Below are 92,765 nucleotides of genomic sequence, written 5' to 3'. Positions count from 1 at the left end.
TTGGAGCGGGAAACCGGGTTCGAACCGGCGACCTCAACCTTGGCAAGGTTGCGCTCTACCAACTGAGCTATTCCCGCCAAAAATAATGGCGTCCCCTAGGGGACTCGAACCCCTGTTACTGCCGTGAAAGGGCAGTGTCCTAGGCCACTAGACGAAGGGGACGCCGCAGCACTTCCTGTTGCAAGCAGTTGCTTATCAACCGAAGTGGCGCGCATATTACCAGCTTCCCGAATACCGTCAAGCGCAAATGAAAAAAAAATTCATTTTTTTCATCGGCTTGGTCACTCTCTATCCAAGTTGTGCAGTATCCGCGCAGATCACCGCTCTTCGAGGTCTAACGACGCAGAATTGATGCAGTATCTGAGCCCGGTCGGCTTAGGACCATCGGGAAAAACATGGCCCAAATGCGAGCCACAGCGGGCGCAGGTGACTTCCGTACGCACCATGCCGTGGGTGGTGTCACGGTGTTCATCGACCACCCCATCCGCCATCGGCTGATAGAAACTCGGCCAACCGGATCCGGAATCGTACTTGGTCTCTGAGTCAAACAGCGCCTCGCCGCAGCAGCGGCATTTATAGGCACCTGCAGTTTTGGTATCCCAATAACGACCCGTAAAGGCACGCTCGGTGCCCTTCTGCCGACAGATATAAAACTCTTCCTCGCTCAGGCCAGCTTCGGCTTTCCACTCAGCATCACTTTTTTTGACGTCTACCACGCTAAACCCCTCACTCGACAGCATTTTGATGACTATAATAGGCCGCTTTCACGCTGACAACGAAACCCTTGGGCAATAACCATGAAGTCCTATGTAAAATCCAAAAAGCTGGCTGATGTGTGCTACGACATCCGTGGTCCGGTGCTGCGTCAGGCCCAGATCATGGAAGAAGAAGGTCATCGCATTCTGAAACTGAACATCGGGAATCCGGCGCCCTGGGGTTTTGAAGCACCGGAAGAAATCATTCAGGACGTAATTCGCCAGCTGCCGGATAGCCAAAGTCAGGGCTACAGCGACTCCAAGGGCCTGTTTTCCGCGCGCAAAGCAGTAATGCATGAAACCCAGCGTCTGGGCATCCCCAATGTTGAGATGGAAGACATCTATCTGGGAAATGGCGTCAGCGAGCTGATCCAGATGGCCACCTCCGCCCTGCTTAACAACGGCGACGAAGTGCTGATTCCGGCACCCGATTACCCGCTCTGGACTGCCTCGGTGTCTCTGGCCGGCGGCACACCGGTACATTACCTGTGTGATGAAGAAGACCAGTGGCAGCCCGATATCGCCGACATCCGAAGCAAAATCACCGACAATACCCGCGCTATCGTCGTGATCAACCCCAACAACCCGACCGGGGCGGTTTATTCCGAAGCCATCCTCAAGGAACTGGTCGCTGTAGCGCGCGAATTCAATCTCGTGCTGTTTGCCGACGAAATCTACGACAAGATTCTCTACGACGAGGCCGAACACATCCCGCTCGCGCGACTGGCAAGCGGTGTGCTGTGTATTACCTTTAACGGCCTGTCGAAAACCTACCGTCTGGCAGGTTTTCGCAGTGGCTGGATGTTCATAACCGGCGACAAATACCGGGCTGAAGATTACATCGAAGGCATCAACATTCTGACCTCGATGCGCCTGTGTGCCAATGTTCCGGCGCAGCAGGCGATTCAAACCGCGCTGGGCGGCTATCAGAGCATCAAGGAATTGATTCGACCGGGCGGCCGCCTGCGCGAGCAACGCGATCTGGCCTGGAATATGCTGAACGAGATTCCCGGTGTGAGCTGCGTCAAACCCAAAGGCGCACTCTACCTCTTCCCGCGGCTCGACCCAGAGATTTACCCCATCGAAGACGATGAGCGCTTTATTCTGGACCTGCTGCGCGAGGAAAAAATGCTGGTCGTGCAAGGCACCGCCTTTAACTGGCCCAACACCGACCACCTGCGTCTGGTCACCCTGCCCCGGGCCGATGACCTGCGTACGGCGATTGAACGTCTCGGCAATTTCCTCGCCCGTCGCCGCTGACTCTGCCGCTAAAGCCGGCAGTGCAGCATTTTCAGGGCGGGCTCACCGGCTTCCGGAAAGTCGGCTCGCCCGTCGAGAAAGCCCACTACCTCGATTGATGGCAGTTCAGCCCTCACCAGCTCCAGAAAATACTCCCGGCTGAGATAGGGCGCATTCAGACACAGCAATAACTCGGCTCTTCCTTCCACCAGCTCAGGTATCCGCCGCAGTATGCGGGCGTAGTCCTTACGTGCATCAAAGCTGCCTTTTTGAAAGGACGGCGGGTCGACCACCAGCACATCGTAGGGCCCCAGCGAACGAATACGCTTCCAGGACCGGAAGATATCGTAGCCGAGAAAGTCGATATCCTGCATCGACAGGCCATTCAAGCGGTGGTTGTCGCGCCCGGTGCGCAGCGCGGCCTTAGCCATATCCACATTAACCACCCGCGTCGCGCCTGCCGCTCGTGCCGCCACAGAAAACGCGCAGGTATAGGCAAACAGATTAAGAACGCTGCGCCCCTGACAGCGCTCTCGCAGCCAGTCCCGCCCCGGGCGCGCATCCATAAAGTAACCTGTGTTCTGCCGCTCACCCAACTTCAGGGAAAAACGCAGCTCACCCTCCAGCGCCTCCAGGCTCGAGGGCGCGTCACCCCACAGCCACTGGCAGTGTGTGGGACGCTCGTAGCGATGCTGAACACAGGCAAATTCGCGCACTGGGCGGCATTCCTCCAACGCAGCCAGTATCGCGGGCCAGAGCTCAGGGTTCGGTTCGCGGAACAGCACCACCCAGAGGCCACTGCCGAAATCATCCACCGTGAGCCAGTCAAGCCCCGGGTAGCAGCCACCGCGCCCGTGAAATACCCGCCAAGCCTCACCGTGGGAGACATCTCGAACAGCGGCCAGCGCCGCTTCCAGTCGGCTCAGCTCACTCGCCACTGCAGCTCACTCTGTACAGCACTGAATTGCGATAGCCGGTAATGACCCGCACATAACCTTCCATAGCAAGGTCCAGCTCCCGGTCGTTGGTATCGACCAGCAAGGGCCGACTGTCCAGCTCGGTCAGTTTGGTTTTGGTAGCCACGACCCACAAATTCTGCGGACCCGCCCGGCGAATCACTGCAGGACTGATCTGCTGATTGCCGCGACCGAGAATATGCCCTTGCCCGCCAATGGCGGTCACAATAATGACCACCTCGCCAGCGTGCTCCTGGCACAGCTTTTCCAGCGCATGGGCGCTGAGATCCTTACCCAACTGGCGGCCACCGCATACTGCGTCGATACCCAGCAATGTGTTGTCCAGACCCAAGTCGACCATGATGCCTGCTGTGGTTGAACCGGGACCGATGATATAGAGCGTGTCGTCTTCCATCAGCTCGACGACTTCCGCAGCAATGTCTGCCACCGCCAGCTCCTCAACCTCCCGCCCCGACACCTTGGTCACCTGCAGGTAGCGCCCCAATTGAGGCACTAGCAGCTCACCGTAGTAACGGGTACTCACCCGTCCCTCACGAAATGCCGCCTCGTCAATATCGCGTACTTCCTCGGTATCGACATCCACCCATTCGCCGCGCGCCATGGCAGCCACGATCTCCGCCGCGCTTTCCGGAGAGACAGCATAAACCCCGGAGTGCATTTTCACGCCGGCGGGCAAGCCCAACACCGGCAGGTCACTGCCCAGAGCGCGGAAGATATCCCGCGCGGTGCCGTCGCCGCCGGCAAAAAGAATCAGGTCACATCCAGCCTGTCGCAGAGCACCCGCGGCATCGACCGTGTCCTGAGCCGTCGATGGCTGCGTCGCAGGCCTGCCCACCAACTGAATAGGCCAGTCTGCAGCCACGTCTGAGCCCATGGCGCCCTCGAATGCGATTAACTGAATACGGTCTTTCAGCGGGCTGAGAACCTGAAGCGCTCGCTGCATACGGGGGCCGGCGCGCTGCTCAAAACCTGCGGCCAGGGCGCTTGCCGCGGCCTCGCCATCGCTGCCTTTGAGGGCGGCCGGGCCGCCAAGCCCGGCCAGAGGGTTAACAATTATTCCTAGCTTAAACAATTAGTTGAAAAACCTTTTGAACGACGTTTATAACTTTGCGAATAGGTAAAAGTCCCAGTTTGGCGACAAACCAAATATTGCCATACTTTAGCGAACGAAAACCTGTAACAATCTGAATCTAACCTGAACTCGTACAGCAGCATTAAGGTCAGAGAACAAACAAGAGGCCCAAGCAAAACATGAACGTGATGCAGAAGCGAACGCAAGCGAACACCGAAGCCGACATGGAAAGCCTGTTTCAGGGCGCCATCATCGACGAGAACGGTCGGGAAATTCCCATTACTCGGGAAATGATTACCGAAGCCTGCCACGAACTGGAAAACAGCCGCCACCACTACGCACTAGATTACAGTGCGCAACGCGACAAGCGTCTCTCTTAAGGGTACAGGCAGTGCGTCTTCTCCGCTGACTTCCAATACTGCCAACTCTCTTCGCGCCGGGTAGTTCCGGCGTAGCTCGTCAAACTCTGCGCCGCCGACAAACGTCTGTCGCAGGCGCCGATCATCCTCCCGAAGGTCATATACCGCCAGCACCGCCTGGCGAATCAAAGCCAGCTCATCCAGCTCGCCGGAAACCCGTATTGTCGGGGCCGGCGCCAGAAAGTCGGGCTCGACCTCGGGCAATGTTGCTCCCCAGTGTTCTGCCAAGGCCTGTGCTACCTGAGTCACTCCCAGCCATTTGCCATCCTGGCTGTAACCCGCGATATGGGGCGTAGCAATGTCGCACTGGGCCAACAGCTCGGCCGAGATATCCGGCTCTCCCTCCCAGACATCCAGCACCAGCTTCAGATCTGGTCTCTTGACCAGCAATTCCTGCAACACCCGGTCTGGCAGCACTTCGCCGCGTCCCGCATTCAGCAGCACCGCCCCTTCCGGGAGCTCCTGCAAGGCTTTTGCAGTCAGCATACCCGCAGTCGGGTGTGGTCCCTTGCGGGTCAGCGGCGTGTGAAGGCACACCAAATCACTATTAAGCACCGCCTCTAACGAATCAGAAATGGGACATTGTTCGATATCCAGAAGAGGGTCATAAGCCCGACAGGCTATCCCCAAGGCCGCCAGCCGCCGGTGCAGCCGCGACCCCACATTGCCATAGCCGACAATGCCTACCTGCCCGCCGCCGCGCAGAGTTTCGAGCAGGCCCGGCAGCGCACAGATGGCGCTGAATACATAGTCCACCACAGAATTGGCATTGCTGCCCGGCGCGCTGCACCAGCGAATGCCGGCCCCGTCCAGCCAGCGCGTGTCCAAGTGGTCGGTGCCAATAGTGGTTGAGCCCACGAACTGCACCTGACTGCCTCGCAAAAGCTGCGCGTCTACGCGGGTAACGGAACGTACCAGCAGTGCATCCGCAGCGTTGACCTCTGCGGCAGTCAGCTCGCGGCCGCGAAAGCGGCGCACTTCTCCCAGCGCAGACAGCAGTTCTTCGGCTGCGGGGATATTTTCGTCAACCAGAATCAGGCTCATGCGTTTTCCATATCCCTCAGCAGACGGTCAGTCCAGGCTTCGCCACAGCCAATTTCCAGCAGATAGCTGCGCAGGTCTTCAACCCGGCAGCGAAACAGGAAAGGCTTGCAACTGCGCAGCCTCAGGGCACGATCATTGAGCCGTGTCAGGGAGCGCGCCAGATAGACCTGCTCTCTGTGTTCAAGCAGCGCCTGACGCAATCTCGCAGCGCCCCGCACGGGAAGCTCTTCCAGCCGGTTGAGGTCGGCGTAAAGGCCATCGATATCGCCAAAATGGCCCAGCAATTCGGCTGCGGTCTTTCGGCCTATGCCGGGCACACCGGGTATCGCATCAATACTGTCCCCCATCAGTGCCAGCCAGTCAGCCACCTGCTCCACCCGCAGGTTTTGCCCCGCTTCCCACTCCGCTTTGCGCAGACGCCTGGCGGCGGCATAATCCCACCACTCATCGTGTTCGGCGCGCAGTGCCTGGGCCAGATCCTTGTCGCGACTGACCACGGTGACCGGCAATCCCTCCTGCCCGGCGAGACGAGCCGCAGCGGCAATATAGTCGTCCGCTTCAAAACGCTCGCAGGCATAGCTGGCAATCCCCATAACTTCGCCGAGCCGGCGGCAGGCGCCCAGCTGGAAAGCCAATGCCTCATCTGGGAGAACCCGGTTACTTTTGTAGTCCGGATACAGCTCATGGCGATAGCCGCTGCCTAAGCTTTCATCGTAGGCCGCCATCAGGTAGGTGGGACGCGTTTCCCGGATAAAGTTCACCAGAAAGCGGGCATAACCATACACCGCATTGAGTCCATAGCCCTGCTCGTTAAACCAGCGATCCGGCATCGAGAAATAGGCACGGAATATATAGATTGAAGCATCGATACAGTACAGGCGGCTCAAGGCTCCTGCCCTCGCAATATCGCCAGTGACGGCACTTGTGGGCGGGTGCCAAAAGCCGCCGCCAATGCGCGGTAAAACCGCGCCGCGCGCGGCGGCAGGCCGGCCTTATGGTAATGCATGGCCTGCTGCCAAACTGCCAGCTCGAAGCCAAAGGGATCCAATGCTACACCGCTGAGATTATCGATACTCACCCGAAACCCCATTCCCGCCGCCCGGCTCAGGGCCCACTCTATCGCCTGGGGCTTGACCTCAACCCGCTGGAACGCCCGCTGCTGCTCCGCATTGCGCCCGTCCTGGGCATACCAGTAGCCAAAATCCACCTGCTGACGGCGCTGCTCGCCCGCCACGCACCAGTGGGCGACTTCGTGCAGGGCACTGGCCGGAAAATCCTCACGGCTGAATATTCGTGCACACTCGCGCTCATTGGCGGGCAAATACAAGGGCTCGTCGGCGCCAGGGCAAAGGCGGGTGTTGAAATCCCTGAACTCGCCGTTGAATACCTCAACAATGCGATTGAGAAGGGCCCGCTCATTCCAGAATGCTTCAGCAGCAATAGCCTCAGACATTAAACAAAAGTCCGGTTTTATGATCGGCGGGCGTATCGCTCTCCACCACCGGCGCCAGGCCGGCCAGATGCTCGCGATAGGCGGCACTGAGCAGGTCGCCAGCGCTGAGCAGATGATTCAGGTAGTTTTCCTCGACGTGCAGCTCGCTGGCGATATAGGCGGGATTGGCCACATAAACCCAGGCCCAGATAACACTCTCTGCCGCCGCAACCGGAAACTGTTCCCGGCTGTAGCGCACCGGGGTGCCCTCGAAGGGGTCCATCACCTCGATATCCCCGGCCAACTGGTACAGAACGCCCTCAACGGTGCTGTCCGGGGCATAAGCGATATTGGCGTAGGCGATACCGGACTTGTTGTGAGCGCGCTTGTTGAAGCACAGGGCATAGCCCGGCAATTGCGCCGCTTCGTGCCGGTTGAAGGCCAGGCCCCGCGCCCGCATGCGCTCGGGGTTCATGTTTGAGCCGTAGGCAAAGTAAAAATCCGTCATACCGGGCCACCAAAGTGTCGTGCGGCGCATTCTAACAAAATGCTTTGCCCCCTTGGGGAAATCGGTATACTGAAGTTGTCGCTGAAAGGCATTACTGTGAAATCGGGAGGCACTATGGCCCCACGTGAAGCAGCAACACCCTCGGCTAATGTGGTTCCGTTCCCGGACAGGAAGAAAGACCGGGAACTCGAGCGAATCGCACGCATAGTCCCGGAGCATGACGGGCTGTGCATCCTCTACTCACACCATGCACTCTCCAGAGAAAAGCTCTTTGCCGGCAAGATCTTATGCTGGGGAATTCAGAATGACGGTGAAGTCGTCGCCCTGCTGCCCTGGCTTAATGGCGTGGTGCGTAGCACCGAGCTGACCGACCCAGACAGCGGCTGCTTTGAAGGCTATTACGACCCTGTCAACGAAGTCATTTTCACCGAGCCTCCCGCCCCAAAAGTTGCCGAGCTGGAAGTCGCGCGCAAGCACTATCGCCGTGAAAACCTGCCCGCCACTGCCGTGGTGCAGGAACTGCCAGACACCATCGGCAGTCACGCCGCCTGCATCGTGGCGCAGCATCTGGCACTGTTTGAGGTGAGGAGCTGGCAACTGCTGGCCAGCGGCGAATTTCAGGCCATGTTGGCCGACCCGGAGAAGCAGACCCAGACCCCAATCCTACCGGGGGATCGCTGCCTGTATGCCGCCCAGACACAACCTGGGTTTCGCTACTTCTTCCAGTACCACATCGCCAACCAGATAAAGGCTGGCGATCCGGTAGCGGTACGGGCGCTGGAGCGCTTGCTGGAATAGGCGGGGAAAGGGTCAGCCGCCGGCACCCTTGCGCACTCGGTAGATGTAGTGGTCCCCCTCCTCTGCTTGAAAAAACAACTCGTGGCCGAGGAAGTTACAGAACTTGGGGATATCGCGGGTAGTGGCAGGGTCGGTAGCCAGTATTTCCACCGTTTCGCCTTCGGCCATATCCCGGATACGGCTGTGCAGCATCATCACCGGCTCAGGGCAAAACAGTCCGGACGTATCGAGCTGGGAATCACAGTCAGTCATGGCACATCAATCGGCGGTAGCGGTAGGAATCAATCGGTTGAGCGAACCGCCCAGGTTTCGGTTTCCGGAGAAAAGGCGATGACGGCCCGCTTTTCCTCAAGGGCCTTGCGCAGACGGGCCACCTTGTCTTCCATGCTGAGTTCGACTTCACCGTAATCGGTTCCATCCCGCGTCACCAGCTCTTCGAGCAGGCCCTGCAATGCCTCTGGCGTCAGTTTTTGCCAGGGGATCTCAACGCCATCGGGAGCTTCATCATCAGTCATTGACCGGTTTCACAAACTTGAGCGTCATGCGGTCACTCTCGCCAATAGCGAGGTATTTCATCTTGTCTTCGTCACCCAGGCGCAGGGAAGGCGGCAGAGTCCACACCCCTTTTGGATGAACGGTATCGTCCAGCGGATTAGCGTTGATTTCCGAACGCGCCACCAGCTTAAAACCCGCCTCCTCGGCCAGCTCTATTACGGTGGCTTCAGTGACGTAGCCCGTTTGAATCATGGCTTCCAAATCCGTTCCCGGTTTTGCGCGGTGCTCTACCACGCCAAAAATACCGCCCGGTTTCAAGGCCTCAAAGGCCGAGGCGAAAACCGACTCTGCGGTACCGGCTTTCAGCCAGTTGTGTACGTTACGGAAGGTAAGCACCCGGTCCGCCGTACCCGGCGTAATCATCCGGGTAAACTTGGGCGGCTGCAGAACAGACAGCACGACCGCATCGTAAATACGCGGGTTTTCCGCCAGCTTTTCTTTGTAGCGCTCAAGGGAGTTACGGTAGTAAGCGACTTCACTGGCGGGAGAAAAATGCGCTGCGTGCAGACTGCCGCAGCTGCGCAGCACCGGCGCCAGCACCTCGGTATACCAGCCGGCGCCCGGCCAGATTTCCACCACCGTGTTACAGGGCTCAACCTCAAAAAAGGCGAGCGTCTCGGTGGGGTGGCGGTATTCATCGCGCATGCGGTTGGCGTGGCTGCGATGTTCCGCAAGCTGCATATCAGACCAGGTTGGATTGGCGGGTTGTATACAGGCAACAAGCCCGGCCACAAGAGCGACAATAATACTGATTTGTATGACAGCTTTATTATTTTGGTATTGCGCTGTGCTATTCACGTAATAACTTCTCGACACTGCTGACTTTGTCTTGCATTGATTGGACTCGATCGATTCGAGTACCAACCTTCAATGTACTGCTTATGCGGGGCGCGCCCATTTCATGAACCCGCATATGACAGCGTTTCACCGCTGCCATCACCGCCTCCCACTCACCCTCAATGTTAGTGCCGAAGGCGTGGAGCGAATGATCGAGATTGGCCTCTGCGAGTATTCGCTGACATTCGGCAATATAGGGAGACAGCGAAAGGTCGTCTCCGGTTCCCAGAGGGATAATGCAGAAGTCTACTACGACTCGCATGGCCCAGTCCTTGTGATACCTCACAAAAGAGCTTACATATCAATCGCTAAACCTACTATACTCACACAGAAAATCAAGTACTGGAGCCCAGTGTGAGCCAATCTGTTGTCTTCACCTTTATCGGCCGCGACCAGCCCGGGCTGGTCGAAAAGCTAGCCTCCACCGTCGCCGATCACGGCGGCAACTGGCTGGAAAGTCGCATGAGCCAGTTATCCGGACAATTTGCCGGAGTGGTTCGCGTTGCCGTTGCACCGGAATCTCAGGAAGGCCTGCGTCAGGCTCTGGAAGGTCTGGCGTCTCACGGACTGACCATCGTCAGTCACGCCAGCGACGATGATAGCACGTCCGACAGTGGATTATTCCTGCATATTGTCGGCAATGATCGCCCCGGCATCGTTCGCGAGGTCTCTCGCGCCCTCGCCCGCCAGCAGATCAATGTGGTCGACATGCACACGGAAATCACCTCCGCGCCCATGACCGGCGACCCGCTGTTTGAAGCCAGCGCCGAAATTCAGGTGCCCGAGGGTGTTGACCGGGACGAACTGGAAGACACTCTGGAAGCCATCAGCGAACAGCTGGGCGTTGAAATCGATTTGAAATAAGTCGCTACTGCCGCAGTTTTCTGACAATCGCGCTGGCCACCAGGGCCAGCAGCATAATCGCCAGCACCCCGCCTACGCACACCGCCAGAAAGGCTAGCACCTCACCAACCGGCACATCAAAGATATGAATGGTGGACCACACCAGCAAGGCGGTCGCCAAAACCGCCAGCGCGGGCGTACTGTACTTGCGCCAGCGGCGGTAAAGCTCAGGAAGGCTCAAAACAGCTCACTTGTAACAGGCAGGAAAAAAGGCACTTAAAAGGAAGTCTCGTGAGTCCACTCACAGCGCATGGCCATGTTTGAACTGTTGGGCTCGTGAAAGTCGGAATCGGTTTCCCAGACAAAGGTGTGAATGCCGTTGTAAAGGGTTTCCAGATGCACCGTCGCTGACACCCAGTACATACCGCGCAACACCCGCTCAAACTGTTTTATCCAGGTATTCCACTCGTGCTCGATGGCTTTGTAGGAACTGCCAAAATGAATAACGTCGGTATGTACTTCGTCAAGGTCCACCGCCGCCGGCGCGGGTGCGAACATTTCACGGGAGAGCAGCGGCCAGCTGTCGGCACTGGGAAGGCTTTCCATGACGGAGCGATTTATCAAACGGCGTTCATGGGCCTGATCGCCGCCACCCACCATATCGCGAATACAGCCGTACACGATTGATTCTGCCATAACCGTTTATAATTCCTGGAGAAATTGTTATGGCCATCTATGTTACCTGCCACCCAGGCTTTGGCCAAGCAAATAAACGCCGCAAAGATCACACTGTCAGCCTGCGCTCCTGAAGAAAGAACCAGGCCAGAACCAGAGCCACCAGTGAGGCAGCGACTGCCATCAGGAAAGTGACTTCCGCGCCAAAGTCCCAGAGCACGCCGCTGAGTATCGCGCCAAGCGCACCGCCGCCGCCGAAGCTGACGCCGCTGTAGAGCGCCATGCCCTGCCCCTGATAGCCCTTGAAAAACCGCCGCACCAGCTCCACCGCAACCGCATGCGAGCTGCCGAAGGTAGCCGCATGCATAAGCTGGGCAAAAAACAGGATTACTGCGTTATCCGCGAAGTAGCCAATCAGTCCCCAGCGCAGCACCGACAAGGTCAGGCTCACCAGCATGATATTGCGCAGACTGAAACCCGCCATCACCCTATGCATCACCAGAAACAGCACAACTTCTGCAAGCACGCCCAGCGACCAGAGCATGCCGGTGACCGTCTTGCTATAGCCCAGCGCCTCAAGGTGGATACTGAAAAAGGTGTAGTACGGGCCATGCGACACCTGCAACAGCGCGCAGATCAGCAGAAAGGCAATAACCGTTGGTGAAGAAACAATGGTCCAAAGACTGCTTTCTCGCTGGTCGCGCTGATCATTACCGGGTTTCTCCGACACCGTCAGACTACTGAGCCAGATACCGCCCAGCAGCAGCACATAAATCCACGGCAGCAAACCTATGGAAAAATAATCGAGAAATGCGCCGACACCGGCCACGGTGACAATAAAACCCACCGAGCCCCATACGCGAATCAGACTGTAACGGTGGTACTGCCCTTCAAGATGGGAAAGCGTGACCACCTCGAACTGGGCCAGCACCGCATTCCAGAAGAAACTGTAGCCAACCACAATAGCCATCAGCCACCAGAAATCGCTGCGATAAAACACACCGAGAAAAATAAGCAGAGCGAGAAAGGAGCCGAGCCGAATAATGAAGGAGCGCTTGCCGGTTCTGTCCGCCAACCAGCCCCACAGACTTGGCGCGACCACCTTGGTCGCCATCACCGCTGAAGACAACGCGCCGATGGCTACTGCGCTGTGCCCCAGCTCCTGAAGATAAAGCCCCCAGTAAGGAAGCCAGGCACCGAGCAAGCCAAAATAGGCGAAGTAAAAGGCCGACAGGCGTCCGTAGGGAAGCGGCATACCTCAGTCGGTAGCAGCTTGTCCGGGCGCCTTGCCTGGCACAACGGGCGTCGCTACCTGGACATCGGCATTTTGGCCGCGATGGCGCAGGAAGTGATCCATCAGCACCAGCGCCACCATGGCTTCGGCTATGGGTACCGCGCGAATGCCCACGCAGGGATCGTGGCGGCCAGTGGTAACAACATCCACCGCCTTGCCATCAACATCGATGGTTTCGCCGGGAATCAGAATACTGGAGGTGGGCTTCAAGGCGATAGAGGCAACAATATCCTGCCCCGAGCTGATTCCGCCCAGCACCCCGCCGGCGTTATTGCTTTTAAAACCCTCCGGTGAAATTTCATCCCGGTGTTCACTGCCCCGTGCAACCACCGCATCAAAACCGGCACCGATCTCAACGCCTTTCACCGCATTAATGCCCATCAAAGCATGCGCCAGTTCTGCGTCGAGACGGTCAAATACCGGCTCGCCGAGCCCCGGCGGTACATTACTGGCGACAATCGTGAGCCGCGCGCCGATCGAATCGCCGTCCTTGCGCAATTGCTGCATAAAGCCTTCCATCGATTCGATTTTGCTCGCATCCGGACAGAAGAAGGGGTTGGTTTCCACCACATCCCAGTCAACCGAATCAATACTGATCGGCCCGAGCTGGGACAGGTAGCCGCGCACCTCTATGCCACAGCGCTGACGCAGATATTTTTTAGCGATCGCGCCAGCGGCAACCCGCATGGCGGTTTCACGGGCAGACGAACGGCCACCGCCGCGATAGTCGCGCACACCGTATTTGTGGGTGTAAGTGTAGTCAGCGTGCATCGGCCGGAAGCGATCTTTGATCTTGCTGTAGTCCTTGGAGCGCTGATCGGTATTCTCAATTAGCAGGCCGATCGACGTACCGGTGGTTTTGCCCTCAAACACACCGGACAGGATCTTGACCTCATCATCCTCGCGCCGCTGGGTGGTATAGCGTGACGTACCCGGCTTGCGGCGATCGAGATCGCGCTGCAGATCAGCTTCGGTTAGCTCCAGCCCCGGCGGACAGCCATCCACCACAGCGCCCAGTGCCAGACCGTGGCTTTCACCAAAGGTGGTAAGGGTAAACAGTTTTCCGAAGGTATTGCCGGACATCGCGCTCTCACAGCCAATCGCAAAAGAAATTAATTATACGTGAATCACCCGCCCCCGTCAGAGCGCAGGCAGATCATCCTTTGAAATCACAAACACGCCGTGGCCGCCGCGCTCGAATTCCACCCAGGTTAACGGCAGCTCCGGGAAGGCCTCGTCCAGCGCCCGCCCGCTGTTGCCGACTTCCACCACCAGCAAGCCACCTTCGTTCAGGTGCCCAGCCGCCTGCTGCAGGATACGGCGGGTAATATTCAGGCCGTCATCCCCCGAGCCCAAGCCCAGCGCAGGCTCGGCGTGATACTCGGCGGGCATGCCAGCCAGATCTTCAGCGTCTACGTACGGCGGGTTGGAAACAATCAGATCAAAGCGCTGACCTTCGAGGCCCGAAAACACATCCGACTGCTGCGCCGTCACGCGGTCTGACAGGCTGTGGCGTTCGATATTGCTACTGGCCACTGCCAAGGCATCCGCCGACACATCGCTCAACACTACGCGCGACTCGGGAAAGGCAAAAGCGCAGGCAATACCGATGCAACCGCTGCCGGTGCACAAGTCCAGAATGTGCTCGGGTTCGACGTCGCCCAACCAGGGCTGGAAACCGACGTCAATTAATTCGGCCAAGGGTGAGCGCGGCACCAGAACACGCTCATCCACATTAAAGGGCAGACCGGCAAACCAGGCCTCGCCCACCAAATAGGCCACGGGTATCCGCTCGCTGATGCGCCGTTCAACCAATTGCTCCAGTTGCTGACGCTCTGTTTCTGTCAGACGCCCATCCAGCAAACGACGGTCCAGATCGAAGGGTAGTTTCAACGCGCCACAGACCAGATACCAGGCTTCATCCTGAGCATTATCAGTGCCGTGACCATAATAGAGACCCGCCGCGTTAAAGCGTGAAATAATCCAGCGCAGATAGTCTCTGACTGTTTCGAGTTCCCGACTCATTGAAATGGGAGTTCCTTGCACAAAAGGTCGCCAGTTTACTCTATTTTATACCGGCAAACCCGCGCAGCTAACCGGACAGTAATGGTCAGCCCTGTACGCTTTTGCTACCATCGCTTTCCCTTTGATCAGCCGTCGGACAGTACAGTGGAAAAAGCCTTTGCCGAAATCATCAAAAGTGTGGGAGAAGACCTGGAGCGGGACGGGCTTGTCGACACACCCAAACGCGCCGCCAAGGCTTTCCAGTTTCTGACCGAAGGCTACCGCCGCAAGGTGGATGACGTTGTAAACAACGCGCTGTTTGAATCCGACTGCAACGAGATGGTGATTGTCTCGGATATCGAGCTCTACTCGCTGTGTGAGCACCATCTGCTGCCCTTTATCGGCAAGGCCCATGTCGCCTACATTCCGTCAGGCAAAGTTCTGGGCCTGTCCAAGGTCGCTCGGATTGTCGACCTGTTCGCCCGCCGCCTGCAGATCCAGGAGCAGCTGACCACCCAGATCGCGCAAACCGTTCAGGAAGTCACCAACGCCGCCGGTGTCGGCGTCATCATCGAAGCCAAACACATGTGCATGATGATGCGCGGTGTGGAAAAGCAAAATTCCATCATGCGCACCTCCGCCATGCTCGGCGAGTTCCAGAATAATCAGGCAACCCGCCAGGAGTTTCTGTCTCTGATATCCGGCAGCCGCTAGCGGGTCAGCATATCTGCAGCTTTTTCCGCAAATCTCTTTGCCTCTTCGTCCGACGCCTGTGACAGATCAACCGCAGGCGGCGGCACGTTCAGGCCTTTCTGTACCGCCGGTCGCACGCGCATCCGCTCCATCCAGGCCTGCAGGTTATCCAGTCCCTCGACTTCCACGCCCGCCCAGAAGTGCACATGCACCCAGGTGAAATTGGCGATATCGGCAATACTGTAATCATCCGCCAGCCAGTCGCGCCCTTTTAAGCGTCCGTCCAGCACTTCGTACAATCGACGAGTTTCGTGCTGATAGCGGTCAATGGCAGGCTGAATCTTTTCCGGAAAATAGCGGTAAAACACATTGGCCTGTCCCTGCATTGGGCCGACACCGCCCATTTGGAACATCAGCCACTGAATAACACTGTACTTTCCCTTCGGGTCGGTGGGCATCAGCTTGCCGGTTTTCTCCGCGAGATACTGCAAAATCGCACCGGATTCAAATACCGTGATATCCGCATCGCGGTCAATAATCGCGGGAATACGACCGTTGGGATTGATCGCGAGAAACTCTGGCGTTTTCTGTTCGTTCTTGTCCAGCGCAATAGCCTTGAGCTCATAGGGCAAGCCCAGCTCTTCCAGCGCGATGGAGGCCTTCCAGCCATTGGGAGTCGCTGCAGTATACAACTCGATCATGTTAGCCCTTCTCCTGTGCCAAAAACTCGAGGATCAGCTTGGCAATAGTAGCCGCGCCATCCTCCATGTGAAAGTGGTGGCCCCCCGGCAGGCTTTCAAGCTGACATTGCGGAATCAGACGGATCAATTCATTAAGCTCCGGAAACTGGGCGTAGCCCTTTTCCGCGACAATCAACAATACCGGCGGCATCAGTGCCTTCAGAAAAGCCTCAATATGCGCTGTCGACAACTTGAACGCCGAAGCGCCCTTTAGCCGCTGATCGGCTCGCCAGAGCCAACCACCCGTCACCGCCTTTGCGCCGCGCTCGGCCAGCACCCGGGTCGCGGCTTCGCTCATGCCGGTTGTGCGCTGACGCAGCGCGATAAGCTCATCCAGTGTTGGGTAGACTTTGCCAGGCTTGGTAGAAAGCGCTTTAGCATCACGCAGGAAGTCACCCAGTTGCTTTGGGGACTGATCGATGGAAACAGCCATCGGCACCAGGCCGTCAAGGCAGACCAAACGTTTGACCCGCTCCGGACAACTGGCAGCCAATAGCATCGACATCATCGCCCCTCTCGAATGGCCCAGCAGATTGAATTGCTCCCAGCCCATCTGATCCGCCACCGCCAACAGTACCGGCAGGTCGTCCCAGATATTGTAGGTGGCATGCGCGGGTCGGTCATCGCTGAGCGCATTGCCGGGCATATCAAGGGCCAGCAGTGGCAAACCCGCCTCGCCCAGTGCGTTAAAACTGGCCGCATTATCGAGCCAGCCATGCACCGCCAGCACCGGCTCTGTCGACCCAGCATCTCCCGGCCACCAGCGCCCACACACTTTCAAGCCGTCAATATCAAAAACTTTTTCCTGTACACTCACTGGCAGCTCGCAATTGTCTGGTAATTTGGGGCATGTCGCAGCCAGCGCAGGCGGCCTACACCAGCGGCCACAACAGGCAATTCAATCAACGCCATACTGGCTGGCGCCATCACTTCTCGAAGCTCATCGCCACAGAACCACGTCAACGCATGACTGAACAGCGGATTGTGGCCGATCAAAAGCAGACGCTCTGCGTCGGTCTGAGCGATCGCTTCTTCAAGCCTTTCCAATGACACATCCGGTGTCAGCGCTTCGCTGTTTTGCGAATTTGTATTCGGATAATGAGGTGCAAAAGCTTCGGCAGTCTGCTGCGCCCGGGCGTAAGGGCTGACAAGAATTTGCTGTGGTTGCCAGTGGGCGCTCAGCCAGGTCGCCGCCGCCTTGACCTGAGAAAGACCGCCAGGGGTGAGACAGCGCTCGCGGTCACTGTTTGCCCGCATGGAGGCCTCACCGTGACGAATGAAAACGCATTCCATCAGCGCAGACTGAAATCTACATCCCGGGTCTGATCGGCGCTCATCATGGTCGCGACCACCTCATCCAAGGATTGTCCGTTATAGATAATGGCGTAAAGACCCCGTGCAAGCGGCATATGCACTTCTAACTCCTCAGCCTGGGCATACAGCAGCTTGAGCGTATTCACCCCTTCTGCCACCTGACCCAGTTCAGCCACGACCGCATCCAGATCCTTACCCTGCCCCAACGCATAGCCAACCCGATAGTTGCGACTCAGTGGCGAAGTACAGGTGACAAACAGATCGCCGACGCCGCCCAGCCCCATAAAGGTCATGGGGTCTGCGCCTTTTTTCACCGCGAAGCGACACATCTCGGCCAGCGATCGGGTTATCAGGACACTCTGAGTGTTGCTGCCCACGCCCATGGCAGCGGCAATGCCGGAGCAAATGGCGTAGACATTTTTAAGCGCACCACACAATTCAAGACCAAAGGTATCTTCACCGGCGTAAACGCGAAAGTAACTGCACTGTAACAAGCGCTGAATGGTATCGGTCACCTCGCTGTCCCGACTGGCAACTACGGTGGCGGTGATCTGTCGCTCAGCCAGCTCCTTGGCCAGGTTGGGGCCGCTCATTACACCCAGACGGGCATTGGGCAGCTCTTCATGAATCACCTGACTCATCAGCTTGAAATCATCGCCATCGGCCTCAATACCCTTGGTGGTACTGATCAGTATGCAGTCATCACTGAGCAGCCCCGCCAGAGTTCGTGACACTTCCCGACAGGATTTGCTGGGCACCGCCATAAAGACAACATCGGCGGCCTGAACGGCTTTCGCCAGATCGGTGGTCGCCCGCAACGACGGGTTCAGGGCGACTCCCGGCAAATAGGTTTCATTGACCTGATGCTGGTTGATTTCAAGGGCCCGCTCTTCACTGCGCAACCAAAGCTGCACCGCATGACCGTTGTCAGCCACAATATTGGCGATGGCGGTACCGAAACTGCCGCCGCCGAGTACGGCAACACGATAGGACTTCTCGGACATAATTTATTCTTAACTCTGCCGCTGTGGCAGGCAGTCTACCACAGGGAATTGGGGATTTATTCGCAGGCCAGGTTCCCGCCTGCAACACCGCTGCAGGCGGGAACCACTATAGCGAGATGCCTAGCGGGACAGCTCCAGAAGCAGCTTATTCAGCTTGCGGATATAGGCGCTGGGATCGTCAATATCGGCACCTTCAGCCAGATGCGCCTGGTCAAACAGGATCTCCACCAGATCGCCAAAACGATCCTCGTCGGTTTCCTTGTCCAGCTTCTGCACCAGCGGATGCTCAGGGTTAAGCTCAAAAATCGGCTTGCTGTCGGGCACGTCCTGACCGGCCTGCTCCAGAATGCGCTTCATCTGCATGCCCAGATCGTAGTCACCCACAACCAGACAGGCCGGGGAGTCGGTCAGGCGGTTGGTAACACGCACTTCCTGTACCTTGCCCTCGAGAATACCCTGCACCCGCTCCACCAGATCCTTGTGTTCCTTGGCCAGCTTTTCCTTTTCTTTCTTCTCTTCTTCCGCGTCCAGCTCACCCAGATCCAGCTCGCCGCGACCTACGTCCTTGAACTGCTTGCCGTCGTACTCGCCCAACTGATTCATCAGCCAGTCGTCAACACGATCGGAAAGCAGCAGCACTTCAATGCCTTTCTTGCGGAACACTTCCAGGTGTGGGCTGTTGCTGGCCATCACATGAGACTCGCCCACCACGTAGAAAATATCCTTCTGCCCCTCTTTCATACGAGCGATATAGTCGTCCAGCGAGTGGGTCTGCTCAGGCTTATTGTCGTGGGTGGTGGCAAAGCGCAGCAATTTGGCTATTTTTTCGCGATTGGTGAAATCTTCTGCAGGCCCCTCTTTCAATACCTGACCAAAGGTTTTCCAGAAGGTTTGATACTTGTCCGCATCTTTTTTCGCCAGTTTTTCCAGCATGTCGAGTACACGCTTGGTCAACGCCGCCTTCATGGAATCGACGTTGGGGTCTTTCTGCAGAATCTCTCGCGAGACATTCAATGACAGATCATTGGAGTCCACCACACCTTTTACAAAGCGCAGGTACAGCGGCAGGAACTGTTCCGCCTCGTCCATGATAAAGGTGCGCTGTACGTAGAGCTTCACCCCGCGATTGGCATCGCGGTTCCACAGATCAAAGGGCGCCTTTTCAGGAATATAGAGCAGGCTGGAATACTCGAGTTTGCCTTCGACCTTGTTATGGCTCCAGGTGAGCGGCTCATTAAAATCGTGGGAAATATGCTTGTAAAACTCGATGTATTCTTCGTCCTTAACCTCACTGCGATTGCGCACCCACAGGGCAGTCGCCTCGTTAATGGCTTCCAGCTCAGGCAGCGCACCTTCCTTGATCTGCTCTTCGGTTTGAGACTTGTACATCATCACCGGCAGCGAGATGTGGTCGGAGTATTTTTTGATCACCGAGCGCACACGCCAGTCGTCGGCAAACTCCAGCGAGTCATCGCGCAGATGCAGCACCACCTGAGTGCCGCGCTCGGCGCGCTCTACCGGCTCGATCGAGAAATCCGCCTCGCCTGTGGACTCCCAGTGAACCGCTTCGCTGGCCGACAGGCCGGCGCGGCGGGTAAAGACCTCAACCCGGTCGGCCACGATAAAGGCCGAATAGAAACCAACCCCGAACTGACCGATCAACTGGGCGTCTTTTTTCTTGTCGCCGGTGAGGTTTTTCAGATATTCCGCGGTGCCTGAGCGGGCGATGGTACCCAGGTTCTGGATAACCTCGTCCTTCGACATGCCGATGCCGTTATCGGTGATGGTAATGGTCTTGGCGTCTTTATCGGTCACCACGGTAATTTTTAGATCCGGGTCTTCTTCAAGCAGCTCAGGGGCTTCAAGCGATTCAAAGCGCAGTTTGTCAGCAGCGTCCGAAGCGTTTGATATCAGTTCTCGCAGGAAGATTTCCTTGTTGCTGTACAAGGAGTGGATCATCAATTTCAGGAGTTGCTTGGCTTCCGTCTGGAAGCCCATGGTTTCCTTTGCAGCGGTGGCAGACGTGGCAGACATAAAGGGCCCTCGATCTCTGTTATAAGGTAAAAAGAGTTAGTGAGGGGGATATGGGGGCTGAGGCAGTGAATTCAAGCCCCCGAAAAAGGCCGGAGGCAAAAAGGAGCCCGTGGAACAGGCCCCTGTAGCATCGGGCTTACAGTCGGATCTTGTCCATCAGGCGATTAGGCCTGATTTCCAGCTCATCGACCGACACCCCAGGATCCATGCCGAGGCAAAAGGCCACCGCCTCAGCGACGTGGCAGACATCCATCCCAAAATCCATATGCGGCCCACAGCGCTTGTGCCACAAATCGATTCCGGATTTGAGCTTGTCAAAATCCCAGCCCGCGGCAAATTCCGTCGCCGCCGCACCCGGCCGCAGCAGGGTAACGCCGATATCCTTCTCCTGCATCTCCCGCCGCAGATCACGAGTCAAACGCTCGACCGCAGCCTTGCTCGCTGCGTAAAGAGACAGCCCCAACATCTCGTCGTGGTGAAACGCGCTGGCGGAGCTGATATTGACGATACGCGGGTTGGGCGAGCCCTGCAGCAGCGGAATCGCCGCCCGACAGGCATAAATTACACCGGCAATATTAATGTCCAGCTGGGCACGAATATCCTCATCGCTGTACTGTTCAACCAAGCCCGGTTTGGCAACTCCGGCATTGTTAATCAACCCGTCGAGCCGCCCAAAATACTCAGACACCGCCACAATGGCTTTTGTTACAGCATCCGAGTCAGTGACATCGGCCAAAAAAGCATGAGCTTTGTCATCACCCAGCTCAGCGACGGCTTCCGCCAGCTTCGCCTCGTCCCGCGCCAGCAAGCCGACCCTGGCGCCACGACTGACCAGCTCTTTGGCGATGGCCAGACCAAAGCCCCGGGACGCGCCGGTCACCACATAGACGTGGTTTTCGATCGACTGACTCATACTCCAATCGCCACCGTTTTGGTTTCCAGATACTCTTCAAAGCCTTCCGGCCCCATTTCCCGGCCGACGCCACTTTCCTTGTAGCCGCCAAAGGGCGCATCGGGCCCGAGGAAGTTGCCGCCGTTAACGTTCATGGTGCCGGTGCGTACCTTGCGGGCAAAATTCAGGGCGCGCTCTTCGCTGGCGGAATAGACCGCACCCGACAGACCGTAGGGGGAGTCGTTGGCGATACGCAGGGCATCCGCTTCATCCTCATAGGCAATCACCGCCAGTACCGGGCCAAAAATTTCTTCCTGGGCAATGGTCATGCTGTTGTCCACGTCGACGAACACGGTGGGTTCAACATAATAGCCCTTGTCGAGATGGGCCGGACGACCGCCGCCTAGCAGCAGGCGAGCCCCCTCTTCCTTGCCCTTCTCGATATAGGCCAGCACCCGGGCGCGCTGCTTCGCATTGATCAGCGGACCCATCATATCGGCCTCGCTCTCCGGATCACCGTAGCCCAGCATACCGATATAGGATTTCAACAGCTCTTCGGCTTCGGCCTGCTTCGATTTCGGAATCAATAGGCGCGTGGTGATCGCGCAGCCCTGACCCGCGTGGGCGCCAATGGAAAATACGCCGAACAGGGAGCTGGCCAGATCGGCGTCGTCGAGAATCACCATGGCTGACTTGCCACCCAACTCAAGAAAAACTCGCTTCACCGTGTCGGCTGCATTTTTCATGATGTGCTTGCCGACCGCTGTTGAGCCAGTAAAGGACACCACATCGACGCGCGGGTCGGTCGTCAGGAAATTACCGATTTCAGCCGGGTCAGAGGCAGTCAGCACATTAAAGACCCCGGCAGGAAAGCCCGCTTCTTTGGCGTAGCGTCCCAGCAGGCTCGAGGTCCAGGGCGTGTCCGGTGCCGCTTTCAAAACGACGGTGCAACCTGCCGCCAGCGCCGGCATACACTTGGCCAGATTGATCTGGATCGGGAAGTTCCAGGGCGTAATGGCCGCCACCACTCCTGCCGCTTCTTTCCAGACGATGCGTTTGCTTTTTACCCCCATTACCTCGTACTCACCGATCTCCCGCTCCCACTGGAAACGTTCCAAGTAGTCCAGCGGCCAGCTGGCCATGGAAACCGGGCCGTCACATTGGGGCCCGAGAGCAAAACAGCGGGTCGCACCGACTTCGCGCTGGGAGGCTTGGCGCAGTTCCTCGATATTTTCCTGCATCACTTCCACAAAGCGCCGAAGTACTTTTAAACGCAGCCCGTGATTGCTGGCCCAATCGCTTGAATCAAACGCCTGCCGCGCCGCCGCCAAAGCAGCCTCGGCATCGGTGAGGCTGGCATCGGCGGCAACACCGATGACTTCTTCGGTCGCCGGGTTGATATTCTCATAAGTGCGGCCCTGATCGGCGTCAACGAGCTCGCCATTGATGTAGAGGCGCTGCTCACCGTAAGTCGGTTGCGTCATAAAAGAGGATCCTTTTTCGATAGGTAGGCGCCGGGCGCCCGAGTCATATGCTGCTAAATGCTAAGCCTGTCCTTTCAAAAAGGTCTGGCGAATATTCTTTCTAACCGTCTCGGTCGCCGGCAGCTCCAGGTTCAGCTCTCGGCAAAGTGCCAGCGCGTGATCGAGGTCTTTTTCTCCCAGCCCGGCAAAGGGGCCAAAAAACTCGTCCATCTGCTCTTCGGTACAGCCAGCCAACAACCCTTCACGGCCGGTGATAAACTGCTTGGCCGATGGCGTGATAATGCCGTTGACGTCGCCAACTGCGTACAGATCTTCTGGGTTAAGGCCCGCCTTTTTCATCAGTGCGACACCCTCGCTGACAGCGGTAAAGGCGGCATAGGTCATCAGGTTATTGGCCAGTTTCAAGACCACGCCGGAGCCCACTTCGCCGCCATGTACTACGCGTTTCGAAGTACACTCCAGCATCGGCAGGGCTTTTCCCAATGCGGCTTCCTCAGCGCCCACCATAATGCACAGGCTGCCGTCTGCCGCGCCAGAGGCACCACCGGTAATCGGTGCATCGATCACGTGAATATCAAACTCTGCCGCATCCTTGGCCCAGCGAAGCATGTTGGTTCGGGTCACGGTACTGTGAATTGCGATAACGGCACCGGAACGGCCATTGGTTAGCATGCCCTCGTCACCGTAGAGAATGGCATCCACGTCCTTGTCATCGCGAACACAGACACCGATCACGTCGCACTCGGCGGCAAGACTGGCAACGGAATCAGCAGCCTTCGCTCCCAACTCGGCCATTTCAGCCACGGGCTCTGCAACTACATCAAACACCGTTACCTGAATGCCCTTCTCGGCCCCGTTTTTTATCAGCACGGAGCACATGGGCTTGCCAATATTGCCCAGACCGATATATCCCACTTGAGTCATTCTGATTTACCTTATCGTTGTTGTGCGCTGGAACTCCCGGACACGCTAGCATACAAAAGCAATTTTAGTAAATATCCATTTTAATATATGGTCAATACCTGTTACCTTAATACGCAGAATCAGCCAGCCACTCCACACGCGGATAATAAAGACATGAAAGCAGACTATAGCGGTGATTACCGCCCGGATTTCAAGCTGACCGATCTGGACCACTCGACCCTTGCCTGGTACGGACGCGAAGTCATGCTGGCCAACCATATTCACGATCGGGCCATCATGCCGCAACTGGCCATGACCTACGGCATGAGCGCCCAGACCCAGGCAGCCTGTGACGAGTGGATGGGCTCAAGCCCAATCTACAATTACCGCAACCGCACGCTGCTCAATATCGGTGGCGATAATGTGGAAACCATTCTCAAGGCCTTTCAGTTCGACATTGGCGCGCCCCACACCTTCCTGCAGTTTCACTTTGCCCTGCAGTCACCCGAAAAAGGGCAGTTCTGGCTGCCCTACTGCGGCGCTTATAACCACGTACGTCGCCTGACCAATGCGGACCCGAAATCCGAAACCCAGATCTGCCACCACATGGAAGATCCGACCTTCGATGCCACAGTCATGGCCGTAAACCAGCGTGCCCGCTGCCGCCCGATATTCCGCCCGCCCCACGGTGAAGTACCAGCAGAGGGCCCCTGCCGCTGGGAGGTCTTTCTCGGGGACGATCTGATTCTGGTGGAAGACTGTGAGGTACTGCCGCAGGTAAAACAATCACGCGCCGCCAGTTTTGAATTTGCCCCCATCGACTCTGCCGACGATGGCATGATGGATTACAGCGGTCCGCTGAAACCCGACTTTAGGCTGGAAGATCTGGCGCATCCGGTACTGGCCCGGCAGTGCAAGGAGTTTTCGCTGGACGTTCACCTGCTGCAGCGAGCCTGCTATACCTCCATCATGCGCGATCACGGCGAGGAAGCGGCCTGGAGCATGACTGCTGAACAATGGCGCGCCATGGCACCTGTCTATATTCACCGCTTGCGCCGCGTGATGGGCATTGCCGGCGATGATATGGAGGCGATCCTGAAACTACTGCAGGTCGATCCCTACCTGCCGCAGGAGTATGTAAAATTCGGCACCGCTAAACTCAGTGACAGCCACGGCCGTTTCTGGATTGAAGACTGTGAAGCTCTGGAAGATGAAGCGCTGGGCGTGCTGGGCTTACTGATCAAGCGTCCGGATATCGGCCTGTCGGCCCCGGTCGCCGCGGTGAATGGCAAGGCTGTTTGTCAGCCCCTGGCAGACTGCCCGGAAGCCGATGGTAAAGCCGTGCTGGCCTGGGATATTCTGATTGATGAAGCCAACCAGCCCCCTGCACCGTCCGATTACACGGCGCTGGTGGCCGGCGAGGATTTGTGGGACCACGATGCGAGTATTCACAGCTACCAATACCGCTAAACAGCGATGATTTGCCGGGCGGTTCGCGCCCGGCCGATTGATTAGCGCTGCTGCATCAGAGCGTCGATAAAGTCGTTGGTGAAAACCCGCAGTGGATCAAATTTATCCAGACATCTGATCGCCGCGTTCCACCCTGAACTTTGGGGCCGACCATCGCAGTGCCCTTTGGGAATTACACGCGACAGATAATCCGTATCCGTCCACGCGGCCTCGGGCCGGTAGGCCCAACCTTTAGACCACTCCGGCCTGACCATGGCCTCGTCACCCTTGAAGCGGCTGTGCAGCCACTGCTCCATTTCGGCATTGAAGGCGTGTGACATATCGGTACCGACGAAGCTCAGGCAATCGAACCACACCGCCACGTCCCATTCCGGGTGCTGCTCGACCGGGCGAATGGCCGACAGCATCGGCGCCTCAGCCGAAATACCATCGACCTCATCGGGCTGATCGAGACCGGTGACCCGAATCTCCACTGGCATATTGATGGGATATTCGCCCATCGCCTCGTAGGCCGCCACCATGTCTTTAAATTTTTCGGCAAAGTCATGAATCACGCGCTGCACATTACTGCGCCGTGTGAGCACCGCATAGCCGCTGGCTTCAATACGCAGCGTAGACGGCTTGATATAGAGCAGCGTGTTCTTTGACTCACCCCAAATATCACCCGATTGCGTTGCGGCCAGACCGGCGGTGGTGACGTTGTACATCATCTGTCCAAACAATGGCGTCGACGCTTTGTTGTCACGTGTCAGGGAACGCGCCATTTCTTCAATTTCATCGGGCATATTGTCCGAGAAGGGGTAGTTATAGGGTTCGGTCACTTCACGTGAAAACAGTGGTTTTTGCGGGGCCACACTCCACACTTTCAGCCAGGGCTTGTCGGTAAAAGGAAACCAGATGACTTCCATGCGCCCGGCCTTATCAAGGTAGTGCGCAACCGTGCGGCCATTAGATTCCGGCGGCCCCAGCAGCTCGTCCACGTGAATATCAGTGAAGCTCTGGCAGCGCAGCTTTTGATTTTCACCAAGCTGGAAGACAGCCTCCACCACCAGCACCCGGCCGAGGTTGGTGATCACCGCAGCCGCATCGCGGTCGCGTCGATCGATGGTTTGCAGAGTATAGGCGTTGGCCTTTTTGTCCCAGGCCACAACGGTGACTTCCAGCACAAGATTCGACAGACTGCCATAGCTGTGACCCGGCGCACGCTGCTCGCCAACAGCTGGGACCGCCGTACCGTGAGCATCCACTGCCAGCACACCGCCAACAGTGACATCCCCCGGTGCAGGCACGGCCGTCATCCCCAGGTTGTGGGCTTCGACAAAGCCCAGCAGATCTTCCATATACACGCCCGCCTGGGCCCGCACAGCCGGCAGCGCCCAGCCATAATCCATGCTGATATTGGCCAGGTAGTCGACCGTATTCAGCAGAATCACCTGAGTCTGACAGTCCATATCGGGAGTTACGTGAATGGGCGACCAGTTATGCATTGCGCCACGTGGGCGTACCTGCCAGCCCTGCGCCGCGGCCCAGTTCACAAGATCAACACACTCCTGCGCTGAACGCGGTGCGCAGGTCCAGAGGGAATCGATAACGATGCCCTTGGACCAGTTCTCAAAACCCTGTTTGAACACATTCAGATGCGCAGGCAGGTTCGGTGGCGGCACACAGTCGCTCGCCTCAGCGATTCCCACGCGAAAGGCCGGAACCCAGGCGGCAGCAGAAACAATTGCGGAACTTTTCAGAAAACGGCGGCGAGACAGCTCAGGCTTTGCCTGAGGAGAGTTATCAGAAGACATACTTCCCCTTACAACTATTTTTGTTATTGGTGGTACATTTTTATAGTTCTAAAAAAATAATAGGTTTGTCCGCAAAAAGCGACAGAAAATTTACGCAGCTTTTCAAAACAGTGCTGTAATCGGCAAATTGATCGCGACACGGTAAGTGGTGTCGCGGAGGTACTGGCTAAGCCCGGCGGCTGGCAGGCATGCCCTGGAAACCGGTTAAGTAGCAGCTATTAAGCCGCAGCCTTCCCTGCGCATAGGTGGGTGGGTTTGGTAGGAGTACGGCCTCGGTATGCTCGGGCAAAGCCGGCAGGAGGCCGCAGTGATGGCATCTAATCGTTGGTGCGAAACAGATTGAGAATACTCGAGAAATCCTTCTGTCCGTTTCCAGCCAGACCGTGGGCCGTATAGAGGCTACGGGCCAGAGAACCCAGCGGCACCGAGCTTTTACTGGAAATACTGTTTTCCATCGCAAGCCCCAGGTCCTTGATCATCAAGTCCACCATAAAGCCCGGCTGGTAACCCTTACTCGCAGCGGAGTTCTCCTGCACGCCTGGATAGGGATTGTAGACCTCCAGCGACCAGTTGCGCCCGGAGCTAGCCAGCATGATCTCGGACAGCACTTTCGGATCGAGGCCATTGTTGGCACCCAGCTGCAGAGCCTCGCTTGTGCCAATCATATGGATCGCCAGCAGCATGTTGTTGCACATTTTGGCAACCTGCCCCGCGCCATGATCGCCCGCGTGAAAAATATTCTTGCCCATGCCCGCCAGGATCGCTCGGGCGCGTTCAAAATCGTCAGTCTTGCCACCGCACATAAAGCTCAGCGTTCCCGCCTGCGCTGCAGCAACACCGCCAGAGACTGGCGCATCCATCACGCCAATTCCCAACTCTGTACCAGCTGCTGCCAATTCGCGGGCACTTTCTGCATCAATGGTGGAGCAATCCAGAACCAGTGCGCCTTTGGGCAAAGATTTAAGAATGCCGTTAGTCTCGTCCAGATAAACTGACAACACATGCTGGCCGGCGGGCAGCATGGAAATAACGGCGTCGACACCCTCGATCGCGGCCCGTGCCGACGAGGCAGTATTAACGCCTTCAGCTTTAACCGCCGCCAGCGCCTTATCTGAAAGATCAAAGGCTGTGACGCTATGGCCAGCCTTGGCGAGATTGATCGCCATCGGGCCACCCATATTTCCCAGACCGATAAATGCAACTGTGCTCATGTCAGGCCCTCTTCAGTTCGGCGATATCCGCCAGCGGATTTTGCGGCCACGGCGGTGTGAAAAATTGCTCAATCAGCTCTGCCGGGACTTCCTCAACTGAGGGATAGATCCACCTGGGGTTTTTGTCCTTATCGATCAGCAAGGCGCGCACGCCTTCGGCAAATTCTGGGTGACGTACGACGGTAGTCGACAGCATTAACTCGAACTGGAAAACCTCTTCAAGTGACAGGGCTTCGCCGCGCTTGAGCTGCTGCCAGATATTGTGCGCGGTGATGGGCGAGCCGTGGGCCAGACTGGCCTTGGCTTTCTCCAGCCACTTGTCATCAGACTCAATAGCGAGAATATTGTTAACCACCGTTTCCAGATCGCTGGCACTGCACACCCGATCGATCAGCTCTCGGTGCTCGGCAATCGCACTGACCAGCTCACTGCCATCTTCCTGCGTCGCCCTGGCAGCAGTGTGTGATTTCAGCGTTTCTGTTAGCAGATTCTTGTTAGCGGCATCATCAGCTTTCCAGTCCAGCCCTTTGACGAGGTCAAAAATCTCCGCTTTGCGGGCCCGCAGGGCAAAGTAACGCGCCATGCCAGCATAAAGCGTATCCGCGGCATTGATGGAGGCTGCAGTCAGTGCCACAAACAAACCGGTTTTGCCCGGCATGCGATTCAGAAACCAGGTGCCCCCCACATCCGGGTAGAGGGCAATGGTGATTTCCGGCATGGCAATGCGGGTTTTCTCGGTAACAATCGCATGGCTGCAGCCCATAAACAGACCCAGGCCGCCGCCCATAACAATGCCGTCGCCCCAACACACCACCGGCTTGGGATAAATATGAAGCAGGTAATCGAGGCGATATTCGCGCTCGAAAAAAGTTTCCGCCTCCACACAGGGGCCGCCAGGGGTTTTGGTCGCCGAACGATAAAGTTCCTGAACGTCGCCGCCAGCACAGAAGGCCTTCTCGCCAGTACCCTGCAGCCAGACCGCGGCAATGCGATCGTCGTGCTGCCAGTCCTGTAACTGGGCCAGCATCAAATCAACCATTGGCAGGGTCAGAGAGTTAAGGGTTTTCTCGACGCTGAGGGTTATCACACCAATAGCTTTGCCGTTGGCGGCGTCCACTTCCTCAAAAATAACGGGGCCGGGCTCAGGCATTTTTCCACTCCGGTTCACGTTTATCGAGAAAGGCCTGCACCCCTTCCACCTGATCCTGGGTATCGAACAAATCGACAAACAACTCGCGTTCCAGCGGCAATTGCGGGTTCATGGCGCGCTCTCGAGCGCCGCGAATCAGCTTCTTGCAAGCCGCAACACTGGACGGGCTCTGCTTGGCGACCTGATGCGCCAGCTCCACTGCACGCTTGAGCGATTCGCCTTTGGGAACCACTTCCTGGGCCAAGCCGATTTTCTCAGCAGTCGCCGCGTTGATTCGCTCGTTGCAAAGAATCATCTTCGCTGCCCAGGCCTCGCCCACCAGCCAGCTCAGACGCTGAGTGCCGCCAGCACAGGGCAGCAGTCCGACGCGCGCTTCCGGCAAGGCCATCTGCGCCTGCTCTTCCACAATACGAATATCGCAGGCCAGTGCGAACTCCAGGCCGCCGCCCATGGCATAACCGTTCACCGCCGCAATCGCCACCCCTCGAAAATCCGCAAGGGCTTCAAAGGCTTCGCCAAAGGCATCGGCCATTTTGCGGGCATTGTCCTTGTCCCCATCGGCGAACATTTTCAGGTCTGCCCCGGCAGAGAAAAATTTCTCGCCTTCGCCGGTCACTACCAGTGCGTAGATGTCTTTGTCTTTATTCAAACCATCGACAATCGTCTTCAGCCCGGGCAGGCTGTCGCCATCCCAGGTGTTCGCAGCCGGGTTGTCGATGGTAATGATCGCAACGTGGCCGTCGCGCTCCAGTTTAAGTTTCGGTGTCGGGCTTTTTGTCATCTGAGCATCTCCGTCATACCTTCCATCAGAATGCGGCGCGACAAAATCACGCGCATGATCTCGTTGGTGCCTTCCAGAATCTGGTGCACCCGGCTGTCGCGCAGAAAACGCTCCACCGGGTACTCCCGAATGTAACCGTAACCGCCGTGCAATTGCAGGGCCTGATTGCACACCTCAAATCCAACATCGGTGGCAAAGCGTTTGGCCATGGCACAGTAAGCGGTTTTTTCCGAGTGATTGCTGTCGAGTTTGAAAGCAGCCATACGCACCATCTGCCGGGCAGCCACAAGCTCGGTAAGCATATCCGCCAGCTTGAACTGGGTGTTCTGAAACTCGGCAATGCGCTGACCGAACTGTTCACGCTCAGACACATGACTCAAGGCAAACTGCAAACAGGCCTGGGCGGCACCAATCGAGCAGGTCGCGATATTGATTCGCCCCCCGTCCAGCCCTTCCATGGCAATGGCAAAACCCTGCCCCTCTTCGCCCAGACGATTGGCCACAGGCACTGCAACCTCATCAAAGCTGATGGCGCGAGTGGGCTGGCTGTTCCAACCCATTTTCTCTTCTTTTTTGCCATAACTGATACCCGGCGCGTCAGCGGGAATGGCAAAGGCACTGATGCCTTTGGGGCCCTCAGTACCGGTGCGGGCCATTACCACCAGCACATCAGAATCCCCGGCACCGGAGATAAAGGCTTTGCTGCCGGTCAGCCGGTACATCTCGCCGTCGCGCACTGCGCGGGTTTTCAGGTTGCCGGCGTCGGAACCCGCATTCGGTTCCGTTAGGCAGTAGGAAGCAAGCAACTCACCGGTGGTCAGCTCGGGGCAGAAAGTCCTTCGCACCTGTTCGCTGCCGTAGCGCGCCACCATATTCAGCGCCATATTGTGGATGCTGATATAAGCCGCCGTAGAGGGGCAGGCCGCCGCCAGCTCTTCCAGAATAATGGCGGAATCGAGACGAGACAGATCAATGCCTCCCTCGGATTGTGGCGTGTACAGCCCCATAAAGCCCAGCTCGCCCGCCTGACGCAGCACGTCTTTGGGAAAAATCTGCTTTGCGTCCCATTCCGCAGCCTTGGGCGCCATGACATCCTGCGCGAACTGGCGCGCCGTTTCCTGAAAGGCGCGCTGGTCTTCATTCAGTTCGAAATCCATGGAGCCCTCCGCTATTTAAGCGCGATGGTCATATTCGGCTGGTCACCCGCCGCCTCATCCACTGGCCAGCGGGCAGTAATGGTTTTGGTTTCCGTGTAGAAGCGTACCGCCTGCTTGCCATAAGCGTGCAGGTCACCCATAAAGGAAGCCTTCCAGCCAGTGAAAGAGAAGAATGGCAGCGGCACCGGAATCGGAATATTTATACCCACCTGCCCGACTTCAATTTCGTGCTGGTAGCGACGGGCCGCCGCACCTGATTTGGTAAAGATGGAGGTGCCATTGCCAAAGGGGCAGGCATTGATCAGCTCGATCGCCTCACCCAGTGTTTTAACGTGCATGCACACCAGCACCGGACCAAAGATCTCTTCCCTGTAAATCGTCATATCGGTGGTTACATCGGTAAAAATAGTTGGCCCCACCCAGTTACCGTCAGGGTAACCCTCGACCGTGCAGTCTCGCCCGTCCAGCAAGCAGGTGGCGCCCTCTTCGATGCCCTTGCCGATATAGGCTTTTACACGCTCGGTAGCGGCCTTACTGACCAGCGGTCCGTAGCCGGCACTCGCATCATTCCAGTTGCCGGGCTGAACTTTGGCAAGCTTCTCTTTGAGTTCATCGACCCACTGAATGCTGTCGCCGACGAACACCGCCACACTGATCGCCATGCAACGCTGGCCTGCCGCACCGACTGAGGCGCCTACCAGGTTGTTTACCACAGTATTTTTATCCGCATCGGGCATCACCACCATGTGGTTTTTGGCGCCGGCAAAACACTGTACCCGCTTCAGATGGTGAGTGCCGGTGCGATAGATATGCTCGCCAACCGGAACCGAGCCCACAAACGAGATGGCCTTGGTAATGTGATGCGTCAGCAGGTGATCCACCTGGTCCTTGCCTCCGTGCACCATCTGCACAACGCCATCAGGGCAGCCCGCCTCTTTGAACAGCTCAAGCAGGCGCACAGCGGTCAGCGGTACCTGTTCTGAAGGTTTGAGCACAAAGGTATTGCCACAGGCCACCGCCAACGGAAACATCCACAGCGGAATCATCGCCGGAAAGTTAAAGGGGGTAATACCCACACAGACACCCAGCGACTGCACATTGCTATAGGTGTCCACACCGTTGGCAACATTCTCAACGGTTTCGCCCATCAACAGCGATGGCACATTGCAGGCGTGCTCCACTACTTCAATACCGCGCCACACGTCACCCTTGGCGTCTTCAAAGGTCTTACCGTTGTCTTCAGCAAGAATTTCAGCCAGCTCGTCGTGGTGTTCTTTCAGCAAAGCCTGATAACGCAGCATCAACCGGGCCCGCTCCGGGACCGGGACGTTGCGCCAGGTTTTAAAGGCATCTGCGGCGCCTTGAATGGCCTGTTCAACCTCATCCGATGTCGCGAAGGGCACTTCGGCGAGCACGCCCTGAGTGGCGGGGTTGATGACTGGCAGGGTCTGAGCCGATTTGCTGTCGACAAACTGGCCATTGAGGAAAAGGGGTACACGCTTGCTCATTGCATCACCTGTGATGGGTTGATTGGTCAATGATTGCGACTCTAGCAAGCGTAGTTTCCCAATGATATTGACGAAGTTTTGAATTACATGGACTATATTGCGGAACAATTAAGGATAGAATTCCATGAGCCAGCCCTCGCATTGGCCACTGCCCGAAGACGGTATTCGTTTCGTCACCCCCGGCTTTCTGCTGGAGGCCCTGCAGAATAGCCCGCTGGCGCGCGACTGCTACCCCTCAGCGCTTGGCTACTACCCCGCCGCGCAAGGACACGGCATGGGTCGCGAGAAACATGACGATAACCTGCTGATATTCTGCGTTGACGGCGAAGGCCGGCTTGAAACCCGTCAGCACAGCCAGGCGATCACCGCCGGCGATCTGCTGCTCATTCCCGCCAATACGCCACACTACTATGAAGCCAGCCGGGAAGTCCCCTGGACCATCTACTGGTGTCATTTCAGCGGTCAACAGGCGGGCGATTATGTCCGGCTCATAAGCGGCGCCAGCCGGAAGCTGGTACTCCCCATCAGCAATCGCCTGAAACTGATCAGGGATTTTCAGAGCCTTTTGAGTGTCCGTGAAACCGGCTACCGGGAGCTGCCCTTTATTCACGCTGCCAACCAGCTCAAACAGATGCTCAGTTATATTGCCTTGCAAAACCGCTCTACCCGGCACAATACTCAGACCGGTTTTAACCTTCAGGATATCGAGGATGTAATGCGCGCCAACCTCGACAAGTCGCTGTCACTGGAAGAGCTCGCAGCGGAATGCCAGCTCTCAAAATACCATTTTTCGGCCAAATACAAAGACGCTACCGGCTACTCGCCGATCAAGCACTTCCTGCATATGAAGATAGAAGCAGCCTGCCAGCTGCTGGACAGCACCGATCTGCGAATCAGCGCGGTCAGCGCCGCGGTGGGTTACGATGACCCCCTGTATTTTTCACGCCTGTTCAGAAAGATTACCGGCACATCGCCTAAAGACTACCGAGCCTCGCATAAAAAGTAGCGCGCTCGCTCTAACAGCTCACCATGATCTTTACTTGTTGAGGAAAACTGTTGCACTAACGACCAAATGATCCGACGCTGACAGGCAACATCGGACTACTAGACAACCCTATATTTTAGCTAGTTTCGGCATTTTTTTACCGCTCGACCTGTCACCTTGGACAAATCGCCGGCCCCTCATGTTCAATTGAGCTGACGCATCGAAACTCGTGTTTGGCACACGGAATCTATGCAACTTCACTCAACCCGGAGGTCGACATGGACTCTCAAACATACGCTCAACAAAAGCCCAATCAGAAACAAGGTGATGCCTACAGCGAAGTAAGCTACGACACACTCAAACAGGATATTCATCAATTACGCGATGATTTTTCTAAACTTACGCAATCCTTGTTAGACAAGCAGCGCGGACAGGTCGACCGACTGCGAGAAGAGTTTTCCAGTAGCGGTCGACGTGCAGTCGATAGTGCCAAGTCTGTCAGCGATAAGGCTATCAAGAGCACACAGCATCAAATTCAGGAACGCCCACTCACTACAGTACTGGCAATTTTTCTGGCAGGATTCTTCCTCGGAAAACTGCTCGACCGATCTCCCGCGGAATAAACAATGCACCAACTAGCAGCACGCCTTCTGGCAGCAATCGTTGCATTACTGCTGACGTTGATCGTCATCGCGTCGCTGGTCGCATTTTCTATCGGCTACCTGTTCGACAGTCTGGTTGTGGTAATGCAGCCGATTGTCGGCCACGCCAGTGCACTCGGTGTCGCAGGGCTGTCAGGCATGCTGCTATTAGTTCTGATCGGCTTCCTGCTGAGAAAAAGTCTACTTTCGCCGGTCAAATTTACGCTCCAAAAGCAAAAAGGGCACGCCAGCCAACTGGATGAGTCTCGCGCACTCATTCAGAAATACCCTCTGGAAGCCGCGACGCTGGCTTTTATCGGCGGAATCGCTGCCGAGCACCCTGAAACCCGAGAACTGATGAAGTCCACCGTCCGAAGCTGGCTTGATCAAGGTGGCACCACCTAGCCTCGCGGTGCTCACTGACGCGTATACACCGTTACACCGCCGATCAGGGTTTGCTCAACCTTGATGTCACGCAAGGTTTTGCCATGGCTCAGCGGGTCTTTATCCAAAACCACCAGATCGGCGAGTTTACCGGGTGTGATGGAACCAATTTCGTGGTCGCGAAATATCTGCCAGGCCGCATCTATGGTTATCGCCCGCAGGGCCTGCTCGACCCCCACTCGCTGATGCGGGCCGATCACCTTGCCGCCACTGGTTTGACGATTGACCACTGACCAGGCTGCCAGCAGCGGATCCATCGGCACCACCGGCGTATCGAGATGGGTACTGAAGCGAAGCCCCTGTTTGACGGCAGACTGGGCAGGACTCATGTTCGCCGCACGCTCCGGTCCCATAAAAATGTCTCGGTGCCGATCGCCCCAGTAATAGGTGTGAGCGGAAAAAAACGTCGGCGTCATTCCCAGTGCTTTCATACGCGCCAGCTGATCATCCCGCGCCATTTGCGCGTGCACTACAATCAGCCTGGGGTCCGCGCGGAAGTGCGCTTTCTGGGCCTGGGAAAAGGCGTGAATAATATCGTCTATTGAGGCATCCCCATTGCCGTGAATGGCGAGTTGAAAACCGGCTTTGTGAAAGCGTTTTACAATACGCGTCAGCTCCTTGCGAGGAATGGTGGGATAGCCGCGATACGTCTCATCGCCGTGATAGGGTGTGTGATACGGTGCCGACAGGTAGCCGGTGAAACCCTGAATGCTGCCATCGGCAGTAATTTTAACTGGGCCGAGATGCAACTTAGAAGACTCGAAATCGGCCGCCTTTTTCTCCCCTTTAAGAAGCTCCTGCCCCAGGCTGTCGTAAAAAGGCCACAACTCAAGGCGCAAGGGCGTCAGCTTCAGTTTCTGCGCCAGCCAAAGGCCTTGCAGCATCTGGCTGTCCAAGCCACCTGACTGGGCCACTGTCACGCCTTTTGCTACATAATCCGCCGAGGCCTGTTTGATCATCTTCAAAAATTGCATCACCGACAGGTCCATCGACATTTCCAGCACCGGAATGCGCGCCTCTTCTTCCAGCAAGCCTGTCAGCTCGCCGGTTTCCGGGTCTTTAACGATGACTCCCCCTTCCGGATTCGGTGTGGTTTCATCTATCCCCGCCAGTGCCAGGGCTTGACTGTTAGCCACCAGCATATGCCCCGAGGTATGCCAAATGGCGATGGGGTGATCACTGGAGACGTCGTCCAGCTCCCGTCGCGTCGGATGCCGTTTTTCTGCGAGCAGCGTGTCATCGTAGCCGTAACCGAAAACCCAATCGCCTTCGGAAGTCGAGGCCGCACGCGCGCGAAGCCTGTCCAGCAATTGCTCTATTGAGGTGACCTGCCCGATGGGCGGGCTGTTCAGATCCAATCCAAAAACGGACAAACCCGAGGCGGGAAAATGGCCGTGCGCATCGATAAAGCCAGGCATCAGAGTCTTGCCCTGCAGATCGTGCACCACCGTAGTGTCGCGGATGTATGAACTGATCTCTGCCCGACTGCCGACAGCAACAATACGCTCGCCATGAACAGCCACAGCCTCAGCCCGGGGCCTCTTAGCGTCCATGGTGATCACATTGGCATTCAGGAAGACCTGACTTGCAGGCGCTTGCTCCGCCAGCAGCCAAAGATAGGCGGCAAGACCAGTAGCCACTGCGATCGCCAGCACAACAATAAGGACTCTTTTCATCAGATACTCCACAAGGCTTTTTTGAGCGACCTCAATCACCGCAGCCACCTTCGCACGAAGTTGGCGAGCTGCGCTAAAACAAACATCGGGCCAGTGTGCGGCAATAGCGACTTATAATTCCACCCTCCAAACGGCGGATAAGATCGGAGCTCCCGAGCCAAAGGGAGCGGATCTCCCACAGGCCCAAGTAAAATGATTCTGTCATTTTTCACAAACGCATGTTGTTGGAAATGGCGAGACGCCTGACAAACAGGCTTATAAGTGGCGCGATGCCCTACTATTGTGTGCCCATGTCACCGGAACCCTTTCTGATAAACGTACATATTTACTGTACGCACTTAAGCCATAACTCTATGGTTCGGACTACATTTTTCGAAACGGGAAAAGGATGCTCGACATGACAATGAAATTTGCCAAAGCATTTTCACTGATTGCCATCATGCTGTTATCACTCACCGCTTGTGATCGCGACGAAGGCGGCATGGAAGAGATGGGCGAAAAAATGGATGAGGCAGCAACCGATTTTGGCAATGCTGTCGAAGATGGCTGTGAAAACATGAAGGAAGGGGCAAATGCGGACGATCCTGACTGCTAATACTTTGCTCCAATAATTACTGTTTTAAGGCACCTTACCTGCCGCGGGTAAGGTGCCTTTCTTTTATTTGGTTTGAACGTGTTAGGCACTGACAACACTAGAAGGTTTTGCTCAACTTCCAGTAAAAGTCGACCTCCAGGTCTTCCAAAGCCGTCTCACTAATGTTTCGCTCGGATACTGGCGCCGCCGCAACGAAGGCCATATTCAAGCCCCAGCCAAGATTCCCGTCAAAGCTGACCCCGGCATCCGTCAGGCTTCGCGCTTCACCGAAATCGCCATCAACATTTTCAAACTGCGCCTGACCATACTCGACGAAAATCGCCGGTGTAAGATCCAGTCCAAAAACGTCGACGCTATCTCGCTCAAACTTCACTCTCGCATAGGTTCCCGTATCGCCAATCAACGTACCGGGCAAATAGGCGCTGAGCGTTGACATTCCGCCGAGCACAAACTGCTTCTGCTGCGGCAATTGCTTTCCATCAGAAAGTTGCGAAAGAACATCGAGGTTCAATGACCACTTGTCAAAGCCAATTTTGAAACCCAGCTTTGGCCGATACAACAGGTACTCGGCAGTACGCTTGCCGGCTGAAACACTGTCTGCGGCGTCGTCGATGGAAAAAGTGCCGCCATCACTGCTTAAACCCTTTTCAACGAAACCCTGCACACTCCAGCGTATCGGCTTGCCGAACCATTTTGAGTGACGAAAGTATTTCAGTCCAAGCTCAGCCCCACCGTGAGCTTCTTCCTGCAGCACTCTCCCATCGTCCAGCTCAATATCGGATTCGACGTAGTCGAGCCGCTGACTGACCGTAAATCGCTGGCGCGGGGTGGCATACAGAACCTGTTCGCCCGTCAGCGCAGCAGATTGTGTATCGCCTTCAACAACGACGGTTTCCGTCGAAGGTGGTACATCGGCGCACAGGCCAAATACTGTGCACAGTATCGAATTGTCTTCTCCAGCACTAACCACCAAACCGTCACGTTCGTACTGGGCATAACTCAATTCCAAGCCGTAGAGACCAAAGCGGGTGGGTTTGTCGAGACTGAGTTTCAGGCCATCGTAATTGCGCCCCCCATTAGTCTCGCCCCACTCCGTCAGAGCGGATTCATAGTCAACATTCAGTTCGGAGCCATTCCAGAATTGATGAGTTACGTTCGCACCAGCAAAATAACGTCCGACGAAGCGATTGCCCTGATTGCCGAGTGACAGGCCCCACTCGGTGGCATCATAGCCGTCCTGTTCAGACTGCTTGAACACCAGCGTCATGGCATCAGGCTCACTGCCCGCTTTGTAACTGACCGTATAATCGTGTCCGCTGCGGCTCGCCTGAAGGTCCGCCAGCACCCGACGACGCTCAAACTCGGCGACCGTAAGATCGCTGTCGCCGACCAGAGGCCGAAAGTGCGAGATTAACGCTGCATCACCCTCTACCCCTGCCAGCTCACCATTAACGATATGCGCGTAAATAACGTTTTCACGCTGCGCGTAGTAAACCGTGACCAGCAAATGGCCACTTTGGTAATAGGCCTGGTTAATCGCCCGAATCGCCTGAGAGGGCGTTTTCGCGGCGCCGACAAGCTGACGAATCTCCTCTTCTGTCAAATGCCGGTTGCCGGTGACCCGAAGGGTGAACCCACCTATTTCGGCATTGATCGTCTCAGCGCCGCGGCTGGCGTGCGCTTCTATCTTTTCAGCGCTGGACAACTGTGGAGGAATGATCGGCGGCAGATCAATTGCCATAGAGAAATCCCTTATGCAGAAATAAATTAATTGGTTTGCTCGCTGCGCCTGGCCTCGGCAAGATCACTGACAACACGCATATCAACACGCCGGTTTCGAGCGCGGCCCGCAGCAAAATCTTCACCGTCGGCAAGTGTATTGGCGGCAACCGGCTGACTTTCACCATAGCCTTTAAAACGCAACCGGTAAGGCGCTATACCTCGGTTAACTAGATAGTCGTACACCGCTTTGGCGCGGGCTTCCGACACCTTTCGGTTCGTTTCAGGATCACCTCGCGAATCCGAGTGACCGCCAATTTCCACAACAACGTTAAACTGTTGTCGCAACACCGCAACCACGCGATCTAGAATCTCAAAAGATTCGGGTCGAAGGGAAGTGCCATTAAAGTCGAAAAATACCCCTACCAGTTCCAGCGGCGCGTCACGGCTTAGGTGACAGCCGCTGGGAAGCACGACCGCCTTGGGCGGTGTATTGTCACAATAATCCTGAGGATTGCAGACACCGTCCTTGTCATCATCGGGACAGGCCTCATAACTCAACGGCCTATCCCTGTCGTACGCGGCAAGTTTTTCTTCCGGTTGCGGCGCAGTGGATTCAAACGCCAGCGAAGAGTTGCTGCTCCCCAGGCCAGCGAGATCGTCCGCCGGAATACTGGTCATATCAATGACTGAACCCTCACCAACGTTTACCGTGCGACCCGTTGGCATACCCATTCCACCCGAAATTGGCGATCCGCTGCCGTCGAGCAATGTTGGCAAACTCTGCGCATGAACCGCAGCAGCTAACAGTCCCCCAAAAAAAGAAAGTCCAAGCCCTACTCCCCTCAAGATCAATATCCTTGCTCGTCTGCGGTTAATGAATTATCCCTGGAACAAAATGTTAGCACTCACAGAAGCTTACAAGAACCAATGATCGCAAAAGCTCTCGGATAATGTTAAAAATTGCGACAGAGGCAAACAAAAAAAGCCCCCGCATAGCGAGGGCAAAACAATCTCAGGCAAAGTCCTGGAGGGGTATCAGGGAATCGGCAGGGTCGGCACGTCCGCCGACAACACACCAGTCACCGTGCCCACCAAGTCAACCGGCAGCGCGGGCAGCGAAGGCAAACCGCCACCAGCCGGAATCAAGCCCGTCACGGTACCCACCGGATCAACCGGCAGGCCGGGCAGCGAAGGCACACCGCCACCAGTCGGAATCAGACCCGTCACGGTACCCACCGGATCAACCGGCAATGCCGGCAGTGAAGGCACACCGCCACCAGCCGGAATCAGACCCGTTACGGTACCCACCGCATCAACCGGCAGGCCGGGCAGCGAAGGCACACCGCCACCAGTCGGAATCAGACCCGTCACGGTACCCACCGGATCAACCGGCAGGCCGGGCAGCGAAGGCACACCGCCGCCACCAGACGAAATCAAACCCACCAGCGTACCCACCGGGTCAACCGGCAAAGTGGGAATCGGGTTGGCTCCGGTTGGCAGCAGATCGTCCAGAATTTCTGCCGGATCACCTGGCAAGCCAGGCAGCGGACCATCATCAAGACTGGGCACCATGCTGATAAGGTCAGCGACCGGAATTCCCGTTCCCCGCTGCAGATCGCCTACCAGTCGGGGTGCACCGGTCAGGGGGTTGGAATCGGGTGATATGGCAAAACGGCTCCCAGCAAGATTAACATCCACCAGGCCCGAGTCTCCGGCAATCCCAATACCTAAAACGTCGCCCACGCCAGGCACGCTTACGATAGCGCCAACCAAGGGCTGCGCGCTCGCCGCACCCGCGACGGCAAGGGAAGCTGCAATCGCACTGTTGAGCAGTCGCTTCTTTAATTTTTTCATCAGACCTCTCCTAAATTACTTGCCCTCGCCCAAAACCACTATTTGACACAGTGAACCCATAAGCATCTGCGAGGGGTTTTCATTAAAGACCTGATTTCAAGTTGTTAATGTGTGATTAATCACAATACGTGCTTACCCGGATCCCAAGGTTGGATTATGTGACATAGCGCAACCATAAAACCCATAAAATCACCCATAAAACCCTTTCTTTTACTTTATTTTCAACAACTTGATTAGTTATGCCCATATGTACAGCTTTGGTTGCTGGTTAGTAACCCATTTCTGCGAGCGACGTCCCAGGAAACTGTGTATTAGGTAGAAAACGGGGCTGATAAATCGATATACACCACAAGCCGAGATCTGAACGCAGAAACACTACGTTACACTTTAACAATTTTTAAAACCGGCGACATGGGAAAACCACCTTGCGGCGCGGCTAGCGCGTGGTAACTTAGCGCCGGATTTTTCACTTACCCGCCGATAAGTGGCATGTTGAAAAGGTACATTGAATGAAGGGTGTTTTGCTGGATCAGGGAAGTCTGCACTGCGACGATCTGGACCTTGAGAGTTTGCAAGGCCAGTTTGCCCAATGGGAAAGCTTCGAACTGACCGCCCCCGAACACCTACTTGCGCGTCTGCACAATGCCGACATAGCCCTGACCAACAAAACGCCGCTGCGCAGAGAAACCCTGGCACAGCTGCCGCAGCTCAAGCTCATTCTTGTGCTCGCGACCGGCACCAACAATATCGATCTCGATGCTGCCGCAGAACACGGCATTGCGGTGTGTAATAACGTCGGCTATTCAACCCAGTCGCTGGTCGAACACACACTGGCTTTGATGCTTGCCCTGGCGCGGCAACTGCCCACCTATATGGATAAGGTCAAACAGGGAGATTGGCAGCGCGCCAATCAGTTCTGCCTGCTCGACCCGCCTATTTCAATCCTGCACGGCAAACAGCTGGGCATTATCGGCGCCGGGGCTTCAGGCCGCGGCCTTGCCGCAGTGGCCAGAGCGCTGGGTATGCGGACTGTCGCCCTCCAGTCGCTCAGTGGAAGCAAGCCTGCGGAAGACCCCACCCTGCCCCGCTTGCCACTGAGGCCCCTGCTGACCGAGAGCGATGTGGTTTCTGTGCATTGCCCCCTGACTGATCACACCCGCGACCTGCTGGATGCCTCCGCGTTGGCACTGATGAAAACCGATGCGCTACTGATAAACACGGCACGCGGCGGCATAGTCAATGAAACAGCGCTGGCTGAGGCACTTAATAATGAAAGACTGGGCGGTGCTGCAGTCGATGTACTAACTAACGAACCGCCAACCACCGGCAATCCCTTGCTAAGAGTGAGGCATCCCAATTTCATCGTTACACCTCACAATGCCTGGGGCAGTCGTGAGTCCCGTCAGGCTCTGATCGATCAGAGCACTGAAATTGTGCGCCGCTTTCAACAGGGCAAATTGATGAACTGCGTCAACAACCCGCGTTAACTCTATTTAAGCGGGACAACGATGCCGATTTCGCCGCCATCCAGATTTTCGATGCGTTTTTCGGCGGTGGGCTCCTCGATCATATAGATCTTGCCTTTCAGGCGAACGCCAGGGTTGTCACTGCGTGATTTGAAGTAATTCGGCGTATTGTCCTTTTCCGAGAACAGATGATCGGAACCCTCGCTGGAATCCTTCAGCGGAAGCGCCAGGTTCAGCGAGACCGGCGTCGGTTCCTCTTGTTTCTGCCCACCGTTTACTGCCCTCCCCACTTCGGATTCTGAAGGGCTCGCCGCTACTGAAGCCGGCGGAGTGGTGGCTGTGGTGACATCGGTGACACTGGTCACGTCAACACCGGGAGACTCCGGCGGCTGTGGCGGGCGACTGCAGCCGGAAACGACCAACGTGAGCAGCGCGATTGATACAACAAACCTCATGCAACCTCCACGCGGGAACCTGATAGGCGAGGTAAAAAAATACCTGGTCCCCCTGTAACTATCTATTGGTATACGCCTGACCGTCCCTCCATGCAAGCTGACCATCCTGCGGTAGATACAGACTAAACCAACTCTGCTTTCAGCTTGCTAGACCTTGGACTGCACTATTAAATATTCGTTCATCTACCCTAACAAACGAGGACTGAGAATGGGACGACTTAGCGGCAAAGTTGCCATCATTACTGGAGCTGCCCGGGGCATGGGCGAAACGACCGCCCGCCTCTTTGCCCGCGAAGGAGCAATCGTAATCATTGGTGATGTGCTTGACCAGGAAGGCCAGGCGGTGGCTGACAGCCTCGGTGAGAACGGCCACTACGTACATCTCGATGTTCGCGAAGAAAGCCACTGGCAACAAGCGGTGCAACTGGCGACATCACTGGGGAGCTATCAAGTGCTGGTCAACAACGCTGCCATTCTTTACGCCGCAGCCATCACCGAGGCAAGTCCGGAGGACTACATGCGGGTCATCAGCATCAATCAGCTTGGCCCCTATATCGGCATGCGCGAATCCTTTGCTGCCATGAAGGCTGCCGGCGGTGGCTCCATTATCAATATTTCGTCCATTGACGGGCTGCAATCCAAAAACGGCCTCAGCGCTTACTCCTCCAGCAAGTGGGCGCTGCGAGGCCTGAGCAAGTCGGCAGCACTGGAATTCGGCCCGCACAATATCCGGGTCAACACCGTTCACCCCGGCGGCGTTTTTACCGCCATGCACTCGGCGGGGAACAAAACCGAACCGACGGCAGAAGACAATGCCTTCTACGCCCACCACCCGCTGCCGCGAGTCGGGCTGCCTGTGGAAATCGCCAATATGTCCCTGTATCTGGCGTCCGATGAAAGCAGTTACTCGACGGGGGCAGAGTTTATTGTGGATGGTGGCTGGAGTGCGGGTTTGCGCCTCGACATGCTGCCGACTGCCGATTAATGCGCAGCCAAGGGGCATATAAATGCCCCTTGGCTGCAGACAACCCGCTATAACACGTCGTCTTCACCGATGTAATCGATGCGCGGATAGGACACCCATTTAAAGGTGTGTTCGTGACCACAGATCATGCATTTATGGGGGGTGAAGCCGGTTTTGGTATCGGTGTCGCCACAGCGCTCCACCATCCCGTGTTTGCACTTGTCACACACATAATTGACCTCAATGGCCTGCACCTTGCGTTTAACTTCAGTCACCGGCGTGATCCTCACTCTCGGGTTGTCGGCTGCGATTGTCAGGCTGCTCACGCCGCTCGCGCATCGCCTGCTCCGCCTTGCGCAACTCGCTCTCCAGCACTTCAAGCATGGTGTTCCAACCGGTGACCAGCGCCTCGCTGGCATCGTCAACAATCGCGTTCAGGTCATTGGCCTGCAGTTCATCCAGCGCAGACCTCAACTCGCGATTCTCTGCCCGGGTGGCTTCAAGCTCCGCCCGAACCTGCGCCAACTCGCTGGCCACATTCTGCTGAAAGGCACGATTGGTCTGATAAAAATAGACCTGCACGACGACTAGCGCGACAATAACCACACACAATACGGGTACCAACCAACGGTTCATAGTCAACGCAACCTGTCTGCCCAAAATTGTAATTAGCGTACAAGCGCACTACTCTTTTCACAAGCAGATGTGCCAGACCTCCCCTCACTGCGCCGTCGACTTCTACCAGGCAACAACCGAGACATAACAATGAAAATACAAGTCCTGCTCACCGGCAACGAAATCATGGCCGGTGACATTGTCGATTCCAACTCGACCATGATGGCCGACCAGCTGGGCAGGCACGGCTGGCGCATTGCGCGCAAGGTAACGGTTGGCGATGAACTGGATGTGCTGGTCGCGGAAATCCGCAGCCAAAGCGCGGCCAGCGATGTTCTGATCATCAACGGCGGCCTCGGCCCCACCGTCGACGATCTGACCGCACAGGCACTGGCCGCTGCCTGCGAACGCCCCCTCACGCTTCATCCCGGAGCGGTCGCCCACCTGGAAGCCTGGTGCGAGCGCCGTCAGATCCAGAGTAATGAAGCCAACCGCAAACAGGCCATCCTGCCCGAGGGTTGCGGCATACTCGCCAACGACAGCGGCAGCGCGGTTGGTATCCATGTGGAGCTCAACGGCTGTCAGATCTATGCAACCCCCGGCGTACCCTCCGAACTGCGCTGGATGCTGCGCCACGAAGTGTTGCCCGATATGTTGAAGCGCTTTCCCGCCGGCGAAGTCGAAACCCGTCGCTTGCTTGTGTTTGGCGGTGGCGAATCCACCCTGCAACAGCTGATCCACAATCAGTATCCGGACTGGCCTGAAAGCATTGAGCTCGGCTTTCGGGCATCCATGCCCGCGCTGGAGGTAAAACTGACCTCTCGCAGCGCCGATAGCGCCGAACTCGACCGCTGGCAGCAGCGCCTGATCGACGATATTTTTCAGGACACCTATATTGCCAACGCACCCGGTTCACTGGCCCAGGCAACCATCGACGCGCTGTACCGGGAACAGCTGCATGTGGCCACTGCCGAATCCTGCACCGGTGGCATGATCGCCAGCCAGCTCACCGATGTGCCCGGCGCATCGCAGGTCTTTGAGGCGGGCTGGGTCACCTACTCCAACGCCATGAAACAGAGCCAGTTGGGCGTGGCCGCCAATGATCTGGACCATTTCGGAGCCGTCAGCGAGCCGGTCGCCATAGCGATGGCAGAAGGCGCCCGCGCCAATAGCGGTGCCGATATCAGTGTCGCGGTCACCGGCATAGCTGGTCCGGATGGTGGTACCGAGCAGAAGCCGGTCGGCACTGTGTGGATTGCATTGGCAACCACTGAGGTCACTCACACCTACGCTCTGCGGCTGCCCTTTGAACGGGGCCTGTTCCGACGCTGGGTGAGCGCCTGCTGCCTGGACCTGATTCGCCGGGCTGCTCTGGGGCTCACCCTGCAGCCGCGCTATCTGGCGCGCTTTCGGAAATAGGCGCAGCCCTGTTCTGCAGCTCAATTAGCCCGGCTTTTTCGCCGATTTTGCGCTTCTCACGCGCCGAAAATGCTAATGCCAGCCAGCCTAAAGCCTGATAGGCTAGCCCACTTATTGATCAGTCCACATAAAGTTAAAAATACTACGCCATGACCCAGAAACCCCATCAACGACCCGTGTGGCTACTCAGCATGGATTCGGACCAGTTTTATGCCGCGCCCACCACAACCGGTGGTTTGAAAGCTTATTACCTTGAGTACGGTAAACACAGCACCGGCAATCATATTGAACTGGTGCATTTCCGCGACGGCGATCAGGCATTGGCCTGGCCGGAACAGTGGCACAAAGATGCACTGCCGGTGGCTCAACAGGCCATTGCGAACGGCATAAGGCCGCTGTTAGGACTGAGTTTTTATACCTGGAATGCGGCTGAATTTCTGAGCATTGCCCGGCAACTTAAGGCGGCCTGCCCCGAGTTACTGATTGTCGCCGGTGGCCCTCATGTTCAGCAGGCTGAAGACTATCTGTTCGACGAACCACTGGATCTGATTGTTTTGGGAGAAGGCGAAGAAACCTTTCAGGAGCTGCTGGACAACCCCAACCGTGACAACTGGAGTAATATCAACGGGCTCGCCTATCTGGACGGGGGCGAACTCCACAAAACCCCGGAACGCTCGCGTCGAACTGATCTGGACAGCCTGCCTTCGGCACTGAATGTGGTACCACTGCGCGATGAGACCACCGGCAAGGCGCTGTACGATTCCATATCCTATGAAACCAGTCGCGGCTGTCCTTTCAAGTGCGCGTTCTGCGAATGGGGCACCGGTGCAATAGGCACTAAAATGCACCAGTTTTCCATGGAGCGCATCGAACGTGACTGGCGCCAGATCGTCGGCGCGGGAATCAAGGATATCTGGCTGGCGGACTCCAACTTTGGCGCACTCAAGGATGATCTGGCCAAGGCGCAGTTGATTTGTGATCTCAAGGCAGAGACTGGCTACCCCAGCACCTTCGCCACCTCCTGGTCGAAAAAACACAGCCCGCGGGTTCAGGAAATCGTGCTGTTGCTCAACCGCCACGGCCTGCTGCCCCACTACCAGCTCGCTCTGCAAACCCTGACCCCGCTGGCACTGGAACTGAGCAATCGCCAGAACATGAGTTCCAATAAATACGAGCCCATCGCCAAACAGATGGCGGAACAGGGTGTACCCATCGCCGCCGAGCTGATCTGGGGACTGCCGGGCGATAACCTAAAAGACTTTGAAGCCAACCTCGACCAGTTGCTGGCCACCTTTCCCAACATCAATATCTTTGGCTATACCCTCCTCCCCGGCACCGAGTTCTACGAAAAACGCGAGGAATACCGCATCGAAACTATTCCCGTGGCAGGCTACGGCAAAGCCAAGGGCGAGTATGTGGTGGGCTGTCACACCTTTGACCGGGACGAAGGTATTGAGGGCTATTTCCTGATTACCGCCCACATTCTCTTTGTCCACGGTCACCTGTTGCCGTTGACCAACCGCTTTCTGGCGCTGTCCGGGGTAAACGGTATTTCGCGGGCGCTGCGCAGCCTTCTGCGTGCTTGCCTGCAGGCCCACCGGGACAACCTGCCCGAGCTGGATATCAGCGATCGCATGGCGGTCTACGAACAACGTTCAAAGCTTTACCTCGCCCTATTACAATCACCCCAGGCCAGTTACCGCCTGCTGGAAAAAGCACTGTGTGGCTGGGCGGAAGAAGAAGGCTACGACGACACCTTTATCGAGCGTCTGCGCTGCGTCATTGCGCTGGACAAAACCCTCAGCCCACGCATTGGCAGCAAGCAAACCACCTGGCAGCATTTTGAGTTTGACGCAGGGCAACTGCTGAAAGCCCTGGATGCAATGGATCTGCCCAACTGGGAACAGATTCTCGATCAACAGCAGGACATCATGATAGAAACGCCCGGTGGCGTGGGTGATGTATTGAAAGACCCGGACGGCGGCAGCTGGCTGAAAGGGAAAGTCTTGCACACGGCGATCACAGTGGATCGCCTGCCGGCCTGACTATGGTCTTATAGATTCGCCTCGGCGTGTCCTGCGTTTATCAGGGCCGCACGCAGCTTCTCCGCCTCAGCGGCCAGTTCGGCAGCCTCCGCCGGCTTGGCCCGCGCGATATTGGCCTCGTCCATGGTATTGATCGGTATCAAATGCAAGTGCGTGTGCGGCACCTCTAAGCCGATAATCTGCAAGGCTACCCGCTGACAGTCGTACACCGATTTCTGCGCTTTGGTGATCGTACGCGCCACAGCAAAACAATGGTTGGCAAGATCTACGGGCAGATCATCCCAATGATCAATCTCCTGCACCGGCACCACCAATAGATGCCCTGGCACAATCGGCGCGATGGTCATAAACGCAACCGCCTGCTCATCGCGCCAGACAAAATGTCCCGGCAGCTCGCCGGCAATAATCTTGCTGAAAATACTACTCATGATTGCTTGTCTGTCCTTGTTCCAGAGAAAGAAATAAACGGTACCCCTGACGCAGGCGGTGTTCAACCTCGCGGCGACCCGTCAATGCACAACGTCGGGCAAGCTGAGACCAGCCTTGCGCCTGCAGCACCCGACTGATAATCAGTTCCGTATCCTCGCCCTCCGGCAGCTGCGATAAAGGCCGGCTCTGCAAATAACGAAACAGCGAGGGATAGGCATGTTCAAATGCGATCTCGCCGGAAACGAAGCGCTGAACATCGCGCCACTCGTCTTTGCCCAAGCTTTCATTCGAAACACTCTGATTCAATAGAATCACGGCCAGCGCTGCATCAAGGGCCTGGTAAGTTTCACGAAGCTGCAAACAGAAATGGCGGCCGAAGCGATTGTAAAGCGGCGTCAGGGCATTGCTGGCGCGCTCGGTAAAGGGCTTTGCCACCAGCAGGGCGTGACTGCCACTACAGGGATCGCGCCTGACACCCAGGCGCAGGGGCAGGTAATCCTGCTGCAGCCAGAAATCGGTTACGGTGGTATCAGCGGCAAAACTGGAGCCCACGTAATCCAGCCCTTCCGCGGAGGCAAAGTACTCAATGGCCTGCAGCAGTCGCTGACCCAAACCGCGCCGTCGGTACTCCGCCAACACGGCAATACGACTTATCCGGGCACAGCGCAATTCGAGCCCCTCGCTGAGCCCGCAGTGGTAAACCAGCGACTGAGGCAGCAGATGACCCTGCATGCGTCGCTCACCCTGTAGCACCGCGTCAAACGTTTCCGCCGGCAAACCCCCTTCTTCTATGACCAATGCCGCGGCGCAAACCCGCCCAGCGGGCGAACGTAACACCCAGACACTGGTTGCCAGTGAATCGAGCAGATGATGCAAATCAGACGGTGTGGTCTGGTAATGAGCGACCACCAGCAAGCCAAAGACTTCACGCAGCAGCGCGGTATCATTGAGCAAGTTCAACTTGTCGAGCAATACGACTTCGCACTGATCTGCCTTGATAGCGGTTCCCGGCTCCGGCGCTGCAGCATCAAGCAGAAAGAGGCGATTGATCAGGGCTTCGAGCGGGTCACCCTCACTCCAGCGAACCGGCTCTTGCAGCTCAATACTTTGCCACTGGGGAGTCAAGGCATTCAGGGTTTCGGTAAAACGAATATCAAAGCCCCGCCCCGAGCCTTCGTAACCGTGAACGGTGCTTGCAAAGACCACGCGGGCATAGTGCCGAACAATTTTTTCCAACAACGCCGGGGGAATGGCCGCCGCTTCATCCACCAGAACCATGCGCGCTTCAGGCAGCTCATCCAACAAGCGGTCGGGCGGCATAAAACGAAGTGAGCTGCTGCCGCTGTTCAGTATCTCTCCGCTCGTACCCAGGCGCTGCGCCGCATGCTGCAAGGCCGTGGCAGCCGCTTCCTTGCGTGGTGCGGTGATCACAATATCCCCGCGATCTTCCAGCAAAAACTCGGCGGCACTGAGCCCCAGCAGGGTTGATTTACCGCGCCCGCGATCGGCGCGAATCACCAGCGGCCGTCTGCGATGGCCGTGCAGCACTCGCCCCACTCGGTGCATCGCAGCTATTTGATCAGCGGTGGGCAAATCACACTGGGGCGCCAGAGTCGGAAAGGCGATTTCCGGCTCGACAAAACCTGTCTCCAGTGAATATTGGGCCAGATAAGGCCACTGTTCGAGTTCGCTCAGGATATGCTGCCAAAACAGGCTGGGGCTGCCATCGGCCAGAGAAAAACAGTCGACCCAGTCGTCGGGTTCCGGGGCGAGTATCAGCAGCAAACCACCCCGACAAAGGCAGCCCGCACTGGCCGCAAGGGCATTGATATCGGGTTGGCTGTGCAGGTTCCAGATCAGGGTCTGGCATTCCCGTCCCAGTACCGTTTTGCGCTGGGCGGGCTGGAGATACGCGAGCGGGTAGCTCCCAATCAGTAGCACCTCGCCCTCTAGATCCGGCAACAAATCTACGCAAAGCTGTTCGGTTTCTGACTTCTCACCGCTTATAAGCAATGCTCCGCGACAGGCTCTGTCAGCCAGCTGTCGGCGCAGCCCGACGACATCTTCGATCACTGGGATGTCGTCGGATAAACGGGGGCACGGCGCATATGACTGTGCAGCACAATATCACCCTGTTGTTCACGGTATACGCGGGCCGCATCCTCGCCCAGGCTGGCCTCACAACAACTTGCGATCAATTGCCGGGCCTCGCTATAGCTCAGCGATTGGCTATCAAGCAGTGCCTGAATATAGCCCTCAATAAAGTAGCGCTTCGCCGGCGGCACATCCCTGCCCCGGGCAAAATTTTCAAAGTACTCACCCAGCTGCCGTTTGAGGACATCCAGCGACATGCTCAGGCTTCCTGCACCAGAACCCAGGGCGCGATCACCAGTGCCCAGAGCTCCGCATCGCGCTCGTGCCATTCAAGGGCGCGATCATCCTCGGGTACGCTGAGCTGGCCGCCTTCTATCCAGGCCTCAACCTGGGTTTTATTGTTGTCGATGATGGCGCCTCCGACGGCAATCAGGTCAAGCCCCTTGGCCACTTCTCTGACCACGCCGCGTGCGTAATAACGCTGCAGCTCGTGCCAGGCTATTCGCCCGGTCTGTCCGTTCAGCCGTGTCTCCAGATCCAGGTTGGGATCATTCAGATCATTCACGGTCGTTCTCCTTTATTCGCAGCGGGCTTGTCTGCAGGCCACGGCAGACTCCAGGGCTCCGCCAACTCAGCCAGTCTGGCGTGCAGGGTATTACCCGTAAAATAGTGTCCGGTCTGAGGTGGGAGAGTATAGCGAAATCGCCGCCCATTCAGCGAGAAGCACAGAGCGTAGGCATGGAGATAGCAGCGATCGGCCGGCTCATTGGCGGGGCCATAACGGGAGTCTCCCAGGATTGGAGCGCCGAGGCTTTTCATCACCACCCGCAATTGATGGGTTCGACCGGTCAGAGGTTTGAGGAGAAACAGGCGCAGGCCCTCTCCCAGACCATAACTGAAAAATCGGGTTTCGGACCAGGGGCTGCCGCTCCGCGCCAGGCGATAACTGCCGCCTCGCGATTTGATCAGTGCCCCGGCTACCCGCCCCTGTTTTTTGGCGGGTTTGTGGCGCGACAGGGCCAGATAATATTTCTCGCAATCACGCCGGGCAAACTGCTCACTCAATTCGGCAGCCGCGGCTGGCGTTCGGGCCAGCAACCACAAACCTGACGTCGCCTTGTCGAGGCGATGAACCGGTGCCAGATAGCCGCCGCCAAGGGCGTCACGGACCACCTCAAAAAAGGACCGCTCCCCCTCATCCCGATGCACTGAGACACCGGCAGGTTTATCCACCACAGCGAAGTTCTGCTGCACCGCAATAAAGCAGATCAAGCGTATGTCTCTCTCTGTGGATAACATTTTTTGATCAAATTGGAACTTTTTCCCACAAAGTCACAGGGTTACAGAAATGTGAATATCCCCGCTAAAGCTGTGACACATTGCACACATCAAGAGGGCTTTTTGACGTTTCTATGTCAACAATGCAAGAAAATGGCCATCTAGCCCCAAGTGTGTGGATAAAGTTTTCCCCAGATTCGGTGCACAACCCTGTGGATAAATGCGTGTATAAAAGCGCAAGCGAAGGCATCCCGCCCGACGGACGAAGCTGTCTATTTTTTAGTCAGAAACCACCTGTCGGAGTCGGCGCGCCAGCTCCCAGACACCGACCATCACAAACAGCATGACACCGCTTGCAAACCAGTAGGGAAGCGTGTGCTCCCAGCGATAGAGAAATCCCCCTATCAATGGCCCTATAACGAAGCCCATGCCGGCCGCTGACCCCATCAAACCGGCCAGCCCACCCTGCTCATGTGGCTCCACAACCAGCGTCGCGCTGGCGCTGTAGCCCGGCCCGGCCATCCCCATACCCAGGCCGAAAAACAGCATCGCTGTCAGCAGCAGTGGCAAACTGTCTGCGTTGGCTATCATCAGATAACCCACCAGGCTGAAGGGCAGCCCCAATTTGACCAGCCCGATAGGCAGGCCTTTGAACCGCTGCACCACTACAAATTGCGACACCAGCATGGAAGCCGATGAAATAACCATCGCCACCGAGAAAAGCTTGGCGGCGCGGATGCTGTCGACTTGCAGAACATCCTGATAATAGAAGCCCAGCGTCTGCTGCACCATGCCCAGCATGGTGAACATGGCAAAGCCGACCAGAATAAAACCGCGATAGCGGGGATCAAAATAGCTGAGTCGTGGCGCGTTGGGGTCGCGCGACTTGTGGCAGGTGGTCGCCGGCAGCAGCCGCCATACAAAAAAGGCCGCAATCAAGGTGATGACTGCCTGTAAATACATGGGCGCCAGAAAATGCACACCCACAAACCAGGCTAATGCCGGGCCCACCATGGCTCCCACCTGATTAAAAGCATTAAGTTTACCAATGCCTTTAACGCGGTCGTGCAGCGTCGTCGCGTCAACCACGTAGGCTGAGGATGCGGGTGTTGCGGCGGACATGATCACCGCATGAAATACCCGGGTAAGCAGCAACAAGAGGTACAGAGCAACTCCGCCGAGCAAGCCCGACAGGCCGATCTGCGCCGCGCCATTGAAGGTAAGCGTGCCAACGGTATAGCCGACCAGACCAAACAGGATAATTGGTTTGCGACCGTGACGATCACTCTGTCGCCCCCAAAAAGGCGCCGTCAGGGAAAAGATCAAAGCGGTCAGTGCCGACAACGAGGTTATCGCCATTTCGCGCGGCGCGAACTCCCAACCCAGAGCCGGAATCGAAAAAACAATCTGGTCCAAACCCAGCTCACGACCGAGCATGGGCAGGATGGCAAAGACCACGGTCTGCCCCATGCCGATGGTCATCATGGCAAAATAGAGCGTGGTCAGTCTGGGCGCGGATTTGTGCGCCGGCGGAGTGTCGTCCACGAGGGGTTCCTGATTGCAAGGGCTGGCGGCAGCCCGATTCTGTAAGGCGGAGCCGGTCGACTCCGAAACGCTAATGGTACACTACCCGCCATAAGGACTAAAAATTGTCGGTGACAACTTGAGTTATTCCCAATCGTTTTTGCTGCGTACGTTGAATCGAATTGAGCGGGTCGGTAATCGTCTGCCCCACCCCACTGCGCTGTTCGTTTACCTGTGTATTTTCATCATTGCGCTCTCGTGGTTGAGCGCTATGGCGCAGGTGTCAGCTTTGCACCCCGGCACCGGCGAAGAGCTCGCCGCACGGTCGCTGCTGTCGGGAGAAGGTTTGCGCTGGATGCTGACCAACACTGTCAGCAACTTCATTAACTTTGCACCGGTGGGTACGGTGCTGATCGCCATACTGGGCATTGGTCTCGCAGAACACTCAGGCCTGTTGGGTGCTCTGTTGGAGCGCGTGGTGCGTGTCGCCAGGGGCTCAGGCCTCACCGCCAGCATTGTCTTTGCCGGTGTGCTGTCGAGCCTGGGTGCCGACTCAGGCTACGTGGTACTGGTGCCGCTGGCGGGACTGGCCTTTGCCAGTGCCGGGCGTCATCCACTGGCAGGCATTGCCGCCGCTTTCGCTGGCGTATCCGGTGGCTACAGCGCAAATCTGGCTATCGGCCCGCTCGACGCCATCCTGGCCGGGCTGTCCTCGGAAGCCGTGCAGCTGGTTGCTGAAGACCGTGTTGCCAGCAGCGATAACTACTACTTTATGCTGGCATCTACGGTTTTGATAACACTGCTAGGCACACTGGTCAGCCAGCGCTGGGTGGAGCCGCGCCTCCCTGCCTGGCAAGGTGAAACAGGGCCGATACAAAATCAAACCGAAGACACTCCGAGCTTTCGCTGGCTGCGCTGGTACTGCGGACTCTTTCTGCTCGCCCTGCTCTGGGCAACCCTGCCCGACGATGCCCTGCTGCGACATCAGCAAACGGGCAGTCTGATCGGTTCGCCACTGCTCTCGGGTGTCGTTACCTTGATCGCCCTGTTCGCCGCCGGCGCGGGCATCGTTTTCGGCTACGAAAACCGCCGCTACCGGCGAGCCGATGACTGGATCGAAGGAATGGAACAGAGCATGGCCAGTATGGCGTCTTATCTGGTGTTGATGTTTTTCGCCGCCCAGTTCGTGAATTATTTTGCCTGGTCAGGGCTCGGCGCCATTGCCGCCATCAAGGGCGCCGCCTTGCTGGCGACCTTGAGTCTTCCGGCCGCGCCGCTACTCCTGTGTTTTATCCTATTGTGCGCGCTGATCAATCTGGTGATCGGCAGCGCCTCGGCAAAATGGGCCCTTTTGGCGCCGATCTTTGTGCCCATGCTGTATTTGCTGGGCATCTCGCCAGAAGGTACGCAACTGGCTTATCGGATTGGCGATAGCAGCACCAATATCATCACGCCACTGATGCCGTACTTCGGTGTCGTGGTGGCATTCGCCCAACGCTACGACAAAGACCTCGGCATCGGCACGCTGATGGCAATGATGGTGCCCTACTCGCTGGCTTTTCTGCTGGGCTGGTCGATTATGTTGCTACTGTGGATGACACTGGGTTGGCCGATCGGGCCGGGGGGTGCGGAGTTTCTGGTGCCCGCAGATTAAGCACTGGCACCAGAACACGTGCTGGCAGAGTTTAACACTCAACCTTTAACTTCGGCTTCCATTTCCTTAAGGCCGACGTGGCGCACATCTTTACCTTCAACAAGGTAAATAACGTGCTCGGCTATATTGCGAGCATGGTCACCGATACGCTCCAGCGATCGCAAGGACCACATGATATTCAGCACGCTGCCAATACTCCGCGGGTCTTCAATCATGTAAGTCACCAGGCTGCGCATGGCCGTACCGTATTCCATGTCAACCGCGTTGTCTTCCTGGGCAACGCGCAGGGCCAGAGGGCTATCAAAGCGAGCGAAAGCATCCAGTGCGTCGCGCACCATACTGCCAACGTGATCACCAATGTGGCGTATCTCAAGATAACTACGCGACACGCCACCTTCGTTGGCCAAAGCAATAGAATGTTTGGCGATCTTGGTGGCTTCATCGCCCATGCGTTCCAGATCATTCAGTGTCTTGCTGATCGCCAGCACCAGACGCAAGTCGCTCGCCGCCGGCTGGCGGCGAGCCAGGATCAGCGTACATTCTTCATCGATCTCCACTTCGAGATCGTTCACTTTGTTATCACGCTGGGCAACTTCTTCCGCCAGCCCACTGTCCAGATTCATAAACGCCGAAATTGCATCGCGAACCTGCTTTTCTACCAACCCACCCATTTCCAGCATGCGCGTCTTAGCTTCATCCAGTTCGGCGTTGAACTGTTGAGAAATGTGGTGCGAGTGAATATCTTTTTCCATGGTCTACCCCTGCCGCAACCGAAATTAACCGTATCGTCCGGTAATATAGTCTTCCGTCTGCTTGCGCGACGGGTTGGTGAAAAGTGTGTCGGTGTCACCGAATTCAATCAGCTTACCCATATACATAAAGGCAGTATAGTCAGAGACACGCGCGGCCTGCTGCATATTGTGGGTAACAATCACGATCGTATATTTGGATTTCAGCTCGTAGATCAGCTCTTCGATTTTCAAGGTTGAAATCGGATCCAGCGCCGACGCCGGCTCATCCAGCAACAGCACTTCCGGCTCTACCGCAATGGTGCGGGCAATGACCAGACGCTGCTGCTGACCACCCGACATGCCCAGCGCGTTGTCCTGCAGGCGATCTTTCACCTCATCCCACAGCGCCGCACCGCGCAAAGAACGCTCTACCACTTCATCCAGCACACGCTTTTTATTAATGCCCTGGATTCGCAGACCGTAGGCAACATTTTCATATATTGACTTGGGAAAAGGGTTTGGCTTCTGGAACACCATGCCCACATTGCGACGAAGCGCTGCTGCATCTACCGACTTGTCATAGATGTTGTGGCCGTCCAGATTGATCTCACCCTTGATACGACAACCATCCACCAGATCGTTCATCCGGTTAAAGCAACGCAGCAAGGTGGACTTACCGCAACCACTGGGCCCGATAAAGGCAGTAACACGCTTGCGAGGAACCACCATATTGACGTCGTGCAAGGCCTGCTTCTCGCCGTAAAACAGGTTCAGATCATTGACAGTCAGTGCGATTTCTTCCTTTTCCAACTTTCTGACCGCGGTGTCGCGACCGAGAGCATCCAAATTGATGCCGTGGGTTCTCGACTGTGTCGTTTCCGTGCTCATAGGGTCACCGTTCGATGTTAATTAGAGTTCCAGAGACTTGTACTTTTCACGCAGGCGGTTGCGCAGCGCCACCGCACTGAGATTCAACAGCGCAATAATAACCACCAGCAGCAGCGCGGTCGCATAGACCAGTGGCCGGGCCGCTTCAACGTTGGGACTCTGAAAACCCACGTCGTAAATATGAAAGCCAAGGTGCATGAATTTCTGGTCGAGATGGAAGTACGGGAAATTGCCGTTTACCGGCAAGGTGGGTGCCAGTTTGACCACGCCGACCAGCATTAGCGGTGCGACTTCACCGGCGGCTCTCGCCACCGCCAGAATTAACCCGGTCATCATCGCCGGGCTGGTCATAGGCAGCACCACCCGCCACAGAGTCTCAGCCTTGGTCGCACCCAGTGCCAGGCTGCCCTCGCGCAGCGCCTTTGGAATCCGGGACAATCCTTCTTCGGTGGCCACAATCACCACCGGCAGGGTCAGCAGTGCCAGCGTCAGCGAGGCCCACAAAAGACCCGGCGTACCAAAGGTAGGAGCAGGTAGAGCCTCGGGGAAAAATACCTGATCGATCTCGGAGCCGAGAAAATAAATAAAGAAACCGAGACCAAACACCCCGTAGACAATCGATGGCACCCCGGCGAGGTTGTTCACCGCAATACGGATAATCCGGTTCATAAGGCCCTGACGAGCGTATTCGCGCAGATAAACCGCCGCAACCACACCGAAGGGCGTAACAATAATCGACATAATGATCACCATGATCACAGTGCCGAAAATCGCAGGGAATATCCCCCCTTCGGTATTCGCCTCGCGGGGCTCGTCTGTCAGGAACTCAACAAATTTAGCGAGATAAAACCAGAGCTTGTCGAGAACATCCATGGCGTTGGGCTGAAAGGCGCGCACGATCTTGGCCAGCCGCAACTCCACCTGACGACCGCCCATTTCCTCGGCCACAATGCTGTCGCGATTAATCGCCTGATACAGACCAACCAGCTCATCCTGATAGACCCGGTACTCCGCATCCAGCGCTGCGCGCTCGGCATCGATATCGGTCTGTTTTGCCGCGCGCTCCTCGGCCGACAGGCTCTCGTCGAGCTCGAGACCGCGCTCACGCAAGCGCAATTTCTCCATACGGTAATTAATCGCGCCGATATCTTTCTTTTCTATCTTTTCAATTTTTTCGTGCAGTTCCAGCGCACGCTCCAGGCGGCTCTCGAACTCCTTCCGCAGCTCGTCTGAACTCTGCTCGGCGCTAGTCACCGTGCGGCCATCTTCCTTTACGCCCCGCAGATAGCCGTAGAAGTTGCCCCACTCACGGCGCTCCAGCACTATGATGTCTTCCGGATAGTGGATATCGGATAGAAAATCCGACAGCACCCAACTGAAATCAGCGCCGGTAACATCGCGGTTGCCCAGCTTGATCAGCTCACGGTCGAGAAATCCTTTGTCAGTATCCAGATCAAAACCTGCACTGCGCAACTGTTCAATCGGCACCGACTCTTTTTGGACTCGCTCGCCAATCAATACGCGGGCGCTTTCACCCGGCGCGGTATAGGTTGCCTGCATCACATCAGCGGGCCAGAAGTGTCCGAAACCGCGAACCGCAAGCAGGATTAACAAACCCACAACCGCAATGGCACTGAGACTCACTGCAGCGGCATTGACCCAGATGAAGGGCTCACCGCTGCGGATCCATTCGGTGAAAGAGTGACGTTTTTGTCTTTCCATTGGCATATCGATAACCCTACAGATTGCCGTAACGGTTACGCAGTCGCTGACGGACAACTTCTGCCACCGTGTTGACTACGAACGTAAACATAAACAGTACAAAGGCCGCCAGAAACAGCACGCGGTAGTGGCTGCTGTCTACTTCTGTCTCACCGATCTCGACAGCGATATTGGCGGCCAGGGTGCGCATGCCTTCAAAGATATTCATATCCATCACCGGCGTGTTCCCGGTCGCCATGAGTACAATCATGGTCTCCCCGACGGCACGCCCCATGCCAATCATCAGCGCGGAGAAAATACCCGGACTCGCCGTCGGCATGACCACGCCCACCAGGGTTTGCCAAGGCGTGGCGCCAAGCGCGAGCGAGCCATAGCTCAGGTGCTTGGGCACCGAGAAAATCGCGTCTTCGGCAATCGAGAAAATAGTCGGAATGACTGCGAAGCCCATGGCAATACCCACCACCAGTGCGTTGCGCTGGTCAAAGGATATGCCGAGTTCCGCGGTCATCCATGCTCGCATGTCGCCATCGAACATCAGCCGTTCTACGGGCGCGCTCATGGACACACACAGAGCAAAGATCGCAATAATAACCGGGGCAATAAGCAAGGGGTGCCAACCGTCAGGCACATGCTTGCGATAACGCATGGGAATGAAATTCCACAACCAGGCAAACAGCAGAACACCAACCGGCAAAAAGATGAAGATACTGAAAACCGCCGGCAGATGCTTTTCAACAAAGGGCGCCAGCCACAGACCGGCCAGAAAACCAAGGATAACTGTCGGCAGGGCTTCCATCAGCTCGATCAGCGGCTTCACCTTGCGGCGCATGGCCGGGGCCATAAAGTATGCGGTATAGATGGCGCCACAGATCGCCAGCGGCGCGGCGATGATCATGGCATAGAAGGCTGCTTTCAGTGTGCCAAATGCGAGCGGCGAAAAGCTGTATTTAGGCTCAAAATCGTTATTGGATGCAGAGGACTGCCAGGTGTAATCGGGCTCTGGGTAGCTTTCGTACCAGACCTTTTCCCACAGTACCGACCAGGACACCTCTGGGTGTTCGTTTTCGACCTTCCACACCAGAAAGTCACCGCCTTGGGTTTCCATCAGCAGAGTTTCTGCTCGCGGAGCTATCGCCGCCTGAACGACTGGAGCAGGCAGTTGCTCGCTTGCCAGATGGCGCTGCGACGTACTGTAGTAGAGGTCGAGCTGGCCGTCTCTGTTAACTGTGACAAATCCCTTGCGACGCTGCTCTGGGGCAACCGTCACGATGCCGCTGTTGTCAGCGTGAAATTTGCGGATTTTCTTCAGGTGAATGGCGCCGTCGGTATTGACGTTAAACCACTGGGATGTCTCGCCGGCGCTATTCGAGATCAGCAGCGAGACACCGCCCAACAGAAAACGGGCGTCAGTCAGCTGGGCATTATCAAACATAACCCCAGCGTCTGTGACTTCTTGGTCATCAATGTCAATCAGCCGGTACTGGCCTTTGGCCGACAGCACGTACAGCCAGTCCTGAGTTGGCCCGAGCAACAGGGTATGCGGCTTGATATCGATATCCGGCAAATTGAGGGTTTCCTCAACCAGAGTCACCTCTTCGCTTAGAAAATCTTCTTCTTTAACCCAGCGCCGGGCCTCGATTCTGCCGGCGGCGGTATAGCCAATGGCGACCATCGCCTCTTCAGAGTCTCGCAGCGCGATCTTGTGAAGGGCGTCCTCCGTAAGCCGGATAGGTTCTCGGCCATAGGGATATTGCATTACCGGCGTAATCAGGCGCTCATCATTGGGGTAGCTGATCTTGTAGTGATGACGCGCTATTACCATGCGGCCATCGGACAAGCCCACTGCGAAGATACGGCTGGTTTCCGAATCGATGGTAAAGCTCGTAACCTCGGCATCGGCTGGGAGCGCCAGATGCCCGTCATTAACTGTCGAACCGTCGGCCACGCGGAAAAACGAATAGCTGCCATCAGCGGCCAGTCTGAAGCCGACTTCTGCCTGCTCTTCTACCGCGAGATGGAGAGTGGGAGCTGTCGAGCCAACACGGCTGTACTGGTGAGCCTGCTCCATATGGGCAGACTGGAACAGCGGCATAATCTCGTACAGCAAGTAGAAGAAGATCAGCAGGATAGCCAGCAAGACACCAGAACCGCCTGCGGTGATACCGACAGAGGCCGCTTTATCTTTGAACTTGCGCCACTGCGCGAAACGGGAAGTCCTACCCGCGAAAACAGGTTCGCTCACTCCTGGCTCCAGTCTATTCAGTCGAGGGGCGTATGATATGTCGTTTTTGTGACAGTATTGTTACACAAACAGAAACAAGGTGCTTTCACCATAAAAAAACGGCCATATCAATGATATGGCCGTTGTCCGAGTAGCGGGACCTTATATTCCCAGCGCTCGCAAAGTCTTTTCTGCCACCTTGGCAGGCAGCGGGATGTAACCGTCCTTGACCACAACTTCCTGGCCCTGCTGAGACATCACCATTTTGACGAACTCGCGCTCGAGCGGGCTCAGCGGCTTGTTCGGCGCCTTGTTGATGTAAACATAGAGGAAGCGCGATAGCGGATAGCTACCGGCAACCGCGTTTGCAGGCGTCGCATCAATATACTTGTCACCTTTCTTGCTCAAAGGCACAGCGCGAACACTGGAGGTTTTGTAACCGATACCCGAGTAGCCGATACCATTGATGGACGTCGCGACCGACTGAACCACCGAGGCAGAACCTGGCTGCTCATTTACAGTGTTCTTGAAGTCACCCTTACACAGAGCTTTCTTCTTGAAGTAACCGTAGGTACCAGAGACAGAGTTGCGGCCAAACAGCTGTACGTCTCGATTCTGCCAAGGGCCGGCCATGCCCGCGTCACCCCAAGTATCGATGCTTTTACCCGCACCACATTTGCGGGTGCTGGAGAAAACCGCATCCACCTGCTCGATGCTCATACCCTTAATCGGGTTATCCTTGTGGACAAATACCGCCAGGGCGTCAATCGCGACCGGTACAGCGGTTGGCTTGTAGCCGAATTTGCTTTCGAAGGCTTCGATTTCCTTGTCCTTCATTTTGCGGCTCATCGGCCCAAAATTAGAGGTGCCTTCTGTCAGAGCCGGCGGCGCCGTGGAAGAACCGGCAGCCTGGATCTGAATGTTCACGTTCGGGTAGAGACGTTTGAACTCTTCACCCCACAGGGTCATGAGGTTGGCCAGGGTATCAGAGCCAACGCTGGACAAATTGCCTGATACACCCGAGGACTTCTGGTAGACCGCCAGATCCGGGTCAACTGAATTGGCCGAAGCCAGATTGATGGTCAGTGCCGCTGCGGCTACTGCTGTCTTGCTAAACCACTGTTTGAGTTTCATTACCGTCTCCTGAAGTGTCGGTCGTGATTTGGTTCCAGCTGCCACAGTAATACAAATATGTGACAGTTAAATGACAAATAACAACTCAGACACAGTTTTGTCACAAATTCGTCATCCAGCTTCGGCATTACGCTGAACTGCCGCCGAGCGCGGAAACACACAGGTAAACGTGCTGCCGCGACCGGGCTGGCTTTTAATCTTCAACTCACCCTGATGACGCAGCAGTATATGTTTTACGATAGCCAGGCCCAGCCCCGTGCCACCGGTATCGGTCGAGCGACTCTGATCCACTCGGTAGAACCGCTCAGTCAGCCTGGGCAGGTGCTGTGGTTCAATGCCTATGCCGTTATCGGCCACTTCAAAATAAGCGTGGTCGCGATCCGCAAACCAGCGCAAGGTGATGCAGTCACCTTCGCGAGTATAGCGCGCTGCATTGACGGCCAGATTAGAAAACGCGCTTTGCAGTTCCTTACCGTCACCCACCAGGCAAAGTGACTCATCGCACTGAATATCTACCTCCCGCGAGCCGGTTGCAGCTGCCATAATCTCTTCGCGCAAGGTTTCCATAAGAGGTCTTAGCGCGTAGGTGTCGCGCTGCTTACCCGCCGGCACTGCTTCGAGTCGCGACAGCGTCATCAGATCCTGTATCAGATTCTGCATACGCCTGGCCTGCGCTGTCATCTGGCTGATTGCCCGCTCCTCCTGCGTCCCCGCCTGAGCCTGACTACCGAGAATCTCCAGATAGCCGCTGATGACCGTCAAAGGAGTGCGCATTTCATGGGAAACATTGGCGACAAAGTCCTTGCGCATCTGCTCAAGCTGCACTGTGCGAGAAATATCGCGGGCAAAAAGCAGGCGATTTTCGCGGCCAAAGATAGACACCGACACGCTCAAACGCACCTGCGCATTAACCGGCGAGGCCATCTGAAAGCGCTCATCGTAATCGCCGGAATCAAAATAACGAATAAATTCAGGGGCTCGAACCAGATTAACGAGCAGGCGACCGGTATCGTCCGGGTGACGCAAACCCAGCAGCGTATGCGCAGCCTGATTCGACCATTCGATCGCTCCGTCTGGATTGAGCATGACGACCGCATCGGCCATCGAGGAAAAGGAGGCGCGAAGGTGATCGATATTGGCCTGCAGGCGGGCATTAGCCCTGAGGGTTTCTTTCTGTACTTGAGACAGTGTGTCGAACACCTCGCCCCACAGCCCCCCCGCTTCAGGTGGCTCATCACGACCGGCACCGGCGTGAAGCCAGTGGTTAAGATCGCGCAGCTGACTCAGTGACCACAGCGCATAGGCAATGGAAGCACCACAGAGAAACCAAGGCAGTAAGTCGAGTAGCAGACCAAAAAAGGCGGCAATTCCCAGTAAGGCGCCAAAGCGGGCGAGCTCGATTTTCCACCCGTGCCGCTGCATCCGCTATCAGTCCAGCCCGGCCGCAGAAAATCGGTACCCGGTACCGCGAACAGTCTGGATCAGCATGCCGTAATCCTGAGCATCCGTGGCCAGTGCCTTGCGCAGCCGCCGGATATGGACATCAACGGTACGCTCTTCCACATAGACGTTGCTGCCCCAGACCTGATCCAGCAATTGGCCGCGACTGTAGGCGCGCTCCTGGTGGGTCATAAAGAACTTAAGTAGTTTGTACTCGGTCGGCCCCATATCTATCGGCTTGGAATCGGCGAACACACGGTGGCTCACAGGGTCGAGCACCAATCCATTCACCTCGACCGCATCGCCATCTTCCGGGTCGGCGCTGCGCCGCAGAACAGCCTTGATCCGGGCCAGCAGCTCGCGCGATGAAAAAGGCTTGGTGACGTAATCATCAGCCCCAACATCCAGGCCCTGAATACGATTATCCTCGTCATCCTTCGCGGTGAGCATGATGACAGGAATATTTCGGCTGACATCATCGCGGCGTAATCGTCGCAACAGCTCCAGCCCAGAGGTATTGGGCATCATCCAGTCCAACAGAATAAGGTCGGGGCGATTATCGAGAATCTGGCCGTAGGCGTCCTGCGCATCTGCGGCCTCCATGCATGTAAAGCCGGCCATTTCGAGGCCGATACGGATCATTTCCCTGATTGAACTCTCGTCATCAACAATCAGAATGCTGCGATTTGCCATAGCTAGTCCGGTCAAAATTGAAGAATCACAGCTACGCATTAAAAGACTTTTTCGTGACGATTATGTTACAACAACTCGACAGCTTGATGACAGGCCTGCAACGACCTGTCATGACAACGCAGGCCGGATGCAGGATTATCGGCTCAAAATGCCACGTATGGCTTCCGGTAGATCGGCAGGAAACACCACAGTTTTGGCGTTCGGGGATGCAGACAGGTTTTGCAGCGATTGAATGTATTTCTCGCCAAGCAGGTAAACCATCGGCAATTCTTCGCCCTTGATAGCGTCGGTCACCACCTCAATCGCCGCCGCGCTGGCCTTCGCCAGCACCACTTCGGCCTGGGCATCACGACGCGAGGCCTCCAAACGTCCATCGGCCTCCAGAATCGCGGCCTGCTTCTCACCCTCGGCGCGCGTTACCACGGCGCGGCGTTGGCGCTCTGCTGCGGCCTGCTCTTCCATGGCGCTCTGCATGGTCGGCGAAGGATTGATGTCCTGAATTTCTACCGTTTTGAGGGTAATACCCCAGTCGGCAATATCATCGGAAATGCCCATTTTCAGCTTGGCCTTGATCTGATCCCGGGATGACAACGCAGCGTCCAGCGCCATTTCACCCACAATCGCACGCAGAGCAGTCTGCACCAAGTTCTGAATCGCAATGGTGTAGTCTTCAACCCCGTACACCGCTTTTTCGGGCGATACGATATTGATATAGGCGACGGCATTGGCAATGATCACCGCGTTGTCCTGAGTGATGACCTCCTGCGAGGGGATATCCAGCACGATATCCTTGGTGGTGACCTTGTAGGCAACCACATCAATAAAGGGCACCAGCCAGTTCAGACCGGGGTTCATCGTGCCGTAGTACTTCCCGAGACGCTGCACAATATGCTTTGAACCCTGCGGCACAATCTTGACTGTCTTGGACAGCACCACCACCGCGACAATCGCCAGTGTAATGACGATACTCAAGCCTTCCATCAACTCACTCCCTGGATATTGGTAATTACTGAATCTTGCTGACGATCAGGGTATTGCCGGAAACATCCGTCACGCTGACCCGATCCCCGACGCTGAGCGTTTCCGCACAGATAAACGACCATTCGTCGCTACCCAACAGCGGCACCGAAAAACGTAGCCTGCCACGCTCGCCCACATTGGCCTGAATCACCATCGCTGACTGTCCGAGCACCGCCTCTCGCGACATGCCGGAGAGTGTCTTGTCGCGAAAACGCGGCTGCACAAACTTGAACCAGACAAACAGGTCCAGCACCGACAACACAGTCCAGATCAGAAGCTCCGTGGTAAAACTGAGGTCAACCGCAAAGGCGATAACGCCCACGACCAGCGCACTCAAGCCCAGCCACAGCAGAACAAAGCCGGCGGTAAAGATTTCCAGCGCGATAAGAATCAGGCCCAGCACCAGCCAGTGCCAGTAGGCGATAGACGAATCAAGCCACTCCATGAATTTCCCCAGACGACATTTTTCTTATGGCTCGCCTATTTAGCCCCGAGCACCCCCGGCAAGCAAGGATTTTCGGCCACAAATAGCGTATACTCCGCCCTTTCGCCAACACCGCCTCAAGCAGCTTTCCTATGCCTCCCGCAGACGCTCCAAAACACCTTTTCAGCTACCGCAAATACTGGGCGGAATGCTTTGGCCCCGCGCCCTACCTGCCCATGTCACGGGAGGAAATGGACGCCCTGGGCTGGGACAGCTGTGACATCATTCTGGTAACTGGCGACGCCTACGTCGATCACCCCAGTTTTGGCATGGCCGTGATCGGTCGGGTACTGGAAGCCCAGGGCTTTCGCGTGGGCATTATTGCCCAGCCCGACTGGCAATCCGCCGAGCCCTTTACCGTGTTGGGTGAGCCCAACCTTTTCTTTGGCGTGGCTGCCGGCAATATGGATTCGATGATCAACCGCTACACCGCTGATCGCCGACTGCGCCACGACGACGCCTACAGCCCCAACAACGAAGGCGGCAAACGCCCGGACCGGGCGGTCATCGTCTATTCCCAGCGCTGCCGAGAGGCCTACCGCAACACACCCATCGTGGTCGGCTCCATCGAAGCCAGCCTGCGCCGCATTGCCCACTACGACTACTGGAGCGACAAGGTGCGCCGCTCCATCCTGCTGGATTCGCGCGCCGATCTGCTGGTTTACGGCAATGCCGAACGGGCTATCGTAGAAATTGCTCACCGCGCCGCCAGCGGCGAAGCCATTCGCGAAATACGCAACCTGCGCGGCACCGCCTTCGTCCGCAAACGCATTCCCGATGGCTGGACCGTGGTTGACTCCTCAACCATCGATACCCCCGGGCCGGTTGAGCCGCCCATCGACCCTTATCAGGACACCACTGAAACCAGCGAATGCAAAACCAAGCAGAGCGAGGCCGACGAAGTCCAGACTGTTCGGGTTATCGACCCCCTCAGCGCACGCAAGCTGAAACTGATGGACGATCGCTGTGTAATCCGCCTGCCGGACTACGACACAGTGCGCAAAGACCCGGTACTTTACGCCCACGCGGCACGGGTGCTGCATCTGGAAACCAACCCCGGCAACGCCAAGCCACTGGTACAACGCCACGGCGACCGCGAAGTCTGGTTAAACCCGCCCCCGATTCCACTGACTACCGAAGAACTCGACAGCGTGTTTGAGCTGCCCTACCAGCGCAAACCACACCCGGTCTACGGCGACGCCCGCATCCCGGCTTACGAGATGATTCGCTTCTCGGTGAATATCATGCGCGGCTGTTTTGGCGGTTGTACTTTCTGCTCCATTACCGAACACGAGGGCCGAATCATTCAGAGTCGATCGCACGACTCGATCGTGCGCGAGGTGGAAAACATTCGTGACAAAACGCCTGGCTTTACCGGCGTTGTCTCTGATCTCGGCGGCCCCACCGCCAACATGTGGCGGCTGAACTGTAAAAGCAAAGCCATTGAAGAGAACTGCCGCCGGCTGTCCTGTATCCACCCGAACATCTGCAAGAGCCTCAACACGGATCAGACACCGCTGATTGATCTCTATCGCGATGTCCGCGATGTAGAAGGGGTGAAAAAAGTCCTGATCGCTTCCGGCCTGCGCTACGACCTGGCAGTGGAAACTCCCGAATACGTGAAAGAGCTGGTTACCCACCACGTCGGCGGCTACCTGAAGATCGCGCCAGAGCACACCGAAGACGGCCCACTGTCAAAAATGATGAAGCCCGGTGTCGGCACTTACGACGCTTTCAAGAAACTTTTTGACAAATATTCCAAAGAAGCGGGGAAAGAACAATTTCTTATACCCTACTTTATCGCCGCCCATCCGGGCACCAGCGACAAAGACATGATGAATCTGGCCTTGTGGCTGAAGCGCAACGGCTTTCGAGCTGATCAGGTTCAGGCTTTCTATCCCTCTCCCATGGCTAACGCCACGGCTATGTATCACTCTGAACGCAACCCACTGAAAAAGGTGTCGCGAAAAAGTGAGTCAGTATTTACCGCCAAAGGCCTGAAACAGCGCCGTTTGCACAAAGCCTTCTTGCGCTATCACGATCCGGAAAACTGGCCAATGTTACGCGATGCCCTGAAATCCATGGGGCGCAGCGATCTGATTGGCTTTGGTAAAAAACACCTCGTACCGCCGCGCCAGCCGGCAGGCTGGAAACCCGCCAAAGCAAAAGGACGCATGCTGACCCAGCACACCGGGCTGCCACCGCGTCGCCAGCGGTAATTGATATTTGTCAATTGCCGCTTTCGTTTAGCCTTTAAAGTTTCATTTTCCGTGTGTATATTCAAAGTGCTGGCAACTTAAGCAGCACGGTTTTATGTTACAAGTCATCACGAAGTTGCGGTACTACCTCGTTCTGTTTGTCATAACTCCCCTGCCTGGCTCAGCATAAAAAACGTAAACAAATGAATCGAGGTTAAGTCATGTCAAAAGCAACTGGCAAAGTGAAGTGGTTTAACGAAACCAAAGGCTTTGGTTTCATTCAACAGGAGCAGGGCCCTGATGTCTTTGTCCACTTCTCTGCCATTCAATCCGAGGGTTTCAAAACACTGGCCGAAGGCCAAGACGTGGAATTTGAAGTGCAGCAGGGGCAGAAAGGTCTGCAGGCCGCCAACGTGACGGCCCTGTAACAACGCTGGCATCGCGCCAGAGAGCTAAAACACCAGCCTTCGCGCTGGTGTTTTTATTTATAGATAAAGAAACAGTGATGAATGGGTTTGCCGGGGCGGCTGAAATCCGGATCAAGCGACCATTCCGTCTTATCCTCTACCCGATAGCGCTCGCGAAGCGAATCTTTCAGTTTGAAATCGCGGCGGTTGTTGGAAAAAATCAGCAGGCCACCCGGATTCAACAGGCGCATGGCTTCATCAACCAGCATTTCCTGATCCCGCTGCACATCCAGCACCGTATCCGTACGTTTGGAATTGGAAAAGGTCGGCGGGTCGAGAAGAATCAGATCAAAGGTCTTGTCGCTCGCTTTCAACCACTCGACGCAATCCGCCTCGATGGTATGGTGGCGCGCCTCACTCATACCGTTAAGCGACAGATTCTCCCGCGTCCACTGCAGGTAGCGCGGCGAAAGATCAACACTGGTAGTCCACTTAGCCCCACCCAGCGCGGCGTGAACTGATGCGGACCCGGTGTAGCAGAATAGATTCAGAAACGAACGCCCGTTGGCGCGTGCCGCAATTTCCAGACGCACACGGCGGTGATCCAGAAACAGGCCGGTATCGAGAAAATCCTTCAGGTTGACCAGCAGTTTTGCCTGGCCTTCATGAACGGTCAGCATCTCGTTGCTGCGCTGCTCGCGCTGATACTGGGCTTTACCGCGCTGGCGCCGGCGCTGCTTCAACACGATACGCTCTGGCGGAATGCCTGTAGCCGCCGGCAAGCCCGCCATCACCTCGCGCAGGCGTGCTTCTGCCTTTTCTTCCGAAATCGACGCCGGAGGCGCATACTCCGCGACCACCAGCCAGTCGCCATAGCAATCTACCGCTACCGCATATTCCGGCATATCGGCATCGTACAGGCGGTAACAGCTTACCTGCTCGCGCTTGAGCCATTTTTCCAGCCGTTTGCGGTTCTTCTGCAGACGGTTGCTGAACATACGGGCACCTTCGCTCAAAGGAAGACTGCTGCCGCCGCTGGCCTGCTCGCTTTCCCGGTGGCGAATCTGGTTTTCCGCCTGCAGATCAAACAGCAGCAGTCGTGACTCGATGGAGCCATTGAGCATCCGGTACTGCTGATGGCTGTGCCATGCCATGGCCTTACCGAGATGGGGGTTGCCGGTAATGACCGCCGCGCGCCAACCGATAAAATCCTTCAGCGCATTGCCCAGATAGCGGTAAAGATGGACCAGTGAAGCCTCATCCCCCAGGCGCTCGCCGTAAGGTGGGTTACAAACCACAAGACCGGTTGGCAAGTCGGTGTGAGTGGGCTTGGCAAATTCCGCCAGTTCCCTGCGCGACACCCGCACCCGCCCTTTCAGGCCGGCACTTTCAATATTCTCCTGCGCGGTCGCCACCGCCGAGCCGCTGGCGTCATAACCGCGAATTTCCGGCCACTGGCGGTCAAAGCCCTGCCGACGGCGCTCCAGGGCCTCCTCCCGAAGCCGAGCCCACAGCGCCGGCACATGGCCCTGCCACTGGTCAAAGCCCCAGCGCCGGCGCAGCAGGCCCGGCGCTATATCCATCGCCATCCAGGCCGCCTCAATCAGCAGGGTGCCAGAGCCGCACATGGGGTCAATCAGGGCACCGCCGCGGGCCGCCATTCCGGGCCAATCGGCCCGCAGCAATATGGCGCTGGCGAGATTTTCCTTCAGCGGCGCCAGTCCACCGCGACTGCGATAACCCCGTCGATGCAGGCTTTCGCCAGACAGGTCCAGCGATACCATGGCCCGTCCCTTGCGCAAACGGATATGGATACGCAGGTCCGGGCGCTCCTTGTCGATGCTGGGGCGCTCGCCGCAGCGCTCGCGGAAATAATCGACGATTGCGTCTTTGCAGCGCAGCACCCCAAACTGGCTGTTTTTCAACCAGCCCACCTTGCCCTGAAAGTCGATGGCCAGCGTGGCCGTCGGCAGCAGATGCTCTTCCCAGGGCAGAGATTTGACCGCACTGTAGAGCGCATCGGCGCTGTCAATTTCAAATTCCCCTAAGGTCAGGAAAATGCGGTTGGCCAGACGCGACCAGAGACAGGCTCGATAAGCGGTTTCCAGATCGGCGTGAAAATAGACGGTACCTACACTTTCTCGCAGACTGGTCGCCCCAAGGCTCGCCAGCTCTGACACAAGCAAACTTTCAAGTGACTTAGGGCAACTGGCCCGGAGGGGGATTAATGCCGGATTGGCGTCAGATTCTGACAAAACGTTCTCTGCCTGATTGGAAAAGGTTGGCTACAGCGCCCACCATCCGTGACTTATGAAGTTACCGCCTAAGTAGAGGGCAGCATATAAACAATTGGTCTTCGTCAGCGGCGCGCAAATCTGCTTATATCGGTGGTCTGCAGAGCGCAATTCTAGCATCCCTGTTGGGTGCTACACAGTAAGGATTGCTGTTTCGCGCCACTGCAGCGACCTAACCTCAGTCCAATCTTGTACTGACCGTTCCATCAGGGAGATTCTTAACCTATGAGAAGACAGAAACGAGACATGTCCGATCGTGCCTTTCACAAAGGATACCAGGCAGGATTTTCAGGAAGAAATAAAGAAATGTGTCCCCATCAACAAGAGACCTTGCGCCAGAATTGGCTGACAGGTTGGCGCGAAGGACGTCAGGATTCCTGGGAGGGTTATTCTCAGGTTGAGGCTCTACAGAGAACCTACGCTCAGTAACCATTTTCTCCACGACCAGCAGAAGCAGACTCGCCCGCCCTTTGGCGGGCTTTTTTCGTTCTGGGCTGGCGCTTTAACCGGGATTAGCGCTGTTTGCGACCAGCACGGCCGCGCACGGCTTTGCCCCTGGGCTTGGCATCCTGCTTTTTCACCTGCTTGGTCTTCTTGGTAACCGGTGCCAGACCCGCCATTTCATAGACTTTGTTGACGTCTTCCGCCGGCAACTCCATCCACTGCCCGGCCTTCAGCTTCGGCGGCAGAAAAATATTGCCGTAGCGCACCCGCTTCAGACGATTGACCTGCAGCCCCTGAGATTCCCACAGACGGCGTACCTCGCGGTTGCGGCCCTCCATGATGACCACGTAGAACCAGTGGTTGATTCCTTCACCACCGCCGTCGACGATATCGGTAAAACGCGCAACGCCGTCATCCAGCAACACGCCATCAACCAGCGCTTTCAGATTCTCTTCTTTGGTCTGCCCCATCACCCGACACAGGTATTCCCGCTCTATCACCGAGGACGGGTGCATCAAACGGTTGGCCAACTCCCCATCAGTGGTAAAAAGCAAGAGACCACTGGTGGTAAAGTCCAGTCGGCCCACTGAAATCCAACGCTCCCCTCGGGCGCGCGGCAGGCTTTCAAATACCGAGCGCCGACCTTCCGGGTCTTTGCGACTGCAAATTTCGTTGTCGGGCTTGTTGTAGATCAACACCCGTCCGCGGACGCTGTCGGGCGGCGTGAGCTTGACCTGACGGCCATCCAGCGCAACCCTGGCTTCTTCTGTCACCCGGTCGCCCAGCGTCGCCTTTTTGCCGTCTACGGTAACCCGGCCATCGGCAATAGCTCGCTCCATTTCCCGGCGCGAACCCAATCCCGCTCGCGCCAGTACTTTTTGAAGCTTCTCATCACTCATGTCACTCATGGATTGGTATTCTGCTCCGTGTCGTCAGTCTCGACGAGAGTTTCGGCCGTCTCGGCCTGGTTTTCGGGTTTGGCGGATTCTTCTGCGCCAGCAGGTTCAGCGACATCATCCTGCGCCGGGAAAAACTCGCTATCGGCCGGGTCGTCACTGTCTTGGCTATTCACTTCTGACTGCTGCTCTGCAGAGGCTGTTTCGGTGGCTTCTTGCAGCTCGCCGTTTTCACCATTATCAGAGGCCGTCTCAGTGCTGTCATCGAACTTCAACTCGCCGGTCAGGGTGTCGAGATCCTTGATATCCGCCAGTGCCGGCAGATCGTCGAGATTGCTCAGATTGAAGTAGTCGAGAAACTTGCGGGTGGTCGCGTACATGGCCGGCCGACCCGGTACGTCTTTGTGCCCCACCACTCTCACCCACTCCCGTTCCAGCAGGGTTTTGATAATCTGCGAGCTGACTGCAACGCCGCGGATATCTTCGATATCGCCGCGGGTAATGGGCTGGCGATAGGCAATCAATGCCAGGGTTTCGAGTAGAGCCCGCGAATAGCGCTGAGGCTTTTCTTCCCACAGTCGGCCCACCCAGGGCGCCACATCTTCCACCACCTGAAAGCGGTAGCCGCTGGCTACCTGGCGCAGCTCAAAACCGCGGCCTTCACAGTATTGGGTCAACTGAGCCAGTGCTTCACGGATCTGCTCGTTTTCCGGGCGCTCGCCCTCCTCGAACAAGTCCGCCAGCTGGGGAACAGTCATGGGTTTGCCTGCGGCCAGCAGGGCGCCTTCCAGTATGCGTATAAGTTGATCTGTTTCCATCGTCAGGATTTGGCTTTTACGTGAATGGGCCCGAAGGCTTCGGTTTGCACAATTTCGATCAGTGATTCCTTAATCAGCTCCATCACTGCAAGAAAGGTCACCACAATACCCACGCGCCCTTCTTCCGGCGAAAACAGGGTAACAAAGGGGGTGAAACGCTCAGTCGACAGGCGGGCGAGCACTTCTGACATGCGCTCACGGGTCGACAGCTTTTCGCGCTGGATCTGATGGCTTTCAAATAGATCGGCCCGGCGCAGCACTTCACTCAACGCCAGCATCAGCTCACGCATATCCACGTCCGGTTCGGGACGGGCATGCTCACGCGGCGGCGGCTCGGCGGAGGCCTCGAAAATATCCCGGCCAAGGCGCGGCATTTCGTTAATTTCTTCGGCCGCTTTCTTGAAGCGCTCGTATTCCTGCAGGCGACGAATCAACTGGGCGCGGGGGTCTTCTTCGTCATCTTCCACCTCGCTCGAACGCGGCAGCAGCATGCGCGATTTGATTTCCGCCAGCATGGCCGCCATCAACAGGTATTCTGCCGCCAGCTCGAACTGCATGGCGTTCATCATGTTTACGTAGCGCATGTACTGCTCGGTAATCTGGGAGACGTCGATCTCCAGAATATCGAGGTTCTGGCGTTTGATCAGGTACAGCAGCAGATCGAGAGGGCCTTCAAAGGCCTCAAGAAAAACTTCCAGCGCGTCCGGTGGAATGTAGAGATCCTTCGGCAGTTCAGTCACCGCCTTGCCCAGCACAACGGCAAACGGCATCTCGCCCTGTTGCGGCGAAGCGTTGCGGCGCAGGGCTTCCAGACTCAAAGGCGCACCGCCGAGCGGATTCGGGTTGTCTGCCGGTTCAAGGGCGACCGACTCGGGTTCGGCGGTATCGCTTTGCGCTGTTATTGTGTCGTCATCCACCAAAGCTGATCTCTACTGCTGAGCTGCCCTCGAAGGCAGGTTCACAAACGGCGCATTATACGCGCATGTGGGCGGCGGTACTATCTACGTCTGCCTGCCGCGCCTACCCTTCAGATACGCCGGGTAGCGCCTATTCCGGCTCGAAGGCTGACCAGTCGCCCTGCCCCTTGCGAACGATAACCGGCACTTCATCCACCAGGTCGATCACGGTGGTGGGCTCCATCCCGCAAAAACCGCCGTCGATCACCAGATCCAGCTCGTGTTGCAGGGTGTCACGGATATCGTAGGGGTCGGTCATCGGCATCTCGTCGCCGGGCAGTATCAGCGACACACTCATCAACGGCTCGTTCAGAGATTCGAGCAGAGCCAGCGCTATGGCATTGTCCGGCACCCGCAAGCCAATGGTTTTGCGCTTGGCGTGCAGCAGCCGGCGCGGTACTTCACCGGTCGCCTGCATGATAAAGGTATAGGGGCCAGGCGTATGAGCCTTGATCAGGCGGAAGGCGGTATTGTCGACCCGCGCATAGGTGCCCAGTTCAGAGAGGTCGCGGCAGACCAGGGTAAAATTGTGATTGGCATCCAGCCGGCGAATACGTCGCACCCGCTCCAGCGCAGATTTGTCACCGATATGGCAACCCAGCGCATAGCCGGAATCTGTCGGATAAACCACCACGCCGCTTTTGCGAATGATCTCTACCGCCTGTGCAATCAGGCGCTTTTGGGGATTTTCCGGATGCACCTGGAAAAACTGGCTCAAGCTGAACTCCTCTTTAATTAACACTTACTGCCAGGCCTGCCAAACCGGGACACAACTGCCCACCAGAGCGGCATCACAGCCTACTTCACTCCAGGGGCTCTCGGCATGAAAATCGCTGCCGATGGAGGCCATCATACCGAAATCGCGCGTAAGCCCGCGCAAATGGGACAGATCCGACTCATTCCAGCGACGCCCGTTGGCCACTTCCAACGCGCGCCCACCGGCCTCATTGAAGGCCACCACGAGGCGGCGCAGTTTGCTCCGAGTCAGCTTGTAGTGCAATGGGTGGGCCAGCACCGCCACACCTTTACTGGCCACAATCCAGTCGACAACCTCTGCCAGCTCCGGCCAATGGGTTTTCACATCTCCCACCTTGCCGGCACCCAGATAGCGATCAAAGGCTTCCTGCATGGAAGACACCACACCGCGCTGCAGCAGAATACGCGCAAAATCCGGGCGCCCCAGCGCCTTGTCTGGCCCAACCTGCTGCCGCGCTTCCTCGTACAAACCGCTGTGACCGCGTTTGGCCAGGCGGGCATCAATGGTTTGCGCGCGCTTATCGCGAGCATCTTCCTGCTCGGCAACCGCCGCCGCCAGCACACTGTCGCTCAGGTCTACATTGAGCCCCAGCACATGCACCGTCACCCCTGACCACACGCAGGACAACTCGATACCCGGAATAATACGAAGCTTGGGATTAGCCGGCAGATACGCGTAAGCCGCCAGCGTATCGTGGTCGGTTATCGACAGCATTTCGACGCCCTGCGCCACTGCGCGCTCAATGAGCACGTGAGGTTCAAGACTGCCATCCGACATGGTGGTGTGGGTGTGAAAATCAACTCGCAAGGGTACCTGACTCCCAAAAAAACCTGGACGGGCCCACTCCGTGTTGGCCGGCCAGGGCAAAGCCAGTATAGTGTCCGCTCGCTGGAAACCTGACCTGTAGTCAATGAGTGAACAAACCTCAAGCTCGGCCACCGCACGCTCTGCCAAAAAGCCACACGGCAGCCTGCTCGCCAATCTTGCCTTCAATCTTATCATCCCTACGCTGATTCTGACCAAGCTGGGGAAAGAAGACTATCTGGGGCCAAGCTGGGCCATAGTGGTCGCATTGGCCTTTCCCATCGGTTATGGCCTGCGGGATTTCGTCAAAACCCGCGAAGCGAACGTTTTTTCCATCCTCGGTGTGATCAGCATTGCCCTGACCGGGGGCATCAGCCTGATGCAGCTTGACCCCAAATACATCGCCATCAAGGAAGCGGCCATCCCCGGCCTGATTGGTCTGGCGACCCTGATTTCACAATACACGCCCTACCCACTGGTCAAGACCTTTCTGTTCAACGACCAGATCATGCAGGTGGATCGGATCACCGACGCGGCCAGAGAGCGCGGTACGCTGCCCCTGCTGGAGCAGCGCCTAAAAGTAGCGACTTACCTGGTCGCCAGCTCATTTTTTCTCTCATCCGTGCTGAATTATCTGCTGGCGAAATGGGTGCTGGTCAGCCCGCCCGGCACCACCGCCTATACCGAAGAGCTGGGCAAAATGACGGCCCTGAGCTTTCCGGTCATTGCCATTCCCAGCATGGTGGTCATGACCATTTCACTCGTTTATCTTTTTGTAGGTATCGAAAAATTAACGCAATTAAAGCTGGAAGATATTCTGCAGCAACATTAGCCTTGCGCCCGCTTTGGGGCCGGTCTGGAGGAGTAAAACGTGTTATTTGCCATAAACTGCTTGGATGTGCCCAATAGTCTGGCCCTGCGCAAGCAGGCGCGCCCGGCTCATCTGGCGCGATTGGAGCAGTTGAAAAATGAGGGGCGTCTGATACTGGCAGGCCCCTATCCCGCCATCGAAAGCAATGACCCCGGCGAAGCGGGTTTTACCGGCAGCCTGGTGGTAGCAGAATTCGAATCGCAAGAAGCGGCCCAGCGCTGGGCCGATGCTGATCCCTACATCGAAGCCGGTGTCTACGCCAGCGTCAGCATCAAACCCTTTAAGCATGTACTTCCCTGAGTGGTTTTATCTGCCGGTGCGTTACGGTAGATTTAGCCCTCAAAACGATAATTGAGCACTGGAAGCCGATAGTGAACAAGCTAGTAGCCTCATTCTTCATCTTTGCACTGTTGAGCGGCACGGGGCTGATCCCGACCGCCTTTGCCCAAACCGAAGAGCGGTATATCACCGACCGCCTCTACGTACCCCTTCGCAGCGGTAAAAGCGCCAACCACCGCATTCTGCATAAAGGCCTGCCTAGCGGCACCCTGGTCACCGTGCTGGAAACAGACGAGGAATCGGGCTACAGCCTGATTCGCACCCGCCGGGGCCTGGAAGGCTGGATACTCTCCCGCTATCTCGATCGCGACCCGGTCGCAGAAATCAAACTTGCGGAAACTGCCGCCCGTCTGAAAGCCCTGGAAGAGGAAAACAATAAGCTGAAGCGCGCCTTCAGCAATGCCGCTGGCGCCTCTAAAGAGGCTCAGTCGACGGCGTCTGAACTGGAAACTGAAAATGCCCGGCTCAGTGAGGAGCTCGACGAAATCAAGCGTATTTCAGCCAATGCCATCAAAATGGAACGCGAATACCAGGCCCTGTCGGAAGCCCATCAAATGCTGAAAGACAAGGTCGATGTACTGGAAACTGAAAACACCCGCCTGCGCGAAAACCATGAAAACGAGGCCTTCCTGAACGGAGCTTTTGCGGTGATCCTCGGTGTGCTGGTCGCCATCGTATTGCCCCGCCTGCGGCCGCGCAAGCGCTCGGAGTGGATCTGATGGTGAATCGCCTTTTTCTGCTGCTTCTGCTGACGCTGAGCCCGCTGGCGCTGGCCAACCCGACCGTGACTCTGCACACTACTCACGGCGACATCCGCATTGAGCTCTACCCGGATAAAGCGCCGATCACCGTGGAAAACTTTCTGCAGTATGCCCGCAGCGGATTTTTCGAAGGCACAATTTTTCACCGCAGCATCCGCCGCTTTGTTATTCAGGGCGGTGGCTTCACTGTCGATCTTGAGGAAAAACCCACCCGCGATCCGATCAAAAACGAATCCGACAACGGTTTGACCAATGACCGCTGGACTATATCCATGGCCCGCACCAGCGACCCCGACAGTGCGACCTCACAGTTCTTTATTAACGTCGGCCTCAATCTCAGTCTCGACCGGCGTGCCGGTCGCGAGGGCTATGCGGTGTTCGGCAAGGTAATCGACGGCCAGTCTGTGGTGCGCGACATCAATAATCTGCCGACGCACACGGTAGGTTTTATGCGCGACGTACCCAAAGAAAAAGTTGTCGTTGAACGGGTCAGTATTGGTGAGACAAACGCACAATGAATCAGCCCGCGCTGAGCATCAATCTCAATAAAATCGCCCTGATTCGCAATTCACGCGACACCGAATACCCCAGTGTGACCGACCACGCCCAGCGCTGCATCGACGCCGGCGCCGACGGCATCACCGTCCACCCGCGTCCGGATCAGCGCCATATTCGCGCCGACGACTGCTACGCGCTGGCGGATATGCTGAATGTGGAGTTCAATATCGAGGGCAACCCCTTTGCAGCACCCATGAAGTCGGATCGCAAGGGCGTCAGCGACTACCCCGGTTTTCTGGAAATTGTCAGACGAACCCGTCCGGCGCAATGTACGCTGGTGCCGGACAGCAACAGCCAACTCACCTCTGACCACGGCTTTGACCTGACCCAGTCCGGAGAAACGCTGAAACCCGTTATTGAAGAGTTGAAAGCTCTCGGTTGCCGGGTCAGTCTGTTCATGGACCCGGTAATATCGCAGATAGAACAGGCCCGTGCGGTGGGCGCCGATCGCATCGAGCTCTACACCGGCCCCTATGCCCACGCCTTCAGCCAGGGCAATTATCAATCGAGCCTGAAGTCCTTCAGCGAAGCCAGCGCCTTTGCCGCGTCTATTGGGCTAGGCGTCAATGCCGGCCACGATCTGAACCTGCACAATCTGGATACCTTTCGCAAAGCCCTGCCTGACCTGCAGGAAGTGTCAATCGGGCACGCCTTTACGGTCGATGCCATTGAACTGGGCCTGCGCCAATGCATCGCTGCCTACCAGCGTTGCCTGGGAAAGGACTGAACAGCCCCCTTCTCGCATTGCCTCGCTAGCGCTGTCTCGCCAGTTTTGGCATACACAGACAGTTGTCGCTACGCAATTCCAAGCCTATAAGTCTTTTGGAAAAGGGAGCCGGAATCGTCCTAGACTGAGATTCAGGTCTCAGCAATGAACAGACAGCAATCTTCAAAGGGCTAACAAACTAGGAGTAGTGCTGTAGAATCAAGTATTTAGTAGTAACCCGGTTTCGCGCACTGGGTGCTTGGAAACGTATTGACATGGACCATCATGAAGCTGTTCAAACGCCAGAATCAGCCCAAACACAGCCTGTTCGACCTTGAGGGCGACAGCGTTGCGGCATGGGTTAATAAACTCCCGCGCGCCAATCTCTCAGAAACCAGCAAACAACTCTATCGGGCGCTGGACGAGCTAGCCAAACTCGACTGCGGCTTCAAGCAGAGGCTCGAAGTACTCGAGGTTCTGCGCCCGGCTGTGCACCTGATATTACAAGGTCTGCAGCCCCGCTACCTGAAGGCGCCAATCGTTCTGCCTGAAAATATTGCCAAGGTCGTGCGGCTCTGCAACCTGTTTAACAACCAACTGGAGGAAAACTACCGCCTGGCGACCAAGGATATTCTCGAGCATCGCAGTTGGGCAGGCCGATACAAACAATCTCTGGCGTTGGCTCTGCACACACAGCTCAGTGAGCTGGGCCAGCTACTGCTGCGCAGTTACCTGCTTTACCAGAGCGAGGAACCCGATTTCTGGCAACGTTTGCACAACTGCTACCGGATCGCTCATGACAACAAACTACTGGATCTCCGCGTTAAAGACGCCGACTTTGGGAATTGCACGGTAGAACAGGCCTATTTGCGGCCTATGCTGTTCGTCGGTGCACACCCTCATCAGTTGACCCAGGCGTCCCAGCTCAAGCTGTATGCGGAGCTGCACACCCTGTCCACAAAAGCGAGAATACGCGCAACAGAACCTCTTAAATGCTGTTTTCTGTTTGACCCTAACGGCACCGAACCACCGATTTACCGGGAGCTGTGCGACAGCCCTGACGGCTTTCTGGGCATTGACACCGGCGCGCTGACCCATTTCCTCTCAGAGCAGATAACCGCCGGATCGAAAGCTGCCACCCCCCTGCCCACTCCGCTTTGCGAGAAGCTTTTAGACGCCTGGAGCAGCATCAGTGACCGTATTGAAGAACGTCACGAGGAAACCCGGCAAGTGGACTTGGCGGTAGGGATATCCTCGGCCCATTTCTTTATTGCGGAAGAACAAACTTTCGACGTTTTCAGCGCGGGACTCAGCACAAGCCCAAGCAGACGCGATGCCCCCCCTCGGCAAGCAGCTCCCGCTCCTGGGGAGCATCGCGACCTGAGCTTGGCTGATGTTGAGGTCATCGATTACTCCAGCACCCAACAGAAAAAGCCTCTAAGCAAATCAACCAGCTACCGACATTATCTGGTCCAAACTGTCAATGTCAGTCGCAGCGGCTACTGTATTGCCTGGCCCGCGATAGAAGGTAACCAATTGGGTAACGGCGATGTACTCTGCCTGCGTGAGAACCACTCGCCCTGCTGGAGTGTAGGCTGCATTCGCTGGATAAAAAAACAAAGTGAGGAAGAACTGCACATCGGCATTGCCGTTCTGAGTCACGCGGCTGAACCCTACGCTGCAATCCAGGTCGGAGGTCACGGCCCGGCCTACCGCGCTTTACTATTGGGGGCAGAAAGCGTTTCCGGCAAGCCCCCTTGCCTGCTGCTACCTTCTAACTCCTTCGAAGCGGGTACTGAAATGGAACTGGCTCAGCCCGGTGGCCGCCTCCACGTGCGCCTTATACAAGTACTGCAAGCTACCCGCCACTTCGCGCTTTACGCATACGAGGCCATCGTCCCGAAGGAAAGTGAGAAAGAGAGCATTGCCGACCAGCGCCAGGAATCACACGAGGATCTAAGTGAGGTCTGGGAAATTCTGTGAGCTATTCCGGCCAGCAGCGGGTAAAACGCAACTGAGAGCCGCTTATTCTGAAGCGGCTTCCATCTGTGACTGCAGATAATTCTGCAAACCGACGAGCTTGATCAGACCAAGCTGCTTTTCCAACCACCAGCGGTGATCCACCTCAGTGTCCTCAAGCAGTTTTTCAAGCATCTCGCGGGTGTTGTAATCTTTTACCGACTCACAGAGTTTAATGGTTTCTTTCAAGGCATCCCCAACAGCAATCTCGATATCCAGATCACTCTGCAGCATCTCTGGTACATTTTTGCCAACCTTGATGGGTTCGCGAGTCACCATATCCGGTGAGCCTTCCAGAAACAGGATGCGTTCAATCAATGCAGAAGCGTGACCTTTTTCATCCTCGAACTCATGGGCGATGCGCTCATGCAGTTTATGCAGGCCCCAATCGTCGTACATGCGTGAATGAATAAAATACTGGTCCATCGCAGCCAGCTCGTAACTCAGCAGGCCATTCAAGGCTTTAATAACGCTCTTGTCGCCTTTCATAATATGTCCTCCGGTAACGGTTTATATCTGCGACTGCAGGTAGTTTTCCAGGCCTGTGTTGGCAATCAAATAGTGCTGGGTTTCAATCCAGTCCACATGCGCTTCCTCGTACTCGAGAATATCTTCCAGCAGATCTCGACTGACATAGTCCTGCGCGGTTTCGCAATAGGCAATGGCGTCGCGCAGCTTATCCAGCTGCTCGTGCTGCAATGCCATATCGCAGCTCAGCATTTCTTCGACATTTTCGCCAATACGGATTTTGTCCAGCTTTTGCAGGTTGGGGAGACCTTCCAGAAACAGGATACGCTCAATCAGCTCGTCCGCCTGTTTCATATCCTTGATGGATTTCTTGTAGCTCTTTTCGTTCAGTTCTTCCAAGCCCCAGTTTCGATACATTCGTGCATGCAGGAAAAACTGGTTTATTGACGTGAGTTCGGCAGTCAACAGGCTGTTCAGCAGCTCGATGACTTTAGCGTCGCCTTTCATGGGAATCTCCTGATAGCCACACGGTTGAGGTGGCGTGTAAGGTCATTCCCTGCGATTGTACCCGGACCGCACAGCGTGTCAATTTATCCTTATATTTCAAAAGGGTACAAACAGTAATGCAAATTATTAGCATTGCGCTTTAACTCATTAGCGCCCGTTCACTGCGTGTCTCGAAAACTCTCATTGAGTACACTGGGCTCTGCTCCCGCCGAAGGATCACACCGCCCAATTAACGCTCGCAGTGAGCAGCAACAACCAGGAGCAGACGTAAGACACAAGCACGCCATCCAATCGCCTGAGGGGGACGCAGATGCATTGAATCAGAATTAACGGGCCAAAGTGCCCAAGCATGGATTGCTAGTATAGCCACCGATGGTTTAATCTAAACTTTCCCCCAAGACCATGGATGCGTGCAATCAATGAAACTCCGCCGTCGGGGCCAATCCAACCACAGTCAGTTTGAGCTCAATGCCAGCAGTGTAACGGCTTGGGCAAACAAGCTTCCGCGAGCCAATTTGGCGGAATCCAGCAAGCAGCTGTACAAAACTCTGGATGAGTTATCCAATCTGGATTGCAGCTTTCGGCAACGACTGGAGACACTGGAGGCACTGCGTCCCTCCATACATTTGATATTGCAAGGCCTTCAACCACGCTATCTGAACGCATCGATCGTGCTTCCCGAGAAGACTGCAGCAGTCGTTCGGCTCTGCAACCGCTTCAACAATTATCTGGCTGACAATTACCGTCAGGCAGTTGAAGATATTCTGAGTCATAGTTGGACAAGTCGATTTCGACAATCGCTAGCGTTGGCCGTGCACCGGGAGCTCACAGAACGCAGCGTGCTACTTCTGAGAAGTTATCTCCTGTATCAGAGTGAACAGCCTAACTGCTGGGAACAGCTGCACCGCTGCTATCAAATCAGCAGAAAACACAAGCTAAACCCCATTCGAGTCGACGACCCCTGCCATGGCAGCTGCACGGTAGAACAGGCTTATCTGAGACCAATGCTCTTTGTCGGCGCCCACCCCTACCAAATGTCGCAACAAGCGCAGCTTACCCTGCACGAAACCCTGCACCAGCTAAGTTCAAATGCACGAATACAGACCTCTGACCCACGCAAATGCTGCTTTATTTTTAACCCGCAGGGTAATCAGCCCCCGATATATCAGGAGCTGTGTGAGGATTCCGAGGGCTTTCTGGGCATTAACACCAGCGACCTTATCGAAGTGATAAGTGAGCAAGTTCGCGGCGGCAAGAACGACGACAACAAGCTGCCTCCTCAACTAAGCTCAAAACTGCTGGAGGCTTGGAGCAGCATCAGCGATCGAGAAGATCGTCATGCAGAACGACGCAACCTGGAATTGACCGTGGGCCTTTCATCTACCCACTTCTTTGTCGCCGGTGAGCAGCCACTGGAAGCTATCAGCCAGCCCCTAAGCTACGACAACGGTGATCGCAAGGGAAGAAGCTCCCCGGCAACCAAAACTCATCCTCAAAAATCAACCTTATCAACAAATCCGGTTGAAGAGATTGACTACTCAGAACCACAAAAGCAAAACAAAAAAAACAAATCCAATATCAACCGTCATTTCACTGTGGAGACGGTAAATGTCAGCCGTAGAGGTTACTACATCGCTTGGCCAGCAACGGAGAGCACCCAGCTGCGCACTGGTGAAGTGCTTGGCCTTAGAGAAGGCGACGCCCCTTGCTGGAGTGTTGGTTGTGTTCGCTGGATAAAAAAGCACAGTGAGGAAGAACTGCAGGTCGGCATCGAAATTCTCAGTCACGCCGCTGAGTCCTACGTCGCGCGACTGCTCGACCAGGAGCAGCCTACCTACCGCGCCTTGCTGTTGGGGGCAGAAAGCACTTTAGGCACACCCTCACGACTCCTGCTACCCAATATTTCAATGTCAGAAGGTTCTGAACTGGTGCTGACACAGCCCGCCGGCAGTTTCTGCCTGCAGTTAAAACAACAGCTGTCGAGCACACGGGACTTTGCGGTGTATGAGTACGATGCGATCGTCAAGGAAAATGATGAGGGGCTTGTCCAGGAAGACTCTGCCAATGAGGAATTCAGCGAGCTCTGGGAGTCCCTCTGATTAAAGCGCCATGTTCATCGCGTGGCATGACCTACCTACCGACGGACGAACGACTGAGCGCAGACCGCAAGCAAAGCAGGCCTTCTTCAACAAAACAGCAATGGATTAAAAGCCAGGCTCGGAGACCCGGATGAGTCTTGAGTTGTTACCGGAAGGAAATTGGTGGAGCTAGGCGGGATCGAACCGCCGACCTCTTGCATGCCATGCAAGCGCTCTCCCAGCTGAGCTATAGCCCCCACGCGAGAAGGTGCGCATAATAAGCAGACTCCAGATGCCTGTCAACTCGAATGCGCACTTAATCCCGATTTTTTATGACTCGATCTCCGCGTAGCGTTTCTCCAACTTTTTCAATTTCTTTTTACCCACTCCACCAAGCAAATTCAGTGCATCCCGCAGGCGAGCCCGGCTCATATCCGGCCCCAACACCACCATGGAATCAAATACCGAAATGGAGGCTGTGGTACCGGCCACCGCGATAAACAGGGGCGCGACGAAATCCTTCATTTTCAGCTCAAGCGCATCGGCCACTGTTTTCAAGGATTGGAAGATCGCATCGCGATTCCATTCGCGCAGGTTATCCAGTTGCCAGACACAGAGCTGCAGCAATTCAAGCAGCGCCTCGTCCTGCACCGCCAGACCCTGAAAACTGTCTGCGGTTAACGGAAGTTTTCCCGAGAAGAAGAAAGCTGCCAGAGGGGCCAGATCGCTGAAAGTTTCCATACGTGGCTGGGCGTGAGGCAGAATATCCAGCAGCCGCTCCCTGTTGAAAGCCCAATCCCGCAGGCGATCTGCGAGCTGCTCCAGGCTCAGCTCTTCACGAATCCAGAGGCCGTTGAGCCAGGACAATTTCTCCACATCAAAGATCGGGCCACCCAGGCTGACGCGCTTGATATCAAAAGCCTCAATCATATCAGCCAGCGAAAACTTCTCCCGCTCATCCGGCATCGACCAGCCCATACGGCCCAGGTAGTTCAGCAGGGCCTCTGGCAGATAACCCATTTTCTGGTAGTACAGAATGCTGGTAGGGTTCTTGCGCTTGCTGAGCTTGCTCTTGTCCGGGTTGCGCAGCAGCGGCAAGTGGCAGAGCACCGGCATATCCCAGCCAAAGTACTGGTACAGCAACTTGTGCTTGGGGGCAGAATTAATCCACTCCTCACCGCGAATTACGTGGGTAATGCCCATCAGGTGATCGTCTACCACATTGGCCAGATGATAGGTCGGCATGCCGTCGGATTTAAGCAGGATCTGGGCGTCAACCTGCCCCCAGTCCAGTTCAACCTCGCCGCGCAGCATGTCATTGATCACGCAGCGGCCCTCTTCTTCAGGCACGACCATGCGGATCACGTAAGGCGCCCCTTGCGCTTCGCGCTGGGCCTGTTCGGCCTCGGAAAGCTTGAGGTCACTGGGCTTCAGTGCAGTGTGCTGTCCGGCCTCCCGGCGCTGTTCGCGCAAGGCGTCTAGCTCCTCCGAGGTCCGATAGCATTTGAAGGCGTGACCGCTGGCCAGCAACCGCTCCACATGCTCGCGGTAGATATCACTGCGCTCGCTCTGCCGGTAGGGCCCAGCACCCCCACCGACATCGGGACCTTCGTCCCAGTCCAGACCCAGCCAGCGCAGGGAATCGAGAATGGCTTGTTCAGACTCCGGTGTAGAGCGCTGCTGGTCCGTATCCTCCACCCGCAACAGAAACTGGCCGCCGTTGGCTTTGGCAAAACAGTAGTTGAACAGGGCGATATAGGCGGTACCCACATGCGGGTCACCGGTGGGCGAAGGGGCAACACGGGTGCGAACAGCAGTCATAATGATTCCTGGTGGCGAATTTCATACAATAGGCGGCTGGCGCCGAAAGGCCGCCATTATACGTGTTCACTTCCCGCAACTCACCCGGAAACCCGCAGTGCCGCCAGCTAATCTGAATCGCCGTTTTTGTATTGCCCCGATGATGGACTGGTCGGACCGTCACTGCCGTGTGTTCTGGCGCCAGCTGACCCGGCAGGCAGTGCTCTATACAGAGATGGTCACCACCGGCGCCTTGCTCCACGCAGAACCGGCGCGCTTTCTGGATTTCGACGACAGCGAGCACCCGGTGGCCCTGCAGCTGGGGGGCTCCAACCCTGCCGATCTGGCCCGTTGCGCGGCCATGGCCGAGCAATGGCGTTACGATGAGGTCAACCTCAATTGTGGCTGCCCTTCCGACCGCGTACAGAACGGCAGCTTTGGCGCCTGCCTGATGGGCGAGGCGGCTTTGGTTGCCGATGGCGTGAAAGCCATGCGCGACGCCACCTCACTGCCGGTGACCGTAAAACACCGCACTGGCATAGACAATCTGGATTCCTATGAATTTCTAGTGGACTTTGTGGGTACCGTCGCGGATGCCGGTTGCGAGGTGTTTATTGTCCATGCCCGCAAAGCCTGGCTGAGTGGCTTGAGCCCAAAACAGAACCGAGAAATTCCACCCCTTGAATACGACAAGGTCTATCGCCTGAAACGGGATTTCCCGCAACTGGAAATCATCATCAATGGCGGCATTTCCGAACTTGCGGCGGCGCAAGAACATCTGAATTACGTGGATGGCGTAATGATGGGCCGCAGTGCCTACCAGAGCCCGGCCATACTGTGTGGCGTCGACCGGCAGTTTTACAGTGCAGCCGATAGCAGCGATCCCTACGCCGCGCTGGAAAACTTTTTCCCCTACATAGAGTCACAATTGGGCAAGGGCACAAAACTGAATCATATGACCCGGCATATTCTGGGTTTGTTTAACGGCCGGCCGGGAGCCAAACAGTTTCGACGGCACCTGTCGGAGAACGCCTACAAGCCCGGCGCGGATCTCTCTGTGCTTCAGGATGCGGTAAATTATCTGGGTAATTCCCTCAACAAGCGTCAGCATTTGCCGTTACACTCGAAGACCCTGCAGGAAAACTGACGGAGCACCATGACTAGCAAGCTGGATCAATTGCGCAACTACAGTGACGTAGTTGCTGACACAGGCGACATCGAGGCGATCAAACGTTTCCAGCCGCTGGATGCCACGACCAACCCATCGCTGCTGCTCAAGGCGGCCAGCGTGCCGGGCTATCAGTCCCTGATCGATCAGTACGCCGGCGAACTTAACGCCAGCAGCACTGAAGCAGATCTGCGCCGCACGGCCAATCGCCTTGCCGTTGCCATCGGCAGCGAAATCAGTGCCATTGTACCCGGACGGGTTTCCACCGAAATCGATGCTCATTTGTCGTTTGACCGTGAAGCAACCGTTAATCAGGCGAAAGAAATCATTGAGCTTTACTCTGCGCGCGGTATCAGTGCAGATCGTATTCTGATCAAGATTGCCTCTACCTGGGAAGGCATACGCGCGGCAGAACAACTGGAAAAACAAGGCATCAACTGCAATCTGACCCTGCTGTTCGGCTTCGGCCAGGCACAGGCCTGCGCCGATGCGGGCGTCACGCTCATCTCCCCTTTCGTCGGTCGAATTTACGACTGGTACAAGCAGCGTGGTGAAGACCAGACCGATCCCGAACAGGACTATGGCGTGGCCTCGGTTCGCCGCATTTACCGCTACTACAAAACCCACGGCTACAACACCGTCGTCATGGGAGCAAGCTTTCGCAATACCGGTCAGATTGAAGCGCTGGCCGGCTGTGATCGCCTCACAATCAGCCCCGCCCTGCTAGAAGAACTAAGCAGTGATAGCGGCGAGCTGTCGCACCGCTTACGTCCAGACGATGCGACCTCGGACGATGCCAAGAGTATGCTGGACGAAAGCCAGTTCCGCTTTGCCCTCAATGAAGATGCCATGGCAACGGAAAAACTGGCGGAAGGGATTCGCCTGTTTGCCGCCGACCAGCGAAAATTGCAACAATTATTAATCGAGCGCTAGCGATGCTGCGTAAACTGCAACAATTTTTCAGCGAACAGATGACTCCTCAGGCCGCAGGCGATACCGACCATCGCCTGCGGCTTGCCACCGCTGCCCTGTTAATCGAACTCTCCAAAGCAGACTTTGAGCAGGACAGCGCCGAGCGCGACGCTATTCAGCGCCTGCTTCAACGCGATGGCCTGAGTGACGATGAATTGAATGAATTGCTGGAGCTGGCTGAACAGCAGTTTGCCGAAGACAACGCCTACCACCCCTATACCAGCCTGATCAACGAGCACTACTCACCGGAACAGAAGGTGGAATTGATCGAAACACTGTGGCAGGTCGCACTGGCCGACGGTGAAATTTCCAAGTACGAAGATCATTTGATTCGCAAGATTTCAGAACTGATTTATGTACCGCACAGGGAGTTCATTCGCACCAAACTCAAAGTGACAGATCAGCTTAGCTGATCTCTCGCCCGCCGACTCACCATACTGACTGCCGCTTAAATTACCCCGCCACCGGCCTGCCTAAAGTGATTACAACCTGCACAATATTTAAGCTACACTAGCCTAACCCACAGGCCATAAACATCAGGGAATGATTACTATGCCGGGAGGATTGGCGATAATAAAAAATGCCATTATAGAAAGACTTACCAGAACGGCAGACCGTTTATTACCCGACAGCATTGTCAGTAACCGCGACGAATATCTTCGCGGCTATCTGTTATTGGCTTTGCTGCTGCTTAATATTACCGCCTGCGTGCTAAGTGCGCCCATCTATTACCTGATGGCGGAGACTACTCCCATTGCGGCAGCCACAATCATTGGCTGCCTGTCTCTTTATGTCTATGCCTATTGGCTGCTGACCCGAAAAGGTCTATTCCTGCAGTCGGCCAACATCACCTTCGCGACATTGCTTGCGGTAAATCTTCTGGCAACCCAGCTCACTGGCGGATTTATTCAGTCACCAGTGCCCCAGCTCACACTATTCACCCCCGTTTTTGCCTTTGTCCTGTTTGGCATGCGACTGGGCCTGGTCTGGCTGCTGATAACGGTCGGCCTGTGTCTGTTGTCGGTGCTGCTTGCAACAGACGGTAGATTCTCCGTACAGCTGATTCCTGAACAGGCTGATCGCGATGCGTTAAAAGTCATGTTCTTTTTTGCCCTGATCTTCATGGGCACGACAGCTCTGATCTTTCACGAACTGATGTATCAGAACCTGCAGAAAAAACTGGAAGAAGAACGCGACAGCTACGTCTATCAGGCCAGTCACGATATGCTGACCGGCCTGCCCAATCGCTTTCAGTTTTTTGAGTATTTCGAGCGCTCGCTGGCGCTCGCCAAACGCAGACAAAACACACTTGCACTGGGCTATATCGATCTTGATGGCTTCAAGCCGGTAAACGATACCTACGGCCATCATGCCGGCGATCTGATTCTGGAAACTATCGCCCAGCGCCTGAACGGCATCATCCGCTCCGGCGATATGATTGCCCGCTTCGGCGGCGATGAATTCGCCCTGCTTATTCCCCAGGTTGATCGTATGGAGGCCGTCGAAGCTGTAGTAAAGCGGGTTATTGAAACCATTGCCCAGCCGGTCGACATAGACGGCGAGATTCTGCGGGTGACCTGCAGTGTCGGTATCGCGCTTTACCCTGACAGCGCGTCAGATCTTGATGACCTTTGCAAAAAGGCCGACCTGGCTCTCTACAGCGCCAAGGAACAGAAAAATGCCTACAGTTTCTATCAGCCCGTCCTGAAATCCTGAGTTAGTTCGTGGGACAGGGGGCTCCCTCTGCTACCCAGAGCTTTAACAAATCGATAAAGTCTGCATGCGCATAAGGGGGCGTGTCGCGATCACCGCCCGGACTCCAGCCCCACAGCACAAGCGCATCTTCTTCCATATGTTTGACCAGGGCAGCTAGATCACGCCCACCGTTTTTATCGGTATCTTTCAGCGTCTCGCATAACTCGCCGCGATTCAGCCCTTCCCAGCCCATACTCAGCGGCGCCAGATGCCAGTGTGGTGCACCGGGCACCTTGCCGTCGGCAACGTTTTCGTCCTGATGACAGGCGCCGCATTGCAACGTAGGCGCGCCAAAGCCCTTTTCACCCCGGATTACCCGCTGGGCGTGACGGAATCGCAGATAGCTGACGTCACCGCTGACCGGGTCCACCACTTTGCGCGACTGGGTCGGATACTCGGTAAAGGTATGACAATTCAAACAACGCGGATGCTGCAGCACTTCCGCAATCGGATCAAATGAGTGGGGCGTTTGCGCCGCCACATTTAGAACAGCCCCCAACAAACCCGTAACTAGCGCTGTGCGAATCATGGCAGCTCCCTACTCAAAAACCAGTGAAGGGTTGTTGTTCAGAGGCAACGAGGTATAAAGCTCTCCAGTCGCCGCGTAAATGGCATTAGCCAGCGCGGGCGCCACGCAGGGCACACCCAATTCCCCTACTCCGCCAGGTGAATGATCGGAGGGCAGTATTCGGGTTTCCATCGCTGGTGTTTGATACATTCGAAGGACCGGGTAATCGTGAAAGTTACTCTGTTTCACAACTCCCTCTTCCAGCTCAATTTCGCCGAACAATGCCGAAGACAGGGCAAAGACAATGCCCGATTCAATCTGCGCCTCCACCAAATCAGGATTCACCGCCGTGCCGCAATCAACGGCGCTGTAGATTTTGCGGATAGTCACCTTGTGTGAGCCATTGTTCTGCTGAACGACCTGCGCCTCAACCAGCTGGGCAATCAAACTCTCATAGGATGCGAAAAGCGCCACCCCACGATGCAGGCTATCTTTAGTCTGCGGTGTCCAATTAGCCATTTCGGCCACGGCATTCAACACAGCTAAATGGCGCGGTTTTTCAGTCAGCAATTCGCGCCGGAGCGTCAATGGATGCCGCGCCGCCCGCTTTGCAAGATGATCAAAGAAGGTTTCGACCGCATACACATTGGTGGCATTTGCCACCGAACGCACCCAGAGCGTGGGCACGCCATTGTTGATCGAATGCGTATCAACGTAGACGTTAGGAATGGCGTAAGGCATTTCCTTAGCGCCCTGACTGGTTTGGACTTCTTCCGTTACCAGCCCCGTTGCCACCTCGACCAGCGGGCTGATCAGCAAAGTCTGGCTGGCCACACGATGGGACCAGGTATCAATTGTGCTACCGGCAAGCGAAGCACTGAGACGGCAGGCAGTATAGGGCCGGTAGTAACCACCGCGAATATCGTCTTCCCGCGTCCACACCACCTTTAACGGTCGGTTTACGGCGCGGGCGACATGCGCCGCCTCCTGAATGTAATCAAAACCAAGGCAGGCGCGTCGGCCAAAACCACCGCCAGACAGCAGGTTGTGGAAATTGACTGCCGTTGGCGGCAGGCCTAGCACCGTTGCCGCGACCAAGGCATCCATGTCGGGCCACTGGCTGCCACACCAGATATCACACTCACTGCCGCGGAAGTCGATGGTGACGTTCAACGGCTCCATCGGTGCATGGGCCAGATAGGGAAAGTGATAATCAGCGGTGATCTCGCCATCGAGTAAACTGATCACCCCCAGGCCATCGTTTCGCACTGGCAGGCCCGGTAGTTTGTTGCGGGTATCAAACTGGCCTTTCAAGTCTGAGGTAGATAAGTCCTCCCCGCTACCGTCCAGCCATACGGTTTGTATAAGCTTGCGGGCCTGTTCAACGCTCCAGAAGTCGGTTCCGACTACCGCCAAACCCGAAGGCACCCGGTGGCTGCCCAGATAGCCATCCACGTCCCACGCTGCAGAGTCATCGGAGCTTTGCAGAATTGCACCAAATCGTGGTGCGCGAATCACCATTACGGTGACCATATCCGGAATTTCAAAATCAAAGCCGTAGGCCAGCGAGCCGTCAGTTTTCTCTCGTGCATCAAGGCGCTGTTTGCTCTGACCGATCAGGCGAAATTCGCTAGGCGATTTGAGGGCGGGTGCTGAAGGAGGAGATTTTTCTGCCGCCGCAGCAGCCAATGAACCGTAACTGAGCCGTGTTCCGCTTGCCTCGTGAATAACGAAGCTGTCTCGGGTGGTAAGGCTCTCTACCGAAACACCCAATTGATCAGAGGCGGCTTCCAGCAACATCTGTCTGACTGCTGCACCCGCGCGCCGCTGGGAAGTGTAGTAACCGCGCACCGTGGTACTGGCCGCAGTGATCTGCAGGCCCGCCTGATCCAGATCGCCCAGGCCTCCTTCACCCTGCCAGAAAGGGTTTCCGTAAGTTATTGCAGAGGCTGGTGACTGTTCCCAACTCACTCGCTGCCAGTCGGCATCAAGCTCTTCGGCGACTATCATGGGAACTGCCGTCATTGTGCCCTGCCCGATCTCCGCCGCGCCAACGATAACCGTCACGAAATTATCAGCACTGATACGAATAAAGGCGTTGGGGGTCCAGCGTTCGGCATTTGGATCCGCAGTGGGCGGTGCATTGTCGGCAGCAGACCCTCTGGGGACAGGTGTGTCGGAGCTGCTGTCGGAATCCCATTTACAGGCCACCAGCATACCGCCGCCGGCGATTGCCGTAGCGCGCATGAAATCACGGCGCAACAGAGGCTTTTTCATGCAAAGCCTCCCGCAGCCAATTCATGAACCGCCTTGCGGATTCGCGGGTACATGCCGCATCGGCAGATATTGCCGGACAGAGCCTCGTCTATTTGCTGGTCAGTGGGCACAGGTATCGCTTTCAGGAGTGCGACAACGGCCATAATCTGGCCGGACTGGCAGTAACCGCACTGGGGAACGTTCAGACTGGCCCAAGCTCGTTGTACCCTGGCACCCAGCTCAGTCTCGCTCAAAGCCTCTATGGTGGTCACCGACTTTCCCGCCACCGACTTGACGGGCGTAACACAGGCGCGGGTCGGCTGACCATCAACATGAACAGTGCAGGCACCGCACAGCGCCCGGCCGCAACTGTACTTGGAACCTTTCAGCGCTAACTCATCCCTCAAGACCCACAATAGAGGTTTGTCGGGACTGACTTCCGCCTGCTCAACCCGGCCGTTAACCGTGATCGCCAGGGACTGCTTGGGTTTAGGAAACGTCATTGCCACCCCACGTCGTGACTGTTATAGAAATGCGGACGTGCCGGAGGCCAATGTTAGCGAGGCGATATCGATGTTGCCAGCCGTTACATCACATTTTGCCGTGTACGATTAAAGAAGCGTTCTGGATCAGGGCCGGCGACATAACGCCGGCCTCATAGGTGGGAATCAAGAAAAACTAACGGGGCTGCATTCGAATACCGCCATCCAGCCGGATGCATTCGGCATTCATATACTCGTTTTCAGCAATCATCACCGACAGGTGGGCGATTTCTTCGGGGCGCCCAAGACGCTTCGGGTTCACCACACTGGCCTCAAGGGACTTATAGGCCTCCTCCGGAATCATCTCAAACAGCGGTGTGTGAATCAGGCCAGGTACGATGGTATTTACCCGGATACCATAGGACGCCAGATCACGCGCCATGGGAACGGTCATGCCGACCACACCACCCTTGGACGAGCTGTAAGCCACCTGCCCGATTTGTCCTTCATAGGCGGCTACCGATGCAGTATTGATGATCACACCGCGGGCATTGGCACCGTCGTAGGGCTCATTTTTCGCGATCTGCTCAGCGGCCAGCCGGGCAACATTGAAGGTTCCGATCAGATTGACCTCGATAACCTGCTTGTAGGAATCCAGCGGGAAGGGGCCGTTCTTGCTCAGGGTTTTGACCGCATTGCCAATGCCGGCGTAGTTGTTGCAGATATGGATGGCGCCCCAGCTTTGCATTACGCCGTCAATCGCCGCTTTCACCGACGCTTCGTCCGCCACATTCACTTGATAAAAGCTGACTTTTTCGCTGCCCAGCTCGCTGATAATATTTTGAGCGCGCTCCTCGTTCAGATCGAAAATGGCGACCTTGGCACCTTTCTCAACATAGGCCCGAACAGTCGCTTCACCCAATCCGGAAGCGCCGCCGGTAACGATCGCCACCTTGCCATTGATATCCATAAAGTTTCCCTCTATCAAACAATTATAAAATTCTGCTCGCAGCCACACAGCGGCATTGGCAAGCCTGTCCGGCAAGCTGCGGCGGGTTGATTACGCTGCCATAGCTTGTCGTCGCTGGCAATGCCGAACAATGACGGCCAGTGACATTAGATTGATATTTTGTTACATAGGATGGCTCTTTCGCTCAATCA

Annotated in this window: 94 protein-coding genes and 3 tRNA genes; 29 read left to right on the top strand and 68 right to left on the bottom strand. The window is 56.3% G+C overall.

Features of this window, described 5'->3' with window-relative positions:
* Position 1: 1 nt before the first annotated feature.
* From ABY734_RS06505 to msrB, 3 genes are all read right to left on the bottom strand, one after another.
* A tRNA-Gly gene (locus ABY734_RS06505) sits at positions 2 to 77 on the bottom strand.
* Between the two features lie 9 nt (positions 78 to 86).
* A tRNA-Glu gene (locus ABY734_RS06500) sits at positions 87 to 162 on the bottom strand.
* Positions 163 to 317: 155 nt separating this feature from the next.
* Complete coding sequence (gene msrB / locus ABY734_RS06495) at positions 318 to 740, bottom strand: peptide-methionine (R)-S-oxide reductase MsrB (RefSeq protein ID WP_372778189.1); 423 nt, start codon at positions 738 to 740, stop codon at positions 318 to 320.
* Positions 741 to 797: 57 nt separating this feature from the next.
* Between msrB and ABY734_RS06490 the strand changes: the two genes are divergently transcribed.
* Positions 798 to 2,015: a pyridoxal phosphate-dependent aminotransferase gene (locus ABY734_RS06490; RefSeq protein ID WP_372778188.1), complete on the top strand. Its 1,218-nt coding sequence runs from the start codon at positions 798 to 800 to the stop codon at positions 2,013 to 2,015.
* A gap of 8 nt (positions 2,016 to 2,023) precedes the next feature.
* On the opposite strand, the gene ABY734_RS06485 is transcribed toward ABY734_RS06490, so the two are convergent.
* The gene (locus ABY734_RS06485; RefSeq protein WP_372778187.1) at positions 2,024 to 2,932 is read right to left on the bottom strand and encodes a class I SAM-dependent methyltransferase; all 909 of its coding nucleotides are present in this window, start codon (positions 2,930 to 2,932) and stop codon (positions 2,024 to 2,026) included.
* Positions 2,922 to 4,043: an ATP-NAD kinase family protein gene (locus ABY734_RS06480; RefSeq protein WP_372778186.1), complete on the bottom strand. Its 1,122-nt coding sequence runs from the start codon at positions 4,041 to 4,043 to the stop codon at positions 2,922 to 2,924. The genes ABY734_RS06485 and ABY734_RS06480 overlap by 11 nt, the downstream gene beginning before the upstream one ends.
* A 179-nt stretch (positions 4,044 to 4,222) precedes the next feature.
* On the opposite strand from ABY734_RS06480, the gene ABY734_RS06475 reads away from it, so the two are divergent.
* Positions 4,223 to 4,423: a PA1571 family protein gene (locus ABY734_RS06475; protein ID WP_372778185.1), complete on the top strand. Its 201-nt coding sequence runs from the start codon at positions 4,223 to 4,225 to the stop codon at positions 4,421 to 4,423.
* Here ABY734_RS06475 and ABY734_RS06470 read toward each other — a convergent pair.
* The 4 genes from ABY734_RS06470 to ABY734_RS06455 are packed head-to-tail and all read right to left on the bottom strand — an operon-like array spanning position 4,385 to position 7,446.
* Entirely contained in the window at positions 4,385 to 5,506 is a 1,122-nt protein-coding gene (locus tag ABY734_RS06470; protein ID WP_372778184.1) for a 4-phosphoerythronate dehydrogenase, read from the bottom strand. The genes ABY734_RS06475 and ABY734_RS06470 overlap by 39 nt on opposite strands.
* Complete coding sequence (locus tag ABY734_RS06465; protein ID WP_372778183.1) at positions 5,503 to 6,393, bottom strand: 5'-3' exonuclease H3TH domain-containing protein; 891 nt, start codon at positions 6,391 to 6,393, stop codon at positions 5,503 to 5,505. The genes ABY734_RS06470 and ABY734_RS06465 overlap by 4 nt, the downstream gene beginning before the upstream one ends.
* Entirely contained in the window at positions 6,390 to 6,959 is a 570-nt protein-coding gene (locus ABY734_RS06460) for an elongation factor P hydroxylase (RefSeq protein ID WP_372778182.1), read from the bottom strand. Before ABY734_RS06460 ends, ABY734_RS06465 begins: the two co-directional genes overlap by 4 nt.
* Positions 6,952 to 7,446, bottom strand: a complete 495-nt coding sequence (locus ABY734_RS06455) for a gamma-glutamylcyclotransferase family protein (RefSeq protein ID WP_372778181.1) — start codon at positions 7,444 to 7,446, stop codon at positions 6,952 to 6,954. The genes ABY734_RS06460 and ABY734_RS06455 overlap by 8 nt, the downstream gene beginning before the upstream one ends.
* A 114-nt stretch (positions 7,447 to 7,560) precedes the next feature.
* Here ABY734_RS06455 and ABY734_RS06450 point away from each other — a divergent pair, with 114 nt between their 5' ends.
* The gene (locus tag ABY734_RS06450; protein WP_372778180.1) at positions 7,561 to 8,244 is read left to right on the top strand and encodes a hypothetical protein; all 684 of its coding nucleotides are present in this window, start codon (positions 7,561 to 7,563) and stop codon (positions 8,242 to 8,244) included.
* A gap of 12 nt (positions 8,245 to 8,256) precedes the next feature.
* Here ABY734_RS06450 and tusA read toward each other — a convergent pair whose 3' ends face one another.
* From tusA to ABY734_RS06430, 4 genes are read right to left on the bottom strand one after another with little or no spacing between them, the layout of a single operon-like run.
* Positions 8,257 to 8,496 carry a sulfurtransferase TusA gene (tusA, locus tag ABY734_RS06445; RefSeq protein WP_372778179.1) on the bottom strand — a complete coding sequence of 80 codons (240 nt, stop codon included), beginning with the start codon at positions 8,494 to 8,496 and terminating at the stop codon, positions 8,257 to 8,259.
* Positions 8,497 to 8,525: 29 nt separating this feature from the next.
* Positions 8,526 to 8,759 carry a YheU family protein gene (locus tag ABY734_RS06440; RefSeq protein WP_372778178.1) on the bottom strand — a complete coding sequence of 78 codons (234 nt, stop codon included), beginning with the start codon at positions 8,757 to 8,759 and terminating at the stop codon, positions 8,526 to 8,528.
* Positions 8,752 to 9,597: a class I SAM-dependent methyltransferase gene (locus ABY734_RS06435; protein WP_372778177.1), complete on the bottom strand. Its 846-nt coding sequence runs from the start codon at positions 9,595 to 9,597 to the stop codon at positions 8,752 to 8,754. Before ABY734_RS06435 ends, ABY734_RS06440 begins: the two co-directional genes overlap by 8 nt.
* Positions 9,590 to 9,898 (bottom strand): MTH1187 family thiamine-binding protein, encoded by a 309-nt coding sequence (locus ABY734_RS06430; protein WP_372778176.1) that lies wholly within the window; start codon positions 9,896 to 9,898, stop codon positions 9,590 to 9,592. The genes ABY734_RS06435 and ABY734_RS06430 overlap by 8 nt, the downstream gene beginning before the upstream one ends.
* Positions 9,899 to 9,990: 92 nt before the next feature.
* Between ABY734_RS06430 and ABY734_RS06425 the strand changes: the two genes are divergently transcribed.
* Positions 9,991 to 10,500 (top strand): glycine cleavage system protein R, encoded by a 510-nt coding sequence (locus tag ABY734_RS06425; RefSeq protein WP_372778175.1) that lies wholly within the window; start codon positions 9,991 to 9,993, stop codon positions 10,498 to 10,500.
* Between the two features lie 4 nt (positions 10,501 to 10,504).
* Here the strand turns inward: ABY734_RS06425 and ABY734_RS06420 are convergent, their stop codons facing one another.
* The 5 genes from ABY734_RS06420 to prmB all read right to left on the bottom strand — a co-directional run bounded on the left by ABY734_RS06420 (position 10,505) and on the right by prmB (position 14,479).
* A complete protein-coding gene (locus tag ABY734_RS06420; RefSeq protein ID WP_372778174.1) occupies positions 10,505 to 10,720 on the bottom strand; it encodes a hypothetical protein in 216 nt (71 codons plus the stop codon).
* 35 nt (positions 10,721 to 10,755) lie between these two features.
* Positions 10,756 to 11,175 (bottom strand): hypothetical protein, encoded by a 420-nt coding sequence (locus ABY734_RS06415; RefSeq protein ID WP_372778173.1) that lies wholly within the window; start codon positions 11,173 to 11,175, stop codon positions 10,756 to 10,758.
* 88 nt (positions 11,176 to 11,263) lie between these two features.
* Positions 11,264 to 12,409 carry an MFS transporter gene (locus tag ABY734_RS06410; RefSeq protein WP_372778172.1) on the bottom strand — a complete coding sequence of 382 codons (1,146 nt, stop codon included), beginning with the start codon at positions 12,407 to 12,409 and terminating at the stop codon, positions 11,264 to 11,266.
* A gap of 3 nt (positions 12,410 to 12,412) precedes the next feature.
* Complete coding sequence (gene aroC / locus ABY734_RS06405) at positions 12,413 to 13,531, bottom strand: chorismate synthase (RefSeq protein ID WP_372778171.1); 1,119 nt, start codon at positions 13,529 to 13,531, stop codon at positions 12,413 to 12,415.
* 57 nt (positions 13,532 to 13,588) lie between these two features.
* Positions 13,589 to 14,479 carry a 50S ribosomal protein L3 N(5)-glutamine methyltransferase gene (gene prmB / locus ABY734_RS06400; RefSeq protein ID WP_372778200.1) on the bottom strand — a complete coding sequence of 297 codons (891 nt, stop codon included), beginning with the start codon at positions 14,477 to 14,479 and terminating at the stop codon, positions 13,589 to 13,591.
* 138 nt (positions 14,480 to 14,617) lie between these two features.
* On the opposite strand from prmB, the gene folE reads away from it, so the two are divergent.
* Positions 14,618 to 15,166, top strand: coding sequence for a GTP cyclohydrolase I FolE (gene folE, locus ABY734_RS06395; RefSeq protein ID WP_372778199.1), 549 nt, complete (start codon positions 14,618 to 14,620; stop codon positions 15,164 to 15,166).
* Here the strand turns inward: folE and ABY734_RS06390 are convergent.
* The 8 genes from ABY734_RS06390 to ABY734_RS06355 all read right to left on the bottom strand — a co-directional run bounded on the left by ABY734_RS06390 (position 15,163) and on the right by ABY734_RS06355 (position 23,537).
* Complete coding sequence (locus ABY734_RS06390) at positions 15,163 to 15,846, bottom strand: glutathione S-transferase family protein (RefSeq protein ID WP_372778170.1); 684 nt, start codon at positions 15,844 to 15,846, stop codon at positions 15,163 to 15,165. The genes folE and ABY734_RS06390 overlap by 4 nt on opposite strands.
* A gap of 1 nt (position 15,847) precedes the next feature.
* Positions 15,848 to 16,702: an alpha/beta fold hydrolase gene (locus tag ABY734_RS06385; RefSeq protein ID WP_372778169.1), complete on the bottom strand. Its 855-nt coding sequence runs from the start codon at positions 16,700 to 16,702 to the stop codon at positions 15,848 to 15,850.
* The gene (locus tag ABY734_RS06380) at positions 16,699 to 17,178 is read right to left on the bottom strand and encodes a histidine phosphatase family protein (RefSeq protein WP_372778168.1); all 480 of its coding nucleotides are present in this window, start codon (positions 17,176 to 17,178) and stop codon (positions 16,699 to 16,701) included. Before ABY734_RS06380 ends, ABY734_RS06385 begins: the two co-directional genes overlap by 4 nt.
* A complete protein-coding gene (locus ABY734_RS06375) occupies positions 17,178 to 18,203 on the bottom strand; it encodes an NAD(P)H-dependent glycerol-3-phosphate dehydrogenase (RefSeq protein ID WP_372778167.1) in 1,026 nt (341 codons plus the stop codon). Before ABY734_RS06375 ends, ABY734_RS06380 begins: the two co-directional genes overlap by 1 nt.
* Positions 18,204 to 18,323: 120 nt before the next feature.
* Positions 18,324 to 20,237, bottom strand: a complete 1,914-nt coding sequence (htpG, locus tag ABY734_RS06370) for a molecular chaperone HtpG (protein WP_372778166.1) — start codon at positions 20,235 to 20,237, stop codon at positions 18,324 to 18,326.
* 136 nt (positions 20,238 to 20,373) lie between these two features.
* Entirely contained in the window at positions 20,374 to 21,150 is a 777-nt protein-coding gene (locus ABY734_RS06365; protein ID WP_372778165.1) for an SDR family oxidoreductase, read from the bottom strand.
* Positions 21,147 to 22,613 carry an aldehyde dehydrogenase family protein gene (locus tag ABY734_RS06360; RefSeq protein ID WP_372778164.1) on the bottom strand — a complete coding sequence of 489 codons (1,467 nt, stop codon included), beginning with the start codon at positions 22,611 to 22,613 and terminating at the stop codon, positions 21,147 to 21,149. Before ABY734_RS06360 ends, ABY734_RS06365 begins: the two co-directional genes overlap by 4 nt.
* 60 nt (positions 22,614 to 22,673) lie before the next feature.
* Entirely contained in the window at positions 22,674 to 23,537 is an 864-nt protein-coding gene (locus ABY734_RS06355) for an NAD(P)-dependent oxidoreductase (RefSeq protein WP_372778163.1), read from the bottom strand.
* A gap of 153 nt (positions 23,538 to 23,690) precedes the next feature.
* Here ABY734_RS06355 and ABY734_RS06350 point away from each other — a divergent pair, with 153 nt between their 5' ends.
* Positions 23,691 to 24,986: a hypothetical protein gene (locus tag ABY734_RS06350; RefSeq protein WP_372778162.1), complete on the top strand. Its 1,296-nt coding sequence runs from the start codon at positions 23,691 to 23,693 to the stop codon at positions 24,984 to 24,986.
* A 41-nt stretch (positions 24,987 to 25,027) separates the two neighbouring features.
* Here ABY734_RS06350 and ABY734_RS06345 read toward each other — a convergent pair whose 3' ends face one another.
* From ABY734_RS06345 to ABY734_RS06320, 6 genes are all read right to left on the bottom strand, one after another.
* A complete protein-coding gene (locus ABY734_RS06345; protein ID WP_372778161.1) occupies positions 25,028 to 26,782 on the bottom strand; it encodes a cholesterol oxidase substrate-binding domain-containing protein in 1,755 nt (584 codons plus the stop codon).
* Positions 26,783 to 27,099: 317 nt separating this feature from the next.
* Positions 27,100 to 27,993 carry a 3-hydroxyisobutyrate dehydrogenase gene (gene mmsB, locus ABY734_RS06340; RefSeq protein WP_372778160.1) on the bottom strand — a complete coding sequence of 298 codons (894 nt, stop codon included), beginning with the start codon at positions 27,991 to 27,993 and terminating at the stop codon, positions 27,100 to 27,102.
* A 1-nt stretch (position 27,994) separates the two neighbouring features.
* Positions 27,995 to 29,143 carry an enoyl-CoA hydratase/isomerase family protein gene (locus ABY734_RS06335; RefSeq protein WP_372778159.1) on the bottom strand — a complete coding sequence of 383 codons (1,149 nt, stop codon included), beginning with the start codon at positions 29,141 to 29,143 and terminating at the stop codon, positions 27,995 to 27,997.
* Entirely contained in the window at positions 29,136 to 29,924 is a 789-nt protein-coding gene (locus ABY734_RS06330) for an enoyl-CoA hydratase (protein ID WP_372778158.1), read from the bottom strand. The genes ABY734_RS06335 and ABY734_RS06330 overlap by 8 nt, the downstream gene beginning before the upstream one ends.
* The gene (locus ABY734_RS06325) at positions 29,921 to 31,081 is read right to left on the bottom strand and encodes an acyl-CoA dehydrogenase family protein (RefSeq protein WP_372778157.1); all 1,161 of its coding nucleotides are present in this window, start codon (positions 31,079 to 31,081) and stop codon (positions 29,921 to 29,923) included. Before ABY734_RS06325 ends, ABY734_RS06330 begins: the two co-directional genes overlap by 4 nt.
* An 11-nt stretch (positions 31,082 to 31,092) precedes the next feature.
* Positions 31,093 to 32,589 (bottom strand): CoA-acylating methylmalonate-semialdehyde dehydrogenase, encoded by a 1,497-nt coding sequence (locus ABY734_RS06320; RefSeq protein WP_372778156.1) that lies wholly within the window; start codon positions 32,587 to 32,589, stop codon positions 31,093 to 31,095.
* 124 nt (positions 32,590 to 32,713) lie between these two features.
* On the opposite strand from ABY734_RS06320, the gene ABY734_RS06315 reads away from it, so the two are divergent.
* The 3 genes from ABY734_RS06315 (at position 32,714) to ABY734_RS06305 (ending at position 34,620) form a co-directional block, all read left to right on the top strand.
* Entirely contained in the window at positions 32,714 to 33,595 is an 882-nt protein-coding gene (locus ABY734_RS06315; protein WP_372778155.1) for an AraC family transcriptional regulator, read from the top strand.
* 257 nt (positions 33,596 to 33,852) lie between these two features.
* Positions 33,853 to 34,197, top strand: coding sequence for a YqjD family protein (locus tag ABY734_RS06310; protein ID WP_372778154.1), 345 nt, complete (start codon positions 33,853 to 33,855; stop codon positions 34,195 to 34,197).
* A 3-nt stretch (positions 34,198 to 34,200) separates the two neighbouring features.
* Positions 34,201 to 34,620, top strand: a complete 420-nt coding sequence (locus tag ABY734_RS06305) for a hypothetical protein (RefSeq protein WP_372778153.1) — start codon at positions 34,201 to 34,203, stop codon at positions 34,618 to 34,620.
* Between the two features lie 11 nt (positions 34,621 to 34,631).
* Here the strand turns inward: ABY734_RS06305 and ABY734_RS06300 are convergent, their stop codons facing one another.
* Complete coding sequence (locus ABY734_RS06300; RefSeq protein WP_372778152.1) at positions 34,632 to 36,335, bottom strand: amidohydrolase; 1,704 nt, start codon at positions 36,333 to 36,335, stop codon at positions 34,632 to 34,634.
* Between the two features lie 397 nt (positions 36,336 to 36,732).
* Between ABY734_RS06300 and ABY734_RS06295 the strand changes: the two genes are divergently transcribed.
* Complete coding sequence (locus tag ABY734_RS06295; protein ID WP_372778151.1) at positions 36,733 to 36,930, top strand: hypothetical protein; 198 nt, start codon at positions 36,733 to 36,735, stop codon at positions 36,928 to 36,930.
* 97 nt (positions 36,931 to 37,027) lie between these two features.
* Here ABY734_RS06295 and ABY734_RS06290 read toward each other — a convergent pair whose 3' ends face one another.
* From ABY734_RS06290 to ABY734_RS06280, 3 genes are all read right to left on the bottom strand, one after another.
* Positions 37,028 to 38,671, bottom strand: coding sequence for a ShlB/FhaC/HecB family hemolysin secretion/activation protein (locus tag ABY734_RS06290; protein ID WP_372778150.1), 1,644 nt, complete (start codon positions 38,669 to 38,671; stop codon positions 37,028 to 37,030).
* Positions 38,672 to 38,697: 26 nt separating this feature from the next.
* Positions 38,698 to 39,378, bottom strand: a complete 681-nt coding sequence (locus ABY734_RS06285; RefSeq protein ID WP_372778149.1) for an OmpA family protein — start codon at positions 39,376 to 39,378, stop codon at positions 38,698 to 38,700.
* 309 nt (positions 39,379 to 39,687) lie between these two features.
* The gene (locus tag ABY734_RS06280; RefSeq protein WP_372778148.1) at positions 39,688 to 40,506 is read right to left on the bottom strand and encodes a hypothetical protein; all 819 of its coding nucleotides are present in this window, start codon (positions 40,504 to 40,506) and stop codon (positions 39,688 to 39,690) included.
* Between the two features lie 509 nt (positions 40,507 to 41,015).
* On the opposite strand from ABY734_RS06280, the gene ABY734_RS06275 reads away from it, so the two are divergent.
* Complete coding sequence (locus tag ABY734_RS06275; RefSeq protein WP_372778147.1) at positions 41,016 to 41,993, top strand: D-2-hydroxyacid dehydrogenase; 978 nt, start codon at positions 41,016 to 41,018, stop codon at positions 41,991 to 41,993.
* A gap of 2 nt (positions 41,994 to 41,995) precedes the next feature.
* On the opposite strand, the gene ABY734_RS06270 is transcribed toward ABY734_RS06275, so the two are convergent.
* A complete protein-coding gene (locus ABY734_RS06270) occupies positions 41,996 to 42,427 on the bottom strand; it encodes a hypothetical protein (RefSeq protein WP_372778146.1) in 432 nt (143 codons plus the stop codon).
* 208 nt (positions 42,428 to 42,635) lie between these two features.
* Between ABY734_RS06270 and ABY734_RS06265 the strand changes: the two genes are divergently transcribed.
* Entirely contained in the window at positions 42,636 to 43,412 is a 777-nt protein-coding gene (locus ABY734_RS06265; protein WP_372778145.1) for a glucose 1-dehydrogenase, read from the top strand.
* A 47-nt stretch (positions 43,413 to 43,459) separates the two neighbouring features.
* Here ABY734_RS06265 and ABY734_RS06260 read toward each other — a convergent pair whose 3' ends face one another.
* Positions 43,460 to 43,666: a type II citrate synthase gene (locus tag ABY734_RS06260; RefSeq protein WP_372778144.1), complete on the bottom strand. Its 207-nt coding sequence runs from the start codon at positions 43,664 to 43,666 to the stop codon at positions 43,460 to 43,462.
* Positions 43,659 to 44,027, bottom strand: a complete 369-nt coding sequence (locus ABY734_RS06255; RefSeq protein ID WP_372778143.1) for a hypothetical protein — start codon at positions 44,025 to 44,027, stop codon at positions 43,659 to 43,661. The genes ABY734_RS06260 and ABY734_RS06255 overlap by 8 nt, the downstream gene beginning before the upstream one ends.
* Before the next feature lie 129 nt (positions 44,028 to 44,156).
* Between ABY734_RS06255 and ABY734_RS06250 the strand changes: the two genes are divergently transcribed.
* Both ABY734_RS06250 and ABY734_RS06245 read left to right on the top strand, forming a co-directional pair.
* The gene (locus ABY734_RS06250; RefSeq protein ID WP_372778142.1) at positions 44,157 to 45,425 is read left to right on the top strand and encodes a CinA family nicotinamide mononucleotide deamidase-related protein; all 1,269 of its coding nucleotides are present in this window, start codon (positions 44,157 to 44,159) and stop codon (positions 45,423 to 45,425) included.
* A gap of 191 nt (positions 45,426 to 45,616) precedes the next feature.
* Positions 45,617 to 47,470, top strand: a complete 1,854-nt coding sequence (locus tag ABY734_RS06245; protein ID WP_372778141.1) for a radical SAM protein — start codon at positions 45,617 to 45,619, stop codon at positions 47,468 to 47,470.
* Between the two features lie 8 nt (positions 47,471 to 47,478).
* Here the strand turns inward: ABY734_RS06245 and ABY734_RS06240 are convergent, their stop codons facing one another.
* The 6 genes from ABY734_RS06240 to ABY734_RS06215 form a co-directional block, all read right to left on the bottom strand.
* A complete protein-coding gene (locus ABY734_RS06240) occupies positions 47,479 to 47,898 on the bottom strand; it encodes an HIT family protein (RefSeq protein ID WP_372778140.1) in 420 nt (139 codons plus the stop codon).
* On the bottom strand, positions 47,891 to 49,972 hold the full coding sequence (locus ABY734_RS06235) for a tRNA(Met) cytidine acetyltransferase TmcA (protein ID WP_372778139.1): 2,082 nt from the start codon (positions 49,970 to 49,972) through the stop codon (positions 47,891 to 47,893). Before ABY734_RS06235 ends, ABY734_RS06240 begins: the two co-directional genes overlap by 8 nt.
* Positions 49,969 to 50,250: a hypothetical protein gene (locus tag ABY734_RS06230; RefSeq protein WP_372778138.1), complete on the bottom strand. Its 282-nt coding sequence runs from the start codon at positions 50,248 to 50,250 to the stop codon at positions 49,969 to 49,971. Before ABY734_RS06230 ends, ABY734_RS06235 begins: the two co-directional genes overlap by 4 nt.
* Before the next feature lie 2 nt (positions 50,251 to 50,252).
* Positions 50,253 to 50,558, bottom strand: coding sequence for a DUF2288 domain-containing protein (locus ABY734_RS06225; protein WP_372778137.1), 306 nt, complete (start codon positions 50,556 to 50,558; stop codon positions 50,253 to 50,255).
* Positions 50,555 to 51,265 (bottom strand): pseudouridine synthase, encoded by a 711-nt coding sequence (locus ABY734_RS06220; RefSeq protein WP_372778136.1) that lies wholly within the window; start codon positions 51,263 to 51,265, stop codon positions 50,555 to 50,557. The genes ABY734_RS06225 and ABY734_RS06220 overlap by 4 nt, the downstream gene beginning before the upstream one ends.
* Positions 51,266 to 51,550: 285 nt before the next feature.
* On the bottom strand, positions 51,551 to 52,816 hold the full coding sequence (locus ABY734_RS06215; protein ID WP_372778135.1) for an MFS transporter: 1,266 nt from the start codon (positions 52,814 to 52,816) through the stop codon (positions 51,551 to 51,553).
* 118 nt (positions 52,817 to 52,934) lie between these two features.
* On the opposite strand from ABY734_RS06215, the gene ABY734_RS06210 reads away from it, so the two are divergent.
* Complete coding sequence (locus tag ABY734_RS06210) at positions 52,935 to 54,449, top strand: AbgT family transporter (RefSeq protein WP_372778134.1); 1,515 nt, start codon at positions 52,935 to 52,937, stop codon at positions 54,447 to 54,449.
* A 38-nt stretch (positions 54,450 to 54,487) separates the two neighbouring features.
* Here the strand turns inward: ABY734_RS06210 and phoU are convergent, their stop codons facing one another.
* From phoU to ABY734_RS06165, 9 genes are all read right to left on the bottom strand, one after another.
* Positions 54,488 to 55,201, bottom strand: a complete 714-nt coding sequence (phoU, locus tag ABY734_RS06205) for a phosphate signaling complex protein PhoU (RefSeq protein WP_372778133.1) — start codon at positions 55,199 to 55,201, stop codon at positions 54,488 to 54,490.
* A 24-nt stretch (positions 55,202 to 55,225) separates the two neighbouring features.
* Positions 55,226 to 56,068 carry a phosphate ABC transporter ATP-binding protein PstB gene (gene pstB, locus ABY734_RS06200; RefSeq protein ID WP_372778132.1) on the bottom strand — a complete coding sequence of 281 codons (843 nt, stop codon included), beginning with the start codon at positions 56,066 to 56,068 and terminating at the stop codon, positions 55,226 to 55,228.
* Between the two features lie 21 nt (positions 56,069 to 56,089).
* On the bottom strand, positions 56,090 to 57,796 hold the full coding sequence (gene pstA, locus ABY734_RS06195; protein WP_372778131.1) for a phosphate ABC transporter permease PstA: 1,707 nt from the start codon (positions 57,794 to 57,796) through the stop codon (positions 56,090 to 56,092).
* A gap of 10 nt (positions 57,797 to 57,806) precedes the next feature.
* The gene (locus ABY734_RS06190) at positions 57,807 to 60,032 is read right to left on the bottom strand and encodes an ABC transporter permease subunit (RefSeq protein WP_372778130.1); all 2,226 of its coding nucleotides are present in this window, start codon (positions 60,030 to 60,032) and stop codon (positions 57,807 to 57,809) included.
* A gap of 141 nt (positions 60,033 to 60,173) precedes the next feature.
* Complete coding sequence (locus tag ABY734_RS06185; RefSeq protein WP_372778129.1) at positions 60,174 to 61,145, bottom strand: PstS family phosphate ABC transporter substrate-binding protein; 972 nt, start codon at positions 61,143 to 61,145, stop codon at positions 60,174 to 60,176.
* Between the two features lie 111 nt (positions 61,146 to 61,256).
* Entirely contained in the window at positions 61,257 to 62,567 is a 1,311-nt protein-coding gene (phoR, locus tag ABY734_RS06180; protein WP_372778128.1) for a phosphate regulon sensor histidine kinase PhoR, read from the bottom strand.
* Positions 62,568 to 62,573: 6 nt separating this feature from the next.
* Positions 62,574 to 63,278 (bottom strand): phosphate regulon transcriptional regulator PhoB, encoded by a 705-nt coding sequence (gene phoB / locus ABY734_RS06175; RefSeq protein WP_372778127.1) that lies wholly within the window; start codon positions 63,276 to 63,278, stop codon positions 62,574 to 62,576.
* A 135-nt stretch (positions 63,279 to 63,413) separates the two neighbouring features.
* Positions 63,414 to 64,259, bottom strand: coding sequence for an SPFH domain-containing protein (locus ABY734_RS06170; protein ID WP_372778126.1), 846 nt, complete (start codon positions 64,257 to 64,259; stop codon positions 63,414 to 63,416).
* 25 nt (positions 64,260 to 64,284) lie between these two features.
* Positions 64,285 to 64,743, bottom strand: coding sequence for an NfeD family protein (locus ABY734_RS06165; protein ID WP_372778125.1), 459 nt, complete (start codon positions 64,741 to 64,743; stop codon positions 64,285 to 64,287).
* Positions 64,744 to 64,874: 131 nt separating this feature from the next.
* On the opposite strand from ABY734_RS06165, the gene ABY734_RS06160 reads away from it, so the two are divergent.
* Positions 64,875 to 67,001 (top strand): YgiQ family radical SAM protein, encoded by a 2,127-nt coding sequence (locus ABY734_RS06160; protein WP_372778124.1) that lies wholly within the window; start codon positions 64,875 to 64,877, stop codon positions 66,999 to 67,001.
* A gap of 200 nt (positions 67,002 to 67,201) precedes the next feature.
* Positions 67,202 to 67,408: a cold-shock protein gene (locus ABY734_RS06155; RefSeq protein ID WP_372778123.1), complete on the top strand. Its 207-nt coding sequence runs from the start codon at positions 67,202 to 67,204 to the stop codon at positions 67,406 to 67,408.
* A 53-nt stretch (positions 67,409 to 67,461) separates the two neighbouring features.
* Here ABY734_RS06155 and rlmKL read toward each other — a convergent pair whose 3' ends face one another.
* The gene (gene rlmKL / locus ABY734_RS06150) at positions 67,462 to 69,612 is read right to left on the bottom strand and encodes a bifunctional 23S rRNA (guanine(2069)-N(7))-methyltransferase RlmK/23S rRNA (guanine(2445)-N(2))-methyltransferase RlmL (protein WP_372778198.1); all 2,151 of its coding nucleotides are present in this window, start codon (positions 69,610 to 69,612) and stop codon (positions 67,462 to 67,464) included.
* A 294-nt stretch (positions 69,613 to 69,906) separates the two neighbouring features.
* On the opposite strand from rlmKL, the gene rmf reads away from it, so the two are divergent.
* A complete protein-coding gene (gene rmf, locus ABY734_RS06145; RefSeq protein WP_372778122.1) occupies positions 69,907 to 70,110 on the top strand; it encodes a ribosome modulation factor in 204 nt (67 codons plus the stop codon).
* An 83-nt stretch (positions 70,111 to 70,193) separates the two neighbouring features.
* On the opposite strand, the gene rluB is transcribed toward rmf, so the two are convergent.
* The 5 genes from rluB to ABY734_RS06120 form a co-directional block, all read right to left on the bottom strand.
* Positions 70,194 to 71,033 carry a 23S rRNA pseudouridine(2605) synthase RluB gene (gene rluB, locus ABY734_RS06140; protein ID WP_372778121.1) on the bottom strand — a complete coding sequence of 280 codons (840 nt, stop codon included), beginning with the start codon at positions 71,031 to 71,033 and terminating at the stop codon, positions 70,194 to 70,196.
* Positions 71,030 to 71,839 (bottom strand): SMC-Scp complex subunit ScpB, encoded by an 810-nt coding sequence (scpB, locus tag ABY734_RS06135; RefSeq protein ID WP_372778120.1) that lies wholly within the window; start codon positions 71,837 to 71,839, stop codon positions 71,030 to 71,032. Before scpB ends, rluB begins: the two co-directional genes overlap by 4 nt.
* Positions 71,840 to 71,841: 2 nt before the next feature.
* Positions 71,842 to 72,756 carry a ScpA family protein gene (locus ABY734_RS06130; RefSeq protein ID WP_372778119.1) on the bottom strand — a complete coding sequence of 305 codons (915 nt, stop codon included), beginning with the start codon at positions 72,754 to 72,756 and terminating at the stop codon, positions 71,842 to 71,844.
* A 130-nt stretch (positions 72,757 to 72,886) separates the two neighbouring features.
* A complete protein-coding gene (locus ABY734_RS06125) occupies positions 72,887 to 73,513 on the bottom strand; it encodes an L-threonylcarbamoyladenylate synthase (RefSeq protein ID WP_372778118.1) in 627 nt (208 codons plus the stop codon).
* 24 nt (positions 73,514 to 73,537) lie between these two features.
* On the bottom strand, positions 73,538 to 74,359 hold the full coding sequence (locus tag ABY734_RS06120; RefSeq protein ID WP_372778117.1) for a PHP domain-containing protein: 822 nt from the start codon (positions 74,357 to 74,359) through the stop codon (positions 73,538 to 73,540).
* A gap of 103 nt (positions 74,360 to 74,462) precedes the next feature.
* Here ABY734_RS06120 and ABY734_RS06115 point away from each other — a divergent pair, with 103 nt between their 5' ends.
* The 6 genes from ABY734_RS06115 (at position 74,463) to ABY734_RS06090 (ending at position 79,574) form a co-directional block, all read left to right on the top strand.
* Positions 74,463 to 75,188, top strand: a complete 726-nt coding sequence (locus tag ABY734_RS06115; protein ID WP_372778116.1) for a VC0807 family protein — start codon at positions 74,463 to 74,465, stop codon at positions 75,186 to 75,188.
* Between the two features lie 39 nt (positions 75,189 to 75,227).
* Positions 75,228 to 75,527 carry a YciI family protein gene (locus ABY734_RS06110; RefSeq protein ID WP_372778115.1) on the top strand — a complete coding sequence of 100 codons (300 nt, stop codon included), beginning with the start codon at positions 75,228 to 75,230 and terminating at the stop codon, positions 75,525 to 75,527.
* A gap of 71 nt (positions 75,528 to 75,598) precedes the next feature.
* Positions 75,599 to 76,285 carry a TIGR04211 family SH3 domain-containing protein gene (locus ABY734_RS06105; RefSeq protein ID WP_372778114.1) on the top strand — a complete coding sequence of 229 codons (687 nt, stop codon included), beginning with the start codon at positions 75,599 to 75,601 and terminating at the stop codon, positions 76,283 to 76,285.
* Positions 76,285 to 76,845 (top strand): peptidylprolyl isomerase, encoded by a 561-nt coding sequence (locus tag ABY734_RS06100; RefSeq protein ID WP_372778113.1) that lies wholly within the window; start codon positions 76,285 to 76,287, stop codon positions 76,843 to 76,845. The genes ABY734_RS06105 and ABY734_RS06100 overlap by 1 nt, the downstream gene beginning before the upstream one ends.
* Positions 76,842 to 77,612: a pyridoxine 5'-phosphate synthase gene (locus tag ABY734_RS06095; protein WP_372778112.1), complete on the top strand. Its 771-nt coding sequence runs from the start codon at positions 76,842 to 76,844 to the stop codon at positions 77,610 to 77,612. The genes ABY734_RS06100 and ABY734_RS06095 overlap by 4 nt, the downstream gene beginning before the upstream one ends.
* Positions 77,613 to 77,861: 249 nt before the next feature.
* The gene (locus tag ABY734_RS06090; RefSeq protein WP_372778111.1) at positions 77,862 to 79,574 is read left to right on the top strand and encodes a hypothetical protein; all 1,713 of its coding nucleotides are present in this window, start codon (positions 77,862 to 77,864) and stop codon (positions 79,572 to 79,574) included.
* A gap of 42 nt (positions 79,575 to 79,616) precedes the next feature.
* On the opposite strand, the gene bfr (ABY734_RS06085) is transcribed toward ABY734_RS06090, so the two are convergent.
* Both bfr (ABY734_RS06085) and bfr (ABY734_RS06080) read right to left on the bottom strand, forming a co-directional pair.
* A complete protein-coding gene (bfr, locus tag ABY734_RS06085) occupies positions 79,617 to 80,099 on the bottom strand; it encodes a bacterioferritin (protein ID WP_372778110.1) in 483 nt (160 codons plus the stop codon).
* Between the two features lie 21 nt (positions 80,100 to 80,120).
* Positions 80,121 to 80,585, bottom strand: coding sequence for a bacterioferritin (bfr, locus tag ABY734_RS06080; protein WP_372778109.1), 465 nt, complete (start codon positions 80,583 to 80,585; stop codon positions 80,121 to 80,123).
* 419 nt (positions 80,586 to 81,004) lie between these two features.
* Here bfr (ABY734_RS06080) and ABY734_RS06075 point away from each other — a divergent pair, with 419 nt between their 5' ends.
* Complete coding sequence (locus tag ABY734_RS06075; protein ID WP_372778108.1) at positions 81,005 to 82,684, top strand: hypothetical protein; 1,680 nt, start codon at positions 81,005 to 81,007, stop codon at positions 82,682 to 82,684.
* Between the two features lie 160 nt (positions 82,685 to 82,844).
* Here the strand turns inward: ABY734_RS06075 and ABY734_RS06070 are convergent.
* Together ABY734_RS06070 and gltX are read right to left on the bottom strand one after the other, a co-directional pair.
* Positions 82,845 to 82,920, bottom strand: a tRNA-Ala gene (locus tag ABY734_RS06070).
* Positions 82,921 to 82,993: 73 nt separating this feature from the next.
* A complete protein-coding gene (gene gltX / locus ABY734_RS06065) occupies positions 82,994 to 84,484 on the bottom strand; it encodes a glutamate--tRNA ligase (RefSeq protein WP_372778107.1) in 1,491 nt (496 codons plus the stop codon).
* Between the two features lie 97 nt (positions 84,485 to 84,581).
* Here gltX and dusA point away from each other — a divergent pair, with 97 nt between their 5' ends.
* The 4 genes from dusA to ABY734_RS06045 all read left to right on the top strand — a co-directional run bounded on the left by dusA (position 84,582) and on the right by ABY734_RS06045 (position 88,319).
* Positions 84,582 to 85,610 carry a tRNA dihydrouridine(20/20a) synthase DusA gene (gene dusA, locus ABY734_RS06060; protein WP_372778106.1) on the top strand — a complete coding sequence of 343 codons (1,029 nt, stop codon included), beginning with the start codon at positions 84,582 to 84,584 and terminating at the stop codon, positions 85,608 to 85,610.
* Between the two features lie 9 nt (positions 85,611 to 85,619).
* A complete protein-coding gene (tal, locus tag ABY734_RS06055; protein WP_372778105.1) occupies positions 85,620 to 86,564 on the top strand; it encodes a transaldolase in 945 nt (314 codons plus the stop codon).
* Between the two features lie 2 nt (positions 86,565 to 86,566).
* Positions 86,567 to 87,016: a TerB family tellurite resistance protein gene (locus tag ABY734_RS06050; protein ID WP_372778104.1), complete on the top strand. Its 450-nt coding sequence runs from the start codon at positions 86,567 to 86,569 to the stop codon at positions 87,014 to 87,016.
* Between the two features lie 151 nt (positions 87,017 to 87,167).
* Complete coding sequence (locus tag ABY734_RS06045) at positions 87,168 to 88,319, top strand: diguanylate cyclase domain-containing protein (protein ID WP_372778103.1); 1,152 nt, start codon at positions 87,168 to 87,170, stop codon at positions 88,317 to 88,319.
* Position 88,320: 1 nt separating this feature from the next.
* Here the strand turns inward: ABY734_RS06045 and ABY734_RS06040 are convergent, their stop codons facing one another.
* The 4 genes from ABY734_RS06040 to ABY734_RS06025 form a co-directional block, all read right to left on the bottom strand.
* Positions 88,321 to 88,887 carry a hypothetical protein gene (locus ABY734_RS06040; RefSeq protein WP_372778102.1) on the bottom strand — a complete coding sequence of 189 codons (567 nt, stop codon included), beginning with the start codon at positions 88,885 to 88,887 and terminating at the stop codon, positions 88,321 to 88,323.
* A gap of 9 nt (positions 88,888 to 88,896) precedes the next feature.
* Complete coding sequence (locus tag ABY734_RS06035) at positions 88,897 to 91,143, bottom strand: molybdopterin cofactor-binding domain-containing protein (protein WP_372778101.1); 2,247 nt, start codon at positions 91,141 to 91,143, stop codon at positions 88,897 to 88,899.
* Positions 91,140 to 91,625, bottom strand: coding sequence for a (2Fe-2S)-binding protein (locus ABY734_RS06030; protein ID WP_372778100.1), 486 nt, complete (start codon positions 91,623 to 91,625; stop codon positions 91,140 to 91,142). Before ABY734_RS06030 ends, ABY734_RS06035 begins: the two co-directional genes overlap by 4 nt.
* A gap of 175 nt (positions 91,626 to 91,800) precedes the next feature.
* On the bottom strand, positions 91,801 to 92,574 hold the full coding sequence (locus ABY734_RS06025) for an SDR family NAD(P)-dependent oxidoreductase (RefSeq protein WP_372778099.1): 774 nt from the start codon (positions 92,572 to 92,574) through the stop codon (positions 91,801 to 91,803).
* Positions 92,575 to 92,765: the final 191 nt, after the last annotated feature.

It is taken from the genome of Litorivivens sp. (assembly GCF_041624475.1).
In the GTDB taxonomy this organism is placed as follows: Bacteria; Pseudomonadota; Gammaproteobacteria; order Pseudomonadales; family Spongiibacteraceae; genus Litorivivens.
Note: the sequence above shows the minus strand (reverse complement) of the source record. Positions and strands in the feature narration are given on the sequence as shown.

Coding starts and splice junctions, on each gene's coding strand:
- bfr (WP_372778110.1), bottom strand. CDS start 80,099: ATGAAAGGCGACAAGAGCGTTATTAAAGCCTTGAATGGCCTGCTGAGT.
- ABY734_RS06265 (WP_372778145.1), top strand. CDS start 42,636: ATGGGACGACTTAGCGGCAAAGTTGCCATCATTACTGGAGCTGCCCGG.
- ABY734_RS06440 (WP_372778178.1), bottom strand. CDS start 8,759: ATGACTGATGATGAAGCTCCCGATGGCGTTGAGATCCCCTGGCAAAAA.
- ABY734_RS06155 (WP_372778123.1), top strand. CDS start 67,202: ATGTCAAAAGCAACTGGCAAAGTGAAGTGGTTTAACGAAACCAAAGGC.
- ABY734_RS06305 (WP_372778153.1), top strand. CDS start 34,201: ATGCACCAACTAGCAGCACGCCTTCTGGCAGCAATCGTTGCATTACTG.
- aroC (WP_372778171.1), bottom strand. CDS start 13,531: ATGTCCGGCAATACCTTCGGAAAACTGTTTACCCTTACCACCTTTGGT.
- ABY734_RS06040 (WP_372778102.1), bottom strand. CDS start 88,887: ATGATTCGCACAGCGCTAGTTACGGGTTTGTTGGGGGCTGTTCTAAAT.
- phoR (WP_372778128.1), bottom strand. CDS start 62,567: ATGCAGCGGCACGGGTGGAAAATCGAGCTCGCCCGCTTTGGCGCCTTA.
- ABY734_RS06275 (WP_372778147.1), top strand. CDS start 41,016: ATGAAGGGTGTTTTGCTGGATCAGGGAAGTCTGCACTGCGACGATCTG.
- ABY734_RS06355 (WP_372778163.1), bottom strand. CDS start 23,537: ATGACTCAAGTGGGATATATCGGTCTGGGCAATATTGGCAAGCCCATG.
- gltX (WP_372778107.1), bottom strand. CDS start 84,484: ATGACTGCTGTTCGCACCCGTGTTGCCCCTTCGCCCACCGGTGACCCG.
- ABY734_RS06310 (WP_372778154.1), top strand. CDS start 33,853: ATGGACTCTCAAACATACGCTCAACAAAAGCCCAATCAGAAACAAGGT.
- ABY734_RS06030 (WP_372778100.1), bottom strand. CDS start 91,625: ATGACGTTTCCTAAACCCAAGCAGTCCCTGGCGATCACGGTTAACGGC.
- ABY734_RS06250 (WP_372778142.1), top strand. CDS start 44,157: ATGAAAATACAAGTCCTGCTCACCGGCAACGAAATCATGGCCGGTGAC.
- rmf (WP_372778122.1), top strand. CDS start 69,907: ATGAGAAGACAGAAACGAGACATGTCCGATCGTGCCTTTCACAAAGGA.
- ABY734_RS06345 (WP_372778161.1), bottom strand. CDS start 26,782: ATGTCTTCTGATAACTCTCCTCAGGCAAAGCCTGAGCTGTCTCGCCGC.
- ABY734_RS06035 (WP_372778101.1), bottom strand. CDS start 91,143: ATGAAAAAGCCTCTGTTGCGCCGTGATTTCATGCGCGCTACGGCAATC.
- ABY734_RS06335 (WP_372778159.1), bottom strand. CDS start 29,143: ATGCCTGAGCCCGGCCCCGTTATTTTTGAGGAAGTGGACGCCGCCAAC.
- ABY734_RS06270 (WP_372778146.1), bottom strand. CDS start 42,427: ATGAGGTTTGTTGTATCAATCGCGCTGCTCACGTTGGTCGTTTCCGGC.
- ABY734_RS06455 (WP_372778181.1), bottom strand. CDS start 7,446: ATGACGGATTTTTACTTTGCCTACGGCTCAAACATGAACCCCGAGCGC.
- ABY734_RS06075 (WP_372778108.1), top strand. CDS start 81,005: ATGAAACTCCGCCGTCGGGGCCAATCCAACCACAGTCAGTTTGAGCTC.
- ABY734_RS06375 (WP_372778167.1), bottom strand. CDS start 18,203: ATGTCCGAGAAGTCCTATCGTGTTGCCGTACTCGGCGGCGGCAGTTTC.
- ABY734_RS06350 (WP_372778162.1), top strand. CDS start 23,691: ATGAAAGCAGACTATAGCGGTGATTACCGCCCGGATTTCAAGCTGACC.
- ABY734_RS06280 (WP_372778148.1), bottom strand. CDS start 40,506: ATGAAAAAATTAAAGAAGCGACTGCTCAACAGTGCGATTGCAGCTTCC.
- ABY734_RS06360 (WP_372778164.1), bottom strand. CDS start 22,613: ATGACGCAACCGACTTACGGTGAGCAGCGCCTCTACATCAATGGCGAG.
- ABY734_RS06470 (WP_372778184.1), bottom strand. CDS start 5,506: ATGAGCCTGATTCTGGTTGACGAAAATATCCCCGCAGCCGAAGAACTG.
- ABY734_RS06285 (WP_372778149.1), bottom strand. CDS start 39,378: ATGCCAACGGGTCGCACGGTAAACGTTGGTGAGGGTTCAGTCATTGAT.
- scpB (WP_372778120.1), bottom strand. CDS start 71,839: ATGGAAACAGATCAACTTATACGCATACTGGAAGGCGCCCTGCTGGCC.
- ABY734_RS06025 (WP_372778099.1), bottom strand. CDS start 92,574: ATGGATATCAATGGCAAGGTGGCGATCGTTACCGGCGGCGCTTCCGGA.
- htpG (WP_372778166.1), bottom strand. CDS start 20,237: ATGTCTGCCACGTCTGCCACCGCTGCAAAGGAAACCATGGGCTTCCAG.
- ABY734_RS06315 (WP_372778155.1), top strand. CDS start 32,714: ATGAGCCAGCCCTCGCATTGGCCACTGCCCGAAGACGGTATTCGTTTC.
- phoU (WP_372778133.1), bottom strand. CDS start 55,201: ATGGAAAAAGATATTCACTCGCACCACATTTCTCAACAGTTCAACGCC.
- ABY734_RS06165 (WP_372778125.1), bottom strand. CDS start 64,743: ATGGAGTGGCTTGATTCGTCTATCGCCTACTGGCACTGGCTGGTGCTG.
- ABY734_RS06490 (WP_372778188.1), top strand. CDS start 798: ATGAAGTCCTATGTAAAATCCAAAAAGCTGGCTGATGTGTGCTACGAC.
- mmsB (WP_372778160.1), bottom strand. CDS start 27,993: ATGAGCACAGTTGCATTTATCGGTCTGGGAAATATGGGTGGCCCGATG.
- ABY734_RS06115 (WP_372778116.1), top strand. CDS start 74,463: ATGAGTGAACAAACCTCAAGCTCGGCCACCGCACGCTCTGCCAAAAAG.
- phoB (WP_372778127.1), bottom strand. CDS start 63,278: ATGGCAAATCGCAGCATTCTGATTGTTGATGACGAGAGTTCAATCAGG.
- bfr (WP_372778109.1), bottom strand. CDS start 80,585: ATGAAAGGCGACGCTAAAGTCATCGAGCTGCTGAACAGCCTGTTGACT.
- ABY734_RS06245 (WP_372778141.1), top strand. CDS start 45,617: ATGGATTCGGACCAGTTTTATGCCGCGCCCACCACAACCGGTGGTTTG.
- ABY734_RS06365 (WP_372778165.1), bottom strand. CDS start 21,150: ATGAGTCAGTCGATCGAAAACCACGTCTATGTGGTGACCGGCGCGTCC.
- ABY734_RS06050 (WP_372778104.1), top strand. CDS start 86,567: ATGCTGCGTAAACTGCAACAATTTTTCAGCGAACAGATGACTCCTCAG.
- ABY734_RS06185 (WP_372778129.1), bottom strand. CDS start 61,145: ATGAAACTCAAACAGTGGTTTAGCAAGACAGCAGTAGCCGCAGCGGCA.
- ABY734_RS06095 (WP_372778112.1), top strand. CDS start 76,842: ATGAATCAGCCCGCGCTGAGCATCAATCTCAATAAAATCGCCCTGATT.
- ABY734_RS06450 (WP_372778180.1), top strand. CDS start 7,561: ATGGCCCCACGTGAAGCAGCAACACCCTCGGCTAATGTGGTTCCGTTC.
- ABY734_RS06390 (WP_372778170.1), bottom strand. CDS start 15,846: ATGATCGAGTTGTATACTGCAGCGACTCCCAATGGCTGGAAGGCCTCC.
- tusA (WP_372778179.1), bottom strand. CDS start 8,496: ATGACTGACTGTGATTCCCAGCTCGATACGTCCGGACTGTTTTGCCCT.
- pstB (WP_372778132.1), bottom strand. CDS start 56,068: ATGAGCACGGAAACGACACAGTCGAGAACCCACGGCATCAATTTGGAT.
- ABY734_RS06330 (WP_372778158.1), bottom strand. CDS start 29,924: ATGACAAAAAGCCCGACACCGAAACTTAAACTGGAGCGCGACGGCCAC.
- ABY734_RS06430 (WP_372778176.1), bottom strand. CDS start 9,898: ATGCGAGTCGTAGTAGACTTCTGCATTATCCCTCTGGGAACCGGAGAC.
- ABY734_RS06475 (WP_372778185.1), top strand. CDS start 4,223: ATGAACGTGATGCAGAAGCGAACGCAAGCGAACACCGAAGCCGACATG.
- ABY734_RS06415 (WP_372778173.1), bottom strand. CDS start 11,175: ATGGCAGAATCAATCGTGTACGGCTGTATTCGCGATATGGTGGGTGGC.
- pstA (WP_372778131.1), bottom strand. CDS start 57,796: ATGCCAATGGAAAGACAAAAACGTCACTCTTTCACCGAATGGATCCGC.
- ABY734_RS06255 (WP_372778143.1), bottom strand. CDS start 44,027: ATGAACCGTTGGTTGGTACCCGTATTGTGTGTGGTTATTGTCGCGCTA.
- ABY734_RS06100 (WP_372778113.1), top strand. CDS start 76,285: ATGGTGAATCGCCTTTTTCTGCTGCTTCTGCTGACGCTGAGCCCGCTG.
- ABY734_RS06170 (WP_372778126.1), bottom strand. CDS start 64,259: ATGGAAGGCTTGAGTATCGTCATTACACTGGCGATTGTCGCGGTGGTG.
- ABY734_RS06295 (WP_372778151.1), top strand. CDS start 36,733: ATGACAATGAAATTTGCCAAAGCATTTTCACTGATTGCCATCATGCTG.
- ABY734_RS06320 (WP_372778156.1), bottom strand. CDS start 32,589: ATGAGCAAGCGTGTACCCCTTTTCCTCAATGGCCAGTTTGTCGACAGC.
- ABY734_RS06380 (WP_372778168.1), bottom strand. CDS start 17,178: ATGGAATGCGTTTTCATTCGTCACGGTGAGGCCTCCATGCGGGCAAAC.
- ABY734_RS06290 (WP_372778150.1), bottom strand. CDS start 38,671: ATGGCAATTGATCTGCCGCCGATCATTCCTCCACAGTTGTCCAGCGCT.
- msrB (WP_372778189.1), bottom strand. CDS start 740: ATGCTGTCGAGTGAGGGGTTTAGCGTGGTAGACGTCAAAAAAAGTGAT.
- ABY734_RS06240 (WP_372778140.1), bottom strand. CDS start 47,898: ATGAGTAGTATTTTCAGCAAGATTATTGCCGGCGAGCTGCCGGGACAT.
- tal (WP_372778105.1), top strand. CDS start 85,620: ATGACTAGCAAGCTGGATCAATTGCGCAACTACAGTGACGTAGTTGCT.
- rluB (WP_372778121.1), bottom strand. CDS start 71,033: ATGAGTGACATGAGTGATGAGAAGCTTCAAAAAGTACTGGCGCGAGCG.
- ABY734_RS06460 (WP_372778182.1), bottom strand. CDS start 6,959: ATGTCTGAGGCTATTGCTGCTGAAGCATTCTGGAATGAGCGGGCCCTT.
- ABY734_RS06230 (WP_372778138.1), bottom strand. CDS start 50,250: ATGTCGCTGGATGTCCTCAAACGGCAGCTGGGTGAGTACTTTGAAAAT.
- ABY734_RS06300 (WP_372778152.1), bottom strand. CDS start 36,335: ATGAAAAGAGTCCTTATTGTTGTGCTGGCGATCGCAGTGGCTACTGGT.
- ABY734_RS06160 (WP_372778124.1), top strand. CDS start 64,875: ATGCCTCCCGCAGACGCTCCAAAACACCTTTTCAGCTACCGCAAATAC.
- ABY734_RS06410 (WP_372778172.1), bottom strand. CDS start 12,409: ATGCCGCTTCCCTACGGACGCCTGTCGGCCTTTTACTTCGCCTATTTT.
- ABY734_RS06325 (WP_372778157.1), bottom strand. CDS start 31,081: ATGGATTTCGAACTGAATGAAGACCAGCGCGCCTTTCAGGAAACGGCG.